Annotated in this window: 104 protein-coding genes and 1 tRNA gene (2 of these 105 only partly in view); 36 read left to right on the top strand and 69 right to left on the bottom strand. The window is 52.5% G+C overall.

Translation table 11 applies throughout. The annotated features are described in order from the left end of the window. The 4 genes from BN7444_RS04880 to BN7444_RS04865 all read right to left on the bottom strand — a co-directional run. Positions 1-1,000: the 5' portion of a LacI family DNA-binding transcriptional regulator gene (locus BN7444_RS04880; protein WP_068456540.1), read on the bottom strand. 26 nt of this gene lie to the left of the window's left edge; the window shows 1,000 of its 1,026 coding nt (coding positions 1-1,000); it begins with the start codon at positions 998-1,000; the stop codon falls past the left edge of the window. A gap of 9 nt (positions 1,001-1,009) precedes the next feature. Beyond that, positions 1,010-1,897 (bottom strand): diacylglycerol/lipid kinase family protein, encoded by an 888-nt coding sequence (locus BN7444_RS04875; protein WP_068456537.1) that lies wholly within the window; start codon positions 1,895-1,897, stop codon positions 1,010-1,012. A 383-nt stretch (positions 1,898-2,280) separates the two neighbouring features. Next, positions 2,281-2,775: a hypothetical protein gene (locus tag BN7444_RS04870; protein ID WP_068456535.1), complete on the bottom strand. Its 495-nt coding sequence runs from the start codon at positions 2,773-2,775 to the stop codon at positions 2,281-2,283. A 15-nt stretch (positions 2,776-2,790) separates the two neighbouring features. Further along, a complete protein-coding gene (locus BN7444_RS04865) occupies positions 2,791-3,357 on the bottom strand; it encodes a YtxH domain-containing protein (protein ID WP_068456532.1) in 567 nt (188 codons plus the stop codon). Between the two features lie 100 nt (positions 3,358-3,457). On the opposite strand from BN7444_RS04865, the gene BN7444_RS04860 reads away from it, so the two are divergent. The 9 genes from BN7444_RS04860 (at position 3,458) to BN7444_RS04820 (ending at position 15,077) form a co-directional block, all read left to right on the top strand. Continuing rightward, entirely contained in the window at positions 3,458-4,255 is a 798-nt protein-coding gene (locus BN7444_RS04860) for a histidinol-phosphatase HisJ family protein (RefSeq protein ID WP_082941276.1), read from the top strand. 289 nt (positions 4,256-4,544) lie between these two features. Continuing rightward, positions 4,545-6,461, top strand: coding sequence for an aconitate hydratase (locus tag BN7444_RS04855; RefSeq protein WP_068456529.1), 1,917 nt, complete (start codon positions 4,545-4,547; stop codon positions 6,459-6,461). Further along, positions 6,458-7,447: an isocitrate/isopropylmalate dehydrogenase family protein gene (locus tag BN7444_RS04850; RefSeq protein ID WP_068456527.1), complete on the top strand. Its 990-nt coding sequence runs from the start codon at positions 6,458-6,460 to the stop codon at positions 7,445-7,447. Before BN7444_RS04855 ends, BN7444_RS04850 begins: the two co-directional genes overlap by 4 nt. Before the next feature lie 9 nt (positions 7,448-7,456). Then, positions 7,457-8,815, top strand: coding sequence for a citrate synthase (locus BN7444_RS04845; RefSeq protein ID WP_068456524.1), 1,359 nt, complete (start codon positions 7,457-7,459; stop codon positions 8,813-8,815). Positions 8,816-8,964: 149 nt separating this feature from the next. Continuing rightward, a complete protein-coding gene (locus tag BN7444_RS04840) occupies positions 8,965-9,660 on the top strand; it encodes an ABC transporter ATP-binding protein (RefSeq protein ID WP_068456520.1) in 696 nt (231 codons plus the stop codon). Then, a complete protein-coding gene (locus tag BN7444_RS04835; protein WP_068456518.1) occupies positions 9,654-11,921 on the top strand; it encodes an FtsX-like permease family protein in 2,268 nt (755 codons plus the stop codon). The genes BN7444_RS04840 and BN7444_RS04835 overlap by 7 nt, the downstream gene beginning before the upstream one ends. A 94-nt stretch (positions 11,922-12,015) precedes the next feature. Further along, positions 12,016-12,585 carry an alkyl hydroperoxide reductase subunit C gene (gene ahpC / locus BN7444_RS04830; RefSeq protein WP_068456514.1) on the top strand — a complete coding sequence of 190 codons (570 nt, stop codon included), beginning with the start codon at positions 12,016-12,018 and terminating at the stop codon, positions 12,583-12,585. Position 12,586: 1 nt separating this feature from the next. Then, a complete protein-coding gene (gene ahpF / locus BN7444_RS04825; RefSeq protein ID WP_068456512.1) occupies positions 12,587-14,122 on the top strand; it encodes an alkyl hydroperoxide reductase subunit F in 1,536 nt (511 codons plus the stop codon). Positions 14,123-14,438: 316 nt separating this feature from the next. Next, entirely contained in the window at positions 14,439-15,077 is a 639-nt protein-coding gene (locus tag BN7444_RS04820) for a VanZ family protein (protein ID WP_068456509.1), read from the top strand. A 288-nt stretch (positions 15,078-15,365) separates the two neighbouring features. Here the strand turns inward: BN7444_RS04820 and BN7444_RS04815 are convergent, their stop codons facing one another. The 3 genes from BN7444_RS04815 to pyrF are packed head-to-tail and all read right to left on the bottom strand — an operon-like array spanning position 15,366 to position 17,187. Further along, the gene (locus BN7444_RS04815) at positions 15,366-15,851 is read right to left on the bottom strand and encodes a YkvA family protein (RefSeq protein ID WP_068456506.1); all 486 of its coding nucleotides are present in this window, start codon (positions 15,849-15,851) and stop codon (positions 15,366-15,368) included. Then, complete coding sequence (pyrE, locus tag BN7444_RS04810; protein ID WP_068456503.1) at positions 15,851-16,477, bottom strand: orotate phosphoribosyltransferase; 627 nt, start codon at positions 16,475-16,477, stop codon at positions 15,851-15,853. Before pyrE ends, BN7444_RS04815 begins: the two co-directional genes overlap by 1 nt. Beyond that, positions 16,474-17,187, bottom strand: a complete 714-nt coding sequence (gene pyrF / locus BN7444_RS04805) for an orotidine-5'-phosphate decarboxylase (protein ID WP_135122035.1) — start codon at positions 17,185-17,187, stop codon at positions 16,474-16,476. Before pyrF ends, pyrE begins: the two co-directional genes overlap by 4 nt. 211 nt (positions 17,188-17,398) lie before the next feature. Here pyrF and BN7444_RS04800 point away from each other — a divergent pair, with 211 nt between their 5' ends. Further along, positions 17,399-18,664, top strand: coding sequence for an L-cysteine desulfidase family protein (locus BN7444_RS04800; protein ID WP_068458436.1), 1,266 nt, complete (start codon positions 17,399-17,401; stop codon positions 18,662-18,664). 58 nt (positions 18,665-18,722) lie between these two features. Here BN7444_RS04800 and BN7444_RS04795 read toward each other — a convergent pair whose 3' ends face one another. Genes BN7444_RS04795 through BN7444_RS04780 form a run of 4 tightly spaced genes read right to left on the bottom strand, consistent with a single transcriptional unit; the run spans position 18,723 to position 22,152 of the window. Continuing rightward, entirely contained in the window at positions 18,723-19,499 is a 777-nt protein-coding gene (locus BN7444_RS04795; RefSeq protein WP_068456496.1) for an Mrp/NBP35 family ATP-binding protein, read from the bottom strand. 3 nt (positions 19,500-19,502) lie between these two features. After that, entirely contained in the window at positions 19,503-19,805 is a 303-nt protein-coding gene (locus BN7444_RS04790; RefSeq protein WP_068456493.1) for an MTH1187 family thiamine-binding protein, read from the bottom strand. 16 nt (positions 19,806-19,821) lie between these two features. Further along, entirely contained in the window at positions 19,822-20,865 is a 1,044-nt protein-coding gene (locus BN7444_RS04785; protein ID WP_068456491.1) for an alpha/beta fold hydrolase, read from the bottom strand. A 24-nt stretch (positions 20,866-20,889) separates the two neighbouring features. Next, positions 20,890-22,152 carry a M18 family aminopeptidase gene (locus BN7444_RS04780; RefSeq protein ID WP_068456488.1) on the bottom strand — a complete coding sequence of 421 codons (1,263 nt, stop codon included), beginning with the start codon at positions 22,150-22,152 and terminating at the stop codon, positions 20,890-20,892. Positions 22,153-22,256: 104 nt separating this feature from the next. Between BN7444_RS04780 and BN7444_RS04775 the strand changes: the two genes are divergently transcribed. Together BN7444_RS04775 and BN7444_RS04770 are read left to right on the top strand one after the other, a co-directional pair. Continuing rightward, positions 22,257-23,597 carry a hemolysin family protein gene (locus BN7444_RS04775; protein ID WP_068456487.1) on the top strand — a complete coding sequence of 447 codons (1,341 nt, stop codon included), beginning with the start codon at positions 22,257-22,259 and terminating at the stop codon, positions 23,595-23,597. Positions 23,598-23,611: 14 nt separating this feature from the next. Then, the gene (locus tag BN7444_RS04770; RefSeq protein WP_068456486.1) at positions 23,612-24,763 is read left to right on the top strand and encodes a CAP and S-layer homology domain-containing protein; all 1,152 of its coding nucleotides are present in this window, start codon (positions 23,612-23,614) and stop codon (positions 24,761-24,763) included. Between the two features lie 89 nt (positions 24,764-24,852). On the opposite strand, the gene BN7444_RS04765 is transcribed toward BN7444_RS04770, so the two are convergent. The 6 genes from BN7444_RS04765 to BN7444_RS04740 all read right to left on the bottom strand — a co-directional run bounded on the left by BN7444_RS04765 (position 24,853) and on the right by BN7444_RS04740 (position 30,932). Beyond that, positions 24,853-26,298 carry a carbon starvation CstA family protein gene (locus tag BN7444_RS04765; protein WP_068456484.1) on the bottom strand — a complete coding sequence of 482 codons (1,446 nt, stop codon included), beginning with the start codon at positions 26,296-26,298 and terminating at the stop codon, positions 24,853-24,855. 766 nt (positions 26,299-27,064) lie between these two features. After that, positions 27,065-28,060, bottom strand: a complete 996-nt coding sequence (tsaD, locus tag BN7444_RS04760; protein ID WP_068456482.1) for a tRNA (adenosine(37)-N6)-threonylcarbamoyltransferase complex transferase subunit TsaD — start codon at positions 28,058-28,060, stop codon at positions 27,065-27,067. Between the two features lies 1 nt (position 28,061). Next, positions 28,062-28,505 carry a ribosomal protein S18-alanine N-acetyltransferase gene (rimI, locus tag BN7444_RS04755; protein WP_068456480.1) on the bottom strand — a complete coding sequence of 148 codons (444 nt, stop codon included), beginning with the start codon at positions 28,503-28,505 and terminating at the stop codon, positions 28,062-28,064. Continuing rightward, positions 28,471-29,181, bottom strand: coding sequence for a tRNA (adenosine(37)-N6)-threonylcarbamoyltransferase complex dimerization subunit type 1 TsaB (gene tsaB / locus BN7444_RS04750; protein ID WP_068456476.1), 711 nt, complete (start codon positions 29,179-29,181; stop codon positions 28,471-28,473). Before tsaB ends, rimI begins: the two co-directional genes overlap by 35 nt. Then, entirely contained in the window at positions 29,162-29,626 is a 465-nt protein-coding gene (gene tsaE / locus BN7444_RS04745; RefSeq protein WP_068456473.1) for a tRNA (adenosine(37)-N6)-threonylcarbamoyltransferase complex ATPase subunit type 1 TsaE, read from the bottom strand. Before tsaE ends, tsaB begins: the two co-directional genes overlap by 20 nt. Positions 29,627-29,714: 88 nt before the next feature. Then, positions 29,715-30,932, bottom strand: a complete 1,218-nt coding sequence (locus BN7444_RS04740; RefSeq protein WP_068456471.1) for a S1C family serine protease — start codon at positions 30,930-30,932, stop codon at positions 29,715-29,717. A 139-nt stretch (positions 30,933-31,071) separates the two neighbouring features. On the opposite strand from BN7444_RS04740, the gene BN7444_RS04735 reads away from it, so the two are divergent. Continuing rightward, positions 31,072-31,596: a nitroreductase family protein gene (locus BN7444_RS04735; RefSeq protein ID WP_068456468.1), complete on the top strand. Its 525-nt coding sequence runs from the start codon at positions 31,072-31,074 to the stop codon at positions 31,594-31,596. Between the two features lie 39 nt (positions 31,597-31,635). Here the strand turns inward: BN7444_RS04735 and BN7444_RS04730 are convergent, their stop codons facing one another. From BN7444_RS04730 to BN7444_RS04715, 4 genes are all read right to left on the bottom strand, one after another. After that, positions 31,636-32,223, bottom strand: coding sequence for a xanthine phosphoribosyltransferase (locus BN7444_RS04730; protein WP_068456466.1), 588 nt, complete (start codon positions 32,221-32,223; stop codon positions 31,636-31,638). A 114-nt stretch (positions 32,224-32,337) separates the two neighbouring features. After that, entirely contained in the window at positions 32,338-33,180 is an 843-nt protein-coding gene (locus tag BN7444_RS04725) for a 3-hydroxybutyryl-CoA dehydrogenase (protein ID WP_068456464.1), read from the bottom strand. A gap of 27 nt (positions 33,181-33,207) precedes the next feature. Further along, complete coding sequence (locus tag BN7444_RS04720; RefSeq protein WP_068456462.1) at positions 33,208-33,987, bottom strand: enoyl-CoA hydratase-related protein; 780 nt, start codon at positions 33,985-33,987, stop codon at positions 33,208-33,210. Between the two features lie 24 nt (positions 33,988-34,011). Beyond that, a complete protein-coding gene (locus BN7444_RS04715; RefSeq protein WP_068456460.1) occupies positions 34,012-35,190 on the bottom strand; it encodes an acetyl-CoA C-acetyltransferase in 1,179 nt (392 codons plus the stop codon). Between the two features lie 230 nt (positions 35,191-35,420). Between BN7444_RS04715 and BN7444_RS04710 the strand changes: the two genes are divergently transcribed. Continuing rightward, positions 35,421-35,494 (top strand) — tRNA-Gly (locus tag BN7444_RS04710). A 27-nt stretch (positions 35,495-35,521) separates the two neighbouring features. Here BN7444_RS04710 and BN7444_RS04705 read toward each other — a convergent pair. Beyond that, complete coding sequence (locus tag BN7444_RS04705; RefSeq protein ID WP_068456458.1) at positions 35,522-36,037, bottom strand: adenine phosphoribosyltransferase; 516 nt, start codon at positions 36,035-36,037, stop codon at positions 35,522-35,524. 65 nt (positions 36,038-36,102) lie between these two features. On the opposite strand from BN7444_RS04705, the gene BN7444_RS04700 reads away from it, so the two are divergent. Then, entirely contained in the window at positions 36,103-38,052 is a 1,950-nt protein-coding gene (locus BN7444_RS04700) for a fructose-bisphosphatase class III (protein ID WP_068456455.1), read from the top strand. 98 nt (positions 38,053-38,150) lie between these two features. Here the strand turns inward: BN7444_RS04700 and BN7444_RS04695 are convergent, their stop codons facing one another. The 8 genes from BN7444_RS04695 to tmk are packed head-to-tail and all read right to left on the bottom strand — an operon-like array spanning position 38,151 to position 43,834. Continuing rightward, on the bottom strand, positions 38,151-38,633 hold the full coding sequence (locus BN7444_RS04695; RefSeq protein ID WP_068456452.1) for a ferritin: 483 nt from the start codon (positions 38,631-38,633) through the stop codon (positions 38,151-38,153). Positions 38,634-38,655: 22 nt separating this feature from the next. Beyond that, positions 38,656-38,919: a hypothetical protein gene (locus BN7444_RS04690; protein ID WP_068456449.1), complete on the bottom strand. Its 264-nt coding sequence runs from the start codon at positions 38,917-38,919 to the stop codon at positions 38,656-38,658. Positions 38,920-38,973: 54 nt separating this feature from the next. Next, positions 38,974-40,938 carry a hypothetical protein gene (locus tag BN7444_RS04685; RefSeq protein WP_068456446.1) on the bottom strand — a complete coding sequence of 655 codons (1,965 nt, stop codon included), beginning with the start codon at positions 40,936-40,938 and terminating at the stop codon, positions 38,974-38,976. Further along, positions 40,901-41,776, bottom strand: coding sequence for a PSP1 domain-containing protein (locus tag BN7444_RS04680; RefSeq protein ID WP_068456443.1), 876 nt, complete (start codon positions 41,774-41,776; stop codon positions 40,901-40,903). Before BN7444_RS04680 ends, BN7444_RS04685 begins: the two co-directional genes overlap by 38 nt. A gap of 7 nt (positions 41,777-41,783) precedes the next feature. After that, positions 41,784-42,614 carry a DNA polymerase III subunit gene (locus tag BN7444_RS04675; protein WP_068456440.1) on the bottom strand — a complete coding sequence of 277 codons (831 nt, stop codon included), beginning with the start codon at positions 42,612-42,614 and terminating at the stop codon, positions 41,784-41,786. Continuing rightward, positions 42,611-42,886, bottom strand: a complete 276-nt coding sequence (locus BN7444_RS04670) for a cyclic-di-AMP receptor (protein WP_068456437.1) — start codon at positions 42,884-42,886, stop codon at positions 42,611-42,613. The genes BN7444_RS04675 and BN7444_RS04670 overlap by 4 nt, the downstream gene beginning before the upstream one ends. A 10-nt stretch (positions 42,887-42,896) precedes the next feature. Further along, entirely contained in the window at positions 42,897-43,217 is a 321-nt protein-coding gene (locus tag BN7444_RS04665) for a cyclic-di-AMP receptor (protein ID WP_068456434.1), read from the bottom strand. Further along, entirely contained in the window at positions 43,214-43,834 is a 621-nt protein-coding gene (gene tmk, locus BN7444_RS04660; RefSeq protein WP_068456432.1) for a dTMP kinase, read from the bottom strand. The genes BN7444_RS04665 and tmk overlap by 4 nt, the downstream gene beginning before the upstream one ends. A 193-nt stretch (positions 43,835-44,027) precedes the next feature. Here tmk and rbr point away from each other — a divergent pair, with 193 nt between their 5' ends. Both rbr and BN7444_RS04650 read left to right on the top strand, forming a co-directional pair. Further along, the gene (gene rbr / locus BN7444_RS04655) at positions 44,028-44,612 is read left to right on the top strand and encodes a rubrerythrin (protein WP_068456430.1); all 585 of its coding nucleotides are present in this window, start codon (positions 44,028-44,030) and stop codon (positions 44,610-44,612) included. 63 nt (positions 44,613-44,675) lie between these two features. Continuing rightward, positions 44,676-44,975: a DUF4298 domain-containing protein gene (locus BN7444_RS04650; RefSeq protein ID WP_068456427.1), complete on the top strand. Its 300-nt coding sequence runs from the start codon at positions 44,676-44,678 to the stop codon at positions 44,973-44,975. Between the two features lie 72 nt (positions 44,976-45,047). Here BN7444_RS04650 and BN7444_RS04645 read toward each other — a convergent pair whose 3' ends face one another. Beyond that, positions 45,048-46,688: a DEAD/DEAH box helicase gene (locus tag BN7444_RS04645; RefSeq protein WP_068456423.1), complete on the bottom strand. Its 1,641-nt coding sequence runs from the start codon at positions 46,686-46,688 to the stop codon at positions 45,048-45,050. A gap of 247 nt (positions 46,689-46,935) precedes the next feature. Between BN7444_RS04645 and BN7444_RS04640 the strand changes: the two genes are divergently transcribed. Together BN7444_RS04640 and BN7444_RS04635 are read left to right on the top strand one after the other, a co-directional pair. Then, positions 46,936-48,081: a 5-bromo-4-chloroindolyl phosphate hydrolysis family protein gene (locus tag BN7444_RS04640; protein WP_068456422.1), complete on the top strand. Its 1,146-nt coding sequence runs from the start codon at positions 46,936-46,938 to the stop codon at positions 48,079-48,081. Next, a complete protein-coding gene (locus tag BN7444_RS04635; protein ID WP_068456418.1) occupies positions 48,074-49,183 on the top strand; it encodes a toxic anion resistance protein in 1,110 nt (369 codons plus the stop codon). Before BN7444_RS04640 ends, BN7444_RS04635 begins: the two co-directional genes overlap by 8 nt. A gap of 56 nt (positions 49,184-49,239) precedes the next feature. Here the strand turns inward: BN7444_RS04635 and BN7444_RS04630 are convergent, their stop codons facing one another. From BN7444_RS04630 to BN7444_RS04570, 13 genes are all read right to left on the bottom strand, one after another. Next, the gene (locus BN7444_RS04630; RefSeq protein WP_068456415.1) at positions 49,240-49,692 is read right to left on the bottom strand and encodes a helix-turn-helix domain-containing protein; all 453 of its coding nucleotides are present in this window, start codon (positions 49,690-49,692) and stop codon (positions 49,240-49,242) included. Between the two features lie 110 nt (positions 49,693-49,802). Then, complete coding sequence (locus tag BN7444_RS04625) at positions 49,803-51,500, bottom strand: Na/Pi cotransporter family protein (RefSeq protein WP_068456410.1); 1,698 nt, start codon at positions 51,498-51,500, stop codon at positions 49,803-49,805. A 182-nt stretch (positions 51,501-51,682) separates the two neighbouring features. After that, on the bottom strand, positions 51,683-53,080 hold the full coding sequence (locus tag BN7444_RS04620; RefSeq protein WP_068456409.1) for an alanine/glycine:cation symporter family protein: 1,398 nt from the start codon (positions 53,078-53,080) through the stop codon (positions 51,683-51,685). A gap of 185 nt (positions 53,081-53,265) precedes the next feature. Further along, a complete protein-coding gene (locus tag BN7444_RS04615) occupies positions 53,266-53,763 on the bottom strand; it encodes an NUDIX domain-containing protein (RefSeq protein WP_068456406.1) in 498 nt (165 codons plus the stop codon). 10 nt (positions 53,764-53,773) lie between these two features. Then, positions 53,774-54,391, bottom strand: a complete 618-nt coding sequence (locus BN7444_RS04610) for a V-type ATP synthase subunit D (protein ID WP_068456403.1) — start codon at positions 54,389-54,391, stop codon at positions 53,774-53,776. Positions 54,392-54,400: 9 nt separating this feature from the next. Then, positions 54,401-55,774, bottom strand: coding sequence for a V-type ATP synthase subunit B (locus BN7444_RS04605; protein WP_068456400.1), 1,374 nt, complete (start codon positions 55,772-55,774; stop codon positions 54,401-54,403). 3 nt (positions 55,775-55,777) lie between these two features. Further along, entirely contained in the window at positions 55,778-57,634 is a 1,857-nt protein-coding gene (locus BN7444_RS04600; RefSeq protein WP_082941272.1) for a V-type ATP synthase subunit A, read from the bottom strand. Continuing rightward, on the bottom strand, positions 57,627-58,253 hold the full coding sequence (locus BN7444_RS04595) for a hypothetical protein (RefSeq protein ID WP_068456397.1): 627 nt from the start codon (positions 58,251-58,253) through the stop codon (positions 57,627-57,629). The genes BN7444_RS04600 and BN7444_RS04595 overlap by 8 nt, the downstream gene beginning before the upstream one ends. Positions 58,254-58,264: 11 nt before the next feature. After that, the gene (locus tag BN7444_RS04590) at positions 58,265-58,573 is read right to left on the bottom strand and encodes a V-type ATP synthase subunit F (RefSeq protein ID WP_068456394.1); all 309 of its coding nucleotides are present in this window, start codon (positions 58,571-58,573) and stop codon (positions 58,265-58,267) included. Then, a complete protein-coding gene (locus BN7444_RS04585) occupies positions 58,573-58,992 on the bottom strand; it encodes an ATP synthase subunit C (protein WP_068456391.1) in 420 nt (139 codons plus the stop codon). Before BN7444_RS04585 ends, BN7444_RS04590 begins: the two co-directional genes overlap by 1 nt. 20 nt (positions 58,993-59,012) lie before the next feature. After that, positions 59,013-60,962: a V-type ATP synthase subunit I gene (locus BN7444_RS04580; RefSeq protein ID WP_068456386.1), complete on the bottom strand. Its 1,950-nt coding sequence runs from the start codon at positions 60,960-60,962 to the stop codon at positions 59,013-59,015. Next, positions 60,953-61,972, bottom strand: a complete 1,020-nt coding sequence (locus BN7444_RS04575; protein ID WP_068456383.1) for a V-type ATPase subunit — start codon at positions 61,970-61,972, stop codon at positions 60,953-60,955. The genes BN7444_RS04580 and BN7444_RS04575 overlap by 10 nt, the downstream gene beginning before the upstream one ends. Before the next feature lie 12 nt (positions 61,973-61,984). Further along, positions 61,985-62,293: a hypothetical protein gene (locus BN7444_RS04570; protein WP_068456380.1), complete on the bottom strand. Its 309-nt coding sequence runs from the start codon at positions 62,291-62,293 to the stop codon at positions 61,985-61,987. Between the two features lie 326 nt (positions 62,294-62,619). On the opposite strand from BN7444_RS04570, the gene BN7444_RS04565 reads away from it, so the two are divergent. Beyond that, positions 62,620-63,111, top strand: coding sequence for an Lrp/AsnC family transcriptional regulator (locus BN7444_RS04565; protein ID WP_068456377.1), 492 nt, complete (start codon positions 62,620-62,622; stop codon positions 63,109-63,111). Positions 63,112-63,200: 89 nt separating this feature from the next. Here BN7444_RS04565 and BN7444_RS04560 read toward each other — a convergent pair whose 3' ends face one another. Continuing rightward, on the bottom strand, positions 63,201-64,340 hold the full coding sequence (locus tag BN7444_RS04560) for a homoserine dehydrogenase (RefSeq protein ID WP_068456373.1): 1,140 nt from the start codon (positions 64,338-64,340) through the stop codon (positions 63,201-63,203). Between the two features lie 97 nt (positions 64,341-64,437). Here BN7444_RS04560 and BN7444_RS04555 point away from each other — a divergent pair, with 97 nt between their 5' ends. From BN7444_RS04555 to BN7444_RS04540, 4 genes are all read left to right on the top strand, one after another. Then, positions 64,438-65,433, top strand: coding sequence for an aspartate-semialdehyde dehydrogenase (locus tag BN7444_RS04555; RefSeq protein WP_068456370.1), 996 nt, complete (start codon positions 64,438-64,440; stop codon positions 65,431-65,433). Further along, complete coding sequence (locus tag BN7444_RS04550; protein WP_068456367.1) at positions 65,430-66,233, top strand: nitrilase-related carbon-nitrogen hydrolase; 804 nt, start codon at positions 65,430-65,432, stop codon at positions 66,231-66,233. Before BN7444_RS04555 ends, BN7444_RS04550 begins: the two co-directional genes overlap by 4 nt. Further along, positions 66,226-67,383 (top strand): M20 metallopeptidase family protein, encoded by a 1,158-nt coding sequence (locus BN7444_RS04545; protein ID WP_068456364.1) that lies wholly within the window; start codon positions 66,226-66,228, stop codon positions 67,381-67,383. Before BN7444_RS04550 ends, BN7444_RS04545 begins: the two co-directional genes overlap by 8 nt. 312 nt (positions 67,384-67,695) lie before the next feature. Further along, positions 67,696-68,880, top strand: coding sequence for an aminotransferase-like domain-containing protein (locus BN7444_RS04540; RefSeq protein ID WP_068456361.1), 1,185 nt, complete (start codon positions 67,696-67,698; stop codon positions 68,878-68,880). Between the two features lie 106 nt (positions 68,881-68,986). Here the strand turns inward: BN7444_RS04540 and brnQ are convergent, their stop codons facing one another. The 4 genes from brnQ to BN7444_RS04520 all read right to left on the bottom strand — a co-directional run bounded on the left by brnQ (position 68,987) and on the right by BN7444_RS04520 (position 74,251). Continuing rightward, the gene (brnQ, locus tag BN7444_RS04535; protein WP_068456358.1) at positions 68,987-70,363 is read right to left on the bottom strand and encodes a branched-chain amino acid transport system II carrier protein; all 1,377 of its coding nucleotides are present in this window, start codon (positions 70,361-70,363) and stop codon (positions 68,987-68,989) included. A gap of 297 nt (positions 70,364-70,660) precedes the next feature. Then, positions 70,661-71,770, bottom strand: a complete 1,110-nt coding sequence (locus tag BN7444_RS04530; protein ID WP_068456355.1) for a copper amine oxidase N-terminal domain-containing protein — start codon at positions 71,768-71,770, stop codon at positions 70,661-70,663. A 109-nt stretch (positions 71,771-71,879) separates the two neighbouring features. Then, positions 71,880-72,716 (bottom strand): YjjW family glycine radical enzyme activase, encoded by an 837-nt coding sequence (locus BN7444_RS04525; RefSeq protein ID WP_068456352.1) that lies wholly within the window; start codon positions 72,714-72,716, stop codon positions 71,880-71,882. Then, on the bottom strand, positions 72,716-74,251 hold the full coding sequence (locus tag BN7444_RS04520; RefSeq protein WP_135122033.1) for a YjjI family glycine radical enzyme: 1,536 nt from the start codon (positions 74,249-74,251) through the stop codon (positions 72,716-72,718). Before BN7444_RS04520 ends, BN7444_RS04525 begins: the two co-directional genes overlap by 1 nt. Positions 74,252-74,353: 102 nt before the next feature. Between BN7444_RS04520 and BN7444_RS04515 the strand changes: the two genes are divergently transcribed. The 3 genes from BN7444_RS04515 (at position 74,354) to BN7444_RS04500 (ending at position 77,382) form a co-directional block, all read left to right on the top strand. Beyond that, positions 74,354-74,962 carry a Crp/Fnr family transcriptional regulator gene (locus BN7444_RS04515; RefSeq protein WP_068456349.1) on the top strand — a complete coding sequence of 203 codons (609 nt, stop codon included), beginning with the start codon at positions 74,354-74,356 and terminating at the stop codon, positions 74,960-74,962. 187 nt (positions 74,963-75,149) lie between these two features. Next, positions 75,150-76,303, top strand: a protein-coding gene (locus BN7444_RS04505; RefSeq protein WP_135122032.1) for an IS3 family transposase whose coding sequence is annotated in 2 segments (ribosomal slippage) — positions 75,150-75,431 and positions 75,434-76,303 — 1,152 coding nt in all. Because the reading frame shifts where the segments join, the coding sequence is not laid out codon by codon here. Between the two features lie 587 nt (positions 76,304-76,890). After that, positions 76,891-77,382, top strand: coding sequence for an LURP-one-related/scramblase family protein (locus BN7444_RS04500; RefSeq protein ID WP_068456338.1), 492 nt, complete (start codon positions 76,891-76,893; stop codon positions 77,380-77,382). A gap of 124 nt (positions 77,383-77,506) precedes the next feature. Here the strand turns inward: BN7444_RS04500 and BN7444_RS04495 are convergent, their stop codons facing one another. The 12 genes from BN7444_RS04495 to BN7444_RS04445 form a co-directional block, all read right to left on the bottom strand. Further along, entirely contained in the window at positions 77,507-78,040 is a 534-nt protein-coding gene (locus BN7444_RS04495) for a PIN domain-containing protein (RefSeq protein ID WP_068456336.1), read from the bottom strand. Continuing rightward, positions 78,033-78,776: an ImmA/IrrE family metallo-endopeptidase gene (locus BN7444_RS04490; protein ID WP_068456332.1), complete on the bottom strand. Its 744-nt coding sequence runs from the start codon at positions 78,774-78,776 to the stop codon at positions 78,033-78,035. Before BN7444_RS04490 ends, BN7444_RS04495 begins: the two co-directional genes overlap by 8 nt. Then, positions 78,769-79,116 (bottom strand): helix-turn-helix domain-containing protein, encoded by a 348-nt coding sequence (locus tag BN7444_RS04485; protein ID WP_068456329.1) that lies wholly within the window; start codon positions 79,114-79,116, stop codon positions 78,769-78,771. The genes BN7444_RS04490 and BN7444_RS04485 overlap by 8 nt, the downstream gene beginning before the upstream one ends. Before the next feature lie 204 nt (positions 79,117-79,320). Then, positions 79,321-80,220: a hypothetical protein gene (locus BN7444_RS04480; protein ID WP_068456326.1), complete on the bottom strand. Its 900-nt coding sequence runs from the start codon at positions 80,218-80,220 to the stop codon at positions 79,321-79,323. Positions 80,221-80,803: 583 nt separating this feature from the next. Continuing rightward, positions 80,804-81,436 (bottom strand): hypothetical protein, encoded by a 633-nt coding sequence (locus BN7444_RS04475; RefSeq protein WP_082941268.1) that lies wholly within the window; start codon positions 81,434-81,436, stop codon positions 80,804-80,806. Between the two features lie 3 nt (positions 81,437-81,439). Beyond that, positions 81,440-81,616 carry a hypothetical protein gene (locus BN7444_RS09345; RefSeq protein WP_167627200.1) on the bottom strand — a complete coding sequence of 59 codons (177 nt, stop codon included), beginning with the start codon at positions 81,614-81,616 and terminating at the stop codon, positions 81,440-81,442. 104 nt (positions 81,617-81,720) lie between these two features. Further along, positions 81,721-82,590: a class C sortase gene (locus BN7444_RS04470; RefSeq protein ID WP_174532090.1), complete on the bottom strand. Its 870-nt coding sequence runs from the start codon at positions 82,588-82,590 to the stop codon at positions 81,721-81,723. Further along, positions 82,583-83,464, bottom strand: coding sequence for a class C sortase (locus BN7444_RS04465; protein ID WP_068456323.1), 882 nt, complete (start codon positions 83,462-83,464; stop codon positions 82,583-82,585). The genes BN7444_RS04470 and BN7444_RS04465 overlap by 8 nt, the downstream gene beginning before the upstream one ends. Next, positions 83,451-84,353: a class C sortase gene (locus BN7444_RS04460; protein WP_068456321.1), complete on the bottom strand. Its 903-nt coding sequence runs from the start codon at positions 84,351-84,353 to the stop codon at positions 83,451-83,453. Before BN7444_RS04460 ends, BN7444_RS04465 begins: the two co-directional genes overlap by 14 nt. Before the next feature lie 102 nt (positions 84,354-84,455). Beyond that, positions 84,456-85,583: an MSCRAMM family protein gene (locus tag BN7444_RS04455; RefSeq protein WP_135122031.1), complete on the bottom strand. Its 1,128-nt coding sequence runs from the start codon at positions 85,581-85,583 to the stop codon at positions 84,456-84,458. A 135-nt stretch (positions 85,584-85,718) separates the two neighbouring features. Next, entirely contained in the window at positions 85,719-87,374 is a 1,656-nt protein-coding gene (locus BN7444_RS04450) for a SpaH/EbpB family LPXTG-anchored major pilin (RefSeq protein ID WP_068456315.1), read from the bottom strand. A gap of 155 nt (positions 87,375-87,529) precedes the next feature. Then, entirely contained in the window at positions 87,530-99,799 is a 12,270-nt protein-coding gene (locus tag BN7444_RS04445; RefSeq protein ID WP_068456312.1) for a SpaA isopeptide-forming pilin-related protein, read from the bottom strand. A gap of 369 nt (positions 99,800-100,168) precedes the next feature. Between BN7444_RS04445 and BN7444_RS04440 the strand changes: the two genes are divergently transcribed. From BN7444_RS04440 to BN7444_RS09505, 5 genes are all read left to right on the top strand, one after another. Continuing rightward, a complete protein-coding gene (locus BN7444_RS04440) occupies positions 100,169-100,750 on the top strand; it encodes a GNAT family N-acetyltransferase (RefSeq protein ID WP_068456309.1) in 582 nt (193 codons plus the stop codon). Further along, positions 100,740-101,726, top strand: coding sequence for a DnaD domain-containing protein (locus BN7444_RS04435; protein WP_068456306.1), 987 nt, complete (start codon positions 100,740-100,742; stop codon positions 101,724-101,726). The genes BN7444_RS04440 and BN7444_RS04435 overlap by 11 nt, the downstream gene beginning before the upstream one ends. Next, positions 101,727-102,704 (top strand): ATP-binding protein, encoded by a 978-nt coding sequence (locus BN7444_RS04430; RefSeq protein WP_068456303.1) that lies wholly within the window; start codon positions 101,727-101,729, stop codon positions 102,702-102,704. It begins immediately after the preceding gene. Between the two features lie 232 nt (positions 102,705-102,936). After that, positions 102,937-103,551, top strand: a complete 615-nt coding sequence (locus BN7444_RS09510) for an AlbA family DNA-binding domain-containing protein (protein ID WP_245654194.1) — start codon at positions 102,937-102,939, stop codon at positions 103,549-103,551. A 12-nt stretch (positions 103,552-103,563) separates the two neighbouring features. Beyond that, positions 103,564-104,436, top strand: a complete 873-nt coding sequence (locus BN7444_RS09505; RefSeq protein WP_245654193.1) for an ATP-binding protein — start codon at positions 103,564-103,566, stop codon at positions 104,434-104,436. Positions 104,437-105,042: 606 nt separating this feature from the next. Here BN7444_RS09505 and BN7444_RS04420 read toward each other — a convergent pair. Both BN7444_RS04420 and proC read right to left on the bottom strand, forming a co-directional pair. Further along, complete coding sequence (locus BN7444_RS04420) at positions 105,043-106,398, bottom strand: MATE family efflux transporter (RefSeq protein WP_068456300.1); 1,356 nt, start codon at positions 106,396-106,398, stop codon at positions 105,043-105,045. An 86-nt stretch (positions 106,399-106,484) separates the two neighbouring features. After that, complete coding sequence (gene proC / locus BN7444_RS04415; protein WP_068456298.1) at positions 106,485-107,240, bottom strand: pyrroline-5-carboxylate reductase; 756 nt, start codon at positions 107,238-107,240, stop codon at positions 106,485-106,487. A 64-nt stretch (positions 107,241-107,304) separates the two neighbouring features. On the opposite strand from proC, the gene BN7444_RS04410 reads away from it, so the two are divergent. The 4 genes from BN7444_RS04410 to glpK are packed head-to-tail and all read left to right on the top strand — an operon-like array spanning position 107,305 to position 110,974. Then, positions 107,305-107,874 carry a chromate transporter gene (locus BN7444_RS04410; protein WP_068456294.1) on the top strand — a complete coding sequence of 190 codons (570 nt, stop codon included), beginning with the start codon at positions 107,305-107,307 and terminating at the stop codon, positions 107,872-107,874. Continuing rightward, complete coding sequence (locus BN7444_RS04405; RefSeq protein WP_068456290.1) at positions 107,871-108,890, top strand: PTS sugar transporter subunit IIC; 1,020 nt, start codon at positions 107,871-107,873, stop codon at positions 108,888-108,890. The genes BN7444_RS04410 and BN7444_RS04405 overlap by 4 nt, the downstream gene beginning before the upstream one ends. Before the next feature lie 9 nt (positions 108,891-108,899). Next, positions 108,900-109,457 carry a chromate transporter gene (locus BN7444_RS04400; RefSeq protein WP_068456287.1) on the top strand — a complete coding sequence of 186 codons (558 nt, stop codon included), beginning with the start codon at positions 108,900-108,902 and terminating at the stop codon, positions 109,455-109,457. Between the two features lie 35 nt (positions 109,458-109,492). Next, positions 109,493-110,974, top strand: a complete 1,482-nt coding sequence (glpK, locus tag BN7444_RS04395; RefSeq protein WP_174532089.1) for a glycerol kinase GlpK — start codon at positions 109,493-109,495, stop codon at positions 110,972-110,974. Here the strand turns inward: glpK and BN7444_RS04390 are convergent. The 6 genes from BN7444_RS04390 to BN7444_RS04365 form a co-directional block, all read right to left on the bottom strand. Beyond that, complete coding sequence (locus BN7444_RS04390; protein WP_068456280.1) at positions 110,962-111,789, bottom strand: deoxyribonuclease IV; 828 nt, start codon at positions 111,787-111,789, stop codon at positions 110,962-110,964. The genes glpK and BN7444_RS04390 overlap by 13 nt on opposite strands. A 167-nt stretch (positions 111,790-111,956) precedes the next feature. Then, complete coding sequence (gene cutA, locus BN7444_RS04385) at positions 111,957-112,268, bottom strand: divalent cation tolerance protein CutA (protein ID WP_068456276.1); 312 nt, start codon at positions 112,266-112,268, stop codon at positions 111,957-111,959. Between the two features lie 11 nt (positions 112,269-112,279). Continuing rightward, on the bottom strand, positions 112,280-113,047 hold the full coding sequence (locus BN7444_RS04380; RefSeq protein WP_068456273.1) for a hypothetical protein: 768 nt from the start codon (positions 113,045-113,047) through the stop codon (positions 112,280-112,282). A 71-nt stretch (positions 113,048-113,118) separates the two neighbouring features. Then, positions 113,119-114,027, bottom strand: coding sequence for a DMT family transporter (locus tag BN7444_RS04375; RefSeq protein WP_068456270.1), 909 nt, complete (start codon positions 114,025-114,027; stop codon positions 113,119-113,121). After that, positions 114,020-114,778, bottom strand: coding sequence for a 5'/3'-nucleotidase SurE (surE, locus tag BN7444_RS04370; RefSeq protein ID WP_068456267.1), 759 nt, complete (start codon positions 114,776-114,778; stop codon positions 114,020-114,022). The genes BN7444_RS04375 and surE overlap by 8 nt, the downstream gene beginning before the upstream one ends. 9 nt (positions 114,779-114,787) lie before the next feature. Further along, positions 114,788-115,343: the 3' portion of an MBL fold metallo-hydrolase gene (locus BN7444_RS04365; RefSeq protein WP_068456264.1), read on the bottom strand. The gene runs 233 nt beyond the window's last position; the window shows 556 of its 789 coding nt (coding positions 234-789); its start codon lies off the right edge, out of view; the stop codon is at positions 114,788-114,790.

Here is a 115,343-nt window from a genome sequence, read left to right as displayed (position 1 = left end):
CGCTCTGCCGCTTGATGATTTCCACGGGCAGGAGGATCATTTCTTCGCCCTTGTCGGCATTTTTCTTGTCCAACATTTTAAAGAGCTTGCGAATGGCCACGGCGCCGATATCGTAATAAGGCTCCTTCACCGTGGTAAGCTTGGGCCGGTAAATCTCCGACAAGGTGCTTCCGCCGAAGCCGGCAAAGGACATGTCGTCGGGGATGTTCATGCCGTGATCCCGCATAACATTCATCAGATGGATGGCCATGAGGTCTTGGCTACAGAAAAGGACGGAGTACTTGCCGCTTCTCAGCTCTTCTTCGTGTTCTTCAAAGAGCTCCAGGGCGTCTTTTTCTTCCAGGCCTTCGGAGTAAAGGATGGAAGGCTTCAGCCCCGCCGCCCGCATGGCGTCGCGGTAGCCGCGAATCTTGTACTTTTCGTTGGTGCGGTCCATATCTTTTCGCATGGCCACGTAGCCGATGGATTTGTGACCTAAATTGATCAGATAGTCGGTCATATTGTAGGACGCCGCCTTGTTGTTTATGGTGACCGTGGGCGCCTCGTCCACATTGTAGAAGCGATTGATGACGACGCAGGGAATTTTAAATTCGTCCAACTTGTAGAGGAGCTTTTGATTTAAAATTTCCGAAATAATAATGATCCCTTCCACTTGCTTTTGGCTGAAGAGATTGGCGAATTTGATTTCGATTTCGGGATCGTCGTAGGACGAGGACAGGAGAATATCGTAATTGTACATACGTCCGATTTCTTCCACGCCGCGAAGGACTTGGGAGACGTATTGGTTTCCGATATCGGAGACGATGACGCCGATAATATTGCTCTTTTTCGTAACCAGACTCCGCGCCACCTCGTTGGGCTTATAGTCCAAAACGCCGATGGCGTGCAGCACGCGCCGGCGAGCCTCGGGGCTCACGGGCTTGGAGTCGTTAATCACGCGGGAAACCGTGGAAATGGACACGTCCGCCATTTTTGCTACATCTTTAATGGTCGATGCCATAAAAACCTCCTATTTCGTAATGAGTTGAACGGCGCCCGGCACCACTTGAATGGTCTGTGGCAAGCAGGGACCCTTTTCGCCGTCAATGTCCACGTGCATGGGTTTGTCTGCACGCAGCGTAATCTTTTTTCCGTGGCGGTAAATGAAATGATCGTGATCGATATGCTTTCCCAGACCGATGGTGCGAAACAGCTCGAAGACCTTGGTCATGCTCATCTCTTCGATAACCGCCAGTTCCAGCAGGCCGTCTTTCACATCGGCTTTGGGGGAAATTTTGGAAAAGCCGCCGACGCTGTTGGAGTTGGAGACCATGACGATCATGGCCTTGGTGTCGATGATCTCTCCGTCGCAGTCGATGTGCACGTCGAAGCCGCTTTTTAAAAAGTCCCTCTCACGAAACATGCGAAAGCCCTCGGCGTAATAGGCGAGCCTGCCCACGGCGGATTTCGCCTCCTCGGGAACGCTGTAGCCGATTTCCGAAAAGGCGCCGACGGCACAGACATTAATAAAGGCGCTGTCGCCGCAAAGGCCGATGTCCACCGCGCTTTTCTTTCCATAGACCACCATGGTGTAAAAGTCGTAGGGATCTTTGGGAATGCCCAGGGACTCGGCAAAGTCGTTGACCGTGCCCGCCGGGTAAATGGCGAGAGGCGTATCTCTCTTGGCATCGTAAAGCCCGGAGACCACCTCGTTCACCGTGCCGTCGCCGCCCATGGAGATGATGCAGTCTTCCCCGTCGTCGGTGGCGGCAAATTTGCGGGCATCTCCCGCTTCTTGCGTAAAATTAAGTAAAATAGATGTCCCCTTTGAGGCAAAGGGAACCAAGAGTTTATTAATAATTTCTACGGCCCCTTCCCTGCCGCTGGAAGGATTGGCGATGATCTTGATCTTTTTCATTAACTACCTCCGTGTGTTTATTATACGCCATGGCGAACGATACCACAAAGAGGAAATCTTATTTTTAACACAAAAGCTCTTCGGAAAATTTTCCCGGAAAAGAAATGAAACATGGGAAAACATCGTGCCGGCACCCCGTTTTTTCATCTTCTCACTCTTTTCCCGGGGGTATAAAGAGAGGTGGCCGGGAAAATAAGCCTTCTTTTCCCGCAGCGGCTTGTTTTAAAATTTTCGGCAAGCGTTTATTTTTTCTCCGCCCGATATTTTCAAGGGACGCTTTTTTTACACGGCTTTTATTTTTTTCTAACGTCCTTCCTTTATACTTGAGGCGTCGTTTCAGGCAATAAAAAAGAAGCGGCGCAAACCGCTTCTCTCGTCTTCTGTTACCGCGTGCGCAATACATCTCGCAAAGCTTCCAATACTTCCCGCATAATGTAGAAGTAATCCACTACATTGTTGGCGTTGAAGGAAATGGTCTTTGCCGTGTCCGAAATAGAATCGGATACCACATCGGCGGTGTTTTTTAATTTCATGGACGTTTGGTCCACGGTGCGAGCCACATTGTCGACGGTGCCCGTGACATCGCCTACGGTAACCGCGATCTTTTCCACTTCCGGCTTTACCACTTCCACCATTTCCGTGGCGTCGGTGGTCAGACGCGATGCGTTGGACGAGATAATGGTGACATTATCCGTAATCGTCGGAAGTTTTTGCATGGTATCGTCGATAACGGCTTCGTGGGTCTCCAATTTGGTTTTAACGACCTTTAAAATGCCGGCGACGTTTTTCAGGGTGATCATTAAAAAGACCAATGCCCCGATTCCCGCAACATAAAGTAAAAAGCGCAAGAGGTCGTGCAGATTAATCATGGTGTCCATTGTGACCTCCGTGTTCTACTTGTCTTTCTTTTCGTCTTTTACTACCTTTTCGGATTTCTTTTCAGCATCTTTTGCGGCTTTGGCGATCTTATCGGCGCTGTCTTCCAACTGATCTTTTGTCGCTTCCGCTTGATCCTTGGCTTCGTCGCCTACTTCTTTGGCGGCATCGCCGATGGCCTTGGCGGAATCTTTCAATTCGACCTTCACATTGGCGCCTTCTTCGCGGACGATTTGGCCGATGGCTTTTGCCTTGGCTTTTGCGATTTCCGCATCGTCGCGAACTTCGTCGGCCTTAATGGCGGCGCGGAGTTTTAAGTCGTCATAGGTATCTTGCACGGCTTGTTGTGCTTCATAGGCGCGGATGGACAGTTCGTCTGCAGCATCCAATGCCGTGTCCTTTGCGTTTTCAGCCAATTCTCTGGAGCGATCGGCGATATCTTCGCGGGTCTTTCTGCCGCTTTGAGGCGCAAATAAAACACCGGCGGCTGCGCCGATGACGGCACCTAAGGCAAATTTACGAGCCCGTTCTTCTCTTAAATAGCGTTCCCGTTCTTTTCTTCCGAAATCAAAATCAAAAATCATAGTCAACCTCCAATACATAAGTTACTATTGTTATAGTACCCAAGCTTCGGGTCTTATACGCAGAAATTAAGAAATTTCCCCATACGGAAAGGAGAATCCCTTGCTTATCGACTCACACAGCCATTCCCGCTTCTCTTTCGACTCCATGGCCGACTGCGAAAAAAATATTCTCGCGGCCATGGACGCGGGCCTCGACGGTCTGGCCTTTACGGATCACATCGACCGGGTGGACGGCCCCTTAGACAATACCTTCGACTTCGACGAATACTTTCGCGTCCTTCTTCCTTTAAAGGAACGCTACGAAGATAAAATCCAATTACTCCTCGGCGCGGAAATGGGCTTTAATACAAAGAAGAACGACTGGATCGAAACCGCCATGGCCGACGATCGCTTCGATTTTTTCATCGGCTCTCTCCATACACTGGACGATAAGGACGTGGCCGGTACGTTAAGAAATGGCGCCGTAGATTTACATTCCTACTATAGAAGGTATTACGACGCCATGGTGGCCGCCGTGGAAAACACGTCGGGCTTTCATATCCTGGGCCACGTGGATTATTTGGACCGCTACGTGCCCGACAAATCCGCCATTCCGACTTTCGCCTTTTACCGAGATCAGGTGGCGGCGGTGCTGGAAAATATCATCCGCCGGGACTTGGTTTTGGAATACAACACGGCGGGTAAGTATAAGGGCCTGAGCTACGGCAATCCGAAAAAAGAAATCCTCACCCTCTATAAAGATCTCGGCGGAAAAAATATCTGCCTCTCCTCCGATGCCCATAAGTCGGAACACATCGGCAGAGATTTTTCCTCGGCGAAGGATTATTTGCTGAATCTTGGCTTTACCCACATCCGTTATTTCAAAAAGAAGGCGCCCACGGACGCACCCTTGGCGTAATTTAATTTTCTTTTTACAAAAGGACAACGGCAGATAAACATCGGGGCCTTATACTGATGATGGAAATAGGAAAGGGCAGCGATCCCGTTCAGTTTTCATTTCTTACTCCCTTATGAAGAGGCGGCGCCACGCGTCGTCTTTTTATTTGCAAAAGTCGACGATTAAATATACAATCTACTTTAAATATGCTCTACCATTTTAAAGTAAGAACGGGTATACTGTTAGTAATGACGACTATATGAATTTAAAAACGGCATTGTCGTTTCCTTGACCGCAATGAGGAGGTAGTATGACAAGCATCGCATACCAATTACTCGAAAGCCATCTATTGGAAGGCGAACTCCGGGCCGGAGAAGAGATAAAATTAAAAATAGATCAGACCCTGACCCAGGACTCCACGGGCACCATGGTGTATCTACAATTGGAAGCCATGGGCATCGACGACATTCAAACGGAACTGTCCGTGGCCTATATCGACCACAATATGCTGCAGACGGGTTTTGAAAATCCCGACGATCACGAATTTATTCAATCGGCGGCAGCAAAATACGGGCTGGTCTTTTCCAAACCCGGCGGCGGCATCTGCCACCAAGTGCAACTGGAACAATTCGCCGCACCGGGCAAGACTTTGGTGGGCAGCGACTCCCACACCCCCACGGCGGGCGGCCTGGGCGCCCTCGCCATCGGCGCCGGCGGCTTGGACGTGGCCGTGGCCATGGCAAGCGGCTTCTACTTTTTAAAGGTTCCCAAGGTGCTCAACGTGCGCCTCAGCGGCAAGCTAAAGCCCGGCGTCAACGGCAAGGACGTGATCCTCGCTATCCTGGGTAAAAAGACCGTCAAGGGCGGTACGGGCTATATCGTGGAATATTCCGGCGACGGCGTAAAGAATCTTTCCGTTACGGACCGGGCCACCATTTGCAATATGGGGGCGGAGCTGGGCGCCACCACCTCCGTCTTCCCCTCCGACGAAGTGACCCGGGCCTTCTTGAAGCGCCACGGCCGCGAAGAAGTTTATATGCCCCTCGCCGCCACGGAAGATGCGGTCTACGACGAAGTACTTGAAATCAATCTTTCCGACATCGAGCCCGCCGTGGCCAAGCCCCACTTGCCCGATCAATACGAAAAGGTAAGGGACCTGGGCAAGGTAAGGGTGGATCAAGTGGCCATCGGCAGTTGCACCAATTCCTCTTACACGGACATGATGAAGGTGGCGCAGATCTTAAAGGGCAAGAAGGTTCACGAAGACGTGAGCCTGGTTATCTCCCCCGGCAGCGCCACCATATTAAACGCCCTGTCGAAAAACGGCGCCCTGGCCACCATGATCGAAGCCGGCGCCCGCATTTTGGAAAGCGCCTGCGGCCCCTGTATCGGCATGGGGCAGGCACCGAAATCCGGCGCCGTGAGCCTGCGTTCCTTTAACAGAAACTTTAAGGGCCGAAGCGGCACGAAGGACGCGAAGATTTATCTCGCCGGTCCCGAAACCTGCGCCGCCTCCGCCATCGCCGGCTACATTACCGTCCCCGACGAGGTAACGGCGGTGGAAGAGCCCGATCACTACGATCACGCCACCAATTACCTGATCTATCCCAAGGAAAAAACCGAGCGGCCGAAGGATGTAAAGATGGGCCCGAATATTAAGCCCTTCCCTATCGCCCACCCCTTGGAAGATGCCTTTGAAAAAATCATTCTCCTCAAGGCTTCGGACAATGTAACCACCGACGACATCTGCCCCTCTACGGCAAAGCTTCTGCCCTACCGGAGCAATGTCCCCGAGCTGTCCAAGCACGCCTTCTCCACTTTGGTGGACGACTTTAAGGCCCGGGCCGAGGAACACGGCGGCGGCATCGTCGTCGGCGGCGACAATTACGGCCAAGGCTCCAGCCGGGAGCACGCGGCGCTACTTCCCCTTTACCTGGGCGTGAAGGCCATCGTGGCAAAAAGCTTCGCCCGCATCCACCGCTCCAATCTGATCAATATGGGCATTCTTCCCCTGGTCTTTAAAAATCCCTCCGACTACGACAAATTAGTCGAAGGCGAAAGTATCGCCATGAAGGATTTAAAGGCCTCCGTGGAAAGCGGCGAATTTATCTTAACGGCCGGCGGAAGCGACATGGAGCTCGTCGGCGACTTCAGCGAACGTGAAAAGGCCATGCTCTTGGAAGGCGGCTATTTAAACTACACGAAGAACAGGAGGGCCGCGAAATGAAAACCGTAACACTTATTCCCGGCGACGGCATCGGTCCCGAAATCGCCGAGGCGGTAAAGAAGGTCTTCGAAGCCATGAAGGTTCCGGTGAGCTTTGAGGAGGTGAACGCGGGCAAGGCGGTCTTTGAAAGAGAAGGCACCTATCTCCCCGACGCCCTCTTCGAATCCCTGGAGAGAAATAAAATCGCCTTGAAAGGCCCCATTACCACTCCCATCGGCTACGGCTTCAGAAGTCTCAATGTGGAGCTGAGAAAAAAATACGATCTCTACCAAAACATTCGCCCCATAAAGCCCGCGGCGGATCTGCCCATGAAGTTCGACGACGTGGACATGGTTCTCTTCCGGGAAAACACGGAAGATCTCTACGCCGGCGTGGAGGAAGTGATCTCCGAAAACGAGGCCCACTCCATTAAAATCATTACCCGGGACAAATCGGAGCGGATCATCCGCGCGGCCTTCGACTACGCCGAGGCCAATCATCGCCGATCCGTGGCCGTGGTGACCAAGGCCAATATTATGAAGGCCACGGATGGTTTGTTTTTAGACGTGGCCCGGGAGGTGGCCAAGGACTATTCCGTGCCCATGAAGGAAATCCTCGTGGACAATATGGCCATGCAGATGGTGATGAATCCGGCGCAGTTCGATGTTATCGTCACGGAAAACCTTTACGGCGACATCCTCTCCGACTTAGGCGCAGGCCTCATCGGCGGCTTGGGCATGATTCCCGGCATGAACAAGGGCAAGGACATGGCTATTTACGAATCCGTCCACGGCTCGGCTCCCGACATTCAGGGCAAGGGCATCGCCAATCCCACGGCCATGCTTCTGAGCGCCTGTCTCATGCTCGACGACATAGGCGAAGGCGAATCGGCAGAAAAAATTCGTCGCGCCATTTACGACGTCCTGTCCGATCCCGAGACGCGCACGGCGGATCTCGGCGGCAAGTTAAGTACCGAGGCGTATGTCCGCGCCCTGATAGAAAGATAGAGGTGTGAGATGCTTAATCAAAAAATGGATCACCGCTTAGACGATCTGGCGGAAAAAATCACGAAACGGGATACGATCAATCGCGAACTTTATGCCAAGTACGATGTGAAACACGGCTTGCGCGACTCCGACGGCACCGGCGTGCTCGTGGGCATTACCCGCATCGGCTACGTCACCGGCTACGAAAAAATCGACGGCAAAAAGATTCCCATGGAAGGGGATCTCCTCTACCGCGGCTATTCCGTCAAGGACATGGTCAAGGATTTTAAGGAGACCAATCGCTTCGGCTACGAAGAAATCGCCTATACCCTGCTCTTCGGCAATCTGCCCACGAAAAAAGATCTGACTTTCTTTAAGGGCCTCCTGCGGGAAGAGCGCGAACTGCCGAAAAATTACTTAGAAGATACGATACTGAAAGTGCCGGGCAGAGACGTTATGAACAAGATGATGCGCTCCACCCTGTGCCTCTACTCCTACGACGCGGATCCCGACAGCACCTCCACGGCCAATGTGCTGCGCCAAAGCGTGGGCCTCATCGCCAAGACGCCTTTGATCATGGCTTACAACTACCAAGCCAAGAAGCACTACATCGACGGGGACAGCTTGGTCATCCACTACCCGGACAAAGACATGTCCACGGCGGAAGTGATTCTGTCTTTGATTCGGAAAAATTCCGATTACACCGACGCCGAAGCCAAGATCCTCGACCTGATGCTGGTCCTCCACGCGGAACACGGCGGCGGGAACAACTCCACCTTCGCCACCCACGTGGTCTCCTCCTCGGGCACGGACACCTACAGTGCCATCGGCACGGCCCTGGGCTCCTTAAAGGGACCTCGCCACGGCGGCGCCAATCTCATGTGCTCCGCCATGTTGGACGACATCGCCTCCAATGTGCGTGACATTCACAATGAAAACGACATCGAAGACTACCTGCGCCGCATCCTAGGCGGACAGGCCTTCGACGAAAAGGGCCTGATCTACGGGATCGGCCACGCCGTCTATACATTAAGCGACCCGCGGGCGGAACTGCTGAAGGAACAGGCCAAGGTCCTCGCCGAAGAAAAGGGCTACAGCGATCAATACAATTTCATTCGCTTAGTCGAAGACATCGGCGGACGGCTTTTGCAAGAGCGAAACGGCACGAGCTATCCCCTCACCGCCAATATCGACTTGTACTCGGGCCTGGTCTATCAAATGCTGGGCATCCCCCGGGATCTCTACACCCCCCTCTTCGCCACGGCGCGCATGGCGGGCTGGTGTGCCCACCGCTTGGAGCAGGTTCAGGACAAGAAGATCATTCGCCCGGCCTACGTCCACTTAAACTCAAGAAAAAAATACCTGTCCATGGACGACAGAACCCAATAAAGCTTTCCCCTCGCAAGTCGAGGGGATTTTTTTACGGGCATAATGAAAATAAAAAAAAATATATGAGCCGGCAATAATTTTATAGACAAAGAGAGCCTCCTGGCATAGAATTGACTTGATAGCAACTATCAACCAAAAAGGAGGTTCCCATGATTACTATCGACCATTTACATAAAAGCTACGGCACAAAAGATCAACGGCTCCACGTTTTAAAGGACGTCACCTTTACTCTGCCCGACGGGTGCATGGCCTGTCTCTTAGGCCCTTCGGGCTCGGGGAAATCCACCCTGCTGAATATTTTAGGCGGCATCGAGACCATGGACGAGGGCGACATTATCGTGGCGGGCAATCACCTGGCGCCGATGAATAAAAAAGAGCTGGAGCGCTACCGTAGAAAGCAGCTGGGCTTCGTCTTCCAATTCTATAATCTGGTGGAAAATTTAACCGTTCGGGAAAATATTCTGACCGGCGCCTACCTTTCCGACGATCCCCTGGACGTAGACACCTTGGCCGAGGAGCTGGGCATCGGCGATCAGCTACATAAATTCCCCTCGGAAATTTCCGGCGGCCAGGCCCAGCGAGTGTCCATTGCTCGTGCCATGGCGAAAAAGCCCTCCCTCTTTATTTGCGACGAACCCACCGGCGCCTTGGACTACGAAAGCGCCAAGGCCGTCTTGCACTTAATCGAGGATCTGAATCGAAAGTACAGAACTACAGTGATTATCGCCACCCACAACGAGGCCATCGCCTCTATGTGCGGAGTGGTTCTCCGCCTTCACGACGGCGCCCTGAAGTCCTATGAAGAAAATGAACACATCCTCTCCGCCGAGGAGGTGCAATGGTAATGAAAAACCCCATTCACCGGCGAATACCTCGGCTGTTTTTTAAAAAGCCCGGCACCTATTTGCCCCTGTTTTTCATCTCCCTTCTCACCGTGACATTTATCTCGTCCTTTTTCATCAGCCAAAATTCCATTAAGCCCATTTACTACCGGGGTCTTCGGGAAAACAAGGTGGAGGACGGGCAGTTTCTTATGGCGGATCCTTTAACAAAAGAGGCGAAGGAGGCCATAGAGAAAAGGGATTTGGATCTCGCGGAAAATTTTTACAAGGACGTCAGCTTCCGCATCCCCGGCGATGACGATTCCCGGGAAAAAACACTTCGTACCTTCGTCAATCGGGACGAGATCAATACCGCCGCCATTCACGCCGGCCGTCTGCCGGAAAAGAAAAACGAGGTGGCCATCGCCGCCAACTTGGCCAAAGCGAGCGAGCTTAAGGTCGGCGACAGGCTCATCCTCGACGGCGACGATTATGTGATTACGGCTCTGGTGGCTACGCCGGATTACTCCACCATTTTAAAAACCCAAGGAGATCTGGCCATGGACACGAAGCATTTTTCCGTAGCCTTCGTCACGAAAGAGACCTTCGATTCCCTGAAGGAAAAAGCGAATTACCTCTACGCCTACAGAAATCACGCTCGCCTGTCGGAGGATGCGGCGCGGGACAAGTTCGAAGACATTCTCTCCGATGCACAAAGCTCGGGTCCCCTTCTCGGCGCCACCACCACTTACGACAATCGCTGCATCCAATACTTTGTCGACGACATGGGCGGCGATGTACCGATGATGGTGATCACCATGGTGCTTCTGTTTATTTCCCTGGGCTTTATCAGCGCCCTGCAAACCCGGGGCCTGTTGCGGGAAGAGGCGCCGGTAATCGGCACCCTCCTCTCCATGGGCTACGAGACGAAAGCCCTGATACGCCACTACAGCCTGGTCCCCACCTGCCTCACGATTTTCGCCGGGGTGGCGGGCAATATTGTCGCCTATGTGAAGGGCTATGAGCTGTACGCCGACCTTTACTACACATCTTATAATCTGCCGCCCTTTGTGCCCGTCCTTTCGCTGAAGGCCTTCGCCATCACCACCTTGATTCCCTTGGGCATCGTATGGCTCGTCAACCGCCTGCTTCTTATGCGCTACTTCCGCCTGTCGCCCCTACGCTTTTTGCGGCGGGAATTTTATCGCAAAAAAAGAAGGAGCGCACCGTCTCTGGAGGGCCTTTCCCTTTTGCGCGCCGCCCGTCTGCGGATCCTGGGGGAAAATCGATTAAATATCCTCGCCCTGTTCTTCGGTATGTTCGTGGGCAATGTGCTTCTTCTCTTCTCCATGGCCATGGGCCCCATGTTCGACGACTATGCAGACTCGATAAAGCGAGACATGAAGTACAACTACACCTACATGATAAAGGCACCGGATCCCGACGTTCACGCCGACAAGGGCTTGAGCCTGACCATGGATTATAAAAAGGGCGACGACAAAAGCGATCTGAATCTCCTTGGCCCGGACAAGAATACGGCCTACGACAAGGATCTGCCCACGACCATGAAGGCCGACGAGGTCGTGATCTCTACAGGCCTCGCCAAACGGGACGACCTAAACATCGGCGACACCATCGAAGTAAAACTTCCCGGCAAAAAGGAATACAGGAAATTAAAAGTCGCCGCCATTGCCCATGACATTCACTCCGTTCAGGCATTGATGCCCATGGAGGCACTGAATAAATTTATCGACAAGGACGCAGGGAATTTCAATCTCTATTGGTCTCAAAAGCCCCTGCACGTGGACGACGACCGACTTCTTACCACCATCGACCGGGCAAAGACCGGCGCATATCTGGAGGCCTTTTTAGAAAATTTCAACGGTGCCCTGCTTACCACCCGTATCTTGGCCATGGTTTTCTATTTTACTCTGGTCTATACCGTAAGCAAGCTGATTTTGGAAAAATCTCAAAAGGATATTTGCTACCTGAAAATTTTCGGCTACGGAGACGGGGAAGTGGCATCCGTCTATCTCTTGGGCATGGGGATCGCCGTGGCGCTCTTTTATCCCCTGAGCCTGCCTCTTTTTGATCCTCTGGTGCGCTACCTCTTCGCCCTGTCCGTATCGAAGCTTTCCGTCTACATGGAGCCCCACTTCGCCGCCAAGAGCTATGTAACTATCTACGCCTTGGACCTCGCCGTCTTTGCCGCGGCCCAGGCCTTGGGACGCAGGAAGATTAAGGGCTTGAATATGGTGGAAGAATTGAAAAAAGTCAGCGGCTAAAGAGTGGTCCGGTGTTTGACTTTGCCCGATGAATTGATTATAATTATCATTAGTAAGATGCAGTATGATTTTTTAGAAATATAAGGAGAAAATTATGGCTTTAATAGGAAAAACATTACCGGAGTTTAAACTCGACGCTTATAATCCGGCGAAGGACGAATTCGTCACGGTGTCCGACGAAGACTTGAAGGGCTCTTACACCGTTCTTATCTTCTACCCCGCCGACTTTACTTTCGTCTGCCCCACGGAGCTCGAAGATATGCAGGAATCTTACGACGAATTAAAATCCCTGGGCGCCGAAGTGTATTCGGTTTCCGTGGACACCCACTTCGTTCACAAAGCATGGCACGATCATTCCGAAGCCATCGGCAAGATTCAATACACCATGATCGGCGATTCCAATAAAGAACTGACCGGAGAACTCGGCCTCCTCGACGATTCGGGCAAGGCCCATCGCGCCACCCTGGTTATCGATCCGGACAATGTGATTCAAACCATTGAAATCAACGCCGACGGCATCGGCAGAAAAGCCAATGTCAATATTAACAAGGTCAAGGCGGCCAAATACGTCGCCGAACACCCGGGTGAAGCTTGCCCCGCCAAGTGGGAAAGCGAAGCGGACGCCACCCTTACGCCGGGTCTGGACCTGGTAGGTAAAATCTAATATGTTAGATACAAATCTAAAAAACCAGTTGGCCCAATACTTTGACCTCTTGAAAACGGAGGTCACTATTGGGCTTTCTGCTCATCATGACGACGAAAATTCCAAAAAAGTCCGAGACTTTGTCGAAGAAGTGGCGGCCTTGTCGGACAAGATCACCTTGGTGGAAAAGGAGCTGACCTACAGTCCTTCCTTTGAGATCAAGGGAAGCTTCGACCACGGCAGGATCGTCTTCGCCGGCCTTCCCTTGGGCCACGAGTTCGCCTCCTTCGCCCTGGCCATGCTCCAGGCGGGCGGCGTGGCGCCGAAAATAGATGATGCCGACAAAAAGCGAATCCAAGGCCTGGCGCCGGCGGATTTCGAAACCGTCGTGTCCCTTTCTTGCCACAACTGCCCCGACGTGGTTCAGGCCTTAAACATTATGGCCATCCTCAATCCGACGATCAACCACACCATGATCGACGGCGGCAGCTTCCAAGAGCTGGCGGAATCCAGAGACGTTCTCGCCGTGCCCGCCATTTTTAAGGACGGAGACTTTTTCGAAGGAGGCAAGCAATCCCTTTCGAGCCTCTTGACGAAGCTGGGCAGCAAGGTGGACAAGGACGAATTTAAGGACAAGCCCCTCTTCGATACCTTGATTATCGGCGGCGGCCCGGCAGCGGCTACAGCCGCCATCTACGCCGCGAGAAAGGGCATTAAAACCGGCCTCGTCGCCGGCGAATTCGGCGGTCAGGTCAAAGAAACCTTGGCCATCGAAAATATTCCCGGCTTTAAATACACGGAAGGCCCCGACTTTATGGACCAAATGCAGGCCCAGGTCGCAGCCCTGGATGTGGACATCATGACCGGCGTCCTCGCCGACGGCATCGAAGCCCCGGGCGACAAGGTGGAGGTCAGTCTGGATAACGGCGCCAAACTTTTTGCCAAGACCCTGATCATCGCCACCGGCGCCCGCTGGCGGCTCATCGGCATTCCCGGCGAAATCGAATTCAGAAACAAAGGCGTCGCCTATTGTACCCACTGTGACGGTCCCCTCTACAAGGGGAAAAATGTGGCCGTCATCGGCGGCGGCAACTCCGGCATCGAGGCGGCCATCGACCTCGCCGGCCTCGCCAAGCACGTCACCGTCTTGGAATTTTTACCGGACCTCAAGGCGGACGACGCCCTGTTGAAAAAATTAAAGACCCTCTCCAATGTGAAGGTCATTACCAATGCCCAAACTACGGGCCTTTACGGCGACGGCAAGGTGGAAAAGCTCGCCTACACGGACAGAATCAGCGGAGATGAAGCGGAAATCGCCATTTCCGGCTGCTTTATTCAAGTGGGTCTGGTGCCCAATACGGAGTGGCTGAAAGATTCCGCCGTCGAACTTTCCGACCGAGGCGAAATCCTCACGGCAAAAGACGGATCGACCAATGTGGAAAGAGTGTTTGCCGCAGGAGACTCCTCGGATACTCTCTTTAAGCAAATCGTCATCGCCGCCGGAAGCGGAGCCACCGCCGCCCTCGGCGCCTACAACTACCTTATGGTCAATGAGTAAAAAAAGGCTCTATATTAACCATTGGGGAGCTCGGTGAAAGCCGGGCTCCTTTTTTTGTGCGCTTTCGCATGAAACCATCCATTGAGGAGTTCCTCCTCATGTGGAAGTAATCACTCATCTTAAAAAATAATATTTAAATAAGACTTTAAGAGCTTGACATGACTCCTAAAGTCTTATTTTTATTATTAATTATATTTTTGGATATCTTAGTTTAAGTCAGATCCATAATATTGCGTAAAATTTACTAGCACAATATTTTGGCCTTGACTAATTGATAGTGATATAATGTTTTCATAAAATAGAGGAGGATATCTGGATGGATTGGGGTTTTGTTTTTAGTCACGCAATAAGTGGCTATATACCTACTGTTTTAATATTAACATTATATTTTATAGTCTTAAAAATATATGGAAATAATCAATGTAAAGAACGTATAATTTTGACTTTTGTATTTTCATTTTATCTTGTTGGAGTTTTAACTACAACTGGTATTTGCTTGAAACCTAATTATTCTCCAACATTTTCGTTCATACCATTTATAGATATGATTAGAGGCCCAAAAGACACAATTTTAAATATAATTTTGTTTCTTCCATTAGGATTTTTCCTACCTCTACTTTATAAGAAATATAATTGTTTGTCTAAAGTTTTACTCATTGGATTTTTATTTTCATTGTCCATAGAAGTTATTCAAATGTTTGGTTTTGGAACGACAGATGTAAATGATTTAATTACAAATACAGTTGGATCAGGTTTAGGATACGGTGTATACGAATTATTTAATAGATTTATTTCTAATTCACTAATTAAAAAATCCAAAGCAAAGTTTAAATATAGCTATTATGAACCCATAATTCTATGGGTAATTATTATACTAATTATGCTAACTATTCAGATTTACATCTATAACATCTTTTTCGCAATTGACATAAATGGTGAAATTCATAAATGGTGATATTTTATTTTTATGATAGGTTGTAAAATTAATTCACTATGAAAAATCAAAAAAAATAGTAAAAAATAAGGAGTGATTGATTTAGATTATACTTTATCATTTGTTGAAGATAGCGGAAACTTCCAAAATTTACCGATTGGTTTGTTTGAACATAGCTGAGGTGCTCATTTTGATTGCAGTGTTCTTACATATCGTGGAGAGTTAAAGCCTTTTTCTCCTCGCAGCCGATTCGCCCCATCAAAAAAAAGCCCCTGCAGGGGCTTTTTCCTTCGTCACTTGTTCAAAAAACTATTCGTCCAGGTCGATGACCTCGTAGCCTTCCAGATCCGGCGCCTCTTCCATGGTCGCTCCGTAGCTTGCGTCCTCTTCATAAATATAGGAATCAGAAGCAGGCTCCGCTTCTTCGTCGCGCCAGGCTTCGTAGGCCTTGATCTCCCCGTCGAGCTTCTTAAACACATACATTAACACGGCCACGTCGTCGGCAAAGCCCACGGCAAAGAGAAAATCCGGCAAAAGATCCATGGGATTCACCAGATACATGAGCCCGGCCACGATGAGAAAGAGGTTTCGCTTCTTCAGACCCCGGTAGTGCCCGGTGACCGTATCCTTCGCCAGCTTCCACAGGAGCAGCCCCTCTCTTCGCACCTCGGCCAATTTGCCCTCGCCTTTTAAAAGGGAGAAGCTTTCCTTGGCGAGCTTTTCCATGCGCTCGGGATCGGAGATGATTCTTTTGGCCCGGGGCAGGTATCTAAACAGGACCTTGGCCCAGTTCATTACCGACACCAGCTTTCGTCGTAGGGATCCTTACGCCACTGATTGAGGCGGTCTTTTTCATCTGCGCTTAAATCGCCGCGAGCCACGGCCACTTCCGCCAGTTCCGGGAAGGTGGCCAGGGAGGCGTGTTTAAAGCCCGAGGCTGCGAAATTTTCTTCCGCCGCCTTCAGCTCGTAGCTGAAAATGGAAATAATGCCCACCACATCCAGGCCTTCCGCTTCGCAGGCCTTGGCGGCGTCAATGGAGCTGCCGCCGGTGGAGAAGAGATCTTCCACCACCACGACCTTCTCCCCTTCTTTAAAGGCCCCTTCGATTCGCTTGTTCTTGCCGTGGTCCTTGGCCTTGGAGCGAATAAAGCCCGAAGGCATATCCAGTATCCAGGAGATGTAGGAGGCGTGGGGAATGCCCGCCGTGGCCGTACCGAGCACGGCTTCCGCTTCGGGAAATTCACGCTTCACCAAATCCGCCAGGGCGTCTTCAATCACCTTCCGCGCCTCGGGATAGGAGAGGATGAGGCGGTTGTCGCAGTAAATGGGGCTCTTGATCCCCGACGCCCAGGTAAAGGGGGCCTTGGGCGACAGGCTGACGGCGCCGATGTCTAATAGGTATTCGCAGACGGCTTTCATTGCGCACCTCCTAAAAATTCTTCCTTAATGGCCTTGTATGCCGCTACGGGATCTTCCGCCCGGGTAATGGGACGGCCCACGACGATGTAATCCACGCCCATCTCCCGCGCCTCTGCCGGGGTGACCACCCGCTTTTGATCGCCGACGCTTTCCCCCGCCGGACGGATCCCGGGGCATACGAGGGGGAAGGATTGGCGAATGTGTTCCCTTAAATACTTGCCTTCCATGGCCGAGGAGACGATGCCGTCGGCGCCGCTTTGCAGGGCCAAGTGGGCCAGGTGATGGACCGCATCTTCCGCCGAGCGATTTTCGCCTAAGAGGGCGTCTTTTCTGCCGGCGTCGGAGAAGGAGGTGAGCACCGTCACCGCCAAAAGAGTAGGCGCATGGTCCATGCCCTTGATCGCTTCCCGGGCACGCATAAACATTTCGCTGCCCCCCGATGCGTGGAGGGTGAGCATGTCGGCGCCCAAGCCCTTGAGGGAACGCACGGCTCCCGCCACGGTATTGGGAATGTCGTGGAGCTTTAAATCCAAAAAGACCTTGTAACCCTCGGCCTTCAACTCCCGCACGAAGTCGGGCCCCGTGGCGTAAAACAATTCCATGCCCACTTTTACGAAAGGCTTTTCTTTTTCCCCGTCGAAGCGGGCCAAAAATTCCCGGGCCACCTCTTTCGACGGAAAATCCAAGGCGACGATAACGTCTCTGTCCATAGTCATCTCCTTAATATTTATTCATTGCGATTTGTTCTCTATTATTAGTATATACCGAAACCGAGGTTTGGAAAACCGAGAAAAATTAAGAGAGGGAAAAACCGTCCTTTCCGTCGTTCTTTTTTAAATCGAGCCGGTTCTCCTTTCCATTGCCCTATGGAGGGAAAATCGACTATAATAAAATCAAATGAAGGAAAAGAAGGAGTCATCCATGAATTATAACGATTATTTGAAAAGAGAAATGAAAGTGGCCTTCGGCTGCACGGAGCCCATCGCCCTGGCCTACGCCGCCGCCAAGGCCCGGGAGGTCTTGGGACGGGAGCCGGAAAAAATCGAGGCCGATCTTTCCGCCAATATGATTAAAAACGCCAACAGCGTCTACGTCCCCGGCACCGAAGGGCGAAAAGGCATCGCCATTTCCATCGCCGCCGGCGCCCTTTTAGGCGACCCGTCCAAGGAACTGGAGGTCTTGGCTCACATCGACAAGTCCGGGCTTTCGGCCTGCGACGAATTTATCCGCGAAGGCCGCATCGCCGTGACGCTGAAAGAAAATGTGGCTAATCTCTACATCGACATCACCGCTTACGCCGGCGATTCCTACGCCAAAGTCATTATTGCGGAAGAGCACACCAATATTATTCTCATAGAGAAAGATCACGAGGTGCTCTTTGAAAAAAGCGAAAGCACGGAAGAAGAGGTGCAGATCGATTTCAGCTTCGATGAAATTTACGATTACGCCAAAACCGTGGATTTGAAGGATTTCGAAGCTCTTTTGGATCAGGAGATCGAATACAATGCCGCCATTGCTGCGGAAGGCATCGCCAATCCTTGGGGCTCGGGCATCGGCCGATTGATCCTCGACGCCCACCCCGACGATTTGCGGGAGAAAATCGTCGCCTACACCGCCGCCGGCAGCGACGCTCGCATGTCCGGTGCGGAAAACCCGGTGGTCATTAATTCCGGATCGGGCAATCAGGGCATTTCAGTTTCCGTTCCCCTCATCCTCTATGCCGAGGATAAAAAGCTGCCTCGCGAGACGCTGCTCAGGGGACTGTTGTTTTCCAATCTTCTGGGCCTCTACCAAAAGAAAAACATCGGCAAGCTTTCCGCCTTCTGCGGCGTGGTTTCCGCCGCCTCCGCCGCCATTTGCGGTATCGCCTTTATGAAGGGCGACGACAAAGAAGTCATCAAAGAAACCCTGGCCAACGCCCTGGCCGTCAACGGCGGCATTCTCTGCGACGGCGCCAAGGCCTCCTGCGCCATGAAAATCGCCTCCAGTTTGCGCAACGGTTTTTTGGCCTACGATCAGGCTGTGGCCGGCCGCTCCTTTAATCCCAACGACGGCGTCGTCAAAGAAGATATCGACGAGACCCTGGAGGTTATGGGCAACATCGCCCGCTACGGCATGAAGAAAACCGACGAGGTCATATTAAACGAAGTCCTGGGCAATCGGGACTATATTAAAGAATTCGAATAGAGCAATCAAAAAGGCTATGAGCAAAAACTCATAGCTTTTTTTGCGCCTCGAGGGCTTCTTATTTAAATTTTTCGATTTCGTCCACAATATGGGCCAAGGTGTCCACCTTGTAGTCCTCGATGCGACCGGCATCGGCACATTCCGCCAGTTTCGGATCGATGGGCAGGGCGCCCAGATAGGGGATGCCTTTTTCCTCGGCGATGGCGGCGGTTTTGCTCACGCCGAAAATATCGTAGCGCACGCCGGTGTCCGGGGCGATAAAGTACTGCATGTTTTCCACAATGCCGATGACGGGCAGGCCCATCATCTTCGCCATTTTAATGGCCTTTTCCACGATCATGGACACCAGATCCTGAGGCGAGGTGACGATGACGATGCCGTCTACCGTCATGGTTTGAAAAACGGTGAGGGCCACGTCGCCGGTGCCCGGGGGCATGTCGATAAAGAGGTAATCTTTCTTGCCCCAGTTGACATCGCTCCAGAAGGTGGTGAGCATATTGCCCACTACCGGGGCCCGCCACAGCACGGGGTCCGTGGGGCTTTCCAAAATGGAGTTCACGCTGATAAGGTCGATGCCCGTATCGCTCACGAGAGGGCGGATGCCTTTTTCCGTTTGAAAGACCGCACCGTCGGTGCCGAAAATTTTCGGAATGGAGGGGCCTAAAATGTCCGCGTCCAAGACGCCCACGGCCTTGTTCCGGCGTTTCATTTCCGATGCCAAAAGGCCGGTGACCATGGATTTACCGACGCCGCCCTTGCCGCTTAGTACGGCGATGGTCTTGCCGATGGAGGAATTGGCGTTCAGGGGTTTTTTTAATGATTGTTTCTTTTCCATAGGCTACACTAACTTTTCCATAACGGAGTTGACTTTTTGATCCAAGCTCGCCTTTTTGTCCCGGCGATCGTCGACTTTCAAGACGGAATAGACCCGTTCCGCGCCGGAGGCGAAGACGGCTTCCTGCATCTTCCGAACGCAGGCGAAGAGCTCGTCGATGTCCCCTTCCAGGACGGTACCCATGGGATTGAGGCGGATTTCCACCTTGTCGTTGTCTTTTACCGCATCGTATGCCGCCGCCACATAGGGGCTGCAGGATGTCTTTTGGGTTCCGATGGGAACCAGAGTTAATTCTACTACTGCCATAATGACCTCCTATAGTCTATTTCTTTAAAAATTTAATGATGTCCCCCATGGCGATCTCGCTGGCCTCTTCGTGGAGCAGGTCGTGTTTCATAAGGGGATAGATTTTGTTTTCGTACTCTTCATACCCTAATTTGTAAAAAGTTTTCGCCGTGTCGGCCAAACCTTTCGGACCGCCGGTTAAGGGATCCTCCGTGCCGTTTAAAACCAGGACCTTCAGCCCCGGATTTTTCACGGCGTAGCGGCGGTAATCTTTCAAGCGGGCTGCGCTGTCCCAAATGGCCATGGCGCCGCCGTTAAGGTAATCGTTGACCAATTTATCGTCGGCCTCAAAGGCCCGCAAAAATTCCGGATTGTTGCTGATCGTATCCAGTGCCGCCTTGGTCTTCGAGTCCATGAGGCGGACCAAAGCGCCCCGTTTCTTCGGCGTGGTATAGAAGCTTTCCAAATTGCCGAAAAACAGTCCCACATGGGCTGAGGGCGGGTAGCACACCACGCCGGTAAGGATGAGCTTGTCGATGATGTCGTCGTGGGCCATGATATAGTTTCGCGCGATCAAGGAGCCGAAGGAGTGGCCGAACATGGCCAGGGGGAGATCCGGAAAGCGGCTCTTGAAAAAGAGGGACAGGGCGTATTGATCCGCCACGATATCGTCGATGGATGAGACATAGGCCCGGGGATGCTTCGCCGTGACGGAATCGCCGTGGCCCCGATTGTCCGACAGGAGCACGGTGTAGCCCGCCCGCGCCAGGCGGTGGGCAAAGGCCTTGTAATAGCCCTTGTGTTCCTGCGCCCCGTGAACGATTTGCACCAAGCCCACGGGCTCGACCGCCTCGATGATGGTAAAGGCCAGGGGCATGCCGTCGATAGGGGATTTATACACGCCGCTTATAATGCCGTCGTCGTCGCCGTATATGGCCGCCCGATGTTCGCAACCCGCCGCCTCCCAGAGGGCCAGGGTACGGGCCGTGCGTTTTTCCCTTCCCCGAGCCGCCAGTTGAGGCATAATCGATGCCCCGCAAATCAGCCCCGCAATGGGTGCCCATTCAGAACGCTTTTTCATAAGATCCTCCTTGATTTTATGCCTTTAAAAATTCTCTGCCTTAAAAAATGCCGCTATGGCGTCGTAAAAATCCCTCACGTCGTCTACGTGGACTACTTCCCTCGCCCCGTGCATGGCCCAGGTGGGGATGCCGATGTCGATGGCTTCCATGTCCACGTGGCGCAGGCTCAAGGGCCCGATGGTGGAGCCGCCCCGCTGGCCGTGGGGATTGGCGAAAAGCTGTACCTTAAGGCCTGCCCCCTTCATCATGCGCTTAAAGCGGGCGCTGCTGTGACCCTGGGTGGCGTAGCTTCGGCTAGCCGAAAGCTTTACGGCGACGCCGCCGCCCAGGACGGGGGATGCGGAAGGATTGGCCGCATCGCGATAGTTCGGGTGATCGCCATGGGCCATGTCGCAGGAGAGCAAAAAGCTCCGCGCCAAAACGCGGTAGTAGGCCTCTTCCCCTAAGTCGCCGACAATGCGCCGCAGGGTGTTGCCGAAAAAGCTACTGTCGCCGCCGCTTTGGGTCAAACTCCCGATCTCTTCCTGATCGGCGAGATAGACCACTTGGGTCAGATCGTTCTTCTCTTCGTCGAAGAGGGCCATGACCGCGGGATAGGCCGTGGCCAGATTATCCAGCCGCGGTGCGGAGAGCCACTTCTCGTCCACGCCGATAAAGTCGGAATCCCCGGCAGGATAAAAATAGAGATCGTAATCTAAAATATCCTCGGCCTTCACGTCGGCAAGGGCGGCGAGATCTCTTATAAAGCCGCCCTCGTCCCATGCCTTCGATGCCAATGGCACCAGATCTTTTCCCGCCTTAAAGACGTAGCCCGTGTTCACTTCCCTGTGCAGATGAGGCGCCAGATGAGGAATCGTCGCCACGGCATCCCGAAAGTCCACGGGAATACTTTCCACGCCCGTCTTGCCGTCTGCGATGATTCTGCCGGCAAGAGACAGGGGCCGGTCGAACCAATCGGCATTGATGATGGCCCCGTAAGGCTCCACATCCATCCTCACGCAGTCCTTCTCCCTGCGAATGCCGCCGGGGATCAGGCGCAAAGCCGGGCTGTCCGTGTGGCTGATCACCGTGCGAAAAGCCATGGTCTCGGGATCTCTCTTTCCGAGAGAAAAGAGAAGGATCGCCCCGTCTTCATTGACGAGGTAATACTTGCCCCCTTCTTCCAAATGCCACGCCTCTTCTTTTTCCAGGCGGATAAAGCCCGCCGCCATCATCTTTATATGCTCCACCACCTGGTAGGAGGTGGGGCTCATGTCCACAAAGGATTTCAAATCGTTAATATCCATAATCGCTCCTTTCCCTCTTCTAAGTATAACAGAATTGGGTTCATCTCCTGTATGATTCTTACCCGTCGGGGTATATACTATTAGAAAAGGAGGAATGTATTTTTATGGATTCCGTTGGGCAGGTTCTGCCTGAATTACTACTTATTATTTTACTTACGGCGATTAACGGTTTTTTTACCGCCACGGAAATCGCCATGGTCTCCGCCAATGGGGAGCAACTTCGCAATTTAGCGGAGGAAGGCGACAAGCGGGCGCAAAAAATTTTAGACTTGACGAAAAATCAGGCTCGTTTTCTCTCCACCATCCAAACGGGCACCACTTTGGCGAGCTTTTTTGCCGCCGCCTTGGGGGCAAGGGCCTTTGTGCCCCTCCTCGCCCCGCTGCTTCACAGGGTGGGCCCCGGCGTGGCCGACACCTTAGCCTTCGTGCTGGTGATCTTGATTCTGTCCTATATCAGCTTGGTCTTCGGCGTCCTCGTACCCAAGCGCAGGACCCTGCAAAAGGCGGACAAGACGGCGCTGAAAAACGCCGGCATCGCATCGCTTTTTTCCAAACTCATGACGCCTTACGTGAAATTCCTCGCCCTGTCCACGACCCTGGTCTTAAAGGCCACGGGCAATTACTCCAAGGACGTGGAAAAAAATATCAGCGAAGAGGAAATCAAAAGCTATCTCCGCGTCGGCCAACAGCACGGGGTCATTAACGAGTCCGGCGAAGTCATGATGGTGAACATTATGGACTTCGACGACAAGCTGGCCTACGAAATTATGACGCCGCGCACCTCCCTGTATATGTTGGATTACGACGAGTTCGACGCGGCAAAGATTCGGGAAATGCTGGAATCCGGCTACAGCCGCGTCCCCGTCTATCGGGACAGTCCGGACAATATCGTGGGCACCATTTACATTAAAGACCTCTTCGTGGAATACGCCAAGCGCAGCTACCGCTCCATCGACATCGACGAGGTCATGAAGGAGCCCTACTTCGTTCCCGAAACGAAAAACATCGACCGCCTTCTGCAGGAACTGCAGTCCACGAAGAATTACCTGGCGATTTTAATCGACGAGTACGGCGGCCTGTCGGGCATGGTCACCATCGAAGACATTGTGGAAGAAATCGTCGGCGAAATCGAAGACGAGTACGACGAGGAATTGAAGCAGATTTTAAAAATCAACGACTACACTTACGTGGCCGACGGCATGACGGAGCTGGATACCATTAACGAAAAGCTGGATTTGGATCTTGAAAGCGAAAACCACGAAACCATTTCCGGCCTTACCATCGAGCTCTTGGGCTTTATCCCCGAACCCGGCGACACGAAGAAGCACAAGGTCCTCTACGACAGTTCCGTGAAGCTTACCACCTTGGGGATCACGGACAAGCGCATCGCCCGTGTGGAAATTCAGCTCTTGGATTTAAAGCCGGAAAAGGCGGAGAGCAAATAAAAAAGGAGGCGAAGGTGAACAAGAATAAATATGCGGCCCTGCTTTTGGCTGCCCTTATGGCTGCGCCTCAAGTCACTTTCGCCGAAAACGCTCCTTCGCCGAAAGAAATAAGACCCGCAGAAAAAATTCAAAAGTTGCAAGAGGAAGGGCTCATCGTCGGCGACGAAAACGGCGATCTCGCCCTCGCGCGTCCCATTACCCGCGCCCAGTTCGCCAAGGTCGTTGCCTGCGCCCTGGGCGTCAAAGCCGAAGCGGAGGCCATGAACCAGTCCCCTTCGCCCTTTAAGGACGTACCGGAGGACCATTGGGCCAAGGGCTACATCCGCGCCCTCACATTACACGAGGACGCCCGGCCCGTGCCCCTGATCCGCGGCTACGAAGACGGCAGCTTCCGCCCCAATCAATGGGTCACCGGCGCCGAGGCGTCGAAGGTGGCTACCCTCCTGGCGGACGACGGCCTCACCGCCGACGAAGCCGCCCTCTTCACTTGGCCCGACAGCTGGATCTACCGCGCCATGGCCTTCTCCCTTCCCGTAGCCGACGAGCCCGCAAACGCCCCCGCCACCCGCGAATCCGTCTTTCTCACGCTCTACGACATCCTCTATACGGAGCCCGTCTTTGACAGGGACATGAACCGCTTTTTCTATTTGACCGACGGCCTCAATCGCCGCCGCACCTTCGATCACGAGGCCTTTCAAAGGGCTTTTCTGAAACGGCTCAATGCCGAGCGCAGAAAGCATCGCGTCCGCCCCCTGAGCCTAAATAAAAATCTGGAAGCAGGCGCCTACACCCGGGCCAAGGAACTCGCCCTCTACGGCAATATGCGCGTAGACGGCAAGCGCCACGTGCGCCCGAACGGCGACGGTTACTACACCGCCTACAACTATCTGAACAAAAGGAATCCGGCCTTTTTCGTCGGAGAAAATCTCATCCAATTCCCTTTAAAGAAAAAGGGCTACAGCAACAGCCAAGGCCTCGCCATCGACCCGGAGGTTTTGGCGGAAGAATGTTTCAAGGCCTGGTCCATGAGTCCGGGCCACCGAGACAATATGCTCTCGCCCATCTACAAAAACATGAATATACAAGTTTACGCCGGCCCCGTGCTTCGCTACGAGGACAGCTCCGACGAGGGTATCCTCATCGGGTCCTTGGGACTGAGCCGTTAACATCCATCGGAGATCCCGATGGATGTTTTATTTTCCGTCAAAAATGCGTACAAAAAAAGAGTGTGGAGAAATCCACACTCTTTTAAGCTTTAAGCATTGACGATATCTTGTTGCTTGCTTCCTTCTTTGGAAACGACATAGCCGTAGATCAATGCCGCTGCAATGCCGATAACATTGGCAGCCATATAGGGCAGGCGGAAGCCGATCTTGGCGCCGAAAATGTAAGACGTAATGACGTAGACGTAGAACATTCCCGGAATCAAGGAGATCAGATAAGCTCTGCCGTGGCGTTTCAGGTAAATGGCAATCATGGCAAAGGCAAAGACCGCAATGGTTTGGTTTGCCCAGGCGAAGTATTGCCACAGGACATTAAAGCCGCTGGGGCTGAGTTTTGCGAAGATCAAAATCACCAACACGCCGGCAAAAATACCCAGGGAGAGACTCAAGCGGCTCTTCATGGATTTTTGAGAAATGTGCAAGTGGTCGGCGATCATGAGACGAGCCGAGCGCAGGGCCGTGTCGCCGGAGGTGATGGGAAGGACGATAATGCCGATGATGGCGATTAAGCCGCCGATGGTTCCCAGCATATCGTTGGCCACGAGGCCGATGACGGCGGGTTTGCCGATGAGGCCGGCGTCGATGCCTTTATTGTAGATGCCCATAGCGGCAGCGGCCCAGATCATGGCGATGAAGCCTTCAAGGATCATCATGTCGTAGAAGACGAAACGGCCTTCTTTTTCACTCTTGACAGAGCGACCGATTAAGGTTGCTTGGGTGGAGTGGAAGCCCGAAACGATGCCGCAGGCCACGGTGACGAAGAACACGGGCAGAAGCGGCGTGCCGTCGGGATGTACGCCGGTCATATTGCTCATGGTCAGATTATCCAGTTGATAGCCCTTGGCGAAGAGGCCGAAGAAAATACCTACCGCCGACAGAAGCAAGATGCCGCCGAAAATGGGATAGACGCGGCCGATGATCTTGTCGATGGGAAAGAGCGTCGCAATAATGTAGTATCCGAAAATGCAGGCATAGACGATCCATACCACGGGGTTCGAGGCGACGGCTTCTTGGTGAAGAACATTGGCCACGATCAAGTCCCCGGGGGTGTAAATAAATACGGCACCGACTAAAATCATAAGTACGATGACGAAAATGTTGTACACGGAGTACACCTTGCCGCCTAAATTCCGTTTAATCAAGGACGGCATTTGTTCCCCTTCCGAGCGAATGGAGATCATCCCGCTCATGTAGTCGTGAACGGCACCGCCTAAGACACAGCCGATGGGAATTAAAATAAATGCTAAAGGACCGAATAAAATCCCTTGGATGGGCCCTAAGATCGGACCGGTACCGGCGATGTTCAATAATTCAATGAGTGCGTTTTTCTTCTTGTCCATGGGGACGTAGTCTACGCCGTCTTGATTTTTGATGGCGGGCGTTTCTCTGTCATCCGGTTGGAAGACTTTTTCTGTGAAACGGCCATAGGCAAAACCGCCGACGATTAACATGGCGAGACCGATGAGAAATGTAGTCATAATATACCTCCCAAAAAATTTTCTTTGAAAACCGTAAGTCTAAGGTTTGTCAAGAATGTACTTAACTATTATACTGCCCTCGCCATCATTAGCAATAGGAAATTGAAATAAATCGGCTTGCTTCGCCATTTAATATAGTGTTTCTCCATCTTTTATAAAATATATTAAAAATGAATAGGCCTTTTTCGACAAAACACCTGCATTCGAACGAACCGCAACCGTTCTTCACCTCTTTTTATGGAAATGCTCTCGTCGCAGCAAACGAAAAACACCCTTCGCCTTACAAAAAAGAGGCAGCCTTGCGTCGAAAAGAAAATTTAAAATTCACTGGGCGCCGCCCTTCTTCGGCGACAATCTTTTCATCCGGATTTTACAAAAGGCTAAAATTCTCGTCTATTGTGTTCCGTTTCCCTTTCTTCCCCTTTTTATGCCGTTCTCATTTTCATCGCCTCTCCATTTTCATGTTTCATTTCCGAAAGCTCTCCTTTTCTTCACAGTATACACAGAACTATCCACACTGTATCCCCCTTATTCACGGGATTTTGCGAAGTTATCCACCTTATCCACAGCCTTATGCACGTTTTCCCGACATTCGCAAAGAGCCGTGGGCGAATATCTAAGTTTCGTCTATTTCACCGCATTTGCCGCCGACTTTCCTTTTTGTGCACTATTCCTCTTCCCTTCTCCCTCATTCTCATTCACGATTTTACATAGGCAAAACAAAAGCCGCAGCTTTCTCGCTGCGGCAAATAAGCGTTTATTTTCTTTATTCCAGGCCCAAATTCGGATCGGCATAGACCTCGCCCTCTTCGCCTTTCAGATGGCTGTAATAGCCCACAGAGGCGATCATGGCGGCATTGTCGGTACAGAGCACGGGATCGGGATAGTAAATGGCCACCCCTTCTCTCTCGCCCCGGCTTTCCATGGCGGCCCTTAAAGCGGAATTGGCACTGACCCCGCCGGCCAGGACGATGGTCTTTTCGCCCAGCTCTTTCGCCAGGCGGAATGATTTTTCCACGAGGACGTCGATGACGGCGGCCTGGAAGGATGCGGCCATGTCCTCCACGCGAATGGCCTCGCCCTTTTGCTTCGCCTGATTCAATTCGTTTAAGACGGCGGTCTTGAGCCCGGAAAAACTGAAGTCGTAACTGTCCGGCTCCAGCATGACCCGTGGCAAGTCGTAGGTCTCTTCCCCTTCCTTAGCCAGCTTGTCGATGACGGGCCCGCCGGGATAGCCGATGCCCATGGCTCTCGCCACCTTGTCAAAGGCCTCGCCGGCGGCGTCGTCCCTCGTCTTGCCGTAGAGGGTGAAGTCCACGTAGTCGGTGACGTGAATCAAATAGCTGTGGCCCCCGGAGACGATGAGCCCGACGAAGGGAGGCTCCAACTCCTTGTGGGTCAGGTAATTGGCGCAGATATGGCCCCGAATGTGGTTGACGCCCACAAAAGGCTTGTGATTGGCAAGGGCCAGTCCCCGCGCCGCCGTAAGCCCTACGAGAAGGGCGCCGATAAGCCCCGGGCCCCGGGTGGCGCAGATGAGATCCACATCATCCATGGTGATTCCCGCCTCTTCCAGGGCCAAATCCAGCATGGGCAAAATGGCGGAGACGTGCTTGCGGGATGCGATCTCCGGCACCACGCCGCCGAAGAGCCGGTGTATTTCGATTTGTGATGAAATCATATTGGACAAAATTTCCCTGCCGTCGCGCACCACGGCCACGGATGTTTCGTCGCAGGACGATTCCACGCCCAGTGTCAACATATTACCACCTCTTCCAATAGATCAGCCCGTCGCGCTTCACGTGGGCGTAGTAATTTTTTCGAACGCCTTCCAATTGAAAGCCCAGGGATTCGTAGAGATTAATGGCGGCCACATTGTCGTCTCTCACTTCCAATGTGGCGGCCCGCATCCCCTTGTCGTAGACGGCGAAAAGGTAATGGTTCATCATATAGCGGCCGTAGCCGTTGCCGCGAAATTCGCCGCCCACGGCCACATTGCCGATGTGGGCCTGATCTCCCAGAAGCCATGCCCCCACATAGCCGATGACCACGTCCAAGTATAGGAGCACTTCGTAATAGGTAAGGGGGCTTTTCAGCTCCCGCTCCCAACTGTCTCGGGACCAGGGGGCGGCGAAGCTTTCCTCTTCAATGGCCATGATGTCGTCTAAATCATCAAGCGTCGCTTCCCGCGTCGAGAGATTCTCCATGTTTCCTCCTGTATTCTCGCATGGCCTGAGTGGGCCGCAGGTAATTGGGCTCCAGGGCGTAGGGATTGGACGGGCCTTCCGCTTCAAACTGGGCCGCGCCTTCCAAGGCGATGGCCGCCGCCGACACTCGGGAGAGGTGATCGGGATAGAGAATAAAATCCTCTCGCGCAGAGAAGGCCTCCCGGTACTTCTTTAAGCCGTCGCCGATGAGGACGGCACCCTTCGGCGCATCTTTTATGATGGATTCTACGGGATAGGCGTCGTCTTTTTTCAGGCGCACAAGCTCGCCGCCCTTTTTTTCAAAGACGCCGGCATAGACCCGCTCTCTTCTGGCATCGAAGAGGGGAATCACCACGCCGTCGGTGGCCACCTCCCGCGCCAGGGCCTTTAAGGTGGAGACCCCGACCACGGGGATGTTTAAGCTGCGGGCGAAAACTTTGGCCAGCACCACGGAAATTCTCAGCCCCGTAAAGGAGCCGGGCCCCACGCCGGCAGCGATAAGGTCCAAATCCTCCATGGCCCAATCCGCCCGATCCAGCATGTTTTCAATCATATTGATGAGCCCTTCCGAGTGGCTCGCCATGCTGTTCACTGAGGCTTCCGCCACCACCTTCTCGTCTTCCACCAGGGCGCAGGTGGTTTCCATGGTCGCCGTATCAAAGGCGAGAATTTTCATAAGTCGCCACCTCCTCTTCAAGTTCCCTGCCCCGGGAGCCGAAGCCCGTGGCCGTGACTTCCCGGGTGTTTTCGTCGACGCGCTTAAATTCCAGCTGCAGCACGTCCTCGGGCAAGCTGTCTTCGATAATGTTCGCCCACTCCACGGCACAGACGGCGCCGGAATCCAGGAGATCCTCGCCCCCCATGTCGAAAAATTCGTCCTCGTCCTTCAGGCGATAGACGTCGAAATGGTAAAGGGGCAGATCCCCCTCGTATATATTTAAAATGGCGAAGGTGGCGCTGGTCACGTCGCCGGTGAGGCCCATGCCCTTGGCCAGGGCTTTGACAAAGGTAGTCTTTCCCGTGCCCAAATCGCCGATAAGAGCCAAGACGTCGTAGGCCTTTAGCTTTTCGCCTAAATAGAGACCGAAGGCTTCGGTTTCTGCAGTGCTTTTCAGTATCATAGCTTCCTCCTAACTCTTATTATAGTCAAACACAGCCCCGGAGAAAAGCGAACATGAAAAAAGACCTTGCCGAAACAAGGCCTTGGTCTTAATTATTAAAGTCCGGAATCAGTCGGCCTAAGCCGCCGTCGCCTCGGCCCTGAACCGCGGGCACTTGGTAGTCCGTAAAGGTCAGCTTCAGGGTTTCCTTCTTGCCGTTTCTGGATACCACCACATCCACGGCATCGCCGGCCTTGTACTTATAGAGTTCGCGGCGCAGTTGGCTCATGCTTTGGATGTCTGCATCGCCCATTTTCAGGATGATGTCGTTGACCTGAAGGCCCGCAGCCGCAGCCGGAGACTGGGCTTCCACGCCGCCGACGATGACGCCCTTGCCGCCGGTGCCTAAGTCGTAGCCGCTTCGTTCCACGGCGCTGACGGTGTAGCCGCTCATCCCGAGGGCCACGGATTTAAAGTCGCCGGTCTTCATGACCTGTTCCACAATGGGCTTCGCCGTGTTAATGGGAATGGAAAAGCCCAGGCCTTCCGCCGAGGAAATCTTCACGGAGTTAATGCCGATGACCTGGCCCTCGCTGTTTAAGAGGGGCCCGCCGGAATTGCCCGCGTTAATGGAGGCGTCGGTTTGAATCAAGCCGTCCATGTAATTGCCCTGCACCTCGCCGATGTTTCGGTTCAGGCCGGAAATAACCCCGGAGGTGACGGAGCGTTGAAAGTCCAGACCCAGGGGATTGCCGATGGCCACGGCGGTCTCGCCGATATTAATGCCGTCGCTGTCCCCCATGGGAAGAGGCGTAAGGCCCTTCTTCGCGATCTTTACCAGGCCCAAATCCAAGGTCTCGTCGGACCAAACCACCTTGCCTTCGGCTTCCGTCTGGTCGTTTAAGAGCACCTTGACCTTGTTGCCCTTGGCGCCCACCACGTGGGCATTGGATAAGATATAGCCGTCCTCCGAAATAATAAAGCCGCTGCCGCTGCCTTGAACGGCCATGGGGCCCATTAAGGTGTTTTTCGTCGTGGAGGTGGTAATGCCCACCACGGAAGGCATGGCTCGCTGCGCCACGCTTTCCACCACGCCGGCTTCATGCTTGCGCGTCGTATCCGCCGGCAGTTGGGCTTGCGGCGCCTGAGCACCTGCCACAGACTGCGTGGGCATGTATCTATAGGTAAGGACGCTTCCCGCCACGCCGCCGATTAAAGAAAAAATCAGCGCCCAGAGGATGAGGAAGCCGCCGCGGCGTTTCTTCTTCGGCCCGTAGTAATAGGTCGTGGGCCGATTGTCTTGATCATAAGGTCTATTCGGTTCCATTATTTTCCTTTCTATCGAAACAGATTGTTTTCATCTACTAAATAAAACTATACCCAACCAAGTGAACTTCTTGTGAAACCTTTACAAAGAAATTTATTGGGTATAAACAAGAAAGATACAAATACTTAAGGAGGTTTCTATGGATTTTAAAGATATGGTGAAAAAAAGACGTTCGCTTCGCAAATACAAGGCCGGAGAAAAAATGGACGATGAGACGCTAACGGAAGTGTTGACCTACGCCTCCATGGGGCCCAGCAAGGGCAATACCCACCCGGTGGAATTTCTCGTCGTGGAAGATGAGGAAAAGAAGAAGGCCCTGGCGAGCTTAAAGCGCTTCGGCACCAAGTACCTGGCTGATGCGCCTCAGATCATCGTGGTCATGGGCAACGACACGGAAGAGCCCACCTGGATCGAAGAGGCCACCATCGCCTCCGCCTACCTGGGGCTGTTGCTCCACGCCGAAGGCTACGCTTCGAGCTGGATCAATATTCGGGAGCAAACCGACTCCGAGGGCAGAGACTCTGAGGAAATCGTCAAGGAGCTCTTCGACATTCCGGAAAACTACGGCATCCTGTGCCTGATTCCCTTCGGCATCGCCGACGAGCGGGTGCCGGCGCGGAAGTATTTCGATATTTCGTCCAAGGTCCACAAAGACAGCTTCTAAAAAAAACGGCCGAGAGGCGATTGCCCTCCGGCCGCTTTTTTAATGCCCTTCTTTAAAGGTAATGCTCTGCTTGTCCGAGTCGATGGCTTCGATGCGCACGATGGAATAGACGTCGAGGCCCGCCTCTTCCAGCCGCTCACGCCCCGGCTGAAAGGATTTTTCCACGCAGATGCCGATTCCCGCCACGGTGGCGCCGGCCTGCTTCACGATGTCCACGAGACCCAGGGAGGCTTCCCCGTTGGCGAGAAAGTCGTCGATGATTAAGACGGAGTCCTCCGCCTTTAAATAGGACTTGTTCACCACCACCTTGGAGGAGGTGTTTTTCGTGTAGGAAAAAATATCCGTCACGTAAACGTCATCGGCCTTCAGGGTGGATGGCCGCGCCTTTTTGGCGAAGAGCATGGGCACGCCAAAATGAGCCGCCACCATAATGGCCGGCGCGATGCCCGAGGCTTCCACGGTGAGTACCTTCGTCACCTTTCGGTCCTTAAAGTAATCGTAAAACTCCCCTTCGATCTCCTTCATTACCGTGGGATCGATCTGATGATTGAGAAAGGAGTCGATCTTCAACACATTTCCCGGATAGATGACGCCTTCGTTTTTAATTCGTTCTTTTAAGTAACCCATGGCCCCTCCTTTATTTCTAATAAACAGTGTAACACAAATAATGGGGGGATTTATCCACGGCACTTTACTTTTCCAAAAAAAAATCGAAGGCCGAAGCCTCCGATCTTTTCTCTTTTATTTGTCGTATTTGTAGAAACCTTCGCCGGTCTTGCGACCCAGCTTGCCGCCGCGGACCATCTTCCGCAGAAGAACGTGAGCGCGATACTTGCTGTCGTGGTAGTCGTTGTAAAGAACGTCCATAATGGCGAGGCAAACGTCCAAACCGATTAAGTCGGCCAGTGCCAAGGGGCCCATGGGGTGGTTGGCGCCCAGTTTCATGGCGGTGTCCACATCTTCCACGGAGGCGACGCCGTCGGCGACGATGCCGATGCCTTCGTTGATCATGGGGATCAGGATGCGGTTGACGACGAAGCCCGGAGCTTCTTCCACTTCGACGGGGGTCTTGCCGATTTCTTCCGCCAATGCGATGACGGTTTTCTTCGTTTCTTCGTCGGTGTTCAATCCGCAGATGACTTCGACGAGTTTCATTGCGGGAACCGGATTAAAGAAGTGCATGCCGATAACTTTGCCGGGGCGCTTGGTGGCGGCGGCGATGTCGGTAATGCTCAAAGACGAGGTGTTGGATGCGAGAATGGTTTTTTCATCGCAAGTTTCGCAGAGTTCCGTAAAGATGGCTTTTTTGATCTTCGGATTTTCCGTAGCGGCTTCGACGATCAGGTCGCAGTCTTTCAAATCCTTAATGTCTTCCGTGGTAGAGATGCGAGCGAAGGCGGCCTTTGCGTCGGCTTCTTCCATGCGGCCTTTTTCCACATTGCGATTATAGCCTTTTTCGATTTTTTTCTTTGCGCCTTCCAGGGCTTCGGGAATAATGTCTCGAATAACGACGTCGTGATGAAGAGCCATGGTTTGAGCAATGCCACTGCCCATGGTACCGGAACCGATTACACCAATTTTCATTTTATTTCCTCCTTTTAGGAACTGTCTTTATTCTCCCTTAAATTCAGGTTTGCGTTTTTCTAAGAAAGCTTTCATGCCTTCTTTTTGATCGGCAGTGGCGAAGCACAGGCCGAAGGCGGATTTTTCGATTTCCATGCCCGTGTGGATGTCGGTTTGAATGCCGTCCACAATGGCGGCCTTGGCGTAGCTGACGGCGACGGCGCCGTTGGAAGCGATGGTGTGTGCCATTTTCATGGCGGCTTCATCTAATTCTTCCGCGGGTACTACGGCGTTGACCAAGCCGATTTCATAGGCGCGGTCGGCCTTAATGTTTCTGGCCGTGTAGATCATTTCCTTGGCGATGCCGACGCCCACCGTGCGGGCCAGGCGTTGGGTGCCGCCGAAGCCCGGCGTAATGCCCAGGCCTACTTCCGGTTGCCCGAAGACGGCTTTTTCCGATGCGATGCGAATGTCGCATGCCATAGACAGTTCGCAGCCGCCGCCTAAGGCGAATCCGTTGACTGCGGCGATGACGGGTTTGGACAGGTGTTCGATTAACATAAAGGTGTCCATGCCCAGTTTGGCGAAGCTATGTGCTTCGGCTGCGGAGAGGGGCGCCATTTCGGAAATGTCGGCGCCGGCGACGAAGGCTTTACCTTCGCCGGTAATGACGACGACTTTCACTTCGGCGTCGTCGTCCAGTGCGAGGAAGCAATCCCTTAACTCAGTTAACAATTCCGTGTTCAGGGCGTTTAAGCTCTTGGGTTTGTTAATGGTGATTTTTGCAATGCTGTCCGCCTTTTCAACGATTAAATACTTAAAATCCATCTTTTTCCCCCAATCAAGCACGATTTAGCGTTCTACGGTAACGGCCGTGCCTTGACCGCCGCCGATACATAATGTAGCGAGGCCTTTCTTTGCATCTCTCTTTGCCATTTCATAGAGCAAGGTGACGAGAATCCGCGCGCCGGATGCGCCGACCGGGTGACCGATGGCGATGGCGCCGCCGTTGACATTGACTTTATCCATATCCAAGCCCAGGGTCTTGACTACGGCACATGCTTGTGCGGCAAAGGCTTCATTGGCTTCGACGAGGTCCAGGTCGCCGAATTCCCAGCCGGCTTTTTCCATGGCTTTTCTCGAGGAAGGAATGGGGCCCGTACCCATGACCTTGGGATCGACGCCGGCGGAGGCGTAGCTGACTAAAGTAGCCAGAGGCTTGACGCCTAATTCTTTTGCTTTTTCTTCGCTCATAACGACGAGCATAGCGGCGCCGTCGTTAATGCCCGATGCGTTGGCTGCGGTGACGGTGCCGTCTTTTTTGAAGACCGGTTTCAGTCCGCTGATGCTTTCTACGGTAACGCCGTCGCGAATGTATTCGTCTTCGTCGACGATGGTAACTTTGCCCTTGCGTCCGTGAATTTCAACGGGGACGATTTCGTCTTTAAAGCGGCCTTCGGCGCGGGCTTTCGATGCCCGTTGTTGGCTGCCTGCTGCCAATTCGTCTTGATCGGCGCGGGTGACGTCGTATTCTTCGGCGACGTTTTCCGCGGTGACGCCCATGTGGTAGTCGTTAAAGGCATCCCACAGTGCGTCGTTGATCATGGCGTCGACGAATTTTTTGTCGCTCATGCGAGCGCCCCAGCGGGCTTCTTTTACGAGGAAGGGTGCGCCGGACATGGATTCCGTACCGCCGGCGAGAACGATGTCGGCATCGCCTGCTTTAATGATTTGTGCTGCCAGGGAAACGGCGCGAAGGCCGGAGCCGCAAACTTTGTTAATGGTCATGGCGGGAACGCCTACGGGGCATCCGGCGTGGATGACGATTTGACGGGCGACGTTTTGTCCCAAGCCCGCTTGCAGTACATTACCGATGATGGCTTCGTCAATATCTTCCGGTTTTAAACCGGCACGAGCGATGGCTTCTTTGGCGGCGACGACACCCAGGTCTACGGCGCTGACATTTTTGTAAGCGCCGCCGAAGGAACCGACGGGCGTTCTTACCGCACTGGCAATGACGATATTTTTCATAAATGAATCCTCCTCACAGGTTCATAATTTACGGTGCACGTCTTTGAACGGGGCCTTAGCTCCCGTGCATCGCAGTGGCAACCGACTGTGTCGGCGAGATACTCTCTTTTCGTCCTATACCCCGAGGTACAATGAATTACACCCCTTGATAGAAAATATTTTAACAATACGAGTTTCCCATTTCAAGCCTTGACAGAAATTTTTTTCGGACGTAAAATAAATTTACTTATGCGGGTGTAGCTCAGTGGCAGAGCCTCGGCTTCCCAAGCCGATCGCGAGGGTTCGATTCCCTTCACCCGCTCCACGGCCTTCGGCCGTTTTTTTATTGCCCTTAAGCGGGAAAGTGCATGAGGGAATGGACGGGCACGCCCATTTTTTCCCTGCCGTCTAAGCCGTCCAGCTCGATTAAAACCAAACAGCCTATCACATCGGCGCCGGCGGCTTCACAAAGCTCCACCGCCGCACGTCCCGTGCCGCCGGTGGCCAAGAGGTCGTCGACGATCAGGACCCTTTCCCCCGGCTCGACGGCATCCGTGTGCATTTCCACTTTGTCGGAGCCGTATTCCAAATCGTATTCGGCGGACAGGGTGGCCGCGGGAAGTTTCCCCGGCTTTCGAATGGGTACAAAGCCCACGCCCAAGTCGTAGGCCAAGGGCGCGCCCAGCAAAAAGCCGCGGGCTTCGATGGCCACGATTTTATCTATGTCCTCGTCCTTTACCAGCTCCTTCATGGCGTCGATGCAGGCGCGGAAGGCCTCACCGTCTTTTAAAAGGGTGGTGATGTCGCGAAAAGTGATCCCCTCTTTAGGATAATCTTTCATGCTTCTGATTTTTTCTTTTAAATCCATGGTCGCCTCTCTTTCTTCATCGTTTATACCCAAAAAGTGGGTATAGAACAACTAAGGAGGAGATCATGGAGCAATTATCTCAATTAGAAAAAAATTACTACCGCCTCTTGGCCGAAAAGTACCCGTCCCGGGACTGCGCTTTGGCCGAGGCGCTTTTATTGGAAAGCGGTCTGAATCTGCCGAAGCCCACGGAACATTTCGTCAGCGATTTACACGGTGAGTACCGGGCATTTACCCACGTCCTTCGAAACGCATCGGGGGTGTTGCGCCGATACATCGACGAATTATTTCCCGAAAAAAACGAGGCCGATCGCAAGCGACTGGCCACCATTCTCTACTATCCGGAAGAAAAATTAAAGCTGCTGAAAGAAACCATGGCGCCGGAAGCCTACGACGATCTCTTAAAGCATACCTTGGCGGATTTAATCGTGGTGGCGAAACGGGTGGCGGCGAAGTACGACCACAGCCAGGTGGAAGCCACCTTCCCCGAAGATAGGAGAAAGATTTTAAATCTCCTTCTGTTGGAAGAAGCGGGCCTGCGCCACAAGGCGGGTTACGTCAAGACCCTCCACGAAAAAATCGTGGCCTACGGCGAAGGGGAGGTCTATATTAAGGACCTGGCCGATCTTTCCGTGCGCTACGCCGTGGAAACCCTTCACGTCTTAGGGGACATTTACGACCGGGGGGAAGAGGCGGAAAAAATCATGGATCTCCTTATGGCCCTTCCCCGGGTGGACATTCAGTGGGGCAATCACGACATCGCCTGGATCGGCGCCTGCACGGGAAATTTTGCCCTGGCCGCCAATGTGATCCGCATCGCCCTGCGCTACAATGTGGCCCACACCATCGAAGACGGCTACGGCATCAATCTCCTGCCTCTGGTGCCCTATGCGGAAAAGTATGAAGCCTCGGCGCCTTTTTATCCGAAAAATCCCGACCCCGATCCGGCGCGAAACGAAAGCCTGGCGAAGCTGCACAAGGCCATGGCCGTCCTGCAGTTTAAGGCGGAGGGCCAACTCATCGCCGCCCATCCGGAATACGGTATGGACTCCATGCGCCTCTTGCACCGCATCGATTTCGAAAACAAGACCGTGGAGGTCGGCGGCAAGAGATATCCCCTTCTCGACGGGGACTTTCCCACGGTGGATCCCGCGGATCCCTACGCCTACACGGCGGAGGAAAGAGATGTGGCGGCCCGGCTCACGGAAAGCTTTACTTCCTGCGAGCGCTTGAAAAAACATATTCGCTTTATGATCGAATCGGGGAGCATGTATTTAATTCGTAACGACAATCTCCTCTTCCACGGCTGTTTACCCACCGACGAGGACGGCAATTTCGCCTCCACCGATATTTTAGGCGAGCCTCTGGCCGGGCGGGAGCTCTTCGACGCCTTCGACCGCGTGGTGCGGGACAGCTTCTTCGCCCGAGGCGAGAAACAGAAAGCGGCCTCGAATATGCTCTTCTATCTCTGGTGCGGCAAGGCCTCGCCCCTTTTCGGGAAGGAGCGGATCACCACCTTCGAGCGCTACTTTATCGAGGATCCCGTCACTCATATCGAAGAAAAAGATCCCTACTACCGCCTCCGTGAAGAGGCGCCCTTTGCGGAAAAAATCCTTCGCGCCTTCGGCATCGACGAGGCGAGGGGCAAGCTCATCAACGGACACACGCCGGTGAAGCGCAGAAAGGGCGAGGATCCCGTGAAGGCGGAGGGGAAGGTTCTGGTCATCGACGGCGGCTTCGCCCACGCCTATCGAAAGACCACGGGAACGGCGGGCTACACCCTGATCTCCAATTCCTACGGCGTGCTCCTCGCCACCCACAGCCCCATGAAAGACGAGGAGAAGCGCATCTCGGACGACATCGACATCACCTCCTCCCTGGCCTATGTGACGGAATACGACCGCAGGCGTTTGGTGCGTGACACCGACGGCGGCATGCAGGCGAAGGCGACCATGAAAGAACTCATGACCCTGGCGTCCCTCTACGAAAAGGGCGAGCTCAAGGAGCGAAAATAAGGCGGAAGATAAAGCCCCGCGCTATTTAAAAAACATCTGCCGAAAATTTTCGGCACAAAAAAATTCCCCCGCCACCCGGCGAGGGAGTTTTTATTTGCTTATCTTTGGCCCAATTCGTGGTCGAGGATATAGAGGCCGTTCCAGGATTCGTTAATGCGTTCGAGGCGTTCGACGATTCCGCGGAAGGTGTCTTCTTCTTCTCTTTGTTCTTCGATGAATTTATTCAAGAATTGTTGGGTGGTGATGCAGCCCACTTCGACGGCATCCTTGTAAATGGCCTTGATGCGGTTGGTCACTTCTTGTTCGTGCTCGTAAGCGGCGCGGAAGGTGTCGGTGAAATTGCCGAATTCCTTTGGCGGCTTCGGAATGGCTTCGTATTCCGGTACGCAGTCGGTTTCTTGCAGGAAGTCATAGAAATCTCTGGCATGTTCCAATTCTTCCTTCGCTTGTTGGACGAAGAAATGGTCGAAGCCGGACATGCCTTGTGCGTCCATGTAGTTAGCCATGGCCATATAGATATAGGCCGATTCCAATTCAAAGTTTAATTGTTCGTTCAGCTTCTTACTTAATTCGTTAGACATTTTTTCCTCCTAGCTATACCCATTAAAAATACGGTTCATATACGCCATACACCGGCACGCCCTTTTCCACGAGCAGCGCCAGGACAGCGGGGATTTCATCGACTTCCAATCGGAGACGAATGCCGTTAAAGCGAAAGAGACAACGGCCGGCATAGGGGCTGTCGGGACGATTTAAAAGATCCATCAGCTCGCCGGTGTGCTCATCCATATCGCCGATTTGGAAAAATACATTTCTAAAACCGGCACTCTCTTTATTGATTGTTTTAATTAAAAGTGTATCGTGCATGAACCTAACCCCCCGAACTCTGTTCACCTAATTATATACCCGGGGGGCTTCGATTTAATCATCGGTCTCAATACGTATATTGTCGATTTCCGTAAGGCCGTTGGCGGTGATTTCCACCCGGCGCAGATCTTTGACGGAAAAGGCGGGATTCGCCTCGGCCATGGCTTCTTTCGTGAAGCGCACGGTCTCCAATGCCCGCTTGTATTCCCAAGTTTTCGCCGCGTACTGCCATTTCAAGAGCCCGGCTTCCAGAGCGTTGTGAAGGCCGTCCTTGTCGGGATGAAATTCCACGGTCTCTCCCGCTGCATCGACGAGTTTTACCTTCACGTCGGCCCTGCCTCTTTTCGCCGCCACGTCCATGGCGAAGTCGCCGTCGGCACCGGTTGCCGTAGAAAGGACGAGGGTTCCGAAGAGCCGCGCCACGTGATTGTTTCCGCCACGGTCCGAGGGAATGAATGCCCCTTCTTCGTAGGTGCTCGCCCCGGTAAAGTCCGGCGATACGCCATCGCCGCTGGCCGTAGTCAGATCGCTGTCCTCTTCGAAATCGGCGAGGACAAAGCCCTCGGGCTCCGTGGCCAAGGCATAGCCCGCCTCCGGCACATAGGCTTTGAAATCGCTGAAGAGGGCCGGGTCTTTGACAAAGGCGTAGGCCGCCACTTCTAAATAGCGCTGCTGCTCCTCTTTGGGGAGCACATTCCCCGTGGCAAGGGCCAGTGCCTCCAGCCCCTCCCGGTCCAGCCTGCCCCAATTGGAATTAAATTGGCTGTGATTGACGTAGTCCACCATAAGCTGTCCCCGCCAGGCGCGGGCACGGATGTATTGATCCATGCCCTCCAGGGAAGACACGTCCTGATCCCACGCCCCGGTGACGAGGAAATAGGGCACGTCCAAATCCACGGGACGGTCCCCGGGCTTGTACTGCCCGTCTGTGGGCGCCACGGCCAAAACCCCCGCCACGTTGAGGCTCTTCGTCGCCTCGCCCGTGTCGGGATTGTAGGGCAGGGTGGCGAAGGAGGCCGCAATGGCCGCCGCCTCGCCGCCCCGGCTGTGGCCGCCGAAGTAAATTCTGTCGGCGTCGATGCGCTCCTTGAGCCGCGGATCCTCCACTACCTTCCGGGCGTGATCCAAGAGGCTCAGCGCCCGGGCGTCGTTTTCGCCGGAAAGCCCCTTGCCCAAGTAGGCGTTAAAGTGGGACTGCTCCACGGACTGAAAGGCCACGCCCCGCGCCGCCAGGTAGCGGCCCAGGTACTCGTAGCCCCCCTGATTATCTTCGATCATATTGTGATTGCCGTGAACGAAGACCACGAGAGGCGCATGCTTGACTCCCACGGGCAGATAGAGATCCCCCTCGTAGGGCACATGGGCGGGAGTGTAGCCGAAAAACATTTCCCGCAGGCGGTCTTGCCGCTTGGGCAGGCGCATGTAACGGCTGTAGCTTTCCTCGCCGAAGTCGTAGGCCTTCTTGGGGCCGTATGTAATTTTTTCCACTTTGTAAGAAGCGGGAATTTCCTTTTGCGCTGCGGCGAAATCCTTCCGGGTCTTGGGCCCCTGCCAGGCACAGAGAAAGATCAGCCCCGCCATAAGGAGCGCGCCGAGGACGGCGCCCATGGGGAAGATTTTTCGCGCCCCGATCCCTAAGGCGAAGAGCCAAATCACCGCCACCACCGCCGCCGTGGCCCCGTAGGTGTATGCGTCGGATGAGGGACCTAGTGACGATGTGGATAGGATCACGTCGTTTGCCATGTAGGCCAGGAGGCCGAGCATAATAAGCTCCGTGGCCGCCGGCGTGAACACGGGCCGCGCCCACTTTCTTATGATGAGAAGGACGAGGATGACGGCACAAAAATAGATCCCCCACACCAAGACGTCGGCGACGCCGTGGGGAATCTTTTTTTGAAAGTAGAAGCCGGGAAAGGCGTCCAGGAAAAAGAGCGCAAGAAAGGCGGCGAGCCACACCAGTCGCCCGCCGTTAAAGAGGCCTCTATTCAGCTTCTTCCATACTTGCTTCACTTGCTTCATGGGCGCACCCCTTTCCCCGGCAGGGCTTTCTCGAAACATCCGATGCGGAAACGACGACGAACTCCACGCCGTCATCCGTTTCGATCTTTACCTTCACCAAGGCGCGCAAGGTGTCGGTGCTCACGACCACGCCTTGGCCCTCGGAGGTATAGACCGTGCGGCCCACCCGGGGCAGAATCTTTAAATTCTCCTCGTAGCCGTCCTGCTCGTAGCGCAAGCAGCACAGAAGTCTGCCGCAGACGCCGCTGATGGCGTCGGGATTCAGAGAAAGGCCCTGGTCCTTGGCCATGTTAATGGACACCGGGGCAAAGTCCCCGAGGAAGGTGGTGCAGCAACATTCCCTGCCGCAAATGCCGATGCCGCCCACCAGCTTTGCCTCGTCTCTCACGCCGATTTGGCGCAGCTCGATGCGGGTGCGGAAAATCGACGCCAGATCCCGCACCAGGCCGCGAAAATCCACTCGGCCGTCGGCGGTAAAGTAAAAGAGCAGCTTGGAATTGTCGAAGGTGTATTCCGCGTTGATCAAATGCATCTTCAGGCCGTGTTCGCGAATTTTATCCTCGCACACCGCCATGGCCTCTCTGGCCAGATTTCTATTGGCCCCGTGACGTCTCTCGTCGTCTTCCGTGGCCGTGCGAATAATGGGCTTCAGCTCGCCGACGATGGATTCTTTTTCCACCGCCTTGCGCTCGATGGCCACATAGCCGTACTCCACGCCTCGGGCCGTTTCCACGATGACCCCGGCATCGGCTGCGGGAGCCGCATCCTTGGGATCGAAGTAATATATTTTTCCCCGGCGCTTAAAGCGTACGCCGACGACATCTCTCGTTTCTGTCAAAATTCCTTTAGCCTCCCATAGTTAAAAGCAGCCACTCAAAGGCAAAGCTTTTATTTACATTCATCTCTATATAGCGCCGCGTCTCGTAGAGGGCGTCGATGATCTCATAAATTCGCGAACCTGCGGACTGCGCCTGCTCGGCGATCAGCGTGCCGTAGTCCTGATTTTTCACCAAGGACACGTCCCCGGTCTCGTATACCACGGCCAAATCCCTCAAGTAAGAGAGCATGTAATCGAAAATTTCCGGCAAATGCTCCTTCTCTTCCTCGAAAAAATGGCGCGCAAAAAAAACTTCTTCCCGCCGCAAAAACACCTTCTCCATTAAACGGAAGGTGCGGTGGCGCCGCTCCGGATCTCCCGGGGCCTCCTTCGCCTTTAAATCCAAAAAGCCCGCCCGGGAACGAACCGTGGGCAAGATCTTTTCGGGGGACGAAGACAAAAGCAGAAAGCGGGTCTTCGCCGGCGGCTCTTCCAAGACTTTTAACAGAGCGTTTTGCCCCTCCACCGTGGTGCTGTCGAAGTCCACGAAGAGAAACACCTTGCCCCCTTCGCCGTAATCGGTCATGGCCGCCTGCTTAAGCACGCTTTCGATGCGCTCCTTTTTAATGGAGGCCTTGGAGGTTTTTTTCGTTGGGGCGATTTCCATATAGTCGGGATGATTCTCCCCTCGCCCTTCGCCGGATAAAAAGAGCCGGCAGGAAGGGCACTCACCGCAAGGCGCCTCTTCCCCACGGCACAGATAGCCCATGGCCAGGCGGCGGGCTTCCTTCAGCGCCTCCTCCCCCGCCCCCTTGAGGATATAGGCGTGGAGATGGGATTGAAAGGCCCCCCCACTCAAATGCGTAAGCCCTTGACCAAGTCGATGGCAAAGACGTGGGCGCCGGCGTGGATGCTGTCCTTGTCGTCGCGACTGCCGACGACGCGGTCCAAAATTTCTTTCAGCTGGTCGTATTGCTCATTGGAAACGCCGATGACCACCGTGGTGTTGCCTTCCTTCAGAAAGCCCCCGGTGGAAGCCATTTCCGTCACGGAAATGTCCGCCTCCAATAATTCGTCGATGACATCGCCGATAAAGCGGTCGGCGATAATCGCAAACACCATTTTATTCATGACGTCCCCCTTAATAGCGACTGTATTCCGCAACGTCGAGAATAAATATGGTGGCGCCCCCGACGCGCACATTTAAAGGATAGGGCATAAAAGATTCCCCCGGCGAGAGAGCCATGGCCGACGGCTCTTCACGCACGGAGCAATTTTCTTCCATAATGTCGAAAAGGGCGTCCATGTCTTCTTCGTTCACGCCCATTAAAAGGGTCGTATTGCCGGCTTTTAAAAAGCCCCCGGAGGAGGATAACTTCGTTACCCGAAAGCGCTTTTCCGTCAGGGCGTCGATTAAACCTGCGGCGTCTTGATCTTGCACGATAGCAAATATAAGTTTCATCTGAACCGGTACTCCTTTTCAATGGCTTCTATGCAGCTTTTAAGGACCTGATCCGCATCCCGGGATGCGTCGATAAGGACCAGCTCCTCTTTCAGCTGATTGGCTAAAATTCTGTAATTCTCCTCCACCGTGTCCATGATCCGTCGATCGGACTCCAGGCGGTCGGCGAGGCGATCTTTCATGCGGCTGTCCCCGGTGCCCTTGGGCACGTCTAAGTACAGGGTGACGTCGGCCTTTAAGCCGTCGGTGGCAAAGGCGTTGACCGCCCCCACGGACTGAATTCCCAGTCGGCGACAGAGCCCCTGATAGACGAGGCTCGAGAAGACAAAGCGCTCACACAAGACGAGCTTCCCCGCCTCCAGTGCCGGGAGGATCACCTCTTCCACATGTTGGGCGCGAGAGGCCGCATACAATAGGGCCTCGCACCGCGGGTGCATGGCTTTGTTTTCGGGATCCAATAAAATCTTTCGAATGTCTTCCGAAATCGCCGTGCCCCCGGGCTCCCGCGTGTGGAGGACGTCGACGCCTTTTTCTTCAAAATGGTGCCGTATGCCTTCCGCCACCGTGGATTTGCCCGAGCCGTCCGGCCCTTCGATGACGATAAATAATCCCTTCAAAAAAGAAACACCCCCTCGCTCCCATTATAACATAGCTTTTGTCCCTTTAGGCTCGGGGAAAATCCCTTCGTCCCCCTCGGAAACTTTCCCCCATTGACACGACTACAGTATATCACGGCCCCCTCGGTTGAACGCAGACATAAATTAGAGTATACTGAGGGCAACCGCAGAACTTATAGGAAGTTAGGAGGACATTATGTCATTAAAAGGTACGAAAACCGCAAACAATCTGTTGATCTCTTTCGCAGGAGAATCCCAAGCCACTGCACGCTACACCATGTACGCCAAACAAGCGGACAAAGATGCTTCCGTTCAAATTAAAAACATCTTCTTGGAAACGGCACGCAACGAAGAAGAACACGGCAAGCGCTTCTTTAGATACTTAATCGACGACTTCAACGAAGACGAATTGGAAGTCAAATGGGACTACCCCGTCGCCCTGGGCAGCACGGAATTAAATCTGAAAAACGCCGCCGAAGGCGAAGACGGTGAAGCTACCGATATGTATCCCGAGTTTGCAAAAATCGCTCGTGAAGAAGGCTTCGACGAAATCGCCGACAACTGGATCGAAATCGCCGAAGTGGAAGAAGCGCACCGCGACCGCTACCTGAAGCTTTTGGAAAATGTAAAAGAAGGCAAGCTCTTCAAGCGCGACGAAGTCGTTCTTTGGAAATGCAACAACTGCGGCTACATTCACGAAGGCAAAGAAGCGCCGGAAAAATGCCCCGCCTGCTTCCACCCGCAAAAATGGTTTGAAGTCTTTGTCGAAAACTATTAAAATAAATTGAAACCAAGCACCTGAGCCTCGGCTTCGGTGCTTTTTTTATGAAAGGAGAAGGGAATGAACAGAAACGAGCGGGTCGCCGCCATGGAAGAAATTTTAAACGACCACAGCCGCGCCGTGGCCGAGTTTAAAGAGGCCCTGGCCGCCTTTGAAAAGGCCCAGGATGCCTTCGATGTCTTGGACAGGTACTACAGCTCCCAGGATTGGTTCGACGATGTGGACGCTTACGACGAGGGCGAGATCACCGTGGACTGCGGCGTCCTCACGGAAGATGCCGTCTACGATTTAATCGGGGACAATTACGAAATGGCCAAGGAAATGATTCGCCTGGCCAACGCCATATTACAAAAGCACTAGGCAGTGACGCTTAGTGCTTTTTATTTTAAGGAAATATCCTCAGCTTATTATATTTTTCATCGACTAAAAAGATCAATCTCTGTACACCCGCACGTGGAAGGTCTTGCCCCGGCTCTTCATGCCGTCCAATTGTTCGATGGCGCTCTTCGCCGCCTTCTTCGGCACTTCCACCACGGTGTGGCGATCGCGAATCAAAATATTGCCCACGATGTCTCGGCCCAGATCCGTTTCCTTTTTAAAGATGGCGAGGACGGCCTTGGGGGTGATGCCGTCTTTTCTGCCCTTGTCCATATAGAGCTTGGTGTGATTGGAGAAGCGCTTCTTGCCGCCCTTTTCCTTCTTGTCCTTGCCCTTGCGGTCTTTTCTCAGGCCCCTGGCGCGGAATTTCTTTCCGTAGTCCACCTCATCCAGAGCGTCGTGCTTCTTCGACTGGCTGCTGTCGTCTAAAAGCTTTAGTAGGGCGGCGGAAATTTCCACGGCGCCGTACTCCAGGCGGAGCATGCTTTCCACCATGGGCTTGTATTCGGAAAGATCCGCCTCGGCGTCCAGCAGCTCCGCCACTTTTCCTTCCAGATTCTCGCGCTTGTTCACGTCCATTTGCTCCATGGTGGGCAGCTCCATATAGGCGAGATCGGCCTTGGTGTAGCGGACGATGTCTTCCAGCTTGTAAATATCCCTGCCCACGACAAAGGAGAAGGACAGGCCCTTGCGCCCCGCCCGCGCCGTGCGGCCGATGCGGTGAACGTAGTACTCCTCGTCCTGAGGCAGGTCGTAGTTCACCACCATGTCCACGTCGCCCACATCGATGCCCCGGGCCGCCACGTCCGTGGCCACGAGCATGTCGATGGAAGAATTTCTGAAGCGTTTCATGACGGCGTCCCGTTGGTTCTGCTTCAAATCCCCGTGGAGGCCGTCCACGGCATAGCCTCTGGACGCCATTTCGCTGACCAGATCGTCCACCCGCTTCTTCGTATTGCAGAAGACGATGGCCAGAGTGGGGTCGTAGATGTCCACGAGGCGGCTTAAAATTTCCGGCTTCATGGAGGCCTTCATTTCCAAATAATACTGCTCGATGTTTTCCACGGTGAGCTGCTTGTGCTTAATGCGAATGATCTCCGGATCCCGTTGGAATTTGGCGGAGAAATCCATAATGTCTCTTTCCATGGTGGCGGAGAAGAAACAGGTTTGGCGGTTATCCGGCGTCTCGTCTAAAATGGTGCGCATGTCGTCGCGAAAGCCCATGTCGAACATTTCGTCGGCCTCGTCCAAGATGGCCATGGAGAGTTCGTCGAAGCGCAGGGTCTTTCTGCGCATGTGGTCCATAACCCGGCCCGGGGTGCCCACGACGATTTGCACGCCGCCTTTTAAGGCGCGGATTTGCCGCTCGATGCTGGTGCCGCCGTAGACCGGCAGAATCTTCACGCCTTTTTTATAGGCGCCTAATTTCGCCAGCTCGTTGGCCACTTGCAGACACAGCTCACGGGTGGGGCAGAGCACCAGGCCTTGGAGCGGGCCCTTCTTCTCCACCCGCTCCAACATGGGAATGCCGTAGGCGGCGGTTTTGCCCGTGCCGGTCTGGGCTTGGGCGATGACGTCTCTGCCTTCCAAAAGGGGCGCCATGCTCTGAGCCTGAATCGGCGAAGCTTCCTCAAAGCCCATGGCCTCGATGCCCTTTAAAATGGCGGGCGACAGATTAAATTCATTAAATTTCAAAAGTTCCTCCTCGTTTCAAAAAAAAAGCAGTCCCGCGGACCACTCAGTTCGTTTATTTATCTGATTATTTCACTTCTTTCCATTATGGGAGATGGGACGAACAATTGCAAGGCTTTTCAAAAAAGATTTAATGTTTAAGTATCGGTAAAGATTTTTTAAAAGGCGAAAAAACCGCCCCCGATTTTTTCCCATATGCTAAACTAAGAGTAGAATGCTTTGGATAACAAGGCTGAAAGGAGTATGGGGATTGAAAGATAAAAATGCCATTGAAAAATTTGTGGACCGCGCCATGGAAGACGACGACTTTCAGGACGTGGCCGATGTCATAGAAAAAAGCGTGGAAAGCGCGATTCAGTACTCGAAAATGGGCGCCGGCGCTTTGATGCGCGGAGTGAAAAAGGGCTTCGGGCCGAAAGAACCCGTGCGCCTTCCCGTAAACCGGGATCCCGCCAGGGTGAAGCAGAAGGTGACGGCGCCCAACACTTGGTTCTGGCTGAGAAATGCAGCCGCCCTTTCGGCCATCAGCTCTTTTCTTTGTGCCCTCTTTGTCTTTATCGACGACATCGCCTATGGTTTCTTCTCCACCGACACCATTGCCGCGTTCCTCTTTCTTTTTGTCTCGGCTGTGGTATTCGCTGCGGGCACCATCATCAGCCAGCGCAATATGATTTTGGCACGGGATTTCTTCCGCATTCGCCGGGAGATTCAAGACCAATCGGTTCTCGCCGTGGAGGACATCGTCACGGCACTGAATAAGCCCCAACAGACGGTGGCGGCCGAGATCAATCACATGATCCGAAAAGACTACCTGCCCCAGGCCCGCCTGGTGGAGGGAGGCGATCTGCTTCTCGTGGATCACGCCGCCTACAAGGCTTACAAGGACAATTACATGGGCCGCGCAGCCGTGACACAAAACGAGGTGCCCGAGATTGAAGAAGCGCAGGCCACCACCGACGACGACCGGGCGACGGCCATGGACGATTACGAAAAGACCTTAAAGGAGCAGCGGGACCGGGCCCACGATTACGTGCTGAAGGATAAGATCTCCGCCCTACTGAAGCTTTTGGATGCCATTCGCCATGCGGTGAACACGGATCCCGGCCGGGTGGAAAGCTTAAACAAATTCGTGGACTACTACACCCCCACTACCATTAAGCTCATCGAGCGCTTTCTCCAGTTTGAATCTTCCTCGGTGATCACGGAGGCCATCAGAAAGACCATGGACGACATTCTGCGCTCCCTGGACAAAGTCATCGACGGCTACGAAAAATTATTGGACACCTTATATAAAGACGACCTCTTGGATCTCAACGCCGAAATGGATGTGATGGAGACGGTGATGAAACAAGACGGGCTAATCGACGAATCGGAAGGAGACGGATTCCATGAGTGATGAAATTAAATTGACCTTAGACGGCACCACCGACGCGGAAATCGAATCGGAATTGGCCTTAACCCCCAAGGAAGCGGAGGCCCAAGTGAAGCTGACGCCGGCGGAACAGAAACAGGTGGACGACTTTGCCAAGACCATCGATCTCACCGACTCCTCGGTGATCCTCCAATACGGCGTGGGGGCACAGAAAAAGATTTCGAACTTTTCCGAAAAGACCTTAAACTCCGTGCGCACGAAGGATCTCGGCGAAGTGGGCAAGCTCCTCTCCGACGTGGTGACGGAGCTGAAGACTTTCGAAAACGAGGACGAAAAGGGCCTGAAGGGCTTTTTGAAACGCTCCACCAACAAGGTCACCGCCATGAAGGCCAAGTACGACAAGGCGGAAAAAAACGTGGACGACATCGCCCGGGTCTTGGAAAACCATCAGATCACTTTGATGAAAGACATTTCCATGTTGGATCAAATGTACGACTTAAACGAAAAGTACTTTAAGGAACTGTCCATGTACATTCTCGCCGGCAATCAAAAGCTGGAAGATGTGCGCAGTCGCGAGCTCCCCACCCTCATGGCCTCGGCCACGGAGGGAAGCCTGGAGGCCCAAAAAGCCAACGACCTGCAAAACATGGCCAATCGCTTCGAAAAGAAGCTCCACGACCTGGAACTCACCCGCATGGTGAGCTTGCAAATGGCGCCGCAAATTCGCATGGTGCAGGCGTCCAACACGGTCATGGCGGAAAAGATCCAGTCCACCGTGGTCAACACCATTCCCATCTGGAAAAACCAAATGGTCCTCGCCCTCGGCGTGCACCACTCGGAACAAGCCGCCGAAGCCCAAAAGAAGGTGGCGGATCTCACCAATCAGCTCCTGAAGAAAAACGCCGAAACCCTGCGCCAAAGCACGGTGAATGTAGCGCGAGAAAGCGAGCGGGGCATCGTGGATGTGGACACCATTCGCTACACCAACGAACAGCTTATCGCCGCACTGGACGAGGTGCGCAAGATTCAACTGGAAGGCCACGAAAACAGAGAAAAGGCACAGCGGGAGTTGGAAGCCTTGGAAGCGGACCTCAAGCACCGCCTCTTACCTCAAAACAATCAATAGAAAAGACCCCTTGCGGGGCCTTTTTTATTGGGCAAATTTATTTGTAAGAGGCGGAATTATTTGCTTCCCTTTGTCTTATCGTAAATGATCTTTCCCACTTGCACCGCGAAGATGGCACAGGCGAGGTAAAAGAGAATATTTAGGGGAAATTCCCATAAGTAATTTATGGGATCCGAAAAACATTCACCGAAAAGAGATGAGTTCGCCCATTGAAATACGGGCGCCAGAAGAAAGCACAGGAGGAACAAAGCGACGTCCAGGATGAAAATAATTTCCCTCTTTGAAAATCGCCTTTGATGCACAGGGCCTTCCGCTTCCCCGCCAACAAGATAGGCCATGGTAGTGTGAAAATAGCCGCAGAGCTTTAAGAGGTCGCCGCGGCTCGGCAGCTTCCTGTCCTGTTCCCATTCCCGCAAATCGTCTACGGACACTTCCAAGGCTTCCGCCAAGTTTTCCAAGGACATGCCCTTGTCTTTTCGTAAGTTCGCTATGCGATTGCCTAGTGTCATAAGCGCCTCCTTTTTGCATTTTTATTTAATACATTTTATCAAATCCGCTTCCCCCTCGCCATATTCTCCGCAAAAAAACAGCACGCCTTTCGGTGTGCCGTTTCGATGTTTTATTCTGCGCCTTGAACCACTTCGTCCGCCACCAGGGATTTTTCCCCGTGGGTCTTAATGGGATCGAAGGTGAGTCGGGCGACGTTAAAGATGTGGTCGCCGATACGTTCCAGTGTACCCAAGATATCCACGTAAAGGGATGTGGTAACGGTGGCCTCTTCGTGTTGAGAGGTCATGCGCCTGAAGTGGGATGCACGGAGTTCGTATTCCAAATAGTTCAGGCTGTTTTCTTCTTCTTTCATGGTTTCGTAGAGATGGTGGTCGGCGCCTCTGTAAATTTCCACGCCGTGACCGTACATGAGGATCAGCAAATCATAGATGGAATTGAGTTCCTTCATGGCTTCGTCGTGGAAGCTTTCGCCGGAATCGTAAATCATTTCGAAATATTCCACCAGATTTTGCACCAAGTCGCCGATGCGCTCAAAGTTTTTTTGTACCTGAAGGCCGGCGGAGTATTCGTCAGCCAGCTCTTCCGTCAAGGACTGCTTGGAAATTTTCAACAAATAGGATTCGATTTTCGTATCCAGGGAGTTGATCATGTCTTCCAGCTGATTGACCTCGTGGAAGTATTTTTTGTCCTTAGTCAGCAGGTACTGCTTGCTGTCTTCCAAAGCGTCCATAACGATGTCGGAGACTTGCAGGATGGCCGCCTTGGCTTGGGTCAGCGCCCCGGCGGGGAAAGCGGTAATCATGGTTTCGTCCAGCTGAATCTTGCCCATTTCCTCGGCCAAGTCGTCGCGACCGGGCATGAGTTTTCTCAGCAGGGACACACATTGGGGAATGATGGGCAAAAAGATGATCATGCCCAAGAAGTTAAAGGTGAAGTGGGCGAAGGCGATGGTCATCATGTCGTTAAAGTGGAACAGATCCGTCACGTAGTGGACGAAGCGTTCGTATGGCCCGATAATGATGAGGAAAAACACGGACACGGAGATGTTAAACAAAAAGTGGAACAGGGACGTGCGCCGCGCGGCGAGGCTGCCCCCCACGGAGGCCAATGCCGCCGTAACCGTGGTGCCGATATTGGCACCGAAGACCAATCCCAGGGCCGCCACCAGGGTAATGGACTGGGTGGCGTAGAGGGTTTGGACGATCCCGACGATGGCCGAGGAGGATTGAATGACCCCGGTGACCACGGCGCCGATTAAGGCGGCCAGGATCGGCTGGCGACTGAGCCTTACGACCATGTCGGAGAAGCCGGGGATGTACTGCAGCTCTTTCAATGCATCGCCCATAATGTTGAGGCCGATAAACAAAAGCCCGAAGCCGACGACGATTTCGCCCAGGTAGGTGGTTTTTTTCTTCGTCGCCATAAGCATTAAGAAGACGCCGATAAGCAAAATAAAGTAGGCCAGGTAATCCAGTTGAAAACCGATTAAAATCGACGTTACCGTGGTCCCGATATTGGCGCCGAGTATAATGGCGATGGCTTGATTCATGCCCATTAATCCGCTTCGCACCAGGGATATGGCGATAACCGTAGCCGCCGAAGAGGATTGGATCAGGCCGGTCATGACGATACCGACCAAGACCGCCATGATGGGATTGGACGTGTATTTTTCGATATAGTCCCGAATCTTCGTCCCGGCAAATTTCGTCAGGCTGTCGCCCATGAGTTTGACGCCGAAAAGAAACAAGCCCAGACCGCCGGCAATAAAATGCCAATCAATTTGAGACCATGAACTTATCTCGCCCATAAAATCTCCTTCCGTAAAGTTTTACATACATAGACCGCCCTTATTATATCAAAAAGTAAAGTCTAGGTAAGGTTTTCGCCATAAAAACTTCCTCGTTATTTCTTTCTCATAGAAAAAATAAATAATACGGGCGGCCGGCCCTTTCCGCGCACAAAAAAAGCAAGCACGGAGCTTGCTTTTTCCTATTTCCAGTAATCCAATTTGCTTTCGTCCAAGCCGATGCTCCGACCGAGGAAGTGGGGGTTTTTGCCTGCGTGGGACTGTTCTTTGTAATCCTTCAGCGCCGCCAGAGCTTGATTGCTCAGAAGCAGAATGGCGGGAATGTTGACCAGCACCATGAGGGCCATTAAGAAGTCCGCCACGTTCCATGCCAGTTCCATTTTCATGCTGCTGCCCAAGAAGATAAGGGCGATGGCCACCAGTCGGTAGCAAAGCATAAAGGTTTTGGAGGGCGTCTTTTTGTTCAGGTAGTTCAAACAGCTGTCCACGTAGTAGAGATTGCCTAAGAGGGTGGTGAAGGCAAAGAGGGTCAAAGACAGAGTGATGAATACGTAGCCGTAGTGGCCGAAGACCGTGGCCAGGGATTCTTGCACATAGGCTGCCCCTGCCAATTCTTCCGTGGCTTCTACGCCCGATGCCATGGCCATAAATGCCGTGGCGGAGCAGATCACCAAGGTGTCTAAGAAGACGGAGAACATTTGAACCAGGCCTTGTTTAACCGGGTGGGATACATCTGCCGAGGCAGCGGCGTTGGGCGCGGAACCCATACCGGCTTCGTTGGAGTACAGCCCCCGCTTGATCCCTTGGACCATGGCGGAACCCGCAAAGCCGCCGAAGATGGCTTTGAAGTTGAAGGCGTCGGAGAAAATGTTTTTGAATACCGTGGGCATGTAGGTAATGTTTTTGAAAATCATAAACAATGCCATGGCCACGAAGATAATGCCCATAAAGGGTACCAGGGTGGAGGTGGCTTTAATGATGCGCTTGCCGCCCCCTAAGACGCAGTAGCCTGCGACGACGGCGAGGCAGCCGCCGATGATCCAGGTGGTCTTGCCTTCCACGAAGAAATCATAGACGCGGAAGGAGTCGGTCATGTTAAAGGATGCGAGCATATTAAAGCCCACGGCATAAGTTAAGATCAAAAAGATGGCGAAGAGCACGCCGAGGCCTCTGGAGCCCAAAGCGATTTCGATGTAGTAGCTGGGGCCGCCGAAGCTGTTGCCGTGTTCCCCTTTGCGCTTATAAATTTGCGCCAAGGTGGATTCCACAAAGGCCGACGCACCGCCGATAATGGCGATGAGCCACATCCAGAACACGGCGCCGTAGCCGCCGAGGCAAATGGCCTGGGCCACGCCGACGATATTCCCCGTGCCGACCCGGGATGCCGTAGACACCATGAGCGCCTGGAAGGAAGACACTTCTCCTTCGTGGGGCTTTTCTTTCAACACGCGCACAGATTCACCGAACATAGATAATTGCAAAAATCCCGTGCGCACGGTGAAGTAAAGGCCGGCGCCGATTAAGACAATAATTAAAATGGGGTAATACAAGTACCCGTTTACTTTCAGTAATAGATCCATTGGTCACCTCAATTTCTAAATACCTACAGATTACATGGTTGTTCACATTTTACCATAGACGACTACAATGTAAAAGATTGTTTTCCATTAACACGGAATTTTTCTGCTTTATCTTGCCGCAGTGAGCCTTCTCTTCGGGAAATTTTCAAACGTCGCAAAAAAATAGCGCCCCTTCGGGCGCCGAATCAGTCTTCCAACAAGTCTTCGATCTTTTCGAAATAGTTTTCGATGCGCTTGGCCATGGGCGGGGCAAATTCGCCGTCGGCCAACATGGCCTTTAGCTCTTTCTTGCCGACGAATTTATAATCTTCCACTTCGCTTTTTTGCATCTTGATCTTGTCCACGTCTCTCACGAGGAGAAAGATCTTGGAAAACTTCTGATCTTCCTTCATGGTGCCGAGGAAGGAGAGGTCCCGGTCCGTGGCGCGAATGCCCACTTCTTCTTTCAGCTCCCGCAGGGCGCCTTGAAGGGGGCTTTCTTTGTCCACGACGCTTCCCATGGTAAATTCCCATTGATGGGCGAAAGTTTTTCCCTTCGCCCTTTTGGTTACCAAGAGCTTCTTTTCGGAAATCACCATGACGCCGGCGACGACGTAATACTCCTCGGGATCCAGGGGCTCTTTCCGATCTTTTAAATAGCCCTGATAATTAAAGTCTTCGTCGTAAATACGCCTCAGTTCCACGGCGACCTCCTTACTTGCTCACATTGTTTTTCACGCGCTTCAAGCGGAAGAAATCTTCCCGCTCCTTTTCTGCCAAAATGTCTTCGATTTCTTTTTTCGCCGCCTCGTACCTGGGAATTTGAATTTTTTCCAGGGCGTTGGCCCGCTTCACCGTCTTTTTAATTTCCTTGGCCAGGCGGTACAAATCCGTTTCGATTTCCGCGAGCTCGTAAATCCGCGCCCGCATGTCGTGCATGCGAATATAGGCTTCGTCGAAGGCGAAATTGGATTCAAACATACTGAAGGTGGTTTGGGGCTTAAAGGCCTTGTAGTGGATTTCGGGAATCTCCACTCCCATGACGGAGCGGTAGCCGATATTGTAGGGCTCTTCCGTGGGCATGGACTTGCTCATTCCCACCACGGACTCCCAGCCCATGGTCACCGAGGCCATGGTGAGGGCGTCGTAGGACTGGCCGAAGCGCTCTTCCACCTCTTGTTGAATGGTTTGGGCCCGGGCGTTTAAGCGCATCATCTCACGCATAAGCACGGCCCGCTTTTTGTCTAAAAGGCCGTAGCCTCTCTTGGCAAAATTCAGGGCGCTCTTTGTTTTGATTAAATTAGCTTTTGTCGCCGTCACGCGTTTCGCCATAGCTCACCTCTAATAATACTTGTCCAGAATTTTCGGATCGATGCGCACCAAGCTGTCCTTGGGCAATGTCCTCAAAAGCTCCCATGCCTTGTCCAGAGTCTGGCCGATGTCGGAGGGCTCGTTAAAGTCCTGGCCGATAAATTCGTTTTCGAAGCGGCGACCGAAGGCCAAGAGCTTTTGATCGTTTTCCGACAATTCCTCTTCCCCGATGATCTGGGCCAAAGAACGCACTTCCGTACATTTGGAGTAGGACGCAAACAATTGGGCGGAGACGTCACTGTGGTCTTCCCGGGTGTAGTCCGCCCCGATGCCGTCTTTCATCAGACGGGACAAGGAGTCCAGAATGTTAATGGGGGGATAGATGCCCTGGCCGTTAAGGTCACGAGACAATACGATCTGCCCCTCGGTAATGTAGCCGGTCAAGTCGGGAATCGGGTGGGTAATGTCGTCGGAGGGCATGGTTAAGATGGGGATCAAAGTCACCGATCCCTTCACGCCCTTGATCATGCCCGCCCGCTCGTAAATGGCGGCGAGATCCGAATACAAATAGCCCGGGTAGCCCTTTCTCGAAGGCACTTCCTGCCGTTGAGAAGACACTTCACGCAAGCTTTCCCCGTAGCTGGTCATGTCGGTCATAATGACCAGCACGTGTTTGTGCCGCTCGAAGGCCAAATATTCCGCCGCGGTCAAGGCGCATTTCGGCGCGATGATCCGCTCCATAATCGGGTCGTCGGCGTAGTTCATATAGATGACGACCTTGTCCATAACGCCGGCTTCCATAAAGCTGTCGGTGAAGAAGGAGGCCACCTCCCGCTTCAGGCCCATGCCGCAAAAGACCACGGCGAAATCATCGCCGCCCGCGTCGTCGGCGATATTGGCCTGGCGAATGATCTGCGCGGCCAACTCGTTGTGAGGCAGACCCGCTCCCGAAAAGATCGGGAGCTTTTGGCCCCGAATCAAGGTCATGACCGAGTCGATGCCTCGAATCCCCGTTTGAATAAAGTTCCGGGGATACTCCCGAGCCACCGGGTTCATGGGCTTGCCGTTGACATTGTAAAAATCGTCGGAGTAGACGGGGCCGCCCTTGTCGATGGCCCGTCCGATGCCGTTGAAGCGGCGGCCTAAAATTTCCGGCGCCAGGGGAATTTCAAAGGGCCGTCCTTCGAAGACCACGTTTAAATTTTCCGTGGAGACCCCCATGGATTCGCCGAAGACCTGTACCGTGGCGGCATCTTCGTCGATGCCGATGACCCGCCCCACTAAAGTCTCTTTCGTTTCCCGATTGGTGATGGAGACGATTTCGCCGTAGCGCACCCGGTGCAGGCCGGAAAGCTGAATCAGGGATCCGTCGATATTATCCAATCGCAAATACTCTTTCTTCACGTCCTACACCTCCTTTTCCGTTTCTTTCTCTTCGTCCGTTTCGTCCGCTTCCTTCTTCCCTTCGATTTCCAAGGCGTCCATTTCGTCTTCGGCAATGCCGTATTCGATGCGAATTTCCCGGTAATGCTCTTGGATGTCGTTGATCAGATGGGTGAAGGATTTAGAATCGTCGTTGGCGATATTGTACTTCATATTGACGATGCGGGAATGAAGGGCATCGTCCTTCACCTCTTCGATGGAAATGCCTTGCTCCAGGACCACCTTGCCCTCTTCGTACAAAGTGTCGATGACTTCCATCATGGCAAATTGTTTTTCCAAAGGCACCGACTGGTCGATATCGTTGAAGGCGTTTTGTTGCAAAAAGGCGTCTTTAATTAAGCGTGCCACGATTAAGAGGAAGCGCTCCTTGTCGGGGAGCACGTCTTCGCCGACGAGCATGACGATTTCCTGCAATCTTGCCTCTTCGTTCAGAATGTTCATAAACTTCTTCCGTAAACCGGGCAGGTCGCCGTCCAGTCGATTGTCGTAGTAATTGGACAGGGCGCCGATGTAGCCGGAATAGGAATGGAGCCAGTGAATGGCGGGATAGTGGCGGGAGTAGGCCAGGTCCTTATCCAGTGCCAAAAATACATTGACGAAGCGACGGGTGTTTTCCGTGACGGGCTCGGAGAAGTCGCCTCCCGCCGGGGAGACGGCGCCGATGGTGGTGACGGAGCCTTCTTCGCCACAGAGTGTCTTGGCCGATCCGCTGCGCTCGTAGAAGGAGGCGATGCGGCTGGGCAGGTAGGCAGGGTAGCCTTCTTCCGCCGGCATTTCTTCCAGACGGCCGGAGATTTCCCTGAGGGCTTCCGCCCAACGGGAGGTGGAGTCCGCCATCATGGCCACGTCGTAGCCTTGGTCTCTAAAGTATTCGGCAATGGTAATGCCGGTGTAGATGGACGCCTCACGCGCCGCTACAGGCATATTCGATGTATTGGCGATTAAAATGGTGCGCTGCATCAAAGGCTTGCCCGAGTTCGGGTCGATGAGCTTCGGGAAGTCTTCCAGTACTTCCGTCATTTCGTTCCCCCGCTCGCCGCAGCCGATGTAGACGATAATGTCCGCATCGCAAAACTTGGCGATGGAGTGTTGGGTCATGGTCTTGCCCGTACCGAAGCCGCCGGGAATGGCGACGGTGCCGCCCTTGGCGATGGGAAAGAACACGTCCAGTACCCGCTGGCCGGTGACCAGGAGCTGATTCGCGTCTAAAAATTCATGGACGGGGCGGGGAATCCGCACGGGCCAGCGCTGGCTCATGGCCACCTCGTGCTCCTCGCCGGCTTCGTCTTTCACCTTGCAGATGGGCTCCACCACATTGTACTCGCCGGCTTCGGCGACCCAGCTCACTTCCCCGGAAATGTCCGGGGGAAGGAGAATGCGGTGGGTAATAATTTCCGTCTCTTCCACGGTGCCTAAGACGGCGCCGCCGCGGACAGCATCCCCCGCCTTGACCTTGGGCTCGAAGGCCCACAGCTTTTCCAGATCCAGATTGGTCATGCCGATGCCTTCGGGGATAAAGCTGCCGTATTTTTCGTTAATGCGGTTTAGTGGCCGCTCGATGCCGTCGAACATATTGCCCAAGAGGCCGGGGCCCAGACGCACGGAAAGAGGCCCGCCGGTGGAGACGATGGATTCGTCCCGCATGAGCCCTTCCGTCTCTTCGTAGACCTGCACCGTGCCTTCGTCGCCGTGAATGGCGATGACTTCGCCGATAAGCTTCTTTTCGCCCACCTGTACCATTTCACGCATGGAGAAATCCCCCATGGGCTTGCCGATGACCACGGGCCCGTTAATCTTAATGATCTTCGCTTCTTTACTCATGGTCCATCTCCTCTCGGAACAGGCGATAGAGCAACTTGCCGATGGCGTAGCGCTTATCTTCGATCAAGGTGTACAGATCGTAGTTCAGGCTGTAGGTCTTTTCCATATCGCTAATGGTATGCCCGCCGATGTGCCAATCCTCCAAGGTCTCCGGGTGAAGGGTAATGCCTTTTTTCTCGGCCATGGCACGAAAGCCTTCGAAATACTTGTCCATATCCCCGGCCACCATGGCGAAGCGGTATTCTCCCGCCTCCAAATCGCCGAGAGATTCCTCTACCCGCGTGGCCAGATCCGTGGCGTACTGATCCGTAAAGGTGTATTCCGCGGCCCGTTCGCGAATGGCGTCGATAAAATCCTTCTTTAATTCGTTGATCTTTTTTAATTCCAAGACCCGCTCGTTCTCCTTGGCCTTGGCAATTTCTTCATTGCCCATGACCCGCGCCAGGTCGGCACGGCGGCGAACGATGGCCTCTTTTTCATCATTCAGTTGTTTTTCTTTGCGCCGCAGGAGATTGTTTTTTTCCTCTTCCCACGCTTCTTTGCGCTTTTCCAATTCCACGAAACGCCGCTTGTAGACGACGTTTTCGAATAATTCCAATTTGCTTTCGACTTGCAGCATTTTCTCACCTACTAATCCAGTTTGACCCCGATGGCCTCGCGTACGTATTTCATAATGAAATCATCTTCCGTGTAGCCACCTCTTCCGGGCAATGTGCAGATAAAGGGGCTGCGCTTTTTCTCTTTCACAGCCAGCACCTTTTCTTCCAACGCGCGAAAGTCCTTCTCGTTTAAGATAATCATGCCGATGTTTTTATCCTGCAGGCTGGAGTCAAAGGTATGGTTCAGCGCCTCCAAATCGGCACAGAACACGCCTTCGAAACCGCTCATGCGAAGGGCGACGAGAAACTCGTCATCACGAGAGATGACTTTGGAGATCATTAAAGTTTCCCCAAAATCATAATGGAAATGATCAAGCCGTAAATGGCGATCCCTTCGGCCAAGCCGACGAAGATCAGGGTCTTCCCTAAAATAGAGTCGTCTTCACTGACCGCACCCAATGCGGCGGAACCGACGATACCCACGGCGTAGCCCGTGCCGATGGTGGCGAGGCCCGTGGAGAGGGCGGCGGCCAAAAGGCCCAGGCCGTTGACTTCAGTCGCGCCCGTGGCGGCGTGTACCACGCCGGGGACGAGGAGCACGTAGGCGGCGACCACCGTGGGGATAAAGGCGAAAAGATTGGTGCGCATGGCCTTTTTCAGCTTCACGCGATCCGAGGACACACCCCGTTCCAAAAAGACGAAGCCCGCGATAATCGTCGATAAGACGACGAGGGATGCTAAAAATAATATTTTTTCCATAATAATCTCCTTCTCAATGCTTATTTGTGATTCAAATTCAAATTGTCGGAGCGGAATTCCCGTCCGTTGCCGTCGTAGTAGCGGCTGAACAATTCGTAGTATTCGAGACGCAGGCCTTGGATAAAGACGATAAGTCCTTCCAGACCGATGATCAAAATATTTCCTAAAATCAAAATGATGTAACCGCCCACGTCGTGGGAAGCCATTTGACTCATGACGTGGAAGGCCATAAATAGCCCCACGTGGTTAATGGCAAAGGCGCCGACGCGGATAAAGGACACGATCCCCGATAAGGTGGAGATCAACAGCTCGATCATGGAAAACGAACTTTCGATAAAGTAGCCGCTCTTGTTTCCTGCGTAATCCACATCGGTCTTTTGGATCTTTGCCAAAATGGGCTTTTTAAAGATCATCAGCAGAATGGATAAGACGAGGATGCCTGCGGCGACGGGCATGGGAATAAAGGACACGAGTCCCGCCACGTCCAAAATCATAATGAGGAGCATGGCGAAGACCAAGAAGCCGAAGAGGCCGTGTTCGCCGAAAAGCCCCCGGGCCAGGTCTTTGTTCTTAATGGCATTGGCAAAGTTCATGCCGTAGGCCAAAACCAAAAGCACGACGCCGAAGCCGATGGCGGCCATAAGCACTTGCTCGATGTTTTGGAAAGGTCTCAGCCACAGGGCGTCGATGACGTCTTCGTAACCGAAGACCGAGCCGTACAAAAAGCCGAAGACTATGGACGATCCGCCCATGCGCATTAAGAGGCCGCCCATGTCTTTTTGCCGGTGCCTCGAAAGGATAAAGCCGATAAGGAAAAAGACCGCCCCTTGCCCCACGTCGCCGAACATGGCGCCGAAGAGGAGCATATAGGTAATGCCGACAAAGATCGTCGGGTCGATTTCGTTGTAATGGGGAATGCCGTACATGCGCACCAAGAGCTCGAAGGGTTTGAAGAACTTCGGGTTCTTGAGCTTCGTCGGCGGCGTAATGCCCTTGGCCACGTCTTCTTCGCTTTGGGTTGTAATGACCACGTCCTTAAACTTCGCCGTGCGGCGGCGAATGTCTTCCACGCCGGCCTCGTCGGCCCAGCCCGTGATCAGGAAGTACTTGTTGGCAATGGCCATTTGCTGCTTCGCTTCTTCGATGCGGCCCAGGAAAAGGGTGTGGCCCAAAATTTCCCGCACCGTGTCCCGATCGTCCCGATAAAGGGTCTTCCGCTCTTCGTCCAGCTCTGCCATGCGGGTGTAGAGATCCGTCTCTTCTTCTTTCAGGCGGCTCAGGGTGTCCTTCGCCGTGCCTACGGCATTGTCCAAGACGGGCACGTCGATCCAGTGAAGGGACTTCAGCACCCGATCGATCTCTTCCGCCACCTCGTTGGGGTAGACGATCATGTACACTTCTTCATCTTCAAAAGAGCCCGTGTGCAGAATAAGGGCAAGAAGATTTTCGTAACTGCTCTTTAAGCGCACCCGAGCGGACTTTTCCAGCCGACCGAAGCGGGCGGTGAAATACTTCATGTCCCGAATCTTCGTCAAATCCACGTCCACGTTTTCGAAGAGGGCCATGTTCTGTTTAAACATGGCGATGGTTTCCAGACGCTTGTGAATCTTATCGTACTCTTCCCGCAAGGGCTCCACCCGATCGATGAGGGCCTTATAGCGCTCGTCCAGACCGTCGGTGCCTTCGAAGCTGTTAATATTTAAATCCTTAATGTGGAAGTACTCCACCAATTTTTGCGCCTCTTGGGTGCGCTGCCTTACATCGGTATCAATGGGAAAGGGCGCCAGATTGTTTAAATCCACCACCATGTCCACATTGTCCTCCAGGGAGTAGATATTGCTGTTCTCCGCCAATTGGGTCATGGCGTCGACCATGTCCAGCGCTTCTGAATCCAAAATTTCGAACAGAATATCGTTCATGTCCTCGATTCGGGCGACGACGCTGAGCATCTTCATTCTCTCTACTGCCATACTTCACCTTCTTTCATAGGAATCGTCAACAGACTCCTGATCAGTTCCTTGCCGAAGCCGAGCCTGAGTCCTTCCAACGTGGTGGAAACGTCCTTAATGGCGTTTTCCAGCAAAATGGACAGGGCGACGATACGCGCCGGGCCCGGGCCCCCTTGTTGATACTGTTTCAAATACATGGCGGCGAGATCCCTCGCAGCCGCTACGTCGGTCATGTGATTTTCCCTCGCCGTTTCAAAGAGAAAGGCGAAAGACGACGCCCGCACGGAGCGCACCAGGGCATCCACATCGTCGGCATAGATCCACGAATCCAAAAGCTTCCTGGGAATATTGCCGCCGCGAATGGCGAAGTTTTCCATCTCCGACTTCATAATGTCGTAAGTCTTCTTGCCCCGATAAATATAGAGAATGTTCAAGAGATCCACTTGCCGGTTCAACATGGCCATGACGGACTTATGATACTTCTTCGGCAGCTTCTGCGCCTCTTTCATCAAGTCCTCGTAGTAACTCTTGTCCAGCTCCATTTCGATATAAAAAAGAATACGGTCTCGGCTCACGCCCTCATAAGCGGAAAGCATCCGCCCGTAGGGGGTGGCGTCCAAGGCCTTAAACAAATCGTCGGGACCGACGTTCTGCTCCCTCGGCAGAATTTCCGGATCCAAGGCGAGGAGGCTGTTTCGTACGATATTGACATCTTCCTCGTGATAGACCGCCCGGAAAATCCGCTTCAAATCCTGCATCTCGTAGCGATTCAAAAGGGCTTTGAAAAAAATCCGGTCCTGTCCCTGTAAGTAGTAGTGAAAGCCGATCAAGGTGTCGTACACCTTTTGGGCCATCTTTACATTGATTTCCAAAAGATGGGGGTCGTCGGAAAGTTCCAGCCCCCAAGTCTGTTCTAAAATAGCCAGGCCGTCTTTTACATTTCCCGCTTCCAGAATCCTCAAAGGCACTTCCGGCTTCAAATAGCGGGCGTAGACGGTGACCGCTTTGGTGTTTACTGCAGCGTAACTCATACTCGCCTCCCACTAAATGTCCAGGAGTTGAAACGCTTCTTCCACCAATTCCGCTTTGTGGGCTTTGTAAACCGAATCCACCGACTCCAGCTTCTTTCGATTGTTTTCTTTAATCTCGTCCACCACGCCCATGGCCTCGTTGTAAATGGTATCGTAACTGTCCTTCGCCGAAGCCTTGGAGGATTCCCGCTCGTCCACTTCCATTTCCGTGAAGCGTTTTTGCAGATCCGCCTTCTCTTCGTCGATGGTCTTCTCTTGCTTTTCAACCATGGCGTCGGTTCGCTCGTCAAGTTCGATGACGCTTCGAATCAATTGTTCCAACCTAGTCCCCTTTCCCGTTTTATTTCGGCAAATCTCCTGTTTTAAAGATTTGCAGTTATAAATATTTTAGCACTTGCCCCGACCTAAATCAAAAAAATGAAGAGGTCGGAAGGTATTTTTTTTGACTTTTTTTCAGCGATTTTTTAAAAAACAAGCCGCCTATTTTTAAAACGAATCCCTTCCACCCCATCCTCTGCATGTTTCTTTCGCGGGAGCGAAAAATATCGGGGTTTTTTGCAAAATTTTTCAGTATGACCGTGAAATTGAGTCGGTTTTTTGGTATAATCAAATAAAGCTATTTGTTTTGGTTAAAGGAGGTGCATAAGGTGCACATCAATCGTTTTACCGGTGATTCCATCGACACATACATTCTGTCCCTGTTAAACGAAAACAGCCGCATGTCCCTAAGCGACATCGCGAAAAAGGTCAGCCTGTCCGTTTCGGCTACGCGTAATCGGATTCATCGCCTGGAAGATGCGGGCGTCATCGCCGGCTATACCATTCTTCTCGGCGGGGAAGAGGACGATTCCTATATCCACTCCTTCTGTCTCATCGACATATCCGAAGAAGACAATACCTTGGAAGAATTTATAAACTACGTCGAAACCTCGGATCAAGTCACCGACTGCTGGAAGCTCATGGGCGAATACCAATTTTTAATTCGCATTAAGTCCACCTCGTCGAAGGCCTTGGACGACTTTTTAATGCGCCTCAGAGAATCCATTTCCATTAAGAGGACCAATACCATCGGCGCACTGAATCAAGTCAAGGGCAAAGACATTCGGGAACACAACGCCATACGGATCAACGAGAAATAAATCGGGCGCTTCGGCGCTCGTTTTTTTTGCACTTAGATTGTAAATTCAAGCAAAAAAAGACAAGCCCCGTTGGCTTGTCTCTTTCGTTTTTAATCTTCCAGACGGGCGAAGAAGGTCTTTTCGTCCAAGGCCTTCAACAGTTCTTCCCGTGCCATGTCCGCGGTGTAGGTGAATCCCTCTTCCACTCGGTCGACGAAATCTCCTTCCAATTCTTTTGCCACGAAATAGCGGCCGCGTATGGGCGCAAGCGCTACATCGCCCCGCTTCATAAGGGGCATGGCGCTTTTTGTGGCGGCTGCCACGAGATCCGCCACCACGGCGTTGCCCGTGGGCTCTTTGCCGGCGCCGGGGCCGGTAAAGGCCAATTCGCCGACCCAACTGCCTTTCACATTCACCTGATTAATGGCATCGGGCAGGATGGCCAGGCTGTGGCCCCCATCGAAGATCACGGGTTCCACCACGGCTTCGATGCCGCCCTCTGCGGGCTTGGCGGAGGCCACGAGCTTCACCTTTTTATTTTGCGATTTCAAGTAGGCCACCACGGACTGATCGATTTGGGCGATGCCCCGTGTGGGAATGGCGTCGCCGTCTACGTGACCGAAGGCCATTTCGATTAAGAGGTGGAGCTTTCTGCGGGTGTCGTAGCCTTCCACATCGTCGGTGGGATCCTGCTCGGCATAGCCCAGCTTTTGGCACAGGGCCAAGGTGTCCTTGTAATCGGCGCCCTCTTTAAACATGGCGTTTAAAAGATAATTGCAGGTGCCGTTTAAAATGCCCTTCACGTCTTCGATTTCGTTTTGAAGGCAGAGGGCCCTCAGTGGCGTAAGGACGGGAATGCCCCCGGCCACCGCCGCTTCAAACAAGAAGGGCGCGCCGGTTTTTTCCGAAAGGGCCACGAGCTCCTCGTAGTGGGCGCTGACGCAGGCCTTGTTGGCGGTGACCACGCCCACGCCTTTTTCCAATGCCCGACGCATGTACTCGTAGGCCATGTCCATGGCGCCGGTGGCCTCGGCGACGCAGTCCACTTCTTCCAGAACCTTGTCGTATTCCTTCGCCGTAACCACGGGCTCGTCGATTTCCAGCTCCAGGGTATTTCTGCTCCGATCCGATGCCACCACATAGGCGATCTCCATGGGGCCGATGGTCTTTTCGAAAACCTCTTGTCGATCCTTTAAAATGTCGTAGGCGCCGCGGCCGACGGTGCCGAATCCAATCAATGCCAGTTTCATAGTATCCCCTTTCCTTGCAATCATTATGAATTGACTATACTAGAGTGTTTTTGCTATAGTCAAGTAAAACATCGTTTAATAAGAAAGAAGGTTTACAATGACGATCTATCGCACAGCAATTTTAGGCGCAACGGGCCTGGTCGGTCAAACCATGCGCAGTATTTTAGAAGAAAAGCATCTCCCCTTGGAACTGTCTATGTTCGCATCGGAAAGAAGTGCGGGCAAGACCTTCACTTTTAACGGCGAAGAACACGAGGTGCAAGAGCTCACGGAAGAGGCCTTGAGAGAAGGCAAGTTCGACTACGTCCTGAGCGCTTTGGACGGCAATCTGGCCGCGCGCTTTTGCCCCGTGGCCGCCGAAGCGGGCAGCATCGTCATCGACAACAGCTCCCACTTCCGCATGAAGGAGGACATTCCCCTGGTGGTGCCGGAAATCAATCCCGACGACATTATCGACGACGCGGGCATTATCGCCAATCCCAACTGCTCCACCATTCAATCCGTGGTGGCACTGAAGCCCGTGGAAGATCTCTTTAAGATGAAGCGCATCGTCTTTACCACCTTCCAAGCCGTCAGCGGCTCCGGCGTGCGAGGCATCGCCGATTTGGAACGGGGCATCAAGGGCGAGGCGCCGGAATTTTATCCCTACCCCATCGCCTACAACTGCCTGCCTCACATCGACGACTTCCTGGAAGACGGCTACACGAAGGAAGAAATGAAGATGGTGAACGAATCGCGGAAGATTTTCCATCGCCCGGATCTCGCCGTTACCGCCACCGCCGTTCGCGTGCCGGTCAAGGGCGCCCACGCCATTTCCGTCAACGTCACCTGCGAAAAGCCCGTGGACATCGACAAGCTTCGCGCCGCCTATGAAGCCATGGACCACGTAGTGCTTCAGGACGATGTGAAAAACCTCGTCTATCCCCTGCAAATCAATGCCGAAGGCAAGGACGAAGTCTTCGTCGGCCGCATTCGCAAGGACGATTCCTGCGAAAACAGCTTGAACCTTTGGGTCGTCGCCGACAACATTCGCAAAGGCGCCGCCCTCAACGCCATCCAAATTCTGGAAGAACATTTAAACGCACGAGCATGAGAGTTTCCATCGTACAGGCCCCCATCGGCCCCATGACCCAAGAGGTCAACAGAAAAACCATATTCGATGCTATGGAAGAGGCCCTGAACTCCTCCCCCGACGTCATCGTCTTGCCGGAAATGTGGAACACGGGCTTTTACCCGGAACGCTTCTCCGCAGACGACGATTACGAAGAAGAAAGCCTGCGCCGGGATCTCTCCGCCTTTGCTAAAGAGCACGAGGTGAATCTCGTGGCGGGGAGCATCACCGTGTGGGATCATGACGCCCGCGCCAATCGCAGCTTTATTTACGACCGCGCCGGCACCCTCTTGGGCACCTACGACAAGGCCCACCTCTTTCCCATGGGAGCGGAGAAGACCTACTTCGCCCCGGGAGAGAAAAACCTGGCCTTCGAACTGGACGGGGTGCCCGCGGGGATTATTACCTGCTTCGAGCTGCGCATGCCGGAATGGGTGCGCCTCGCCGTCATGGGGCGGGCGAAGATCCTCTTCGTCCCCATGGCCTGGGGCCTTTCCCGCGTGCCCCACATGCATCTCTTCGCCCGGGCGCGGGCCGTGGAGAACCAATGCTATGTGGTGGCGGTGAATTGCACCAAGCTCGGCGACTACCCGGCCATGGGCGGCGGAGGCAGCTGCATCTACGATCCCATGGGTGAGGAAGTGCTTATGACGGGCACGGAAGCCTGCATCCACACCGTGGATCTGGATCTGTCCAAAGTGGAAGAGGCCAAGGGCAAGTTCGATCTCTTTCATGAGCGCCGCCCCGATCTTTACGGAGAGCTGGTGAGCCGCCATGGATAAAAAAGCCATCGAAGCCATCGCGAACGAGGTGCGGACGCACTACCGCCACCTCCACGCCCATCCGGAGCTGAGCGGCGAAGAGTTCGAAACCGCGAAATACATTCAGTCGATTTTAAAGGACATGGACATCGAAGTCGTCCCCTATTCCAACGGCGGCTTTCACGGCGACATCAAGGGCGAGAAAGAAGGCCGCACCGTGGCCCTTCGCGCGGACATGGACGCCCTGCCCATCACCGAAGCCACGGGTCTCGATTTCGCTTCGGAAACAAAAGGCCTCATGCACGCCTGCGGCCACGATATGCACATGGCCATCCTTCTGGGCACGGCCACCTATTTTACCCGCCACAGGGATTTCGCCGGCACCGTCCGCCTCATCTTTCAGCCCAACGAGGAGAAAGACGGCGGCGCCGAGGTCATGGTAGCCGAAGGCGTCATGGACGGCGTGGACAATGTCATGGGCCTTCACGTCTCCCCCTATTTGGATCTGGGCACCGTCGGCGTGCGCCCGGGCTTTATGTACGCCGGGGTGGAAGATTTTAAATTCACCATCACCGGCCGTGGCGGCCACGCCGCGCGCCCCGACGCCTGCATCGATCCCATCGTCTGCGGGGGCCATATTATCGTCGCCTTGCAGACCATCGTCTCCCGTCGCTTCTCGCCCCTGACGCCGGCGGTGGTCACCATCGGATCCGTACACGGGGGCAACAAGCACAATATCATCCCCGACACCATGACCCTGGAAGGCACCATTCGCGCCGACACCATGGACAATATGCATACCCTGCGCACCCGGCTGAAAGACATTGCTACCGCTACCGCAGCCGCCCACGACTGCCGCTGCGACATGGAAATCATCAAGGGCTATGTTCCCCTGATCAACGATCCCGAGGCAACGGAAATCATCCGCCGGGCCGCCACAGAGGCACTGGGCCCCGACAGAGTCGTCACCCTGCCCAAGCCCACCATGAGTGCGGAAGATTTCGCCTACTACCTTCAAAAGGCACCGGGCAGCTTCATCAATCTCGGCGTGAGAAAACCGGGAGAGGCATGCCACGCCCTTCACACGGCGGAGTTTCTCCCGGAAGAAGACGCCGTCACCTACGGCATCTGCGCCGAAGTGGCGTCGACCCTCGCCTTTCTGGTACAGTAAAATACTCCCCGACTTTTTTCGAAAAGAGTCGGGGATTTTTTTGCCCGCCGCCGGGGACGCAAAAAAATTTTTTTATCGCCATTTTTTCTTTTGTGAAAAAGATTCCGCCCGCCTCCCCCGCTCTCGACAAAAAATAAAATCTTTTCCCCGCGGGAAGAATTATTTTTTCTTTTTCTAGACAAACCACAAAATTTTCGCAAAAAGCCCCCGCCTCCGCGGCCTCGCCTCGAATTGACTTTCATTCGTGTACGATATACAATAAACGCGTAAAACGTTACCAGCCACTTTTTCTATCTGATGAAAGGAGTTCTTATGCCTAAATTTGCAAAAAGAATGGACAATTTGAAGGCTTCGGAAATCCGTGAGCTTCTCGCTTTAACGGCTGACCCGAGCATTATCTCTTTCGCCGGCGGTCTTCCCGCAGCGGAATTGTTCCCCATCGACAAATGGATCGAAGCATCCGATAAGGTCATGAAAAACAACGGCGCCGCCGCCCTTCAATACGGTCCTACCGACGGCTTCAAGCGCTTAAGAGAACACTGCATTACCCGCATGAATAAAGTCGGCGTCAAAAACGTGGAAGCCGACGACATCCAAGTTCTTTCCGGTTCCCAACAAGGTCTGGACTTTATGGCCAGAATCTTTATCGATCCGGGCGATTACATCGTCGTCGAAAGTCCTACTTACTTAGGCGCATTAAACGCCTTTAAAGCTTACGAACCCAAGTTCCTGCAAGTCGAGCTCGACGAATACGGCATGGTTCTCGAAGATCTGGAAAAACAATTAAAAGAACACGACAATGTAAAATTCATCTACGTTATTTCCGACTTCCAAAACCCCTCCGGCAAGACCTGGACCATGGAACGCCGCAAAGGCTTAATCGAATTGGCCAATAAATACGATGTCATGATCCTGGAAGACAATCCTTACGGCGAACTCCGCTTCGAAGGCGAAATTCAACCTTCCCTCCGCAGCTTGGACACCGAAGATCGCGTCATCTTCATGGGCACCTTCTCCAAAATCTTCAGCCCCGGCATCCGCGTCGGTTGGTTCAACGCATCGAAGGAAGTCCTGAACAAATTCAACATGGTTAAACAAGGGGCAGACCTTCAAACCTCTACCACGACTCAAATGATTCTGGCTCAATTCCTCGACGACAACGACTTGGAAGCCCATATCGCCGAAATCATTAAGGTCTACGGCAAGCGTAAAAACGTCATGGTGGAAGCCATGAAGAAATACTTCCCCGAAGAAGTGACCTTCACCAATCCCGAAGGCGGCCTCTTCCTGTGGGTTACCCTGCCGAAACACTTAAACGCCCGCGACATCGCCGTAAAAGCCATTGAAAAGAAAGTGGCCTTCGTACCCGGCGGCGCATTCTATCCCGAAAGCCCGGAAGAAAACCACTTCCGCTTGAACTACAGCTGCATGCCCGAAGACAAAATAGAAGAAGGCATCAAGCGCTTAGGCGAAGTATTACACGACGCCGTTAAATAAAATCCGCTCACGATCCGTCGGTCTATGCACCGGCGGATTTTTTTGCCCAAAACGCCCCTTTACGGCACAAAAAAACCTCCCCTCGGGGAGGTCTTTACATATCTCTTTACGCGTTTTCTTCCAATGCCTTGGCCAGGCGCTCTTCGCGAATGGCCTGTTCTCTGTAGACATCCTCTCTCGTGCCGCCGAGGCCGGTGAATTTGCCGATAAGCCCGCCGATGACGGCGCAGATCAGTGCCGGAACCAGCCATTCAAAGGCGAAGTTCGCCAGGGGGAAGGTCTCGATGGTTTTCACCAAGCCGCCCAAGGCGTCGCCGTTTTGCATTTTCGAGAAGACGTTCACGGCTTCGATGACGCTGATGACGCCGGCGCCGATGACGCCGCCGATAAAGAAGCCGTTGTATCTGATTTGGAAATCGAAGATCGATGCCAAAATCAGGAAGATGACGATGGGGAATACCGCCGTGAGCACGGGCACGGCGATGTTAATAATGCCTTCGACGCCGATGAGGGAGATGGCGAAGGCGATTAAAGTAGAAACGATGACCACGTATTTATATTTCAGCTTGCCGCCCGTGACGTCGCTAAAGAAATTGCCGCAGGTGGAGATGAGACCCGTGGATGTCGTGAGGCAGGCGAGAGCCACGCCCAGTCCCAGCACGAATCTGCCGCCTCCCCCAAGCAGATGTTCCACCGAGCCCAACAAAATGGCGGTGCGGTCCATGTCCGGGGTGTAAATGGCGCTGACGGTGCTGCCCACATAGGTGAGAGAGCCGTAGACCAAGGCCAGACAGATAAAGGCCACGAGGCCGATTTGAATGCTGGCCTTCACTTGCACCTTGTCGTCGGTGTAGCCGCGGCGAATCAAGTCGGACAGGACGATGCCGCTCAAAAGAGCCGCACCCAGGGCGTCCATGGTTTGGTAGCCTTCCTTAAAGCTCATCTTAAACAATTCCGGCGTATCCGTGGTAATGGCCGCTGCCGGCGGATGGGCAATGGCCATGGCTGTAATCACCGCCAGTACGATTAAAAGGGCGGGCGTCAGCATTTTGCCGATATAATCCAGCACCTTCCCCGGATTCAAGACCAAATATAGCGTCAGCCCGAAAAAGACGATGGAGGTCACCAAGGGCGGCACACTGGGAAGATTGGGAGCGACGAACATTTCGTGGGTGGTGGCGCCGGTTCTGGGCACGGCGAAGAAGGGCCCGATAATCAAAATACATATGGCGGAAATAATCGCCGAGAACTTCCAGCCCACCCGCTTGCCTAAGTCGATGGCCCGTCCGCCTAAGCGGGCGGTGACGATGACGCCTAAGATGGGAAGCACCGGGTCGGAAAGAATAAAGCCCGTGGACGCCGTGAGCCAGCGGTCGCCGGACAGCACGCCTAAGTAAGGCGGAAAGATCATATTCCCTGCGCCAAAAAAGATGGCGAAGAGAGCAAATCCGCAAACAATAATATCTTTTCTTTTTATATTCATAATGCCTCCTTCGCCCCTTCGGGCATTTCATTCCGTCTGCAGCGGCCTTGCCATTAACTGAGTATCGCTTTATCAGATGAAGCGTATAAAAAAATAATTCCTCGGGCTGAATCGATACCTGTCGGTGCCCTGCAGACAACTTTTTCTGTATTCTTATAGAGTACTCCGCTATAAAAAAAATTGCAAGTTATTTCGTATAATTTTCGCAAAACCTCCCTTCCCCCGCCGCCTTTATTTGAAAAACCATCGTCCCCGCCCCTCTTCGCCACAAAAAAAGAAGCCTCTCGGCTCCTTTTCTTATTTCACCGTCTGGAGAATGTCTCCTGCTTTCCCCACACCTTCTTCGTAGGCTTTTTTCAGAACCGGATCCTTCAGGCTCGGCTTATCCGCCCTGACGAAGATCAGGCTGCCGTCCTTATTGTATCGGAACAGGCGGTAGTCCTCTTCTATTTTCTCCAATTCCTTTTGATTGACCACGCGGAAGGTGCCGATGAGGCCGCTGCCCTTTTTCGCCTTTTCATTGGTCTTTTCAAAGAGCAACACATTTCCGCCGGCTTCTTCCACGCCGATCACGTCTTTGTAGGCCTCGGGAAGCACCATGGAGACCGGACCGATCTTCACGCGGTCGGCTTCCTTATATACATCGTCAATTTCCACGGTCTTTAAAATTTCCCGCACCAACTGATTGGATTTCGTGTAGCTGTCACAAAGCTTTTGATTGCCCGTGTCCACTACCTGCACGTCGCTTGCAAAGGTGCAGAGGGTGTAGAAGCAATTGCCCTTGGCCAGAAGGATGGCGGGCACGGGCGAGTCGGGATTCGCCGTGTTGATGATCTCGCCGATGCGGCCCAGACCGTCCTGAGCCTCGTAATTCATTTTGTCGTAGAAGGTCACTTGATTGTGGTCATAAGTAATTACCAGCTGTTTTTCCCAATCCTTGGGCAGGGAGAAAGTCACATTGCCGTAGGTGACGGTCTTTGACCGCGTAAACTTCGGCGCGCTCTTGTACTCGCCCACGACGGCGACTCGATTTTTCCCGTCCCAGGTGACGGGAAGCTTCATGCCGTCGGCCAAAAAGCGCAGGGGCACGTAGGTGCGATCCTTTTCGATAAAGGGGGCCACGTCCATGGTCATTTTTTCGCCCTTCGCCACATAGTCTTTTTCGCCTACGACCATTTCAATATCGCCGACGGTAACGGTTTTACTCTCGCCCTTCCAATCCACTTTGTAGCCCATGGCTTCCGTGACGCTCCTTACGGGAAGGAACAGGCGATCGTCCCGCAGGATGGGCTGTTGTTCATAGTTTCTCCCGTCGATTCCGTTGACGTAAAGGAGAACGGGTTCTGCGGCAAAGGCCAAGCCGGGAATCATGGCCAGGGCCAGTGCCAATCCGAGTAATTTTTTCATGTCTACCTCCTTTTCTCTACGCTACTTTCCTTGCCCTATTTATACCCCCTCAATAAAAATCAACGCCATTTGAAAACCACGACACAAAAAAACCTGCCGTAACAGCAGGTTAAATATCCACGATTTCATGAAAGCCCAACTCCTTCGCCAAGGCAATGAGCCGGTCTTTTTCCTCTCGGCTCGGGGCGCGAAGCTCGTCTACGTATTCTTTTCTTACGCCGAAGTGGCGGTAGCTGATAAGCTTCACCCGTGTGGAGTGAATGCTCTCACCCAGCACCTTCGCCGCTTCCCGCAGGCTGTGCTCGTTGTCCAATGCGTCTAAGAGGACGAAGCGCAGCTCTTCGATTTTGCCCTTCTCGGCGAGGTAGGCGAGGTTTTTCTTCACCGGTTCGTTGTCCCGGCCCGTGATCCGAAGGTGATCCTCCTTCTCCCAGGCCTTCACATCCAACATGACCCCGTCGGAAATATCCAGCAACGTTTTTAAATCGCCTTTGGAAAAATCCACGCCGCCGTTGGAGTCGATGAGAGCCGTGAGGCCTTTTTCCCTCGCCATTTCAAAGAGCGGGATCAGCTCCTTCGCCTGCAAGGTGGCCTCGCCGCCGCTGACGGAAATCCCTTCGATAAAGGGCACGGCCTTTTCGATTTCCGCCATGAGATCTGCGGCACTCATGGCCCGCACCTTCGGCGACGCGCCGTGGGTGCAGGTGGCGATGCACTTGTCGCAGTCCACACACTTCACCGGATCCCACACCACTTTTCCATCCATGAGATCAAGGGCATCCGCCGGGCAGCCCGCCACGCAGTCGCCGCAGTGGATGCAGCGGTGGATCGTCTCGGGATTGTGGCAGTACTTGCAGTTGAAATTGCAGCCCTGCAGGAAGATGGCAAAGCGATTCCCGGGACCGTCCACGACGCTCATGGGAATCAGCTTATTGACGAGAAGCATTAAACCCCTTCCACCTTCCGGTCCAAAATGCCGTACTTCGTGAGGGGATCGGCGGCGTATTGCACCGTGTCGTAGGACACTTGCTTGCCCGCCTTAAAGGCTTCCACGTCGGATTTTTTAACGAGATAGCCGGTGACGCGAATGAGGTCGCCGTCGTCGTTGTAGGCGGAAAGGTAGCGGTTCCCCAGCTTAAAGCCGCCCTTAAATACGTCCAGCACCGCCTTCGGGTTCTTCTTCGCCGTTTCGTCGAAGGGGAAGTGATCGCCCACGCCGGAGGGGAAATATTTTTGGAACTTCGCCGCTTGGCGAATGTGGGAGTAGAGATCCGGCTCTTGGCCGATGGGAATGCGGTGAGCCGCCGTGGTACCTTGGTCGTTGGCAGCCCCCACTTGGGCGTGGAGCATAAAGCGGTGGTTCCACACCGGGCTGTAGGCCGATTCAAATTGGCCGACCCGCTCTTGGATAAAGTCCATGACCCGAATGCCCATGGCGTCGGCCGCCTCGTCGGTGCCGTACTTGCCTTCTTTGCCCTCAAGCTTCAGAAGGGCTTCCGTACATTCCGCCAGGCCCACCATGCCGAAGAGGCCGACGAAATTGTTTAGATCGATGAAATCTTCCTTCACCAGGAAATTGGATTTAAAGAAAGCCGTTTCTTCCACCAAATAGCGAATCTTGGCTTCCATAAAGTGAAGCATGGTGTCGATGGCGTGAGGCAGATTCTTTTCGAAGAAGCCATCCACGCTTTCGGCGCCCAGTGCGATTTTGTTCAGGCGCAGACGGCTCAGGGTAAAGGCGCCGCCGTGTTTCGGCAGAGCGTTGTAGCAGGAAGCGATGCCGTAGGGCACGTCGCCGAAATCGGCGCTGTAATAGGCGTCGTTGGCGAAGGCCGGATTGGCGCAGGTCAAGCTGCATGCCAGGGCCTTTTCGGCGAAAGCGTCCGGCGTCTTTTCTTCGTCGTAAAGGAGGGTCATATTCGGCGTCACGATTTGCAGCTCTTCCAAAAGCTCCAGAAGCAGATTCCCCGTCTTCGTTTCGTAAGGGCCGATATTGGCGTGGCAGAAAGAGTCGTCCACCGTGCGGTCCAGCTGCATTAAAAAGCTCTTTAAAATCTCCCGTGCGGCCTCCTCGTCGGTGGTTTCAACAAAGGGCTCCAGGAGATCGTCCAGGGCGCCGATGTAGACCGGGAAGCGGGTAATGCTGGGGACGTGGTGATACATAATCAACAGCGCCGTCGTGGCTTCGAGGAGCGTCTTCGGCGGTTCGATGCGCAAAAATTCACTGCCCTCTTTCAAAAACTTTTCGTAATCGGGCAAAATATAGCGCGGCGCATAGGGGGCGTGGCCTTCGTCCAAATCGCAAATTTCCCCCTTGGCATAGAGGTCGTAAAAGGCGTCGTCATTCGCCACGGGATAATCCAAACTGTTTTCCGCAAGCTTTGCCAGGCGGAAAGTTTGTTGCTCGTAAGTTTGCGCTGTGTCCTTTTGCACGTCGCGCACCGCTTGATGAAATTCGTCCATGGTGAAAAACCGTTCCATAATAGCCTCCTGTCGTAAAAAATCGTCCCTTTTTTCTTAACTACAGTGTATACTGATTGGTAAGAAAAAAAGATGCCACCTGGCACCTTTTAGGAGGAAAAGATGAATTTTCAAGAACTTTTTCGCAACCTGAACGCCCCGGCCATCGCCTTTCGCCCGGGGGATCAACTCATGTATCCCGACAGCGCCGAATTTTCCGTTCTGCTCTTGGAAACCGGCACCGTGGAAGTGTCCCGCTACGCCCAAGACGGCAGCCGCATCCTCCAGAGCTTTATGACCGCTCCCCAATGCTTGGGCCTCATCGAAAGCCTGACACAAAGCCCCGTCCTTTCCGGCGTAAAAGCCGTCACCGCCGGCCGCTACTACAGCCTGAACATGAAAGATCCCCTCTTTCAAAAACCCGAGACCCTCATGCTCCTTCTGCGCTACCTGGCCGGGCTCAATGAGGAGACCATGCGCCAAAGCGCCGCGGAAAAACACCTGAGCAAAAAAGACCGCCTCGCCTACGCCATCTATAAAAACGCCAAAGCCCCCTTCCCCGCCATGCTACCACTAAAGAGAGAAGACCTGGCGGATCTCCTCGCCATCCCCATGAGGAGCCTGTATCGGTATTTGAATGAGCTGGAGGAGGAAGGGTGTGTTTTTAGAAAAAACGGGAAAGTTTTTGTAGGCGAGGAAGAGCACAAGCGATTGGAAGAGAAGATGAGGTAATTTTTTCTTTCGCATTCCAATGGCGTAGGTAAGACGATGTTTTCAAAATACTTTTTTACTTAAATATTCATTCTTACATGGTTTTGAGACCCGGGGACGGGGGAAAGGGCTCAGAGCGTGGATAGGCTACAATAATTAGGACAGTTTCCTTAAGGTGTGGTATCTTATGATCAACAAGGAGGATCAAATGGACAAAGCACCTAGAAAAAGAAGAGCCTTTTCAGACGAGTTTAAGCAGCACGTGGTGGATCTTTATGAAGAAGGCATGAGCCGACAAGAGATCATTCAGAAATACTCATTAACTCCTTCCGCCTTTGACCGCTGGGTTAGCCAATTCCGCACCACCGGTACCTTCAAAGAGACGGTGTCGTTAAGTGAATCGGATCAGGAAAAGATTGCATTGCGTAAAGAGATTCAACGGCTCAAGATGGAGAATGACATTTTAAAGCAGGCCGCGCTGATACTTGCGGAGAAAAACGATACGTCATCGATCGTTTAAAACACAAATACCCGGTATCAGCGCTTTGCAGAGTATTAGGTATCAGCCGTTCCGCCTACTACTACCGGCCGAAAGCTCTTTCCGATGATGCGATCGACCTGGAGATCAAGGTCCGTGCCATTTTTCGTGCAAGTCGCAACGTCTATGGCGCACGCAAGATAAAAAGTGAATTAGAAGCGGAAAACATCGTCGCCTCCAGGCGACGAATTCGCGCCATTATGAAGAAGCTTCATTTGGTTTCCGTTTACACCAAAGCAAAGTACAAACACCATCCGTCAAAGAAAAACGAAGAGCAAATACACAACGAGCTCAACCGCGAATTCAGTCAACGTCAGCCGTTGGAAGTCATCGTTTCTGATTTGACCTACGTTCGCATCCATCAGCGCTGGGCCTACGTTTGTGCCATCACCGATCTTTTCAATCGCGAAGTCATCGGTTACTCCTGCGGCTTACGTCGCGACTCTGCCCTCATACAACAAGCATTCGACACCATCCCTTACCCACTAGAAGCCATCGGCTGCTTTCATACCGACCGAGGGAAAGAATTCGATAACAACCATATACGTGCCCTCTTAAAAGCCAACCACATCAAACGCTCGCTGAGTCGCCCCGGCAATCCCTATGACAACGCCGTGGCAGAAAACATATTTAAGAGCTTCAAAACAGAATTTTTAGAGAGAGAAACCTTTCAAAGCCTGAATGACTTAAGAGAGAAACTCAGCAGTTATATTCAATGGTGGAACAGCGAGCGAAGACATACAAGCCTTGAAAACATGACCCCTCTCGCATACCGAGAAAGAGAGAGTATAAAAAGCAAGCCCGTCGTTCGAGCGACACCTTAACAAAAGTGTCCAAAAAACTGTTGCCATTCCAGCGAAGGCCGCATTTCCCCCGTCCCCGGGACCCCTTGCCCCCTTTCTGGCCGCGTGTGATTGGTAAGAAAATGCCTGCGGCATTTTCTACATATTTCCTTTTTCGTCGTTGCGATAGTAAACCTATGTCACAACAGTTGACCGGCACTATGCAGGTGACTGGCCTTGCTGATGACCCGCTGCCCCTTCTCCTTCGAGCGATCGCCTTCCATTTTACGCCTGCTCACTCCAAAATAATGCACTCATTTATACTCATCTGATTAATCGCCTAACTCACCTTCTATCTTCCGCACCACGGCCCAACAGGAATCGAAACCCGTTAGGGTTTCGCACATTAAGAGAGCGTTAGGGTTAAAGGGTGGGGGCCGGGGGAGGGATAAGGGCGAATCGCAACGCCCTTTTTCCCTCCCCCGGGGAGGAAAGGGTGAACAAAGGAATACGAAGAGAACAAACAAAGGGAATGCACTTTTACTCCGCTTAAAAAGATACATAGCTCCTGCGGTCTCCTCCGGGTATAATAAAAAAAGAAAAAGAAAGAAAAACCCTTGGAGGTCACCATGTACCATCTTTACGCAAAGCAAAAAGTCTTAAAACTCGAAGATCACTACGCCGTCACCGACGAATCGGAAAATCCGATTTATTTTATCGATCAGAATCTGAAAATTTTCGGCTACGACGTCCGCGTATCGGACAAAGAGAAAAAGCCCCTTTTTTCCGTAGAGCAGGAACTCATGCACCTGTTGCCCACCTATCACGTGCGCTTCGAAAACGGCGACGTCATGGACATTAAAGCCCGCTTCGCCCTTTTCAAAAAGAAAATCGACATAAGCTACAAGGGCAACGACCTGCGTCTCGAAGGCGACATCTTTTCCTGGGACTTTACGATTCTCGATGAAACCGACCGTGAGGTGGCGGCCATCGAAAGGAAAATCCTCGCTTGGGGCGACACCTTCGTCATCGACGTCATCGACGAAGCCTACGCCGACGTGGCCGTGGCCATGATGATCGTCGTGGACCACATCATCGATATGGAGCAAAGCAGCAATTAGCCATAGACGCCGAATGTTTTCCGGAGCTGATGAAAACAAGAGCAAACAAAAAATGAGCCGGTGAGGATCTCCCGGCTCATTTTTTATCTGTATTCCCCTCGAAACACGACAACGGCTTGCCCGTCTATTTCATCTTTCTTTCGAGGTATTCAGTAAACGACCGCGCGCCGATCTGCCTGCGCTCATTTAACATAGCCTGCCAAATAGCATTGCCCTCAGCCTCCGTAATCAGCCCTCTCTCATGGGCTTCGACCAATAAATCGCCGGTCGTCATATGCTTTAAAGAATACTTCTTTACATAATAAGCCACGTCCTTCAAATTGTTGCTGCCTACAATGCCGCCATACTTTTTTGCCAGCGAAATAGAAGCCGCTTCCCCGCGACCGATCACTTTATTGTCGCCCGAAAGGGTCGTCAGCTCTCTGTACAGATCATATTCTTCCGAATCAATGGATAAATCAACCACCTTCGCCGAGCTTTTTCTTATGAGTCGATCAACGCGCTCCTTTAAGTGTGCAATCGAAGGACGGCTGATTTCATCGTAAACCGGCTTAGGAATCAGTATATTTCCTTCAACCAAATCCTCCAGCAAACACACCTCATTTACCCACAAAAAAGCACAGATACAATCCGTGTCGAAAAAAATGGAATCAGTCAAGAGGAATCCCTTCCTCTCCCAAATCGCCGAACACAATATCGTCTCTGAAGGCATCCATCAGCAGCTCTTCGTATTTTCCGTGAGAAATACATTCCTTCTCCAACAGATTTTCGGAAAGAGCCAAGTACCTGCCCAGTACCATTCGCTCCTTCTCTTCCGGCGCCGGACGATACAGCGACGTATCGTAACCCAGGCGCGCCGCAAGACTCATAACCCCCGTCTCCATGGCACCCGCATCCTGCGCCGTCAAGACACCGTCGCTTACAAGCCGGTACAATATGGCCTTGTGGCTAAGGCCGTAATACTGCTCCAGCCAGATCACGTCCTCCGCGCCGGGCCGATCCGACTTGATCCCATCCAAAGACTCGCTTAAAGCCGCCGGCGGCATCAACAAATAAGAGGCGAATTGATCCGCACACCTTTCAATCGCATCTCCAACGCCGATGGCCATTCGGCTGACTTGCGATTCCTTCGCCTCGTCGAAATACAAGTGATACAACTCGTGGGCCAACGAAAAACGCTGTCGCCCCAAAGACATATGGGAATTAACGGCGATGACCCGGGACGACGCCCCTTTGTAGCAAACCCCGCTGATATTTTTCCCCAGGGGATAAAAAACCAGCGTCAGATCCTCGATCCCCTGGACCAATTTAAAAATATCCATAGGCGATTGCCCGTCGGCACCCAAATATTTCCTCACCCGGTAGGCCTTGTTGCTCAAATCAATTTTATCCACGGCGACGCGCCTCCCAGATCCTGTCCATTTCAAACTGATTCAACACAATCTGATTCACCACGGCCAAGGCTTCCAGATCCTCCGTGGTTAAATCCTTGGCGCGAAACGACATGGTGCAACTTTCGCCGCCGGGATCTCCCGATATAATAAAATCCGGCGAACAGCAAAACAAACGCGCCAACTTTTCGATCACATCGGAGGTGATTCTACGCTCGCCCTTCTCCATCTTTGCGATCATACTTTGATCCAACGATAAATAAGCACCCACCGTCTTTTGATTTAAATTTGCATGCTCGCGGAGCGATTTAATCCGCTTGCCTACTTTAACTAAATCAGCCATCACTCACCCCTCCTTTAATCCCAGTATAGCAGAGGTTAGTCATAAAATAAATTGTATTTTCATGATTTTTATGACAGGGGCGTTTTCACCTTCATAAAACACAAATCATCGGCGGCAAAATTTTTCATTTTTCTAACAATACAGCTCAACAGAAATTAAACAGAAGCTTGGCCGAGCCAAACTCCTATCTCACGCTATTACATTTTATTTTGAGTCAACATCTTTAAATTGTTTGTACTCAATCTGCCTTTTTCCGAGTGGTTCGATGCGATAGTCACCTTTTTCAATTTCAAGTTTTCCGTCATCTATACTCCCTTGCATTAAGACAACCGAATCTTGATAATGCTCTACAATGATACGATAGCCGCTTTCCTCTCCGGAAATAAACTCATAACTTTTCTGATTCTTAACCTCCAAAGGTGACAATTTCACTAGTAACACAAGAGCATTTATTGTCACCAATACACAAACTAATACATATAAGAATTTAATGAAATTGCTTGTTCCCAACCATTCTTCTGCATCATTTCGAGGGACTGAACTAAATACGAAATAAAACACAAAAAATGCAAATGCGCAGAATCCCAGACATAGATAATTAATATTTATGTTGTGAATTGTTCTAATAATACAATCCAATTTAATACAACTCATCCTATTGTTTATGGATGTTAAAAACTTCAATAGATCTTCAAAGAAATACATCGAAAAGTGCAGCGATTCTATCAGCACTAAAAGTGCGACAGCAAAAGCAAGAAGCAATCTTTCTCCAAGATTAAACCCACCTTCTTTAGAAACTCTATTTACAATAAAAGGTATAAACCAAATAAATGCAGAAATCAATATATAAATAACTACCAGTCCAAAATCTAGATTTCTATCATAAAAATATAGACTGGGCACACCATAAAATTGTTCTGCACATATCGCGAAGCTATAATGTAGCCAGTAAACTAAAATCCCACCAATTATTGCAAATGAGGACATATATTTTAACAGGACATCGAGAATAGTATCTTTAGGTTTTTCTAATTTGCAAGTACATTCAGGTACTTTCCTCTGATGCAAAAATATTCGCTTGCTCGCCGCTTTTCTCTCTGTCATTTTTAATTCACCGCTCCTTAACTCTATGTTTTATATAAAATACCCAATATATTATCATTGAAAACCTATTTACGCTTTTGTGATCGCAACCCACTTACATTTGCTTCCCACGTTGAATCTCAACGGGAAACAAATTCCGCTAAACATTCACCCTTTTCGAAAAGACTTCGCTTCCTAGAAACGTTGTAAGACTGCATCTGACCTTCCGACAACTCGCTTTGCTCATCGGAATAAATCATAAGAGCAAATGCGGACGTCTTAGACCCTTCCCCCCTGGTTCAATTCCGTGAAAGAACGGATTATTAGCGAGATAGAAAAATAAATTTTAATCAGTCGGCTACGCAAACAAAAATGAGTCGCCGAGGATTCTCACTCCCGGCTCATTTTTCATAACTGTTCCACTCGAGACGCGTACATGTGGTGAAATTTACCACAATAACAAAAGAGCTGCATAAACATTTCCACCCAAAAGTGTGAGTCACCATTATTCCGCTCACACGCGTCTGGAAAGGAAACAAGGTAAAAAAAATAGACCGCCGGCGCACTAAGCCTGTGGTCTATTTTTTGTATCTTCGATATTTTGTTATAGATAGCGAATCAACTGCACCAAATAAGGTTTTTTAAAATGTTTGTTTTCATCCCTGTCTAATGCTCGCTTGTCAAAAGCGCGAAAGCCATTGCTTTCATAAAACTTCAACAGCGCCGGTGTGTCTTCACATTCTAAATAGACAAAACGCCCACTGGAAAGACTCTGAATAAATTTTACACGATCACAGGCCAAGCGCAAAAGTTGTTCACCGCTAAATAAAGAAAGGACTTCGGGAACTGCACTATAATTTTTTCCCAACTGACCGATCAAATAAACCGGAAGCGTGTGCTTTTTTAAACGCTGATCATAGGTCGCGTAAGTGGAAATTTTGTTTTTGTATCTGCTGTTGAATCCGGAGAGTTTATAAAAATCAATACTTTTCATGGCGATAGCAAAATAACCGACAAGGGTCGGCTCTCCGCGAAATGATAGAAAAACCAAATACGTTGTGGAAAAACCGCGGTTCGAAAACTCTATCGCCTTTTCATGCAAGAAATAATTGACATCCTCGTTATACACGCAGTCAAATTCAGCAAGAATCTCCTTTACTCGTTCTTCACCGAGTTCTAAAAGTAAATCCTTAAGGTTAGCAACATAAGGAACGGGCTTTTGCACTCCCATAGCCATGGCCTAGCCTTCTTTTGAAAAATACTTTTTTATCGCATCTCTGGAAAGGACCTTTGCTGGCTCCTCTCGATAAGGTGTCTTTTTTACAAATGCTTCGGATTCAGCTATGGCATGTGCAATGTTTCTTGTCTGTTTCGGATTTCGAATATCTACTGACTTTAAGAAGCTCTTTGTTGCCATGCTTCTCCCCCCTTTATATCTTGATTGTACATGAATGGGATTACTTTGTCTATTTTTCCATCTCTTTTTCCGTCAATAAAGAAAGGACCGTTTAGGTCCTTTTCTTATTCTCCATCTTCCTTCTTCCTCAATTCATCCACAAACTTCTTCCCTCGCCACACAAGCAAGACAACCAACGCCCCCGTCACAATCAGCACGGCGGCATTCATCTGCTTCACTTTCTTCGACACGGGCGCTTTTTTATCCCCGTCGGCGGAAGCGGCGGTGTCGGCGGAAGAAGCGGCGGCGGCATCGCCCTCATCCTTCTTCACCAGCTCGCAATTCACCAAGAGCCGTTGGCGGCGAGGCGGGCGCATGGGATTACAGGTGAGCAGGGTGAGCATAGTCTTTCCCTCCACGGGATTCAGCTTCTCCACCTCCCAGGGCTGGATGACCTCCTGCCCCACCACCTTATACTCCAGCACATTGTCCTTCCATTCCACATACACCGGGTCCCCCTCGGCGAGCTCGTTCAGGTAGATAAAAAAGGTGGATTGGTAATAGCCCCGGTGCCCGGCGATCACCGCCCGAAGCCCCGGCGACTGCCCCGGCAGATCCGTGCCCATAATATGAGCCACGCCCCGGGCCAAATTCTCCTTGGACGCATCCATATAGATCGGCTGATACAGATCCAGCTTGGGAATCCGCAAGAAGGCGAACACCCCGTCGGGATCGTCGATAAAGGACTCCGCCGCCGCGTAATCGTCCGTGGCGAAGGGATCCACCGCCGCCACCTGCCCGCCGAGATCGGCGTTATACTTCTCGATCACCGGCGCCACCTTCTCGTAAGAAGCGCCCTCCGACGCCATAAAGCGCCTGTAGTTCGCCTTCTCCAGCAAAATCCCCTTGGATAAACTGCCGAAGCCGTAAAGAGGCAGAAGGATCCCCATGAGAATCAGCAGGTGACCCATCACCCGCATCCCTTTTCTATTCATCCTTCTCCTCCTTCTTCTTCAAACCGTACAGGGCATCCACACGGGCCCGCTGCTTCTTAAACTGCTTCCGTTGATAGCCGTAAATCAGCGACAAAAGAATCAACAGCGGCAGCGCAAACAACAGTGCGTCCTTGAAATCCATATTCACAAAAGGCAAGCCGTGATTCGTTTCATCCGCCGGCGGCGTGTAGGGAATCCGGTGCCCCCGCACCAAAAGCCGGTGGGAATTAATCATATAAGGCGTGCAGGTGAGGAGCGTGGTGTAATCCTTCCCCTCTTCCACCAAAATCGGATCGAAATTCGACGGCTCCACCGTCATAATCCGGTCTACCTGATAAGCCAACACCGTTTGAATGTTGTGGACGTAAAACACGTCCCCTTCCTTCAACTTGTCCAGCTCGCGAAACATCTTCGCCTTGGGAAGGCCCCGGTGCGCCGTGAGGACCGCGTGGGTCGACGGCCCGCCCACAGGCAAACTCGTGCCCTCCAAGTGGCCGCAACCCTTGTCCAAGACCTCCATGCTCGTGCCCGCGTAAATGGGCAAGTTCACATCGATCTTGGGAATCTCCACAAAGCCGATCTTCTCCGCCACCTCCAGCATGCGGGCATACTCGGCGATCCCTTCCTTCTCCTTCTCCGTGTACGGGTCCCCCAGCTTCGAGGGATCCAGCGTCTGGTTATAGGCGCGGGCGAGCTCGATGCGGCGCAAAATTTCCACATCGTCCAGCTTCTTTGCCCCGTCCTGAAACTCCTGAATCTCCCGATTCGCATCGATGCGGTAATAGTAATTGGAAATCATGGGATACATCATCAAGAGAAAACCCAGAATGAAAATCACGACAAAAGGCCAGGTCTTGCGCTTAGTCTTTGTCATCCCCGGCTCCTTTCCCGTCGCCTGCGCCCATCACCTTTTCAAAAGCGCGAATATCCGATTCCAACCGCTTCAACTTCTTGCGGTAATTCCACGAGCCGTAAGCCAAAAGCAGAATCAGCGCGATCACCGCGAAGAACGCATACTTATACAAGAAATCCTTCTTGTTGTCCGCCACAAACTGATCGTCCACCGCCTTGTCGTAAGGCACGCGATGCCCCCGCACCAACAGCCGGTGGGAGTTAATGCCAATAGGCGTGCAGGTTAAAAGCGTGGCGTAATCGTGGCCCGGCACCACCAAGAGATCCTCGAAATTCGAAGGCTCCACCACCTTAATCTGATCCACCTCATAAGCCAAAGTCTCGGCAATATTGTGGATGTAAAAGCGGTCCCCCTCCTTCAAATCCCGAATATCCGTAAACAACTTCGCCGTGGGAAGGCCCGAGTGGGCCGTGATCACCGTGTGCGTGGAATTGCCCCCGATGGGCAGACTCGTCCCCTCCAAGTGGCCCGCCGAGGTCTGCAACACCTCCTCCGACGTGCCCGCCCGAATGGGAATGTCCAAGTCGATAGTGGGAATCTGAATGTGGCCGATCTGCTCGTGAATCTCAAGCATGTGGGCATAAGCCGCCCTGCCCCGCTCGTGCCGCGCCTTGGAATAAGGATCCTCCATATTTTGATTCACCAAGGAATCATTAAAATCTCGGGCGAGGGCCATGCGCTTCTTGATCTCCTCGTCACTTAAGGCCGCCTTGCCCTCTTCGAAGCTCGCCACCTCTTGCGTCGACTGCACCCGGTAATAGAGCCGCGACACCTGGGGATACATTAAAATCAAAAACCCCAAGACAAAAATGAACTTAAAAAACCAATTACTCTGCTTCTTCTTCGCCATGGACCGATGTCCTTTCTATAAAAATAAGCCATATGTAAAGAAATCCCCTACCGAAAAAAGATAGAGGATTTCTTGAAAGGAACATCCTTCCACTTGTATCTGCTATTCATTGTCCTTCAGAATCTTTACCCCGAGCATACCGCTCAAAAGACCCGCCACACTCATCATGAGGAGCTGCACGTCCCCCGTCTTCGGGATATTCACATGCTTGTCGTCATAAGGCGGAACATCGCCCGGAGGCGTTTCCCCGGGAGGCGTCTTGCCCGGAGGCGTGGTCTGGGGATTGTTCTTAATGACCAATTCCTTCTTCAATGAATCTGCGCTTACGATAAACTTCACGCTGCTGCTCAAAGGCTCGTAGCCCGCCGGCGCCTTGATCTCCCAAAGATAATAGTCCCCGTCGGGAAGACCGTCGGCGACGAAGGTGCCGTCTGCGCCGGAGGTGAGGACCATGTCCTTGCCCCCCTTCTTCATGCGCAAATACGTCTCGCCCTTCTTTTTCGTGACCAGAAACTGCGCGCCGGCAAGAGGGGCACCGTCCACGGAAGACACCTTCTTAAAGGTCTTGCCGCCCTGCGTGTCCTTGTAATTGACGACCGAAACCTCGGTCAAGCCCTTGCCCGCCACGTCGAAAATCGTTTCGGGATTTTTAATGCGGTAGCCCGCCGGCGCCTTTACTTCCACAAAGACATACTTGCCGGGCGAAAGCTCCAACGGTCCGATCTCGCCTTTCTCATTCGTGGTGTAATTCGCCGCCCCGGAAGCATCCTTCACGGGGACGCGATTGCTGTTTTCATAGCGAAACAACTGAAACACCGCACCGGAAAGGGGTTTGTTCTCAGTGTTGACCTTTTTAAGCAACGTCTTCGGAACATCATCCTTGGGCTTGGGATAAATCACCGACTCCGAATCGCCGGGAATGACCAAAAAGACACAGGGATAAATCGAGGTCGCCCCCTTCTTATCCGCCACGCGAAGATAATACATGCCCCGCTCCAAAGACAAGCTCAGCTTGCCCCCGGCGTCCGTTTCATAAGACTTGTGAGAAGAATAGGCGTCGTTCAGCTCCTTGTCGGACTTTGCATCCAACAGCCGCGTCACGTCCTGAAAGCTCTTCGCGCCCTTTAGGCCGCTTTCATCCGGCGTCAAACCGTCGGATAGCTTCCAAATCGTCACGCTGCGGCCCGCTACTTCATCCTTTTTTCCTGCACGAGATAAGTCTATCGTCATACTTTTGGTATTCGCCCCTTGGGCCAAGCCCATAGCGGGAGCGAAGAGACCAAAAGCAACCATGCTAAACACGAGAGCCGCAAATACAAGCTTACAAAGCCTACTTTGTAGATTTAGCATGGTTCACCTTCTTTCTTAGGCTTGTTCAGCGCTGCGTTTTCTCATGGCGATAAAAGCACCGCCCATTAAAGCGAGACCTGCGACCATAAAGATCATGGTGCCCATACCACCGGTTTGGGGAATGGTAATCTTTTTATTGTCTACATTTTGCGGATCCGCATCTACAGGCGCATCGATGGTTGCATCCTTATAGTAGGACGTATCGTTGACCGTAAACTCGATGGGATCTTCCAATAAGGAATATTTATTCGGTGCCTTAACTTCCACAAGCTTATATTTTGTGCCGTTCGGACGATCATAGGCCAAGCCTTTAATTTCAAAGAGACCGTTAGTGCCAGATTCAATGACTTTCAATTCCGTATCTTTTGCTAAATCAGTCCCTTTGTCACTGTTAACTGTCTTCCAGGAATACTTTCCGTTCGTTTCAACTAAGCATTGGTTAACTGTGTTAGGTGCTTCGCCAACCGTACGCATAACAACAAATTTAGCGCCTTGAAGAGCTTTGTTGTTATCACCGGAGTCGATCTTCTTAAATTTCTTACCACCGGTATATACTTTCGGTTCTTTCGGTTTCTTTTTACCGGTATTCGTAGGGTTGTGACCATATTCAAGTTCAACACCGTTAGGAATGTTTTTAGACATAACAGCGCTGTCATTAATGGTGGTGACAAATTCTACCCGTAAAGTTTTTCCTTCGACACCGGCTAATTTCTTAATACCTGCCTTAGTTAATTCAACAGATAACGTTCCACCTTTGTCACCAGTTGGTTCTGTTAGCTTGTAATCGGTGTCTTTTACCAAGGTAATGTTCGTACCGTCTTCTTTAACTTTAACCGTTACAGTTTGACCTTTCTTATAGGTCAAAGCTTCCTTTAATACGTCCGTTAATTTGAACACTTCGTAATCTTTGAAGCCGGTCGGAATCGTAGCTTCAATTGCCCAGGTGTGTTCTTCATCTTTGTCGAAAGAAGCTGCATCGGCATCAATCGTATCTTCCTTGATTTCCTTTTTTCCGGCATCGTTTACGGTGACTTTTCTGCTTTTCTTTACAACTTTCTTTACAACATTCGGTGTGTCTTCCGTGTTCTTGGGATAAACGTGGATAGTATCGGCAATCCCGTTTTCAGTCCGTGCGTGATCAGGTAGTTTTAAGACGACAGGAACTGCTTTGGATTCCGCCAACATTCTTCTCGTTGCCGGATCTTGATTAGCTTTGTCGTATTCAGAAAGCCACTTTACTTCATAAATCTTATACGTGCCGGGGCTGACAAGTTTAAGTTCTAATTGACCATTTGCTTTCGTTAAGCCTTTCATATTGGCTGGCTGACCATCAACTACGGTTTTTTGTTGATCTTTTGTTAAGTCTGCAAAATCATTGTAGTGCTCGTGATCTTCTTTTAGAGCAACAAAGTATACGCCCTCAATTTCTTTAGCTTTATTATCGCCAAAGAATGTTTTGATATCTGCGATCTCTTCATGGGGACGATATTCTTTGTTGATATCGTGCGCTTTTAGTGCATCTTTGCTGATCAAAATCTTGTGAACATTAACAGTGATATCTTTCGTTCCCGGCTCACGTCCATTATCTGCCAGTGCACTTAGCGGTGCAAAGACGCCAAGTACCATCACCAGTGCCAGGACCAGTGACCATAGAGTATTCTTACGTTTCATTACATTCCTCCTTCTTTAAAACAATAAATACTATTTAAACCCCCGGGCCGGGAGAGCCCGGGCGCTTAAAACTTAGTGAGAGAGGGCTTCACGCCCCGATCGTCATTCGATCTTCACGTACACACAATGCTTGTACCGAAGAGACCGCATACCCATTACGCACCCCCCTTCGGCTCGGCGGACGACCGCTTCCGGCGAATGTATTCTTCCGCCGCAATCGCCGCAATAATCGCCCCGATGATCACAATCCATCTCGGACCGAAACCACCGGTGAAGGGATAAGTGCCCTTGTAGTTTTCGATGTCGTAGGTTGCGGGGTTCGTCGTATTGCCGTCGGTCGTTTCCAACCTGCGATATTCTCTGTAAATGAGGGAATCTTTCGCGTTGGTGAAGGTGTCATCTCCCAAATCTTGCTTGAGAGCTGTGGGATCAAAGCGATAAGTCGCTTCGGTGGCTTTTCCGTTAAAGGTCGTGGCGGTGGGAATGGTGACTTCGCCTTTTCCTTTCACCGTCATCGGCACTTTGACGACCAGCTTCTTCTTCGCTTTTTCGCTTTGCTCTTCTGTAGATCCCGTTGGTTTGGGAATCGTCACAGTCAATTTGCCGTCGTTCACGCTCTTCGTTATACCGCCAAGCTTATTATTATCATCGGAAATACTTTCTTTCGAATCCAGTGCGTAGACGGTGATGCCATCTTTCTTAACGCTGCCGTCCTTGGGCAGATCCATGGTAAACGTCGCGCCTTCCGTCATTTCCTTATGATAGGGATTGACGACGAAGTACATGTCGATGTTTTGTTTGTCTTGGGTCGTTCCCTGTGCCAAGGCCGGTTCCTTTATGAGAATGCCGTCGTCTTGGATGACAAATTCTTTCACGTAACCGCTCATAGGGCTGGGCTTGATATAGCTGTCCGGCGCCTTGGTTTCCTCCAGGGCGTAGTAGCCGGATTCGTAAAGTTCCAGCTTGATCTTGCCGTTTTTATCGGCCTTTACCTTCAACGTTTCATCAGTATCTTGGCCGTTGGCATCTTTTATCTTATATGGCGAGTACTTCAAGACATCCTTGGTCTTTTTGTAGTAGACCTTGAACTCGGCGCCTTCAAGCGCTTTACCGTCTAACCCGTCCACTTTCGTGAATACAACGGGCTTGTGGTTGACCACGGAAATGGGAATGCTTCCGTCTTCTTCCTGATCTTCGGGCTTGCCTTCGGCATTTGTGACCTTCTTTATGATCTTGCCGTCCTTGTTCACCGTAAATTCGAGAAGGACATCCTTATTTTTCACGTAGCCGTCCGGCTCCTTCGTTTCTCGGATTTGATACTCGCCGGGGGCGATATTGTCGAAGGTTATGATGCCGTCAGCTTGTGAACGGACGGCCCTTCCGCCGGCTTCAAATTCGCCTGACGTCGGATTCTTTCGGAAAAGTGTAAAGATTGCATCCTTTACAGGTTTGCCTTGGCCATCGACCTTTTTAAAGACCACTCTGTTCGTCGGGTTCACGGCGCGAATGGCGAGTTCCGCCTTGGCTTCGGTTTTGTTTTCATCGAAGTAGGCCCAGTCTCGTCGTCTGGATAGAACGTAGGGATATCCATAGCGATTCCAGAGGATGATTTCCCCGGTGGTTCGCAGGCCCTTGGCGTCCTTGGGATTCGCCCTGCCGCGCACGGTGACGATGTAGGAGTCTTTGGAGCTCATTCCTTCGTAATAGTTGTTGCTGAAATCGTAGTTGTACGACCAGAGCGACCGGCTATTGTAACGCGCCGTGGGCCACAGCTCGCTGCCGTCGTAAGCCGGCACGGCGAAGGATTCAGGCATCCACTTCTTGATCATGGTGTCACTGTTGTTTCGCAGCTTGTCGATGGAAATGCGGACGTCGCTCAGTTCTTGATTAGCCGAGAATTTAAATCTGGGCATGTAGACGCCGTCGCGTTTATCCCGGTTAATATAGTAGTACTGAACGAATTCGCCGGTCTCCGGATCCAGTTCGTAGATCTTACCGGAAATGTTGTGGTTGTAGCCGGTCTCATCATAATCGGGGTGGCTGGATGTTTCTTTGTCGATGTCGTAGTGGACATTTAGGTCGGTTGTCTTCAGGCTTTCGCCGTCCAGACCGATGCCGACGGGAACATTGTCTCTTTCCTCTGTGATCTTTTCCAGATTGATCCATGCCACGAGCTGGGTCTTGAAGTCTTCCAAGGTGTAGCTCTTGGCGTAGTCCGTAAAGGTGTAGGTGATGATTCCCTTTTCCTTATTGTAATTGGCCTTGGCAATGGTGCCGACGCCGTCGGCAAAGATGTCCAAGTTGGCGATGGAACGATTCTTGTAAATCCCCTGCAAGTCGATGTATTTGGAAATATTGACGGTGAAGTAATCCCCCGGCTGAATGGCGGCTGCGCCATCCTTTAGCTTAAAGTCGCTGAGTATGCTGACGCTTTGGGCCTTGTGGGGATAGATGTTGTTGTCTGTCGGGGTGTTATCATCCTCCATGTATTTTTGTACCTTGACATCGGATGTCTCCAGGAGGATGTTCTTTGTAATGTCCCGAGTGGGCTGGTTCGTGTCTTCGGCGTAGGGGTCCAGGGTCTTTCCGCCGACGGTAAAGTTCCATACCATGCCGGTCTTAATGTGGCCGGACGGCGGCGATACTTCTTCCAGTCGATAGTTCCCGATGCCGAGGTTTTCAAATTTAATTTTACCGTCTTCGTTCACAACCGTCTTGGTCCAGACGCCTTCGGGCTTTCCTTGAGCGTCGGTCTTGCCGGCGGATGACAGGCGGGTCAATTTGAAGGTGGCATTTTTTAAGGACTGCAGGTTCTCATCGACCTTGCTAACGGTGACTTCCCCTTTGCCGGGCTTTTCGTTTACGATTTTACCCATGTTCCGCGCCGTACCGGAGGTAACGAAGTCGACGAGCTTTCCGCCTACTTCACTTCCGTCTGCTTTGACGTATTGGTAAATACCGTTGGCACTATCATCGTATTCCAGGGAGATATACCCTTGTTTGCCCGGAATGATCTTGGATTTGCCATCCGAATCGGTGATCTTCAATTCATCTTCCGTATAGGCCACTTTAAAATACAGGATGGGATCCTTGATCGGCGTGTAGCCTTCCGGCGCCTTGACTTCCATTATGCGGTAGCGCCCGGGCTTTAAGCCCCGGAAGCCGAAGTAGCCGTTAAATGCCGATGCCACAAAGGAGCCTTCCACGTCTTCGTAGTCGTTGGAGTTCGGCGTCCATTGTTGCAATTTGAACACGGCGCCTTCCAGGCGGTTTTCCGCTACCAAGTTTCCGGTGGGACTCCACTCAGGGCCATCGCCGTCGCGACCGTGCTTGGAGAAGGTAATGTTGTAGGATTCCTCTTCGTCGGTGATGATCATGCCCGCTTGAGGGATGACTTTCGAATTCTTCGACGTATACAAGGGATTAATGTTGATGCTCGTGGTTTGCGATTCGACGGGGGCCTCATAGGATGCGTCCTTGGAATCAAGAGAGGGGACAATCCGGCCGCCCAATCGGCTCAACATATTAATATATTTGGCGCCATCCGGCTGGTCGGTTAACCAACTTCCGTCTCCGAATTTGGCTTTATACGCCTCGTTGATGATCATGTTCCCCGCTAAGAAGGAGTCGGTCTTCTCTACTTCGCTTTTGTCTTTGTACTTAATTGATTTAATGGTTTTGTCACCATTAAATTCAGCTTTCGTTGCCTGGCGGAAGGTCCGCTCGCCGCTAAAGAAGTTGAGCTGAATGTCGATCTTGCCTTCATCCACGATGTTGTCGTCGTAATAGCCTTCCACGTCGATAAAGTAGACGCCGGGCTTTAAGTTCAATTGGTCTTCATCGAAGCCCCAATCGAAGGGACGCCAACGGGCGGTGTTGACCATGGACACATTGTCCTTGGACAGGTCGTAGGATTTTAAGATGGAATCCACGGGCGGATCGACTCCGGGATCGGCCACCTTGTAAGTGGTGCGGTACGCCGTCTTGACGCCGGGTTCTAAGGTGTCCGGCGGATCGGCGATCTTCGTCTTCTCGTGTGTGACGGGGTCTTCAACCTCTCTCGGGGCATAGTCTCTTTCTTCCCGCTTAATGAGGGGCTTGATTTGAACGTTGATGACGTCGTCTCGTCCCCGTGTATCCAGGTAGATTCTTTGATTAAAGGTTTTGGCTTCCGGGTCGATGGCAGTGACGCGGGATGCGTACTTAATTCCTGAAGGCGTGGTAGTCAATTTCTTGACCAAGGCCTTGTCCACCGGATTACCGCTTGCATCCGCGTGAACTTGGTTCAGGTAGCTCGATGCCGTGTCTTCCGGCCCATAGTATTCGGCGATTAATTGGCCCTTATCTTCTTTGATGTGAATGTTCCACGGCGCCGTGATCTTTTTGTAACCTGAAGGCGCCGTTTCCTCTTTCAGCACGTAGTAGCCTTCGGGCAACAGGGGCTGAGGACTCAAGGGATTGTCCTCTCCGTCGATAAAGATCAGGCGGCCGGTTTTGTCTTCGGACTTCGCTCTGAGATTGATGCCGCCCTCTTTGGCCTTCTTGACGTCGAAATCCGGTCCCGTTTCCTTCAGGGTGAAGATGGCGTCTTTCAAGCCCGTGCCCAGGAAGTTCCTTTTAAAGATCTTCATGTCCAAGCCCGTTTGCTTGTTTTTCACAACGGCCAGTTTGCCATTGGGAATCTCAGTGCCCGGATCTTGGGGATCGGGATTTTTGGTAAATGTGGCCGTGACCGTGACATTGGAGGCGGGCATTTCGAATTTGTTGTTCGTGAGGGTGACCGGCACGCCATTTGCGGCAGCGACGGAAATACCGGCGAGGGTGTAGCCCTCATTGGCCGTCGCCGATACGGTGACCTCTGTGCCTGCTTTTCCCGAAGTGGGACTTGCGCCCACCGTGCCACCCGTACCACCATCCGGCGACGAGGATACGAGTCTTACGGTATAGATTTCCGGCGGCTTTTCAACAAAGGTCGCCGAAACGGAGACATTGGACGGCGGCATTTCAAAGGTGTAATTTCTCATGTCGACGGGAATAATCTTTCCCTGTCCGTCCGTGACGGTAATGCTTTGAATTTGATAGTTCTCTGCCGGCGTGACGGTTAATTGCACCGTCTTTCCCGCTTCCGCTTCAGTGGGAGATGCCGTTACCGTGCCGTTTTGCATGCCATTGACAGTTACTTTGTATTTCGGTGGCGCCTTCTTCTTGAAGGTGGCCGTAACGGTAACGTCGCTGTCGGGCATGGTGAAGGTGTTGCCGGTAAAGGTTTTTGTCTCTTGCGTCGCCGTATTAGTGACGGTGTAGTAGTCCAGTACGTAGCCTTCACTCGGTGTCGCCGTTAAGGTGACGGTGGTGTTTGCCTTTGCACTGGCCGGATTCGCCGCGACCGTGCCGTTTTGCCCTTGGATAACTTTAATCAAGTGCTTGCAGTTAATGTCGGATTCACTGCCGTAGGACTCGTCGATCCAAGCTTTATACGTACTATCCCATGTACTTGCTTCGGTGTTGGATCTGTAATCCGAGCCGAGGCCGATGCGCAAACCTTCCATATACGGTGTCTCGACTTCCACCAAAATCCATCCCTTGACGGTTTTTGGAATGATATTGGATTTTAGGCGGAATTTATTGCCTGTCTCGTTATTACTTATCGGAGTCCACTTGACGCTGGTAATCTCTTTCTTTGTGCCGGGATTATCGATGGATCCCTTATCCACTTGATAGACCTTAACCTTCGTCCAGTTCGGTCGATTTGTGGTGACATCATAGGAATTTTCCCAGAAATGGATTTGTATTTCGCGCGGTTTCGTACCGCCGGTGGGTTCGCCATAAATGAAGGCTTGTCTGAAGCGATTGTCTACTTTGTTGATCTCGAGGATCTTTGTGTCCATGGGCGCTTCGGTTTTCGACGTATGCCTGTGATTTATCCCTTCCGATCGAGCCGGATCGACCTTTTCCCAATCGCTCTCGGCGCCCACGGGGCTCGGGACGATTTCTTCGCCCAGTTCAAGCCCGCTATTGGCTCCGAAGGTGGTGAGGAAGTTGTTTAGCTGTTTGGTGGTGCTGATTTTTTCGCTTATCGGTTCGGATGCTTCCGCTGCAGTCTCTTTCTTTTCCGCTGCATTAGAAACATTCGCCGCATCTTTCGCATCTTCAGACGTTGCGCTCGCCGCTTCCGCTTCCGCCCTTTCTTTCCCATCGACAGCTTCTTCCGCCATGGGTGCTTGAGCGTTTACAGGCGCTGCTTCTTCGCCGAAGGGGGCGAGGAAGTCGTTCAGCATGGCGCTGCGGCTCATTTGATGAGCGGGGGCAGTGGTGTCAGTCGCCACATCCCACACCGCCGATTTTCCTGTGGGGCTGTCGTCTTTCATAAAGACTTTGCCCTCTTTGGTAATGGTGACGGTCCAGTTGGTCTTCACCTTGTCGTAGCCCGGGGCCGCGGAGGTTTCTTCCAGTTTGTAGGTGCCTTCCACCAGGTCGTTAAACTGAATGATGCCTTTCTCGTCTGTGACGAGGGTACGCTTTTCGCCGTTTTCGCCGGGGCCTGTCAGGCTAAAGGTGGCGCCTTGAATGGTGGTGTTGGGATCGTCATCTTTTACTTTTTTCAGTTTGAAGCTGTATTTTTTCTGTTCGTTGGTGACGTCCAGGGAGCCATCGGAGATATAGGAGCCGATAATGTCGGAATCCTGGGCTCTATCGACGGGTTCTCCCAACACGATGTCGGATACGCGTTCGTAGTAGTCGCTCTTCCAATAGACTTTGCCGTCGATCCACAGGTCCATCCCGGTACCGACGCCGCCGCTTTCATCATCATAGGGTACCTTCACGTCGATGACGATGGGCCCGGTAATGTTTTTAAAGTCAAAGGACTTCCGGTCCGGTTCGCCGTCCTTTGGAGTTGCGCCGGTGGTAAAGTCCGGTTGCGTTATTTCCGTCGCGCCGTAGTCGGCTAAACGGAAGTCTTCCACATTGACGGTGACGGGCTTCTTAGCTAATTTGTAAACCTTAAACTCTTCATTGCCCTTGAACCAAGTCATGTTTTGGTCATTAGGCTTTTCTCTGTGGATTTCCACCTTGGCTTCGTTGAGGTTGTATCCCTCGGGGTTCAGGATGTAGCGCTGAATGACGTATTTGTCCTGTTTATTGATGCCGATGATCCGCGTCCCCATTTTGTACGGGTCGGGCGAGTTGCCCACCCAGCCTTGCCAGCGGTTGTCGTAGAGATCCCAGCCGGTCAGGGGGCGGTGGGCCACGTCGACCCAATAGGTGTTTTCGCCTACAAAAAGCGAATTCGTTGCAACGCCGCCTGTTCCCGAGCCTTCCGTGTAGTTGTACACTTTGACTTTAAGGTTTTTGTCCACGACGATAACCCATTTTTTATCCAGCTTCTTGTAGCCGGCCGGGGCCTCGATTTCTTTCAAAATATAGGTGCCTTCGGTCAGGTTTTTGAATTCAACGTAGCCGTTTGGATTGGATGTTACGGTGTCAAGTGGCGTGGTCGCGCCTTTTTTCGTAATGGTGAATTTCGCTCCCGGAAGGGGACTTCCCTTTGCATCTTTTTTGTAGACCCGGAATTTCTCGCCGATGGGCTTGTTGGGTACCTTTAATTCGATGGTGTTTCCGACGACGGTACCGCCGCCCAGGCTCATTTCCGTAATGGTCACGACGCCGCTGTTGCTTACGGTAACTTGCCAGTTGACCTCGGACTTGGCAAAGTTTTCCGGCGCCTTGGTTTCCACAAGGGCATAGTTGCCGGGCTCGAGGTCTTTAAAGGACAGTTTCCCTTGGTCGTCTGTTGTCCGATAAATGGTTTGACCTTTTTGGTTGGTCAGGGCAAAGGTGGCACCTTGCAGTTTTTGATTTTCGTCTGTGCTGCTGAATTTTAAGATATCAAAACTTCCCGGGGTGTACTTCCGATTCACCAGCTTGACCTTTTGCTTGTAGAATTTCGGGATTTCTTGGGCCGTTTGATCGGCTGTCCCCGTATTCTTGTTGACCTTACTGGCAAATCCGGATTCCATTTCCCCATTGCTCATGTAGAAGGCTCTAAAGAGGTTGTACCACTTGTCTTTGTCGTTGACCTTGAAGGTCTGTTCGATAATATAGCCTTCGTTATTCCGACTGATTTGGGGCATGTCGATTCTCAAGGGGCTGTTTTGGTCCAAGGTGCCCCAGGATTGAATTTTATCCGGGTCGTAGTTCAGCGTAAAGCCGTTTGCCGAGTCACCTGTGTGATGCTCCTGGTCAGTGATGGTCTTTTCGTAGACCTTGGTGTAGGTATTCGGATCTTGTTCCGGCCGCACCCCAAAGGATAGGGGCATGTTGCGGTTATAGCGCACGCCGTACCTGTCTGTAGTAATGTCCGGCGACGTACGGTAGATTTTTACGCTTTGCAAATCGAAGGCCGGGGTATTGCCGTTGGCGGGCCAGCGCACGATTTGCGTGTTGTTGCCGCCGAAGCTGGTGGACAACCAGTTGAACTTCAAGGTGCGGGGCGCCCGGTGATTGTCGGCAAGGGGATTGTAGTAGGCCAAGACGGTGAAGTATTCTTCTTCGTCGGCGCCGGTGTAGATGTCCCTGTGGTAATAGGATTGGGCCGGGGTCCGACGATTGGTGTCGTAGCGTTCGTAATCCGCATCTACGCCGAAGTCGATGGTCTTCGTCGCTTTTCCTTCGGTGGTGATATCTGTGTCGTCCACGTTCGGAAGGACGGTGGTCTTAAAATAGTAGCGCTCGCTGTTTTGCGCGTAGAACTTATTCGGGGTGATCCCGCGAATGTGAATGGTCGCATCGGTCGGGCCACTTTGGGACTGGTCGTTAAAGACGTAGGTGAGTCGGTTGGTGGCGTAGTCGAAGTAGGGATCGGCGACGGCGATGCCGCGGCCGTCTTTAATCTTCGGCATGTCGTTGACGTATTGTTTAAAGTCCAGATTCGGGTCGAATTGAATGGAAAATCGCGTTCCCGGTGCCGTATTGTCGATGTAGATTTTCGCCGTGTACTTCAGGGATTCATAGCGATAGGCTTCCCACACGCCGGTTTTCGTACCGATGTCGCCGGGTTCGTTCTCTTGGATTTCCATTTTGTTTTCTTTGATAATGTATTTTACTTCGCCGGGTTCTTGTTTGCTTTCTTCGGTTTCGATGAAGTAGTCCGTCCCTTGAACCGGGTCGCCCGAGCCGCTCTTAAAGCGCGGGGTGTAGGTGACCTCGCCTTTTTCGGTGACGGTGACGTCAAAGACGACGGGTGAGGCGATGTAGCCATTGGGCGCCTTGATTTCTTCGATAATATACTTGCCTGCGGAGAGCTTGCCGAAGTCGGCCACACCATCTTTATTGGTCGGCACATCGTCGATGGGCCGGTTGTTTTTGTCTTTGAGGACAAAGGTGGCACCGGGAAGGACTCGTTGTTTATCCCCTTTTCCTTCGTCCACCTTGGTGATGGAGACGGGTTGTCTTGTAAACTCCTCGTTGCTGATGGTCAGGGTGGGGGTATTGTCCCCGTCGCTTTCGCTATTGATGGTGACGAGCTCTTGAAGTCGCGTTTGATTGGCCGTGTCGTCCTTGGTGAGCCAGTCGTAGTTCAGGGGGACGGTCGTCTTGTTCACGCCTACATTGGCGGTGACTTTCACCAAGAAGCCCCAGTCCTTTGCGAAGCGTTCTTTCGGGAAGAGGATTTGGTAGCCGGTGCGCCCGGTGTAGGGATCCTTCACGTTCGCAGTGCCGGTGATGATCTTATTGTCATAATTTGGGGCACCGATGACGTTGTTTCCGAGGCTTTGAATTTTTTCTTCCATGGTTTGTTTTTCCATGGCTTCATAGATTTCCGCCCGACGGTCGGAGGACACGTTGTAGGCGGCGACGCTTGCAATGGTCATGCCGGTGGGAAGGGCAATGGCCAGGCGAGTGTCTCTGTTCGTGGTGCCCCCTGAGGTTTTGTGGGGCTTCAGGTAGAGATAGAAGCTCAACTGCCCGTTTTCCAACTTGCCGTAGCGCATGGCGTTCATGTAGTCGGGCCACGAGGGGTAGCGGTCGTGTTCGACCACTTTGGTTTTGTTGCCGCCGCTGGAGAAGGATTCGTTGCGTCCCAGTCCGGAGACGCTGATTTCGCCACCGGTGGTGATGGTTACGTTTCGCTTTCTTTGATCCAGTTTGTAGCCCTCCGGCGCCTTAGTTTCGATTAAGGTGTAGTTACCCGGGGCGATGTTGGAGAAGGTGGCCTTCCCGTCGGAGTCTGTGGTGGCTTCCACATTGGCGCCGTTGAGTTTGAAGCGGGCGCCTTCCAGCTTTGTCGTCGGATCCTTGGCGTCCACTTTCACGACGTCAAAGGTGCCGGGTTTGCCTTGGGTGGTATCCGCGGCTCTGTTTTGAATGAAGTGGTATCTTTGGTCCGTCTCCTCGTCTTTGGTGTAATAGTTCAGGTTTTCGTAGTAGCTGTATTGCTTCCCGCCGATGGTTTCTTCCTGCGGAATAAATTCCTGTACGATTTTGTGTTCCAATCGGGTGGCTTTGGTTTCGGTGCCATCTGAAACAATGTCCCAATACTTGGCGCCGGCCAGGGTAATGTTTCGACTGGTCTTGCCCGGCTCGCCTTTGTTCACGGTCCATTCGCCTAAATTCGTGTCATTTGCGCCTTTGGCGATAAACTTTTGTTGAGGCATAGGGATGGGGGTGCCATCGTTCCTCTTGGGCATGTCGCCCCACACTTGTTTGATGTAGAGGTCTTGGTACTTGGAAATGGCCACACCGGAGACGGCGTAGTCTTCCGCATCGTTCGGATTGGTTAAATTCGCATCCACTTCATAGACGGCGATGGTGCCCACGGCCTTCTCGCCGGGCTTCGTCCCCTGTGGCGGGAAGCCGCCGATGGTCGATGTGCTATCCTGTACCATTTTGCCTTCAGCATTAATGGCGTAGACAGCCATTTGTGCGCTTTGAATGGTTTGCTTGCCTTCAAGCTTTCTGTTTTCAAGGGGCAAGTTTGTGTTGTCTTTTCCCGGGTCTTTCGAGGACACGGCGTCGGTGACGGTCCATTTCGCGGTGCTGCCCGATGTGAATTCGCCCATGACCGTGGTGCGGTTGTTCATGCCCACGCGGGTGGGGGTGGCTTCGCGGATTTGATCGCTGTTGTAGCCTTCGGGAAGGATGAGACGCACGGCACCGATCACGGGATCCGTCGTTCCCTTAATGTATTTTTTAGTTAGTACGGTGGAAAGATCCAACATATAGGATCCTTGTTTTGTGGTCCTCGGGGTGTAGAAGGTGTAGTAAAGTTCTTTCGTATTTGTGTTTAGGTTATGGTGCTTGGAGCTTACAATCCCTAAATTGCCTTGAGCAGGGTTGTTAGAAAATTCCGTATTGGGCACAGAGGTGTTGGTGACGGAAATGTTTTCGATCTCGCCGAGGCCGGAGCCTTTTACCGTAGTAAAGTTGGTTTTAAGGCCTAAGTCTTTTAAGTCCGTGTCGGAGGTAATTCTTACGGTCCAGCGGATGCCGGCCATTTCTCGGTTGTTGACGACGGGTTCGCCATAGGCGTCCACATTGACTTTGTAATTGTCGCCTTCTTCGATGACTTCGACCACATCGTCGCGGCCCGGCTCGATAATGCTTGAGAGCATATTGCCGTTGGAATCCACGACCACGGGAAGTAGATCTTTGGGGTCAGTGACGCCGATGCCCGTTACTTTATTAATAATAGTAAATTTCTTGGCATTCGGGTCGATGTTTGCCGTATTGTAGTCCACATCCACGGCCATAGGCACTTGAATGTCTTTGGTAATATCTTCTCGAACTTTATAAGTAATGGTGTTGGCTCTCGCATCGTAAACGGGGGGCTCCGTAATGACTGTGCCGTTATTGCTAAGTCGCTTTAAGGTGGAGGGATCCTTTACCATGAGCTTGTCGTCTAAGTGCAGGGTAAATGTTTGGCCCGCCTTCACCGGTCCGTTTTTGGTGGAGACGTCGAAGCGGGTGAGGATGGTGAATTTCTTGTCTTCGAGTCCTCCGGGATTCATAGGCGATGCCACGCGGACTCTTTCTTTTTCTTCCGAAAATTCCAGGGCCATCTCTTTGCTCTTGGCGTCGTCTTCGATTAACGGCTTCGGCGCCTTTTCTCCCGACACTTCTACTTTATTCGTAGCAGGGTCGAAGGTGTCTCCGGTCTCCGCCTGCGCGGGGGTGCTCGGCGCGGGGCGGGTGGGCTGGTATGTATTCGGTGCTTGCCGCTGCGGGCGGTAGCTGCTGGGCGCTTGTCGCTGCGGCTGATTTTGGGCAGAGGGGACGTACGCATCTCCCGGGATGAATTCCTCGTCGCTGACCGTGGCCCTGTTGTCGTAGCCTGAGCGCGCTTGTACCACGCCGGGCGTGACGACCTCCATAATCATGATGACGGCCATTAATAGACTTGCGACTCGTTTCAATGCAGATTTCATTCTGACTCCTCCCCTGTTTCTGTTCGTTTATATCGATATGATGTGAAATCATTTTCTCATATTCCTAATTACAACCATGATACCCCATACTTTTCAAAAAAACAATGCAATATTCTACTTATCACATATATTTTTAAATTTTTTTCTCTTTTTATTTTTTTCTCAGAGAAGGCGTTTATTTTATTCCCGTGCGGCCTTTTTTTCGTGCTCTTATCCTTTCGTCTTTACGGCTCTTTTACCTAGTTTTATCGCCTATATAATGGAAAGAATTTTATTGCGGCGAAGTGAAAGGCTTCGGATTAAATAAGAAAAAATAAGTTCCCTCTCTCTCCATATGGTACAATCATAGCTAAGAAAGGAGAGGGTGTTATGGATGGCTCCCACGGGATCCGGGTGGTGCCTTTAGAGGAAAAGCACGTGCGGGATTTTTTGTCCTGGACGGATTACGACGACCCTCTCTTTGCTATGTATAATTTTTCGGAAGACGAGGACACGGTGGGGGATTGGTTTCGCTGGAAGACGAAGAGCCGCCGGGACAGGTATTTCGCCATTCTCTTGGAGGGTCGTGCGGCGGGCTATATGGGCCTGAAGGGGATTTCCCGCATTTCCCGCTCCGCCGAGCTGGGCATTATTTTGGACCGGGCGGTAATCGACGGGGGCGTGGGACGTGCGGCCATCACTTGGCTGTTGAATCACGGCTTTTTTAATCTGGGGCTTGAGCGGATTTTCTTGGAGGTGCTGCCCTGGAACGGGCGGGCCATTCATCTCTATGAGTCTTTGGGCTTTGAGGCAATGGATCCGGTGTATCGGCCGGTGGAGCTGAGCCGGCAGGCGCTTATGGATACCGCTTTCGACCCGTACCGAAAGTACATACGGAGTTTGCGGCAGTTTACGACGGTGTTGGTTCAGCAAATGGAAATGACGAAAGGCAGGTGGCGACGTGGAATTTAAATTGGACACCCTTCAATTTGACTTGGGGGATACCCCGGTGGAAAATATTTTTTTAAACGACTACATGCCTCAGGCCGACGGGGATTTCGTTAAGGTCTATTTGGCGGGTCTGCAGCTGGCATTAAACGGCGGCGAGGGGGATCACCGCTCTCTGGCCGATCGGCTGAATCTTTTGGAGACCGACGTGAAGCGGGCGTGGGACTATTGGGAATCGGAAGGGATCGTGGAGAAGATTTACGAAGGGGAAAGCTACGGCATTCGCTTTTTGCGGCTGAAGGAGCTTTACACCAAGGAGGTCTACAGCCCGCAGCAAACGAAGAGCGATTTCGTGCGCCGCTTGGAGGACACGGAAATGGCCAATCTCTTTTCCCGGGTGGAATATTACATGCGCAAGCAGGTGCCCTACCAACAAAAGCTGGATATCGCCGCCTGGCGCGAGGTGTATAATATGACGCCGGAAATGATTTTGGAGGCCTTCCGCTACGGCACCGAGGAAAAAAACAAGCGCTCCGTCCCCTATATCGAAGGGATCGTGCGGAACTGGGCCGATGCCAATGTGCGCACGCCGGAGGCTTTGGCGGAAAATTTCCGCACCCACGACGAGGCCTACTACCGCTATCGCCACCTGCTTGAGCTTATGGGCCTTTCCAACAAGCCCTACATCGCCGAGGAATCCGCCGCCGTCACATCTTACGGGGCGGAAATGGATTTCGAACTTCTGGAAGAGGCAGCGAAGCGCACCGGCGGCATCGCCAAGCCCAACTGGCGCTATTTCGAAAGCATTCTCGCCGCGTGGAAGGCGAAGGACATAAAAAAGATCGACGATCTTTCCAAGGATCAAAAGCCCAAGGCGCCCCGGGTGAGCCACGCCCGGCCCATCACCGGATCCGCCACGGCGAAGTACAGCGCCGAGGCCTTGGAGCAAATGGCGCAGCGGAAGCGCCGCCAATTTTTAGACGGGAAAGGACAGAAATAGATGGCATCCATCTTCGATAAAATTCGCGCAGATTACGACGCCCTGAGGCGGGAAAACGAACGGATTCTCTACGAGCGCCGGCAGGAAGCCTATGCCATGGCCCCCGGCCTGGAAGAGGTGGAGGACAATATCCGCAATTTGGGCTTTGAGGCGGCGAAGGCCACCCTGCTTTCCGGCGACGGGGCAGTGAAGGACGCCGCCGTGGAGGAACTGAAAACCTACGAAGCCATGGCGCGGGCGCTGCTTACGGAAGCGGGCCTGCCGCCGAACTATCTCGATCCCATCTACTCCTGCGAGAAGTGCAAGGACAAGGGCTATTTGGAAGACGGCAGCCGTTGCAGCTGCATGAAGCAGCGGCTCACCGCCTATCTCCATCGGTCGAGCCACATCGAGCGGCAGATCGAGAAGAATAATTTCGGCAATTTTCGCCTGGACATTTATTCCGACATGCCCTTTGCCGACGAGGGCATCTCCCCGCGGCAAAACATGGAAGAGATTTTGACCGTGGCGGAAAATTTCATCAGCACCTTCGACGAGGCCAACGACATGAACCTTCTCCTCTACGGCCCCACCGGGCTGGGGAAGACCTTCCTTTCCCACGCCGTGGCGGCGGAGCTTATGGCGGCGGGGAAATCTGTGGTTTACGAAACCGCCTTCGGTATGGTGCGCATCTTTGAAGAAAAAACCTTTAATCGCGACGCCGGTGACGAAATAAAAATGGCCTACGACAGCCTGTTCACGGCGGATCTCTTGATCATCGACGATTTGGGCGCCGAGCTCAATAACAGCTTCACCAACTCCCAGCTCTTTAACATCGTCAACAGCCGCATGATCGACGGCAAAAAGATGATCATCAACACCAATCTGACCCCCAACGAACTTTCCACCGTGTACGGCGACCGAATCTTCAGCCGCATCTTTCATAAATTCGTGCCCATGGCATTTTTCGGAAAAGACCTGAGGTGGGAGAACGAATAAAGCCGCATACAAGCGGCTTTGTTCGAGAGACCCTACGGGGGTCTTTTTTATTAAAAGGATTCAACGAATCAATTCAATAAATTTGGTATAATCTTATCAAGAAGAATCGGGGTTAATCGTGAGTTAATCGTGCGAGATTAACTTCCCCAATCAATACAAATGGCTTGAATCCGCCAAAGTAAACGAAAATAATCGTGAGTTAATCGTGCGAATATTGAAAGAGAGGTTGATTATGGAACTAAATAAGCTTCTTGAAATAAAAGAGAGCAGCCGTATTGAGCTTAAAAAAGCAAAGAACCAAGTTCCAAAATCTTTCTGGGAAACTTACTCTGCTTTTGCTAATACAGACGGTGGCATAGTGATATTTGGCGTCGACGAGAAGAATAAAGAGGTTACGGGCGTCAATGATGCCTATAAATTGAGGGATGACTTGTTTAGCAACCTCAACAACCCAAAAAAGGTTAGCTCAAATATCCTCTCTAACAATGACATTGAAGTCGTGAAACTTGAAAACGGATTGCAGCTATTGATTATCAGCATTCCGGAAGCACCCTATCATCTTAAACCTGTCTATTTAGACGGAAATCCCAAAGAGGCTTATGAGCGATTAGGCGAAGGGGATAGAAAATTATCCGAAGAGAAATATAAGGCACTTGTTGTCGGCGCAAAAAAAGAAACAGACAATGAACTATTAAAGAACTATGATCTCGATGACTTGGATATGGATACCTTAGAAATGTATCGTAAAGAGCTGTACGAGCAAAGCCATAATGAAAAATATAAAGACATCGACTTCAGAGAAATGCTTATTGAATTAGGTGCGATGAGGAAGGATAGACAGGGATAAAACGAGTATCTCTTGACAACCGGCGGATTGCTGTTTTTCGGAAAATACACCGCTATTACGGATCGCTTCCCCGGATTTCAATTGGACTACTTTGAAAAGAATTCTTCGCTGGACACGGATTGGGTCGAAAGGGTTTCCACCGGCGATATGGAGTATCCGGAGCTCAACGTCTATAAATTTTTTAGAATCGTAATGGAAAAATTGAATCTTACTATCAAAGATACGTTTATCCTCGAAGAAAAGAGTAAAACGAGACTTCCTTATAAATCCGATTTGTTCACGTCTGTGAGGGAAGCCTTGGTAAATGCTCTAATGCATTCATATTATGATTCCGACACGCCTATCAAGGTAATGGCCTATCCGGATTATTACGAATTTATAAATCCCGGAAAGATGAGGGTCTCCGTTGAAGAATTTATCCACGGCGGAACATCAGACATCAGAAACCATACCATGTCTTCCATTATGAGAAGGATAGGCATTTCTGAAAAGGCGGGAAGCGGCGGTCCCAGAATTTTTGATATTGCTGCAAAGTACAAGCTAAAACTTCCGGAAGTCATGAGAGATCAATACAGCACCGGTTTAAGGATTTGGAAAGTAGACTTGGAAAAGATTATAGAAAAATATCCAAGTCCTCAAAAAGAAATTTTGCTTTACCTAATAAAACATCGCTCGATCACCAGAAGAGAAGCTGAAAAAAATCTTTCAATTGATAGTTATCAATTTAGGAGAGCTGTAAATACGTTACTTGAAGAAGGAACTATCGACGTCATAGGAAAAGGAAGATCAACCGAATATATTCTACAAATGAGCTCCCCTGAATATTCTTACAGCATGAAAAGACTGCTGCGATTAGTTGAAGATGACTTAATGGGAAGAAAATAAACTTGATAAATTTGCAACCTAACACTTTCTATATGGACGGAACCCTTTCGGGTTCCGCTTTTTATTGGGCTTCTTCGCTCACAAAAGAAAATGAGTCGGGCAAGCCTTTATCTTTTTTATGAAAGTAAATTTATCCAACTCAAAGTATTTCTTCCGCGATATGGTCCAACAGGAATCAAATGCCGATAGGCATTACAACTATACATCCATTTCAAAAAGGCTTCGCCTCCTTGAAATGGTGTAAGACTGCATCTGACCTTCCTACGACTCGCTTTGCTCGTCGGGATAGGTCCTGATTGCACTGCTAAAAGGCGTTTTGTGGGTGGATGGGGTGGTACAACTATACATCCGTTTCGAAAAGGCTTCGCCTTCTCGAAACGGTGTAAGACTGCATCTGACCTTCCTACGACTCGCTTTGCTCGTCGGGATAGGTCATGAGGGTCCCGGGGAAGGGGCAGAGGGCGAATCGCAACGCCCTTTTTCCCGCCCCCGGAATGGTTAGGTAAGTAAATTATCCTCGAAGAAAAAAAGAAACTACAATCATATCCTATGGCAAAAAACAAAGCGGCCCCGCAGGGTCTTCTCTCCATGGAAAAAAGAGACCGCTTATGCGATCTCTCCTTCCATGGCTCTTTTCCTCCATTTGCCTTTAAAGTAGTACACCAGGGTCAGGGCCCAGGTGAAGATCCAGCTGATGGGGTAGCTCCAATAAATAATGTCGATGGTGTTGTAGATGGGCATGGCGACGATGATCCAGCCGATGCGGATGACGAACATGCCGATGAGTGTAATGACCATTATAGGAATGGCGTCGCCGCTTCCCCGTATGGCCCCGGAAAGGACTTCGGTGACGGAGAAGATGACGTAGAAGGGGGCCAGTGTCCCGATCATTTTCGCGCCGTAGTAGACGACGTCTTTATCCGCCGTAAAGATATGCATAAAGGGATGGCGGAAGATGACGAGGACGGATGAGACGGAGGCGACGAAGATCAGGGTCATGATAATGGCGGTGCCGATGCCCGTCTTCAGTCGCTTGGGCTTTCTCGCGCCGATGTTTTGTCCCACGAAGGTGGTGATGGCCAGGGCGAAGGCTTCCAATGAGGTAAAGACGAAGCCGTCGATGCGGCTGGCCGCGGCCACGCCGGCGATGGCTTGGGCGCCGAAGACGTTGATCTTCGCCTGGATGATGACGTTGGAGAGGCCGATCATGCCGCCGGAGATGGCGGCGGGCAGGCCGATGGCCACGATCCGCTCCAGGGTTTTTTTATGGAAGCGAATTTTTTTCAGACGCAGGCGATAAATGTCCGTGGTCCGCATGAGACTGATGATGACCAAAATCCCCGAGGTGGATTGGGCGATGGCCGTGGCGATGCCGGCGCCGATGGCCCCCATTTTTAAGTAGCCGACGAAGAACAGGTCCAAGACGATGTTCAGCCCGGCGGCGATGGCGAGGAAGTTAAAGGGGCGCACGCTGTCGCCGACGCTCCGCAGTACCGCCGAGCCCATATTGTAGACCATGACGGGGATCAGCCCCACAAATATGATCTGCAGGTAGCGGGTAGCGGGGCCCATGACGTTTTCCGGCGTGTCGATGAGGCTTAAAAACCAGGGAGACAGAACCACGGTAAGAATGGTGAGGCCCAGGCCGCCGTAAATAGCCATGGCGAAGTTGGTGTGCACGGTTTTCGACAGCTCCGCCCGGTCCTTGGCGCCGTAGTACTGAGCCACCAAAACCGACGTCCCCGTAGACATGCCCATAAAGAGGGCGACGACGAGGACGGTAATGGGGCCCGATGCGCCGATGGCGGCCATATCCACCTTGCCCGCAAAGCGGCCGACGATTAAAAGGTCCACCGTGTTATAAAGTTGCTGGAGTAAAGCGGAAAGGAGGAGAGGGAGCGTGAAAGTCAACAGGTTTTTCCAAATCACGCCTTCGGTTAGATTGACATTCTTCTGCTTCATATTCCCTCCCCTTCTCTACTTTATCCTCTGCTCGATGAATTATCTTAACATAGCTCGGTCGACTTGCCTATGGAAAAAATAAATTTTTATAGAGATTTTCCTTTTTCTACGGTTTTTATAATGGATTGGGCGAAGGCGTAGCGCATGCCCATGGATTCCAGCATGAGGACGCCTTCGATGGTGGCACCGGCGGGAGAGGTGACGCCGTCTTTTAATTGCCCGGGATGCAGGCCCCGTGCCGTCATGAGATCGCTGGTGCCCGCCACGGCTTTGGCCGCCAGAGTGTATGCCAGATCCCGCTTCATGCCGCAGGCGCAGGCGCCGTCGACGAAGCCTTCGATGACCATGGCGACGAAGGCGGGGGTGGCGCCGGTGAGGGCGGTGACGATGTCCAAATCTTTTTCCGCCACTTCCACCACTTCGCCCGCGCCTTTCAACAGCTCTTCAAAGGCGGCCTTTTCCTCGTCGCTCATGTCGTAGCCCGGGGTATAGGCGACGACGCCCGAGCCCACGGCCACGGGGGTGTTGGGAAGAATGCGGATGATTTTTTCCGTGGGGGCCATTTTTTTCAGCCGCTCCAGGCTCACGCCGGCGGCCATGGACACGATGATCTGTCCTTCTACCTTCGGCACGATTTCCGCCATAACCTCTTCCACCATATAGGGCTTGACGCCGATAAACAGGATCTCCGAGCGATCCACGATGGCGGCGTTGTCCCGGGTTTGGAAGGTATCGATGTCTTTTTCGTGAGGGGAGCCGACGAAGATTTCGTGGCCCTCTTCTAAAAACAAGTCGTAAAATGCCCGGCCCATATTGCCGAGACCGATTAAACCGATATTCATTAAATCCCATCCTTTCTTGAAGCGGTATTCTCCTTACAGTATACTATTGAACAGGAGGTCATGCATGGAAAATACGGTATCTTTAAGAAGATTATTTTTTACTTTTTTAAAAATCAATACCTTCACCTTCGGCGGCGGCTACACCATCGTGCCCATTATTCGGGACGAATTTGTGGAGCATCAGCCCCTGATCAGCGAAGACGATATGATGGACATCGTGGCCCTGGCCCAGTCGGGTCCCGGGGCCATGGCCATTTCCGCATCCCTGTTGACGGGCTACAAGCTGCGCGGCCCGGCGGGGGCGGCGGTGTGTCTTCTCGCCAGTGTGCTTCCCTGTTTGGTGATTATTCTTTCCATTAATATGGCCTATCGCCAGTTCCGCTCGAATTTTTTCGTCAACGCGGCTCTGGTGGGGATCAGCGGCATTATTTCCGCCGTGCTCTTTCTCACCACCTACCGCATGGGCAAGCGGGCAATTAAAGAAGACCGGGGCTTTTCCGTAGTCATGATCCTCGTCGCCACGGCCCTGGGCATGTTTACGGATATTAATACGGCCTTGATTATTTTGCTCTTGGGCTTCAGCGGCATTTGCATTACGAAATTTGAAGATCACACGAAGGAAGGACACCAATGAGAGAGTTTCTGCACAAGAAAAATGTGCACCCCAATTTAAAGACCTACGGCATCGACGCCTTAGGCGCCATGGCTTACGGCCTCTTCGCCACCTTGCTGATCGGCACCATATTAAACACCATCGGCACCCAGCTCCACATTCCCTTTTTAACGGATACCCTCTGGCCCATGGCACAGGCGGCCACGGGCCCGGCCATCGCCATGTCCATCGCCTTCGCCCTGGACGCGCCGCCCTTGGTGCTTTTCGCATCCTCCGTTGTAGGGGCGGCGAGCTACGACATCGGCGGCCCGGTGGCGGTGTATCTCGCGGCCATTGTGGCGGCGGAAGCGGGCAAGCTCATCAGCAAGGAAACCCGCATCGACATCCTCATGACCCCGGCGGTCACCGTGCTCACGGGGACGCTCCTCGCCGTCTTGGTAGGGCCTTCCATTCAATGGCTTATGGAAAGCGTGGGCAAGCTGATTATGGCCGCCACGGAACAGGCACCCTTTGTCATGGGCATTTTGGTGGCCACCATCGTGGGCATCGCCCTCACCCTGCCCATCTCCAGCGCCGCCATTTGCATGATGCTTTCCCTTTCCGGTCTTGCCGGCGGCGCCGCCACCGTGGGCTGCTCGGCGCAGATGATCGGCTTTGCCGTTATCTCCTTTAAGGACAACGGCTTCGACGGCTTCTTCGCCCAAGGCCTGGGGACCAGCATGTTGCAAATGCCCAATATCGTGAAGAACCCCAGGATCTGGATTCCGCCCACCGTGGCGGGGGCCGTCATCGCTCCTCTGTCCACCGTGGTCTTTAAGCTGAAGAACACGCCTCTCGGAAGCGGCATGGGCACCAGCGGCCTCGTGGGGCAAATCGGCACCATTCAGGCCATGGAAGGCGCCATGGCCTTTCCTCAACTGCTTCTCGTCATTCTTCTCATCCACGTCGTTCTCCCCGGCCTCATCAGCTATCTCGTCTACCGCACCATGAAGAAGCGGGGCTGGATCGCCGACGGGGACATGAGTCTTGAAATATAGGAGGACGCCTTGCTCTTAGCGAAATTATTCTTTGAATTCTTTAAAATCGGCCTCTTCTCCTTCGGCGGAGGCTACGCCACCATTCCCCTGATCCAACAATTTATCGTGGAGCAGGAAGGTTGGCTCACCATGACCCAATTCACGGATCTCGTGACCATCAGCCAAATGACCCCGGGGCCCATCGCCATTAACAGCGCCACCTTCGTCGGGGCGCAAGTGGCGGGGCCCGTGGGCTCTGTCGTGGCCACGGCGGGGGTGACGGCGCCGCAAACCATGATCATCCTGACTCTGGCCTATTTTCTCTTTACGAAAAAGCGCACCTTTCGCCTCATGGACATGCTGCTCAGGGGAATCAAGGCGGGGATCATCGGCCTGATCTTTGTCGCCTCCTACGAGATGTTTAAAAACGCCCTTTGGCCGGAAGGGGGCGGCCTGGAAATCGTCGCCCTCATTACCTTCGTCGTGGGCGGTGTGCTCTATTGGAAAAAAATGGATCTGATCAAACTCATTGTCCTGGGCGCCGGGCTGGGCATCGTCTTAAAGCTCGCCCTGCCCCTTGTGGCTTAGTCGCAAACTATCTGAAATTCTTACCGAGGTGAATCATGAAGTACTTACTCGCCATCGACGCGGGCACCACATCCAACCGCGCCATTCTCTTTGACGAAGACGCCCATGTGATCTCCGTGGCGCAAAAACCCTTTCGCCAATTCTTCCCCCATCCCGGCTGGGTGGAGCAAGATCCCGCGGAAATTTTAGCCACCACGGTCGGCGTCTGCGCCGAAGCCATCGCCCAGGCACAGATCGACAGAAAAGACATTGTGGCCATGGGCATTACCAATCAGCGGGAGACCACCATTCTTTGGGACAAGAAAACGGGCAAGGCCATCGCCCCGGCCATTGTGTGGCAGTGCCGCCGCACCGCCGATCGTGCCGAGGCGATTAAAGACGCGGGCTACGGCGATATGATCCGCCAAAAGACCGGCCTTGAAGTGGATGCCTACTTCTCCGCCACAAAAATCGCCTACATTCTCGATCATGTGGAGGGGGCGCGGGAGAAGGCGGAAAAGGGCGAGGTGCTTTTCGGCACCGTGGACAGCTTCCTCCTCTACCACTTAACCGGCGGCGTCCACCGCACGGATATGTCCAACGCCTCCCGCACCATGCTCTTTAATATTCACGATCTGGATTGGGACGACGAGCTCTTAAAGCTTTTCGACATCCCCCGGGTGTGCTTGCCCGAGGTGCTTCCCACGGCGGCTCATTTCGGCTCCACCTTGGCGGAGCATTTCGGCATTTCCATTCCCATTACGGGCATGATCGGCGACCAACAGTCCGCCCTCTTCGGCGAGCAGTGCTTCGAGGTAGGCGAAGTGAAAAGCACCTTCGGCACCGGCGCCTTCGTCTTAATGAACACGGGTCATGCCCCCATTATCAGCGAACACGGCCTGCTCTCCTCCTACGCATGGGACATCGGCGAAGGACCGGTCTATGCCATGGAAGGCAGCATCTTCGCTTGCGGCAGCGTCATCGAATGGCTGAAGGAAGATATGGAGCTCGTGGACAAGGCGCAAGAAACCGCCGCCCTCGCCGAAAGCGTGGCGGGACAAAATCCCATGCTCTTCGTCCCCGCCTTTACGGGCCTGGGCACGCCCTATTGGGATCCCGACGCCCGAGGCACCATTTTCGGCATCAGCCGCTCCACGACCAAGGCCCATTTGGTGAAGGCCGCTCTCGATGCCATCGCCTACATGACCGCCGATGTGGTGGATGCCATGGAAAAAGATTTACAGGCGAGCCACGACCGCATTCTCGTCGACGGCGGCGTGAGCCACAACGACTATTTAATGACCACCCTGGCCGATGCCATTCACCGCTCCGTCCACCGGCCGGCTTTGGTAGAAACCACGGCCCTTGGCGCCGCCTTTATGGCGGGGATCGGTTGCGGTCTCTATAAAGATATTTCGGACATAAAAAAACGGGCCTCCAAGGCCCATATCCTTTCCCCCACCGGCGCCGATCTTACAGACGAACGGACGCGGTGGAAGAAAGCCGTCGCCGTCACCATGGCCAATCACATGGATTGACCGAAGGCGTTTAAGCGCTGAATTTCTTTTTCGTGATCCTCCGGCTCCCCCGGCGTTTCCAAAATCATGGGAAGCCCCTTTAAAGGCGCGGAAGAGAGAAAACGCCCCAGCACATCCAAACCGATTTCGCCCGCACCCACCGGTGCGTGGCGATCTTTTTTTGCGCCGAATGGAGTGAGGGAGTCGTTCACGTGAACGGCCCTTATCTTTTCAAGGCCGATGAGCTCGTCAAAGGTGCTGAAAAATGCCTCGGGATCCGCCGGATCGTAGCCGGCGCTGAACAGATGGCAGGTATCCAGCACCACGCCCACATCCTCCGCTGCCACGGCATCTATGATGGCCACGATTTCCTCAAGCCGCCCGCCGATTTCCGTGCCCTTGCCGCTCATGGTCTCGAGACAAATGGCCCGTTGGGGAAACAGCTCCTTCGCCTTATCCATGGCGCGAATAATTCGCTCCACGCCCACCTCCGCACCGTCCTTCGTGTGGCTGCCCGGATGAAAGACGTAAACCGTATCCTCCGGGTATTGGGCGAGAAGGGCCATGTCCGAAGCGAAAATATCATAGCTTTTCTCCCGCACGTCCTCCCGGCTCGAGGCCAGATTCATGGTGTAGGCGGCGTGGGCGACGACGGGGCCGAAATCTTTTTTCTCCCGAATAAATGCATCCATATCCGCCACATCCAACTCCCGGGCCTTGGAGCCCCGGGGATTGCGCGTGAAAAATTGGAAAGTGTTCGCGCCGTATTTTTTCACCTCGTTCATGGTGTTTACAAAACCCGCCGTCGTCGACGTATGGTATCCCAGAGTCAGCATATTATTTTCCTTTCGGCATCCACATCATGCAAGCTGCGACAAAAATCATTAACCAAGTCACGTGATCCCTTCCTTTCGAAGGCAGTATACACCGCCAACCCAAGAAAAAAGTGCCCTTAGGCACTTTCTCCCCTTTTCGTAAAGAGATCTTCGTCGTTCATTTACTTTTAAACCAATTGAATGTAATTGACCACGGGCACTTCGTAGGGGTGGATGCGGTCGATAATCCGCTGCACCTCTTCCCGGTCTTCTTCGTCGATACGAAATTCCATCTTCATCTCTTCCCGAGTTTGCACCTGGCCGATGACGCCGTCATAGGGATCGGCGCCTTCCAAGGGCCGCCAGTGGCCTTCCACCTTCGTCAGGCTGAAGGCGTAGTCGTAGTGGCCGTTTTTTAAAATATCCGCTTCGTTTAAATCGTTGGCCAGTTCCACCACGTATTCTTCCGGCACGAAAATTTCAACTTTTAAATAGCTCACGGGGCACCTCCTTAAATTTCATCCTCTATTTCTTCGTGAATGGGATCGATGGTATCGAATGCGCCTCGCTCCACCAGCTCGCGGATGATATCCACCACGGCCACGTAACTGATGAGACCGAAGCCAACGGTGCCCAGTACTCTCATCACCGCGTTCAACACACCTTCGGAAGCGCCCGCCGCTGCAGCGCCCAAGCCGAATGCGACGGCGAGAACGAGGATAATGACGACGACGATGGCCATGCGGCCGAAGATCATGCCCTTGTGGCCCTTGGTCATGCGCCAGGATTCTTTAATGGGCGTCATGACACCGCCTCTGCCGCGAATCTGATCGATACCCACCACGGCGCCCAGGGGCACCATGGCCAGAGAGAAGATCAGCCCCGGCACCACGAGCAGCATGAGAAAGACGACGCCGAGAATTTTTTCCAAAATATAAGTCCCTAAAGTGGAGCCGGCCTTGGCGTTAAAAAAGTAAAAGACGTCGGCAAATTCCGGCTTGGTGTCGTAGCGTGCCATGCGGTAGATCATTAAGATCAGGCCGTAGCCCGCGAGACCCATGACGATGTAGTAGATCAAGTAGACGATAAGGGATGCCACCGCCGTGCCGCCGAAGTGAAATTCCGGCATGGGCATAGCGGGGTTTGCTCCCGGTGTCATAAAGGCGTCGGTGCCCAGGCCCATCATTTCAAAAATTTGGACGAAGGCGGCGATCACCAAAAGATAAATAAGTAAACTGGGAAACATGGCTTTGTAAATATCCATGGTTGTTTTTTTCATAAAAACTCCTTTCGGATCTTAGTGACAAGTTACCTTTATTTATACCCAAGGAAGAGCGGCTCTCACGCCCTTTACATAGAAACTCGTCGTTCGGCTAAAATTTTTCGAAGGGCGGGAAGCACCTGGGCCACAAATTGACCTGCGAGGATCAAAAGGCAGCCGAGGATTTTTTTCGGATAAAATTCTTCCCCGGCAAAAAAGTAGGCGGCAAAGGTGCCGAAAAGGGATTCGGAGCTGATGATGAGGGCGCTTTCGTCGGGGCTCGCGTCCCGTTGAGCGCCGTTTTGCAGATAATAAGCCACCGCCGTGTTCAACACCACGAGGTAAAGGAAGGCGGCGATAGATTTCGTCGTTACAGGGCCCACGACGGTGCCCGCTCCTCGAATGAAAAAGAGCACGGCGGAGACGATCCCCGCCACAAAAATCTGTATCGTCGTGAAGAATATGGCGCTTTCCACCCGGGGCATATAGCCGTCGATGCGAATGATCTGCACGGCAAAAAGCAGGGCCATGATGAAGGTAAACACGTCGCCGCGATTAAAGGCGAGGTCGGGCCCCAGGGTTAAAAAGCCCACGCCGATCACCGTAAAGACGGCGGCCACCATAATATTTTTTCCCGGCCGAATCCCCGACACGAGGAAGCGAATCAGGGGCACGGTAATGACGTAGCTTACGATAATAAAGGTTTGATTGGCAGGAGTGGTGTATTGCAGGCCCACCATTTGAAAGGCGGTGCCGATGCCCAAGAGGAGGCCGATTTCCACGCCACCTACCACGGTGGCCTTGTTGGCCTTCTTCCGCTCCTTGGGAAAGAGCAGAAACATGGCCAGTGCACCGATAAAAAAGCGCAGCACCATAATAAAATAGGGATCGAAGCTTTCCATGGCGAGCTTCGCCGAAACGAAACTGCCGCCCCAGATCATGGCCAGGGCGAGAAGCATGAGATTGGCGCGAGCCTTTCGCGACATGGATTTACTCATCGAGCCAACTCTTCAGCCGGTCCATCTCGGCGCGATCGGCCATGCCGTAGATCACCGGCGTCGCCGTCACATAGCCCCGCTCCAGAAAATAGCGGTCCGTTCCCGGGGCGTGCTCCGTAATGCTTCTTCCCCTTAAAGACAGGCGCCTTTCCCCGTCCACTTCCTCTTCGAAGTAAAAGTCGTAGGCATTGTCGCCGATGTCCGCCACCCGAAGGCCCTTCAGCGCCTCTTCGTCGAGATAGGGCACATTAATATTCAAGACCATGGGCTTGGCCAAAGAGAGAAAAGGCCCCTGCACCTTGTCGAAAATCTTCTTCGCCACGGAAGCCGCCGTGTCGTAGCGGCACTGCCCCTTCACCCACTCGGCACTCACCGCCACGGAGGGAATCCCCGAAAGCACCCCTTCCAGGGCGGCGCTTACCGTGCCGGAATAAATAATATCCATGCCCGCATTGTAGCCGGCATTGCAGCCGGAAAAAATCACATCGGGCTTCCAGGGCACGAGCTTGTCAAGCCCCGCACGCACGCAGTCCGCCGGCGTGCCGCTGACGCTGTAAGCTTCCGCCTCCACCCCATCGATTTCCACGGGCTTTACGATCATCGAATGCTTAATGGTAATGGCGTGGCTCTGGCCGGAATGCTCTTCCTCCGGCGCCACGATCACCAGCTCGTGTTCCTTCGCCAGCACCTTGGCCAGCGCCTGAATCCCCGGCGCAAAATAACCGTCGTCATTGGTCAAAAGAATCTTCATAAGTCCTCCTTACAGCTCGATAAAGCGGGAAGGCAACTTGGCCTTGGCCACTTCCAGAATAAAATCCCTGCCCTCGTAAATGGCGTGCTCCGCCAAAATCTCCCGGGTCGCCCGGGCAGCCAACAGGGGCCGATTATTTTCCTCGGACAAATGGGCCAAGACCACGTGCTCGCCCTTCTTCTCCAAAAGCCCCGTCAAGAGCTCGCCGCAGTGCTCGTTGGACAAATGCCCCCGAGTCGATGCGATGCGGTCCTTTAAAATGCGGGGATAGGGTCCGTTTTCAAGCATATCCGTATCGTGATTGCTCTCGATGTAATAGAGATCGCTGCCGCTCATCTTCTCCAGCATGGACGTGTTCACCCAGCCCGTGTCCGTAAGGACGGAAATCTTTTTATTCCCCGAGCAAATCACATAGCCCGTGCCCTCGGCGGCGTCGTGAAACAGCGCCATAGGCACGATCTCCATGTCCCCGTAGGAAAAAGCTTGGGCCGTGTGAAAGACGTGGCGCTTGTGATCGTCGATCCGCTTCACCGTCTTTTCCATGGCGTGCCAGGTGTTTTCGTTG

Source organism: Peptoniphilus pacaensis (genome assembly GCF_900088125.1).
Lineage (GTDB): Bacteria > Bacillota > Clostridia > Tissierellales > Peptoniphilaceae > Aedoeadaptatus > Aedoeadaptatus pacaensis.
The sequence above is the reverse complement of the archived record's forward strand: the minus strand, read 5'-3'. Positions and strand labels throughout refer to the sequence as shown.

Excerpts from the sequence above, each read along its gene's own strand:
- BN7444_RS04875 (WP_068456537.1), bottom strand. The coding sequence starts at position 1,897 with ATGAAAAAGATCAAGATCATCGCCAATCCTTCCAGCGGCAGGGAAGGG.
- BN7444_RS04870 (WP_068456535.1), bottom strand. The coding sequence starts at position 2,775 with ATGGACACCATGATTAATCTGCACGACCTCTTGCGCTTTTTACTTTAT.
- BN7444_RS04865 (WP_068456532.1), bottom strand. The coding sequence starts at position 3,357 with ATGATTTTTGATTTTGATTTCGGAAGAAAAGAACGGGAACGCTATTTA.
- BN7444_RS04855 (WP_068456529.1), top strand. The coding sequence starts at position 4,545 with ATGACAAGCATCGCATACCAATTACTCGAAAGCCATCTATTGGAAGGC.
- BN7444_RS04850 (WP_068456527.1), top strand. The coding sequence starts at position 6,458 with ATGAAAACCGTAACACTTATTCCCGGCGACGGCATCGGTCCCGAAATC.
- BN7444_RS04845 (WP_068456524.1), top strand. The coding sequence starts at position 7,457 with ATGCTTAATCAAAAAATGGATCACCGCTTAGACGATCTGGCGGAAAAA.
- BN7444_RS04840 (WP_068456520.1), top strand. The coding sequence starts at position 8,965 with ATGATTACTATCGACCATTTACATAAAAGCTACGGCACAAAAGATCAA.
- BN7444_RS04835 (WP_068456518.1), top strand. The coding sequence starts at position 9,654 with ATGGTAATGAAAAACCCCATTCACCGGCGAATACCTCGGCTGTTTTTT.
- ahpC (WP_068456514.1), top strand. The coding sequence starts at position 12,016 with ATGGCTTTAATAGGAAAAACATTACCGGAGTTTAAACTCGACGCTTAT.
- ahpF (WP_068456512.1), top strand. The coding sequence starts at position 12,587 with ATGTTAGATACAAATCTAAAAAACCAGTTGGCCCAATACTTTGACCTC.
- BN7444_RS04820 (WP_068456509.1), top strand. The coding sequence starts at position 14,439 with ATGGATTGGGGTTTTGTTTTTAGTCACGCAATAAGTGGCTATATACCT.
- BN7444_RS04815 (WP_068456506.1), bottom strand. The coding sequence starts at position 15,851 with ATGAACTGGGCCAAGGTCCTGTTTAGATACCTGCCCCGGGCCAAAAGA.
- pyrE (WP_068456503.1), bottom strand. The coding sequence starts at position 16,477 with ATGAAAGCCGTCTGCGAATACCTATTAGACATCGGCGCCGTCAGCCTG.
- pyrF (WP_135122035.1), bottom strand. The coding sequence starts at position 17,187 with ATGGACAGAGACGTTATCGTCGCCTTGGATTTTCCGTCGAAAGAGGTG.
- BN7444_RS04800 (WP_068458436.1), top strand. The coding sequence starts at position 17,399 with ATGAATTATAACGATTATTTGAAAAGAGAAATGAAAGTGGCCTTCGGC.
- BN7444_RS04795 (WP_068456496.1), bottom strand. The coding sequence starts at position 19,499 with ATGGAAAAGAAACAATCATTAAAAAAACCCCTGAACGCCAATTCCTCC.
- BN7444_RS04790 (WP_068456493.1), bottom strand. The coding sequence starts at position 19,805 with ATGGCAGTAGTAGAATTAACTCTGGTTCCCATCGGAACCCAAAAGACA.
- BN7444_RS04785 (WP_068456491.1), bottom strand. The coding sequence starts at position 20,865 with ATGAAAAAGCGTTCTGAATGGGCACCCATTGCGGGGCTGATTTGCGGG.
- BN7444_RS04780 (WP_068456488.1), bottom strand. The coding sequence starts at position 22,152 with ATGGATATTAACGATTTGAAATCCTTTGTGGACATGAGCCCCACCTCC.
- BN7444_RS04775 (WP_068456487.1), top strand. The coding sequence starts at position 22,257 with ATGGATTCCGTTGGGCAGGTTCTGCCTGAATTACTACTTATTATTTTA.
- BN7444_RS04765 (WP_068456484.1), bottom strand. The coding sequence starts at position 26,298 with ATGACTACATTTCTCATCGGTCTCGCCATGTTAATCGTCGGCGGTTTT.
- tsaD (WP_068456482.1), bottom strand. The coding sequence starts at position 28,060 with ATGTTGACACTGGGCGTGGAATCGTCCTGCGACGAAACATCCGTGGCC.
- rimI (WP_068456480.1), bottom strand. The coding sequence starts at position 28,505 with ATGGAGAATCTCTCGACGCGGGAAGCGACGCTTGATGATTTAGACGAC.
- tsaB (WP_068456476.1), bottom strand. The coding sequence starts at position 29,181 with ATGAAAATTCTCGCCTTTGATACGGCGACCATGGAAACCACCTGCGCC.
- tsaE (WP_068456473.1), bottom strand. The coding sequence starts at position 29,626 with ATGATACTGAAAAGCACTGCAGAAACCGAAGCCTTCGGTCTCTATTTA.
- BN7444_RS04740 (WP_068456471.1), bottom strand. The coding sequence starts at position 30,932 with ATGGAACCGAATAGACCTTATGATCAAGACAATCGGCCCACGACCTAT.
- BN7444_RS04735 (WP_068456468.1), top strand. The coding sequence starts at position 31,072 with ATGGATTTTAAAGATATGGTGAAAAAAAGACGTTCGCTTCGCAAATAC.
- BN7444_RS04730 (WP_068456466.1), bottom strand. The coding sequence starts at position 32,223 with ATGGGTTACTTAAAAGAACGAATTAAAAACGAAGGCGTCATCTATCCG.
- BN7444_RS04725 (WP_068456464.1), bottom strand. The coding sequence starts at position 33,180 with ATGAAAATTGGTGTAATCGGTTCCGGTACCATGGGCAGTGGCATTGCT.
- BN7444_RS04720 (WP_068456462.1), bottom strand. The coding sequence starts at position 33,987 with ATGGATTTTAAGTATTTAATCGTTGAAAAGGCGGACAGCATTGCAAAA.
- BN7444_RS04715 (WP_068456460.1), bottom strand. The coding sequence starts at position 35,190 with ATGAAAAATATCGTCATTGCCAGTGCGGTAAGAACGCCCGTCGGTTCC.
- BN7444_RS04705 (WP_068456458.1), bottom strand. The coding sequence starts at position 36,037 with ATGGATTTAAAAGAAAAAATCAGAAGCATGAAAGATTATCCTAAAGAG.
- BN7444_RS04700 (WP_068456455.1), top strand. The coding sequence starts at position 36,103 with ATGGAGCAATTATCTCAATTAGAAAAAAATTACTACCGCCTCTTGGCC.
- BN7444_RS04695 (WP_068456452.1), bottom strand. The coding sequence starts at position 38,633 with ATGTCTAACGAATTAAGTAAGAAGCTGAACGAACAATTAAACTTTGAA.
- BN7444_RS04690 (WP_068456449.1), bottom strand. The coding sequence starts at position 38,919 with ATGCACGATACACTTTTAATTAAAACAATCAATAAAGAGAGTGCCGGT.
- BN7444_RS04685 (WP_068456446.1), bottom strand. The coding sequence starts at position 40,938 with ATGAAGCAAGTGAAGCAAGTATGGAAGAAGCTGAATAGAGGCCTCTTT.
- BN7444_RS04670 (WP_068456437.1), bottom strand. The coding sequence starts at position 42,886 with ATGAATAAAATGGTGTTTGCGATTATCGCCGACCGCTTTATCGGCGAT.
- BN7444_RS04665 (WP_068456434.1), bottom strand. The coding sequence starts at position 43,217 with ATGAAACTTATATTTGCTATCGTGCAAGATCAAGACGCCGCAGGTTTA.
- BN7444_RS04650 (WP_068456427.1), top strand. The coding sequence starts at position 44,676 with ATGAACAGAAACGAGCGGGTCGCCGCCATGGAAGAAATTTTAAACGAC.
- BN7444_RS04635 (WP_068456418.1), top strand. The coding sequence starts at position 48,074 with ATGAGTGATGAAATTAAATTGACCTTAGACGGCACCACCGACGCGGAA.
- BN7444_RS04630 (WP_068456415.1), bottom strand. The coding sequence starts at position 49,692 with ATGACACTAGGCAATCGCATAGCGAACTTACGAAAAGACAAGGGCATG.
- BN7444_RS04625 (WP_068456410.1), bottom strand. The coding sequence starts at position 51,500 with ATGGGCGAGATAAGTTCATGGTCTCAAATTGATTGGCATTTTATTGCC.
- BN7444_RS04620 (WP_068456409.1), bottom strand. The coding sequence starts at position 53,080 with ATGGATCTATTACTGAAAGTAAACGGGTACTTGTATTACCCCATTTTA.
- BN7444_RS04610 (WP_068456403.1), bottom strand. The coding sequence starts at position 54,391 with ATGGCGAAACGCGTGACGGCGACAAAAGCTAATTTAATCAAAACAAAG.
- BN7444_RS04600 (WP_082941272.1), bottom strand. The coding sequence starts at position 57,634 with ATGAGTAAAGAAGCGAAGATCATTAAGATTAACGGGCCCGTGGTCATC.
- BN7444_RS04595 (WP_068456397.1), bottom strand. The coding sequence starts at position 58,253 with ATGCTGCAAGTCGAAAGCAAATTGGAATTATTCGAAAACGTCGTCTAC.
- BN7444_RS04590 (WP_068456394.1), bottom strand. The coding sequence starts at position 58,573 with ATGATCTCCAAAGTCATCTCTCGTGATGACGAGTTTCTCGTCGCCCTT.
- BN7444_RS04585 (WP_068456391.1), bottom strand. The coding sequence starts at position 58,992 with ATGGAAAAAATATTATTTTTAGCATCCCTCGTCGTCTTATCGACGATT.
- BN7444_RS04580 (WP_068456386.1), bottom strand. The coding sequence starts at position 60,962 with ATGGCAGTAGAGAGAATGAAGATGCTCAGCGTCGTCGCCCGAATCGAG.
- BN7444_RS04575 (WP_068456383.1), bottom strand. The coding sequence starts at position 61,972 with ATGAGTTACGCTGCAGTAAACACCAAAGCGGTCACCGTCTACGCCCGC.
- BN7444_RS04560 (WP_068456373.1), bottom strand. The coding sequence starts at position 64,340 with ATGAAACTGGCATTGATTGGATTCGGCACCGTCGGCCGCGGCGCCTAC.
- BN7444_RS04555 (WP_068456370.1), top strand. The coding sequence starts at position 64,438 with ATGACGATCTATCGCACAGCAATTTTAGGCGCAACGGGCCTGGTCGGT.
- BN7444_RS04550 (WP_068456367.1), top strand. The coding sequence starts at position 65,430 with ATGAGAGTTTCCATCGTACAGGCCCCCATCGGCCCCATGACCCAAGAG.
- BN7444_RS04545 (WP_068456364.1), top strand. The coding sequence starts at position 66,226 with ATGGATAAAAAAGCCATCGAAGCCATCGCGAACGAGGTGCGGACGCAC.
- BN7444_RS04540 (WP_068456361.1), top strand. The coding sequence starts at position 67,696 with ATGCCTAAATTTGCAAAAAGAATGGACAATTTGAAGGCTTCGGAAATC.
- brnQ (WP_068456358.1), bottom strand. The coding sequence starts at position 70,363 with ATGAATATAAAAAGAAAAGATATTATTGTTTGCGGATTTGCTCTCTTC.
- BN7444_RS04530 (WP_068456355.1), bottom strand. The coding sequence starts at position 71,770 with ATGAAAAAATTACTCGGATTGGCACTGGCCCTGGCCATGATTCCCGGC.
- BN7444_RS04525 (WP_068456352.1), bottom strand. The coding sequence starts at position 72,716 with ATGCTTCTCGTCAATAAGCTGATTCCCATGAGCGTCGTGGACGGTCCC.
- BN7444_RS04520 (WP_135122033.1), bottom strand. The coding sequence starts at position 74,251 with ATGGAACGGTTTTTCACCATGGACGAATTTCATCAAGCGGTGCGCGAC.
- BN7444_RS04515 (WP_068456349.1), top strand. The coding sequence starts at position 74,354 with ATGAATTTTCAAGAACTTTTTCGCAACCTGAACGCCCCGGCCATCGCC.
- BN7444_RS04500 (WP_068456338.1), top strand. The coding sequence starts at position 76,891 with ATGTACCATCTTTACGCAAAGCAAAAAGTCTTAAAACTCGAAGATCAC.
- BN7444_RS04485 (WP_068456329.1), bottom strand. The coding sequence starts at position 79,116 with ATGGCTGATTTAGTTAAAGTAGGCAAGCGGATTAAATCGCTCCGCGAG.
- BN7444_RS04480 (WP_068456326.1), bottom strand. The coding sequence starts at position 80,220 with ATGACAGAGAGAAAAGCGGCGAGCAAGCGAATATTTTTGCATCAGAGG.
- BN7444_RS04475 (WP_082941268.1), bottom strand. The coding sequence starts at position 81,436 with ATGGCTATGGGAGTGCAAAAGCCCGTTCCTTATGTTGCTAACCTTAAG.
- BN7444_RS09345 (WP_167627200.1), bottom strand. The coding sequence starts at position 81,616 with ATGGCAACAAAGAGCTTCTTAAAGTCAGTAGATATTCGAAATCCGAAA.
- BN7444_RS04470 (WP_174532090.1), bottom strand. The coding sequence starts at position 82,590 with ATGAATAGAAAAGGGATGCGGGTGATGGGTCACCTGCTGATTCTCATG.
- BN7444_RS04465 (WP_068456323.1), bottom strand. The coding sequence starts at position 83,464 with ATGACAAAGACTAAGCGCAAGACCTGGCCTTTTGTCGTGATTTTCATT.
- BN7444_RS04460 (WP_068456321.1), bottom strand. The coding sequence starts at position 84,353 with ATGGCGAAGAAGAAGCAGAGTAATTGGTTTTTTAAGTTCATTTTTGTC.
- BN7444_RS04455 (WP_135122031.1), bottom strand. The coding sequence starts at position 85,583 with ATGACGATAGACTTATCTCGTGCAGGAAAAAAGGATGAAGTAGCGGGC.
- BN7444_RS04450 (WP_068456315.1), bottom strand. The coding sequence starts at position 87,374 with ATGAAACGTAAGAATACTCTATGGTCACTGGTCCTGGCACTGGTGATG.
- BN7444_RS04445 (WP_068456312.1), bottom strand. The coding sequence starts at position 99,799 with ATGAAATCTGCATTGAAACGAGTCGCAAGTCTATTAATGGCCGTCATC.
- BN7444_RS04440 (WP_068456309.1), top strand. The coding sequence starts at position 100,169 with ATGGATGGCTCCCACGGGATCCGGGTGGTGCCTTTAGAGGAAAAGCAC.
- BN7444_RS04430 (WP_068456303.1), top strand. The coding sequence starts at position 101,727 with ATGGCATCCATCTTCGATAAAATTCGCGCAGATTACGACGCCCTGAGG.
- BN7444_RS09510 (WP_245654194.1), top strand. The coding sequence starts at position 102,937 with ATGGAACTAAATAAGCTTCTTGAAATAAAAGAGAGCAGCCGTATTGAG.
- BN7444_RS04420 (WP_068456300.1), bottom strand. The coding sequence starts at position 106,398 with ATGAAGCAGAAGAATGTCAATCTAACCGAAGGCGTGATTTGGAAAAAC.
- proC (WP_068456298.1), bottom strand. The coding sequence starts at position 107,240 with ATGAATATCGGTTTAATCGGTCTCGGCAATATGGGCCGGGCATTTTAC.
- BN7444_RS04410 (WP_068456294.1), top strand. The coding sequence starts at position 107,305 with ATGGAAAATACGGTATCTTTAAGAAGATTATTTTTTACTTTTTTAAAA.
- BN7444_RS04405 (WP_068456290.1), top strand. The coding sequence starts at position 107,871 with ATGAGAGAGTTTCTGCACAAGAAAAATGTGCACCCCAATTTAAAGACC.
- glpK (WP_174532089.1), top strand. The coding sequence starts at position 109,493 with ATGAAGTACTTACTCGCCATCGACGCGGGCACCACATCCAACCGCGCC.
- BN7444_RS04390 (WP_068456280.1), bottom strand. The coding sequence starts at position 111,789 with ATGCTGACTCTGGGATACCATACGTCGACGACGGCGGGTTTTGTAAAC.
- BN7444_RS04380 (WP_068456273.1), bottom strand. The coding sequence starts at position 113,047 with ATGAAAAAAACAACCATGGATATTTACAAAGCCATGTTTCCCAGTTTA.
- BN7444_RS04375 (WP_068456270.1), bottom strand. The coding sequence starts at position 114,027 with ATGAGTAAATCCATGTCGCGAAAGGCTCGCGCCAATCTCATGCTTCTC.
- surE (WP_068456267.1), bottom strand. The coding sequence starts at position 114,778 with ATGAAGATTCTTTTGACCAATGACGACGGTTATTTTGCGCCGGGGATT.